General features: G+C 69.1%; 100 protein-coding genes, 1 tRNA gene and 7 pseudogenes (1 of these 108 running past the window's edge). 60 read left to right on the plus strand and 48 right to left on the minus strand.

Annotated elements, in window-relative coordinates:
• Positions 1-961 precede the first annotated feature (961 nt).
• Entirely contained in the window at positions 962-2,446 is a 1,485-nt protein-coding gene (locus OHA61_RS22235) for an IS4 family transposase (RefSeq protein ID WP_406301285.1), read from the plus strand.
• Positions 2,447-2,481: 35 nt separating this feature from the next.
• Here OHA61_RS22235 and OHA61_RS22240 read toward each other — a convergent pair whose 3' ends face one another.
• On the minus strand, positions 2,482-3,183 hold the full coding sequence (locus OHA61_RS22240; protein ID WP_406304502.1) for a TetR/AcrR family transcriptional regulator: 702 nt from the start codon (positions 3,181-3,183) through the stop codon (positions 2,482-2,484).
• Positions 3,184-3,365: 182 nt separating this feature from the next.
• On the opposite strand from OHA61_RS22240, the gene OHA61_RS22245 reads away from it, so the two are divergent.
• Together OHA61_RS22245 and OHA61_RS22250 are read left to right on the plus strand one after the other, a co-directional pair.
• Positions 3,366-4,208, plus strand: coding sequence for an alpha/beta fold hydrolase (locus tag OHA61_RS22245; protein WP_406304503.1), 843 nt, complete (start codon positions 3,366-3,368; stop codon positions 4,206-4,208).
• A gap of 57 nt (positions 4,209-4,265) precedes the next feature.
• The gene (locus OHA61_RS22250; RefSeq protein WP_406304504.1) at positions 4,266-5,180 is read left to right on the plus strand and encodes an MBL fold metallo-hydrolase; all 915 of its coding nucleotides are present in this window, start codon (positions 4,266-4,268) and stop codon (positions 5,178-5,180) included.
• A gap of 386 nt (positions 5,181-5,566) precedes the next feature.
• On the opposite strand, the gene OHA61_RS22255 is transcribed toward OHA61_RS22250, so the two are convergent.
• Together OHA61_RS22255 and OHA61_RS22260 are read right to left on the minus strand one after the other, a co-directional pair.
• Positions 5,567-5,971: a hypothetical protein gene (locus OHA61_RS22255; RefSeq protein WP_406304505.1), complete on the minus strand. Its 405-nt coding sequence runs from the start codon at positions 5,969-5,971 to the stop codon at positions 5,567-5,569.
• A gap of 68 nt (positions 5,972-6,039) precedes the next feature.
• Complete coding sequence (locus OHA61_RS22260) at positions 6,040-7,521, minus strand: DUF6745 domain-containing protein (RefSeq protein ID WP_406304506.1); 1,482 nt, start codon at positions 7,519-7,521, stop codon at positions 6,040-6,042.
• Positions 7,522-8,224: 703 nt separating this feature from the next.
• On the opposite strand from OHA61_RS22260, the gene OHA61_RS22265 reads away from it, so the two are divergent.
• Positions 8,225-9,922 (plus strand): sensor histidine kinase, encoded by a 1,698-nt coding sequence (locus tag OHA61_RS22265; protein WP_406307421.1) that lies wholly within the window; start codon positions 8,225-8,227, stop codon positions 9,920-9,922.
• 129 nt (positions 9,923-10,051) lie between these two features.
• Here the strand turns inward: OHA61_RS22265 and OHA61_RS22270 are convergent.
• Positions 10,052-10,524: pseudogene (locus tag OHA61_RS22270) on the minus strand (sugar phosphate isomerase/epimerase family protein); the annotation flags it as partial.
• Positions 10,525-10,631: 107 nt separating this feature from the next.
• Between OHA61_RS22270 and OHA61_RS22275 the strand changes: the two are divergent.
• Positions 10,632-11,384 (plus strand): enoyl-CoA hydratase/isomerase family protein, encoded by a 753-nt coding sequence (locus tag OHA61_RS22275; protein WP_406304507.1) that lies wholly within the window; start codon positions 10,632-10,634, stop codon positions 11,382-11,384.
• 353 nt (positions 11,385-11,737) lie between these two features.
• Here the strand turns inward: OHA61_RS22275 and OHA61_RS22280 are convergent.
• Positions 11,738-12,355, minus strand: a pseudogene (locus OHA61_RS22280) (MBL fold metallo-hydrolase); the annotation flags it as partial.
• Positions 12,356-12,430: 75 nt separating this feature from the next.
• Between OHA61_RS22280 and OHA61_RS22285 the strand changes: the two are divergent.
• On the plus strand, positions 12,431-12,682 hold the full coding sequence (locus tag OHA61_RS22285) for a hypothetical protein (protein ID WP_406304508.1): 252 nt from the start codon (positions 12,431-12,433) through the stop codon (positions 12,680-12,682).
• A gap of 107 nt (positions 12,683-12,789) precedes the next feature.
• On the opposite strand, the gene OHA61_RS22290 is transcribed toward OHA61_RS22285, so the two are convergent.
• Positions 12,790-13,182 (minus strand): hypothetical protein, encoded by a 393-nt coding sequence (locus OHA61_RS22290; RefSeq protein ID WP_406304509.1) that lies wholly within the window; start codon positions 13,180-13,182, stop codon positions 12,790-12,792.
• Between OHA61_RS22290 and OHA61_RS22295 the strand changes: the two are divergent.
• Positions 13,148-13,693 (plus strand): annotated as a pseudogene (locus tag OHA61_RS22295) (transposase); the annotation flags it as partial. The gene OHA61_RS22290 and the pseudogene OHA61_RS22295 sit on opposite strands and share 35 nt — an antisense overlap.
• A 396-nt stretch (positions 13,694-14,089) precedes the next feature.
• The gene (locus OHA61_RS22300; protein ID WP_406304511.1) at positions 14,090-14,548 is read left to right on the plus strand and encodes an ATP-binding protein; all 459 of its coding nucleotides are present in this window, start codon (positions 14,090-14,092) and stop codon (positions 14,546-14,548) included.
• A 301-nt stretch (positions 14,549-14,849) separates the two neighbouring features.
• Here the strand turns inward: OHA61_RS22300 and OHA61_RS22305 are convergent, their stop codons facing one another.
• Positions 14,850-15,299: a hypothetical protein gene (locus tag OHA61_RS22305; RefSeq protein WP_406304512.1), complete on the minus strand. Its 450-nt coding sequence runs from the start codon at positions 15,297-15,299 to the stop codon at positions 14,850-14,852.
• A 564-nt stretch (positions 15,300-15,863) separates the two neighbouring features.
• Complete coding sequence (locus OHA61_RS22310) at positions 15,864-17,183, minus strand: ROK family protein (protein ID WP_406304513.1); 1,320 nt, start codon at positions 17,181-17,183, stop codon at positions 15,864-15,866.
• Positions 17,184-17,345: 162 nt separating this feature from the next.
• On the opposite strand from OHA61_RS22310, the gene OHA61_RS22315 reads away from it, so the two are divergent.
• From OHA61_RS22315 to OHA61_RS22345, 7 genes are all read left to right on the plus strand, one after another.
• Positions 17,346-18,311 (plus strand): SMP-30/gluconolactonase/LRE family protein, encoded by a 966-nt coding sequence (locus OHA61_RS22315; protein WP_406304514.1) that lies wholly within the window; start codon positions 17,346-17,348, stop codon positions 18,309-18,311.
• A 10-nt stretch (positions 18,312-18,321) separates the two neighbouring features.
• Complete coding sequence (locus tag OHA61_RS22320; protein WP_406304515.1) at positions 18,322-18,972, plus strand: bifunctional 4-hydroxy-2-oxoglutarate aldolase/2-dehydro-3-deoxy-phosphogluconate aldolase; 651 nt, start codon at positions 18,322-18,324, stop codon at positions 18,970-18,972.
• Positions 18,969-19,985 (plus strand): sugar kinase, encoded by a 1,017-nt coding sequence (locus OHA61_RS22325; RefSeq protein WP_406304516.1) that lies wholly within the window; start codon positions 18,969-18,971, stop codon positions 19,983-19,985. The genes OHA61_RS22320 and OHA61_RS22325 overlap by 4 nt, the downstream gene beginning before the upstream one ends.
• Positions 19,986-20,068: 83 nt before the next feature.
• Positions 20,069-20,821: an SDR family NAD(P)-dependent oxidoreductase gene (locus tag OHA61_RS22330; protein WP_406304518.1), complete on the plus strand. Its 753-nt coding sequence runs from the start codon at positions 20,069-20,071 to the stop codon at positions 20,819-20,821.
• Positions 20,818-21,963: a galactonate dehydratase gene (dgoD, locus tag OHA61_RS22335; protein ID WP_406304519.1), complete on the plus strand. Its 1,146-nt coding sequence runs from the start codon at positions 20,818-20,820 to the stop codon at positions 21,961-21,963. The genes OHA61_RS22330 and dgoD overlap by 4 nt, the downstream gene beginning before the upstream one ends.
• Before the next feature lie 44 nt (positions 21,964-22,007).
• The gene (locus OHA61_RS22340) at positions 22,008-22,409 is read left to right on the plus strand and encodes an ATP-binding protein (protein ID WP_406304520.1); all 402 of its coding nucleotides are present in this window, start codon (positions 22,008-22,010) and stop codon (positions 22,407-22,409) included.
• Between the two features lie 198 nt (positions 22,410-22,607).
• The gene (locus OHA61_RS22345; RefSeq protein ID WP_406304521.1) at positions 22,608-22,748 is read left to right on the plus strand and encodes a hypothetical protein; all 141 of its coding nucleotides are present in this window, start codon (positions 22,608-22,610) and stop codon (positions 22,746-22,748) included.
• A 303-nt stretch (positions 22,749-23,051) separates the two neighbouring features.
• On the opposite strand, the gene OHA61_RS22350 is transcribed toward OHA61_RS22345, so the two are convergent.
• On the minus strand, positions 23,052-24,797 hold the full coding sequence (locus tag OHA61_RS22350; protein WP_406304522.1) for a beta-galactosidase: 1,746 nt from the start codon (positions 24,795-24,797) through the stop codon (positions 23,052-23,054).
• A gap of 293 nt (positions 24,798-25,090) precedes the next feature.
• A complete protein-coding gene (locus OHA61_RS22355) occupies positions 25,091-26,086 on the minus strand; it encodes a LacI family DNA-binding transcriptional regulator (RefSeq protein ID WP_406304523.1) in 996 nt (331 codons plus the stop codon).
• A 349-nt stretch (positions 26,087-26,435) separates the two neighbouring features.
• Here OHA61_RS22355 and OHA61_RS22360 point away from each other — a divergent pair, with 349 nt between their 5' ends.
• From OHA61_RS22360 to OHA61_RS22380, 5 genes are all read left to right on the plus strand, one after another.
• Positions 26,436-27,350, plus strand: a complete 915-nt coding sequence (locus tag OHA61_RS22360) for a carbohydrate ABC transporter permease (RefSeq protein ID WP_406304524.1) — start codon at positions 26,436-26,438, stop codon at positions 27,348-27,350.
• 11 nt (positions 27,351-27,361) lie between these two features.
• Positions 27,362-28,300 (plus strand): carbohydrate ABC transporter permease, encoded by a 939-nt coding sequence (locus tag OHA61_RS22365; protein WP_406307422.1) that lies wholly within the window; start codon positions 27,362-27,364, stop codon positions 28,298-28,300.
• Between the two features lie 55 nt (positions 28,301-28,355).
• A complete protein-coding gene (locus tag OHA61_RS22370; RefSeq protein WP_406304525.1) occupies positions 28,356-29,699 on the plus strand; it encodes an ABC transporter substrate-binding protein in 1,344 nt (447 codons plus the stop codon).
• Between the two features lie 686 nt (positions 29,700-30,385).
• Positions 30,386-31,888 carry a ricin-type beta-trefoil lectin domain protein gene (locus tag OHA61_RS22375; protein ID WP_406304526.1) on the plus strand — a complete coding sequence of 501 codons (1,503 nt, stop codon included), beginning with the start codon at positions 30,386-30,388 and terminating at the stop codon, positions 31,886-31,888.
• Positions 31,889-33,284: 1,396 nt separating this feature from the next.
• Complete coding sequence (locus OHA61_RS22380) at positions 33,285-33,692, plus strand: ATP-binding protein (RefSeq protein ID WP_406304527.1); 408 nt, start codon at positions 33,285-33,287, stop codon at positions 33,690-33,692.
• A gap of 1,011 nt (positions 33,693-34,703) precedes the next feature.
• On the opposite strand, the gene OHA61_RS22385 is transcribed toward OHA61_RS22380, so the two are convergent.
• From OHA61_RS22385 to OHA61_RS22395, 3 genes are all read right to left on the minus strand, one after another.
• A complete protein-coding gene (locus OHA61_RS22385) occupies positions 34,704-35,021 on the minus strand; it encodes a transposase (protein WP_406304528.1) in 318 nt (105 codons plus the stop codon).
• 65 nt (positions 35,022-35,086) lie between these two features.
• Positions 35,087-35,212 (minus strand): hypothetical protein, encoded by a 126-nt coding sequence (locus OHA61_RS22390; protein ID WP_406304529.1) that lies wholly within the window; start codon positions 35,210-35,212, stop codon positions 35,087-35,089.
• 215 nt (positions 35,213-35,427) lie between these two features.
• Positions 35,428-38,346 (minus strand): ATP-binding protein, encoded by a 2,919-nt coding sequence (locus tag OHA61_RS22395; protein ID WP_406304530.1) that lies wholly within the window; start codon positions 38,344-38,346, stop codon positions 35,428-35,430.
• A gap of 1,260 nt (positions 38,347-39,606) precedes the next feature.
• On the opposite strand from OHA61_RS22395, the gene OHA61_RS22400 reads away from it, so the two are divergent.
• A complete protein-coding gene (locus OHA61_RS22400) occupies positions 39,607-41,052 on the plus strand; it encodes an RICIN domain-containing protein (protein WP_406304531.1) in 1,446 nt (481 codons plus the stop codon).
• Positions 41,053-41,150: 98 nt separating this feature from the next.
• Here OHA61_RS22400 and OHA61_RS22405 read toward each other — a convergent pair whose 3' ends face one another.
• On the minus strand, positions 41,151-41,513 hold the full coding sequence (locus OHA61_RS22405) for an aldehyde dehydrogenase family protein (RefSeq protein ID WP_406304532.1): 363 nt from the start codon (positions 41,511-41,513) through the stop codon (positions 41,151-41,153).
• Between OHA61_RS22405 and OHA61_RS22410 the strand changes: the two genes are divergently transcribed.
• On the plus strand, positions 41,512-43,983 hold the full coding sequence (locus OHA61_RS22410) for a discoidin domain-containing protein (RefSeq protein WP_406304533.1): 2,472 nt from the start codon (positions 41,512-41,514) through the stop codon (positions 43,981-43,983). The two genes, OHA61_RS22405 and OHA61_RS22410, sit on opposite strands and share 2 nt — an antisense overlap.
• Positions 43,984-44,159: 176 nt before the next feature.
• Here OHA61_RS22410 and OHA61_RS22415 read toward each other — a convergent pair.
• Positions 44,160-44,975 (minus strand): annotated as a pseudogene (locus OHA61_RS22415) (alkaline phosphatase family protein); the annotation flags it as partial.
• 719 nt (positions 44,976-45,694) lie between these two features.
• A complete protein-coding gene (locus tag OHA61_RS22420) occupies positions 45,695-46,006 on the minus strand; it encodes a hypothetical protein (RefSeq protein WP_406304534.1) in 312 nt (103 codons plus the stop codon).
• Between the two features lie 40 nt (positions 46,007-46,046).
• Between OHA61_RS22420 and OHA61_RS22425 the strand changes: the two genes are divergently transcribed.
• Positions 46,047-46,703 (plus strand): response regulator transcription factor, encoded by a 657-nt coding sequence (locus OHA61_RS22425; RefSeq protein WP_406304535.1) that lies wholly within the window; start codon positions 46,047-46,049, stop codon positions 46,701-46,703.
• 171 nt (positions 46,704-46,874) lie between these two features.
• Here OHA61_RS22425 and OHA61_RS22430 read toward each other — a convergent pair.
• Positions 46,875-47,711, minus strand: a pseudogene (locus OHA61_RS22430) (carbohydrate-binding protein); the annotation flags it as partial.
• On the opposite strand from OHA61_RS22430, the gene OHA61_RS22435 reads away from it, so the two are divergent.
• The gene (locus OHA61_RS22435) at positions 47,655-47,951 is read left to right on the plus strand and encodes a hypothetical protein (protein ID WP_406304536.1); all 297 of its coding nucleotides are present in this window, start codon (positions 47,655-47,657) and stop codon (positions 47,949-47,951) included. The pseudogene OHA61_RS22430 and the gene OHA61_RS22435 sit on opposite strands and share 57 nt — an antisense overlap.
• A gap of 847 nt (positions 47,952-48,798) precedes the next feature.
• Here the strand turns inward: OHA61_RS22435 and OHA61_RS22440 are convergent.
• Positions 48,799-50,469, minus strand: coding sequence for a sigma-70 family RNA polymerase sigma factor (locus OHA61_RS22440; protein WP_406304537.1), 1,671 nt, complete (start codon positions 50,467-50,469; stop codon positions 48,799-48,801).
• A gap of 915 nt (positions 50,470-51,384) precedes the next feature.
• Complete coding sequence (locus OHA61_RS22445) at positions 51,385-51,867, minus strand: ATP-binding protein (protein ID WP_406307423.1); 483 nt, start codon at positions 51,865-51,867, stop codon at positions 51,385-51,387.
• A gap of 179 nt (positions 51,868-52,046) precedes the next feature.
• On the opposite strand from OHA61_RS22445, the gene OHA61_RS22450 reads away from it, so the two are divergent.
• Both OHA61_RS22450 and OHA61_RS22455 read left to right on the plus strand, forming a co-directional pair.
• Complete coding sequence (locus OHA61_RS22450) at positions 52,047-52,184, plus strand: hypothetical protein (protein ID WP_406304538.1); 138 nt, start codon at positions 52,047-52,049, stop codon at positions 52,182-52,184.
• Entirely contained in the window at positions 52,181-52,381 is a 201-nt protein-coding gene (locus OHA61_RS22455; RefSeq protein ID WP_406304539.1) for a helix-turn-helix domain-containing protein, read from the plus strand. The genes OHA61_RS22450 and OHA61_RS22455 overlap by 4 nt, the downstream gene beginning before the upstream one ends.
• A gap of 30 nt (positions 52,382-52,411) precedes the next feature.
• Here the strand turns inward: OHA61_RS22455 and OHA61_RS22460 are convergent, their stop codons facing one another.
• A complete protein-coding gene (locus OHA61_RS22460) occupies positions 52,412-52,873 on the minus strand; it encodes a hypothetical protein (RefSeq protein WP_406304540.1) in 462 nt (153 codons plus the stop codon).
• A 765-nt stretch (positions 52,874-53,638) separates the two neighbouring features.
• On the opposite strand from OHA61_RS22460, the gene OHA61_RS22465 reads away from it, so the two are divergent.
• From OHA61_RS22465 to OHA61_RS22495, 7 genes are all read left to right on the plus strand, one after another.
• Positions 53,639-55,006, plus strand: a complete 1,368-nt coding sequence (locus OHA61_RS22465; RefSeq protein ID WP_406304541.1) for a rhodanese-like domain-containing protein — start codon at positions 53,639-53,641, stop codon at positions 55,004-55,006.
• Positions 55,007-55,050: 44 nt separating this feature from the next.
• Positions 55,051-55,410: a rhodanese-like domain-containing protein gene (locus OHA61_RS22470; protein ID WP_406304542.1), complete on the plus strand. Its 360-nt coding sequence runs from the start codon at positions 55,051-55,053 to the stop codon at positions 55,408-55,410.
• Positions 55,407-56,153 carry a sulfite exporter TauE/SafE family protein gene (locus tag OHA61_RS22475; protein WP_406304543.1) on the plus strand — a complete coding sequence of 249 codons (747 nt, stop codon included), beginning with the start codon at positions 55,407-55,409 and terminating at the stop codon, positions 56,151-56,153. Before OHA61_RS22470 ends, OHA61_RS22475 begins: the two co-directional genes overlap by 4 nt.
• 115 nt (positions 56,154-56,268) lie before the next feature.
• The gene (locus OHA61_RS22480; protein WP_406304544.1) at positions 56,269-56,841 is read left to right on the plus strand and encodes a rhodanese-like domain-containing protein; all 573 of its coding nucleotides are present in this window, start codon (positions 56,269-56,271) and stop codon (positions 56,839-56,841) included.
• A gap of 63 nt (positions 56,842-56,904) precedes the next feature.
• Positions 56,905-57,171: a metal-sensitive transcriptional regulator gene (locus tag OHA61_RS22485; protein ID WP_406304545.1), complete on the plus strand. Its 267-nt coding sequence runs from the start codon at positions 56,905-56,907 to the stop codon at positions 57,169-57,171.
• A gap of 138 nt (positions 57,172-57,309) precedes the next feature.
• The gene (locus OHA61_RS22490; RefSeq protein ID WP_406304546.1) at positions 57,310-57,501 is read left to right on the plus strand and encodes a hypothetical protein; all 192 of its coding nucleotides are present in this window, start codon (positions 57,310-57,312) and stop codon (positions 57,499-57,501) included.
• Positions 57,502-57,663: 162 nt separating this feature from the next.
• On the plus strand, positions 57,664-58,008 hold the full coding sequence (locus tag OHA61_RS22495; RefSeq protein WP_406304547.1) for a hypothetical protein: 345 nt from the start codon (positions 57,664-57,666) through the stop codon (positions 58,006-58,008).
• 416 nt (positions 58,009-58,424) lie between these two features.
• Here the strand turns inward: OHA61_RS22495 and OHA61_RS22500 are convergent, their stop codons facing one another.
• The 4 genes from OHA61_RS22500 to OHA61_RS22515 form a co-directional block, all read right to left on the minus strand.
• Entirely contained in the window at positions 58,425-58,934 is a 510-nt protein-coding gene (locus tag OHA61_RS22500; protein WP_406304548.1) for a hypothetical protein, read from the minus strand.
• 11 nt (positions 58,935-58,945) lie between these two features.
• Positions 58,946-59,344 carry a hypothetical protein gene (locus OHA61_RS22505; protein WP_406304549.1) on the minus strand — a complete coding sequence of 133 codons (399 nt, stop codon included), beginning with the start codon at positions 59,342-59,344 and terminating at the stop codon, positions 58,946-58,948.
• 81 nt (positions 59,345-59,425) lie between these two features.
• A complete protein-coding gene (locus tag OHA61_RS22510; protein WP_406304550.1) occupies positions 59,426-59,944 on the minus strand; it encodes a hypothetical protein in 519 nt (172 codons plus the stop codon).
• Positions 59,945-60,276: 332 nt separating this feature from the next.
• Positions 60,277-60,507 carry a hypothetical protein gene (locus OHA61_RS22515; RefSeq protein ID WP_406304551.1) on the minus strand — a complete coding sequence of 77 codons (231 nt, stop codon included), beginning with the start codon at positions 60,505-60,507 and terminating at the stop codon, positions 60,277-60,279.
• A 47-nt stretch (positions 60,508-60,554) separates the two neighbouring features.
• Here OHA61_RS22515 and OHA61_RS22520 point away from each other — a divergent pair.
• From OHA61_RS22520 to OHA61_RS22540, 5 genes and pseudogenes are all read left to right on the plus strand, one after another.
• Positions 60,555-60,692, plus strand: a pseudogene (locus OHA61_RS22520) (helix-turn-helix domain-containing protein); the annotation flags it as partial.
• Between the two features lie 197 nt (positions 60,693-60,889).
• Complete coding sequence (locus OHA61_RS22525; protein WP_406304552.1) at positions 60,890-61,456, plus strand: TetR/AcrR family transcriptional regulator; 567 nt, start codon at positions 60,890-60,892, stop codon at positions 61,454-61,456.
• An 81-nt stretch (positions 61,457-61,537) separates the two neighbouring features.
• Positions 61,538-62,860, plus strand: coding sequence for an MFS transporter (locus OHA61_RS22530; RefSeq protein WP_406304553.1), 1,323 nt, complete (start codon positions 61,538-61,540; stop codon positions 62,858-62,860).
• The gene (locus tag OHA61_RS22535; protein WP_406304554.1) at positions 62,857-64,251 is read left to right on the plus strand and encodes a carotenoid oxygenase family protein; all 1,395 of its coding nucleotides are present in this window, start codon (positions 62,857-62,859) and stop codon (positions 64,249-64,251) included. The genes OHA61_RS22530 and OHA61_RS22535 overlap by 4 nt, the downstream gene beginning before the upstream one ends.
• Positions 64,248-64,667: an SRPBCC family protein gene (locus OHA61_RS22540; protein ID WP_406304555.1), complete on the plus strand. Its 420-nt coding sequence runs from the start codon at positions 64,248-64,250 to the stop codon at positions 64,665-64,667. Before OHA61_RS22535 ends, OHA61_RS22540 begins: the two co-directional genes overlap by 4 nt.
• Before the next feature lie 64 nt (positions 64,668-64,731).
• On the opposite strand, the gene OHA61_RS22545 is transcribed toward OHA61_RS22540, so the two are convergent.
• Both OHA61_RS22545 and OHA61_RS22550 read right to left on the minus strand, forming a co-directional pair.
• Complete coding sequence (locus tag OHA61_RS22545; RefSeq protein WP_406304556.1) at positions 64,732-65,592, minus strand: alpha/beta fold hydrolase; 861 nt, start codon at positions 65,590-65,592, stop codon at positions 64,732-64,734.
• A gap of 41 nt (positions 65,593-65,633) precedes the next feature.
• A complete protein-coding gene (locus OHA61_RS22550) occupies positions 65,634-66,602 on the minus strand; it encodes an alpha/beta hydrolase (RefSeq protein WP_406304557.1) in 969 nt (322 codons plus the stop codon).
• A gap of 187 nt (positions 66,603-66,789) precedes the next feature.
• On the opposite strand from OHA61_RS22550, the gene OHA61_RS22555 reads away from it, so the two are divergent.
• On the plus strand, positions 66,790-67,284 hold the full coding sequence (locus OHA61_RS22555; RefSeq protein WP_406304558.1) for a MarR family winged helix-turn-helix transcriptional regulator: 495 nt from the start codon (positions 66,790-66,792) through the stop codon (positions 67,282-67,284).
• 73 nt (positions 67,285-67,357) lie between these two features.
• Complete coding sequence (locus OHA61_RS22560; RefSeq protein WP_406304559.1) at positions 67,358-69,040, plus strand: class I adenylate-forming enzyme family protein; 1,683 nt, start codon at positions 67,358-67,360, stop codon at positions 69,038-69,040.
• Here the strand turns inward: OHA61_RS22560 and OHA61_RS22565 are convergent.
• Positions 69,037-70,404: a M6 family metalloprotease domain-containing protein gene (locus OHA61_RS22565; protein ID WP_406304560.1), complete on the minus strand. Its 1,368-nt coding sequence runs from the start codon at positions 70,402-70,404 to the stop codon at positions 69,037-69,039. The two genes, OHA61_RS22560 and OHA61_RS22565, sit on opposite strands and share 4 nt — an antisense overlap.
• Before the next feature lie 259 nt (positions 70,405-70,663).
• Between OHA61_RS22565 and OHA61_RS22570 the strand changes: the two genes are divergently transcribed.
• Positions 70,664-71,311, plus strand: a complete 648-nt coding sequence (locus OHA61_RS22570) for a TetR/AcrR family transcriptional regulator (protein WP_406304561.1) — start codon at positions 70,664-70,666, stop codon at positions 71,309-71,311.
• A gap of 94 nt (positions 71,312-71,405) precedes the next feature.
• Positions 71,406-72,932 (plus strand): MFS transporter, encoded by a 1,527-nt coding sequence (locus OHA61_RS22575; protein WP_406304562.1) that lies wholly within the window; start codon positions 71,406-71,408, stop codon positions 72,930-72,932.
• A 142-nt stretch (positions 72,933-73,074) separates the two neighbouring features.
• Here the strand turns inward: OHA61_RS22575 and OHA61_RS22580 are convergent, their stop codons facing one another.
• Complete coding sequence (locus OHA61_RS22580) at positions 73,075-73,599, minus strand: MarR family winged helix-turn-helix transcriptional regulator (RefSeq protein ID WP_406304563.1); 525 nt, start codon at positions 73,597-73,599, stop codon at positions 73,075-73,077.
• Positions 73,600-73,705: 106 nt separating this feature from the next.
• Here OHA61_RS22580 and OHA61_RS22585 point away from each other — a divergent pair, with 106 nt between their 5' ends.
• Positions 73,706-74,488 (plus strand): dioxygenase, encoded by a 783-nt coding sequence (locus tag OHA61_RS22585; RefSeq protein WP_406304564.1) that lies wholly within the window; start codon positions 73,706-73,708, stop codon positions 74,486-74,488.
• Here the strand turns inward: OHA61_RS22585 and OHA61_RS22590 are convergent.
• Positions 74,483-74,742, minus strand: a pseudogene (locus tag OHA61_RS22590) (GNAT family N-acetyltransferase); the annotation flags it as partial. The gene OHA61_RS22585 and the pseudogene OHA61_RS22590 sit on opposite strands and share 6 nt — an antisense overlap.
• 147 nt (positions 74,743-74,889) lie before the next feature.
• On the opposite strand from OHA61_RS22590, the gene OHA61_RS22595 reads away from it, so the two are divergent.
• Positions 74,890-75,888 (plus strand): sigma-70 family RNA polymerase sigma factor, encoded by a 999-nt coding sequence (locus OHA61_RS22595; RefSeq protein ID WP_324989804.1) that lies wholly within the window; start codon positions 74,890-74,892, stop codon positions 75,886-75,888.
• An 82-nt stretch (positions 75,889-75,970) separates the two neighbouring features.
• Here the strand turns inward: OHA61_RS22595 and OHA61_RS22600 are convergent, their stop codons facing one another.
• Complete coding sequence (locus OHA61_RS22600) at positions 75,971-76,933, minus strand: helix-turn-helix transcriptional regulator (RefSeq protein ID WP_406304565.1); 963 nt, start codon at positions 76,931-76,933, stop codon at positions 75,971-75,973.
• A 121-nt stretch (positions 76,934-77,054) separates the two neighbouring features.
• On the opposite strand from OHA61_RS22600, the gene OHA61_RS22605 reads away from it, so the two are divergent.
• A complete protein-coding gene (locus OHA61_RS22605; RefSeq protein ID WP_406304566.1) occupies positions 77,055-78,563 on the plus strand; it encodes an MFS transporter in 1,509 nt (502 codons plus the stop codon).
• A gap of 166 nt (positions 78,564-78,729) precedes the next feature.
• Here OHA61_RS22605 and OHA61_RS22610 read toward each other — a convergent pair whose 3' ends face one another.
• The 3 genes from OHA61_RS22610 to OHA61_RS22620 form a co-directional block, all read right to left on the minus strand.
• Positions 78,730-79,491 (minus strand): DUF6227 family protein, encoded by a 762-nt coding sequence (locus OHA61_RS22610; protein WP_406304567.1) that lies wholly within the window; start codon positions 79,489-79,491, stop codon positions 78,730-78,732.
• A gap of 144 nt (positions 79,492-79,635) precedes the next feature.
• The gene (locus tag OHA61_RS22615) at positions 79,636-80,715 is read right to left on the minus strand and encodes a P1 family peptidase (RefSeq protein ID WP_406304568.1); all 1,080 of its coding nucleotides are present in this window, start codon (positions 80,713-80,715) and stop codon (positions 79,636-79,638) included.
• A 68-nt stretch (positions 80,716-80,783) separates the two neighbouring features.
• Positions 80,784-81,989 carry a low temperature requirement protein A gene (locus OHA61_RS22620; protein ID WP_406304569.1) on the minus strand — a complete coding sequence of 402 codons (1,206 nt, stop codon included), beginning with the start codon at positions 81,987-81,989 and terminating at the stop codon, positions 80,784-80,786.
• 180 nt (positions 81,990-82,169) lie between these two features.
• Here OHA61_RS22620 and OHA61_RS22625 point away from each other — a divergent pair, with 180 nt between their 5' ends.
• Positions 82,170-82,376, plus strand: a complete 207-nt coding sequence (locus OHA61_RS22625; RefSeq protein WP_361903074.1) for a hypothetical protein — start codon at positions 82,170-82,172, stop codon at positions 82,374-82,376.
• A gap of 7 nt (positions 82,377-82,383) precedes the next feature.
• On the opposite strand, the gene OHA61_RS22630 is transcribed toward OHA61_RS22625, so the two are convergent.
• The 6 genes from OHA61_RS22630 to OHA61_RS22655 all read right to left on the minus strand — a co-directional run bounded on the left by OHA61_RS22630 (position 82,384) and on the right by OHA61_RS22655 (position 88,126).
• Complete coding sequence (locus tag OHA61_RS22630) at positions 82,384-82,851, minus strand: MscL family protein (protein ID WP_389371786.1); 468 nt, start codon at positions 82,849-82,851, stop codon at positions 82,384-82,386.
• 84 nt (positions 82,852-82,935) lie between these two features.
• On the minus strand, positions 82,936-83,433 hold the full coding sequence (locus OHA61_RS22635) for an RcpC/CpaB family pilus assembly protein (RefSeq protein WP_406304570.1): 498 nt from the start codon (positions 83,431-83,433) through the stop codon (positions 82,936-82,938).
• Between the two features lie 267 nt (positions 83,434-83,700).
• Positions 83,701-84,564, minus strand: a complete 864-nt coding sequence (locus OHA61_RS22640) for an S-methyl-5'-thioadenosine phosphorylase (RefSeq protein ID WP_406304571.1) — start codon at positions 84,562-84,564, stop codon at positions 83,701-83,703.
• A gap of 111 nt (positions 84,565-84,675) precedes the next feature.
• The gene (locus OHA61_RS22645) at positions 84,676-85,017 is read right to left on the minus strand and encodes an FmdB family zinc ribbon protein (protein WP_406304572.1); all 342 of its coding nucleotides are present in this window, start codon (positions 85,015-85,017) and stop codon (positions 84,676-84,678) included.
• A 69-nt stretch (positions 85,018-85,086) separates the two neighbouring features.
• Entirely contained in the window at positions 85,087-86,352 is a 1,266-nt protein-coding gene (locus OHA61_RS22650; protein WP_406304573.1) for an MFS transporter, read from the minus strand.
• A gap of 262 nt (positions 86,353-86,614) precedes the next feature.
• Positions 86,615-88,126, minus strand: coding sequence for a potassium/proton antiporter (locus OHA61_RS22655; protein ID WP_406307424.1), 1,512 nt, complete (start codon positions 88,124-88,126; stop codon positions 86,615-86,617).
• A gap of 214 nt (positions 88,127-88,340) precedes the next feature.
• Here OHA61_RS22655 and OHA61_RS22660 point away from each other — a divergent pair, with 214 nt between their 5' ends.
• Positions 88,341-91,079 (plus strand): penicillin acylase family protein, encoded by a 2,739-nt coding sequence (locus OHA61_RS22660; RefSeq protein WP_406304574.1) that lies wholly within the window; start codon positions 88,341-88,343, stop codon positions 91,077-91,079.
• A gap of 3 nt (positions 91,080-91,082) precedes the next feature.
• Here the strand turns inward: OHA61_RS22660 and OHA61_RS22665 are convergent, their stop codons facing one another.
• Positions 91,083-91,700 carry a 5-formyltetrahydrofolate cyclo-ligase gene (locus tag OHA61_RS22665; RefSeq protein ID WP_406304575.1) on the minus strand — a complete coding sequence of 206 codons (618 nt, stop codon included), beginning with the start codon at positions 91,698-91,700 and terminating at the stop codon, positions 91,083-91,085.
• Positions 91,701-91,794: 94 nt separating this feature from the next.
• On the opposite strand from OHA61_RS22665, the gene galU reads away from it, so the two are divergent.
• The 8 genes from galU (at position 91,795) to OHA61_RS22705 (ending at position 99,545) form a co-directional block, all read left to right on the plus strand.
• Positions 91,795-92,697 (plus strand): UTP--glucose-1-phosphate uridylyltransferase GalU, encoded by a 903-nt coding sequence (gene galU / locus OHA61_RS22670; protein ID WP_324978379.1) that lies wholly within the window; start codon positions 91,795-91,797, stop codon positions 92,695-92,697.
• 4 nt (positions 92,698-92,701) lie between these two features.
• Complete coding sequence (glp, locus tag OHA61_RS22675; RefSeq protein WP_406304576.1) at positions 92,702-94,003, plus strand: gephyrin-like molybdotransferase Glp; 1,302 nt, start codon at positions 92,702-92,704, stop codon at positions 94,001-94,003.
• Positions 94,004-94,075: 72 nt separating this feature from the next.
• Positions 94,076-94,555, plus strand: coding sequence for a cyclic pyranopterin monophosphate synthase MoaC (gene moaC / locus OHA61_RS22680; RefSeq protein WP_361903048.1), 480 nt, complete (start codon positions 94,076-94,078; stop codon positions 94,553-94,555).
• Positions 94,552-95,109, plus strand: a complete 558-nt coding sequence (locus OHA61_RS22685) for a molybdenum cofactor biosynthesis protein B (protein ID WP_406304577.1) — start codon at positions 94,552-94,554, stop codon at positions 95,107-95,109. Before moaC ends, OHA61_RS22685 begins: the two co-directional genes overlap by 4 nt.
• Before the next feature lie 17 nt (positions 95,110-95,126).
• Complete coding sequence (locus OHA61_RS22690; RefSeq protein WP_406304578.1) at positions 95,127-95,738, plus strand: GNAT family N-acetyltransferase; 612 nt, start codon at positions 95,127-95,129, stop codon at positions 95,736-95,738.
• Positions 95,739-95,874: 136 nt separating this feature from the next.
• Complete coding sequence (glpR, locus tag OHA61_RS22695) at positions 95,875-96,969, plus strand: gephyrin-like molybdotransferase receptor GlpR (protein ID WP_406304579.1); 1,095 nt, start codon at positions 95,875-95,877, stop codon at positions 96,967-96,969.
• Positions 96,970-97,049: 80 nt separating this feature from the next.
• A tRNA-Ala gene (locus OHA61_RS22700) sits at positions 97,050-97,123 on the plus strand.
• A 127-nt stretch (positions 97,124-97,250) separates the two neighbouring features.
• Positions 97,251-99,545, plus strand: a complete 2,295-nt coding sequence (locus OHA61_RS22705) for an MMPL family transporter (RefSeq protein ID WP_406304580.1) — start codon at positions 97,251-97,253, stop codon at positions 99,543-99,545.
• 21 nt (positions 99,546-99,566) lie between these two features.
• Here OHA61_RS22705 and OHA61_RS22710 read toward each other — a convergent pair whose 3' ends face one another.
• Both OHA61_RS22710 and OHA61_RS22715 read right to left on the minus strand, forming a co-directional pair.
• On the minus strand, positions 99,567-100,535 hold the full coding sequence (locus tag OHA61_RS22710) for a trypsin-like serine peptidase (RefSeq protein WP_406304581.1): 969 nt from the start codon (positions 100,533-100,535) through the stop codon (positions 99,567-99,569).
• Between the two features lie 116 nt (positions 100,536-100,651).
• Positions 100,652-101,140 (minus strand): GNAT family N-acetyltransferase, encoded by a 489-nt coding sequence (locus tag OHA61_RS22715; protein ID WP_406304582.1) that lies wholly within the window; start codon positions 101,138-101,140, stop codon positions 100,652-100,654.
• Between the two features lie 63 nt (positions 101,141-101,203).
• On the opposite strand from OHA61_RS22715, the gene OHA61_RS22720 reads away from it, so the two are divergent.
• Entirely contained in the window at positions 101,204-101,995 is a 792-nt protein-coding gene (locus tag OHA61_RS22720; RefSeq protein WP_406304583.1) for an exodeoxyribonuclease III, read from the plus strand.
• A gap of 73 nt (positions 101,996-102,068) precedes the next feature.
• On the opposite strand, the gene OHA61_RS22725 is transcribed toward OHA61_RS22720, so the two are convergent.
• From OHA61_RS22725 to OHA61_RS22740, 4 genes are all read right to left on the minus strand, one after another.
• Positions 102,069-102,263 carry a hypothetical protein gene (locus tag OHA61_RS22725; RefSeq protein WP_406304584.1) on the minus strand — a complete coding sequence of 65 codons (195 nt, stop codon included), beginning with the start codon at positions 102,261-102,263 and terminating at the stop codon, positions 102,069-102,071.
• 76 nt (positions 102,264-102,339) lie between these two features.
• Positions 102,340-103,221, minus strand: coding sequence for an SDR family oxidoreductase (locus OHA61_RS22730; RefSeq protein WP_406304585.1), 882 nt, complete (start codon positions 103,219-103,221; stop codon positions 102,340-102,342).
• On the minus strand, positions 103,218-104,102 hold the full coding sequence (locus OHA61_RS22735; protein WP_406304586.1) for an alpha/beta fold hydrolase: 885 nt from the start codon (positions 104,100-104,102) through the stop codon (positions 103,218-103,220). Before OHA61_RS22735 ends, OHA61_RS22730 begins: the two co-directional genes overlap by 4 nt.
• Positions 104,099-105,613: a flavin-containing monooxygenase gene (locus OHA61_RS22740; protein ID WP_406304587.1), complete on the minus strand. Its 1,515-nt coding sequence runs from the start codon at positions 105,611-105,613 to the stop codon at positions 104,099-104,101. The genes OHA61_RS22735 and OHA61_RS22740 overlap by 4 nt, the downstream gene beginning before the upstream one ends.
• Before the next feature lie 156 nt (positions 105,614-105,769).
• On the opposite strand from OHA61_RS22740, the gene OHA61_RS22745 reads away from it, so the two are divergent.
• Positions 105,770-106,384: a MerR family transcriptional regulator gene (locus OHA61_RS22745; RefSeq protein ID WP_324982476.1), complete on the plus strand. Its 615-nt coding sequence runs from the start codon at positions 105,770-105,772 to the stop codon at positions 106,382-106,384.
• 60 nt (positions 106,385-106,444) lie between these two features.
• On the opposite strand, the gene OHA61_RS22750 is transcribed toward OHA61_RS22745, so the two are convergent.
• Positions 106,445-109,738, minus strand: a complete 3,294-nt coding sequence (locus OHA61_RS22750) for a S41 family peptidase (RefSeq protein WP_406304588.1) — start codon at positions 109,736-109,738, stop codon at positions 106,445-106,447.
• 190 nt (positions 109,739-109,928) lie between these two features.
• Between OHA61_RS22750 and OHA61_RS22755 the strand changes: the two genes are divergently transcribed.
• Both OHA61_RS22755 and OHA61_RS22760 read left to right on the plus strand, forming a co-directional pair.
• Positions 109,929-110,504, plus strand: coding sequence for a TetR/AcrR family transcriptional regulator (locus OHA61_RS22755; protein ID WP_324982437.1), 576 nt, complete (start codon positions 109,929-109,931; stop codon positions 110,502-110,504).
• Positions 110,505-110,609: 105 nt separating this feature from the next.
• Positions 110,610-112,775: an MMPL family transporter gene (locus OHA61_RS22760; RefSeq protein ID WP_406304589.1), complete on the plus strand. Its 2,166-nt coding sequence runs from the start codon at positions 110,610-110,612 to the stop codon at positions 112,773-112,775.
• A 103-nt stretch (positions 112,776-112,878) separates the two neighbouring features.
• Here OHA61_RS22760 and OHA61_RS22765 read toward each other — a convergent pair whose 3' ends face one another.
• Positions 112,879-113,226, minus strand: coding sequence for an SsgA family sporulation/cell division regulator (locus OHA61_RS22765; protein WP_266475655.1), 348 nt, complete (start codon positions 113,224-113,226; stop codon positions 112,879-112,881).
• A gap of 156 nt (positions 113,227-113,382) precedes the next feature.
• Here OHA61_RS22765 and OHA61_RS22770 point away from each other — a divergent pair, with 156 nt between their 5' ends.
• Positions 113,383-114,091, plus strand: the 5' portion of a protein-coding gene (locus tag OHA61_RS22770; protein WP_406304590.1) for an energy-coupling factor ABC transporter permease. The gene runs 344 nt beyond the window's last position; 709 of the gene's 1,053 nt are visible here — the first part of the coding sequence; the start codon lies at positions 113,383-113,385; its stop codon lies beyond the right edge, outside the window.

Below are 114,091 nucleotides of genomic sequence, written 5' to 3' on the forward strand. Positions count from 1 at the left end.
CGATCGCGTAGTAGTTGCCCGCACGGACGACCGGATCGGGGCAGCAGCTGAAAGATGTGGCGATCCAGATACGCAGGCAGGCGCTGCTGAAGACCGACGAGTCGTCGACGTTCAGGACGGGGCCGTCCCACGAGGTCTTGGCGTAGGAGTAGGCCTTCGGCGCCGGCGATGGAGTCGCCCACCCACAGCACCTTCGTACCGGTCCTGTTCACCTCGTTAGCCGTCTTGCTTTTTCCTCTGTCCGGGCCTGCGCATCCGGTCAGGGCGATACCGAGCACGGCGGCTGCTGCCACCGTGGTCAGGACTTGGCGGGAGGGACGACGGGACGTGACTCGATACGGGAAACGGGACCTGTGGCTGCTGTTCATGCACCCAGCAGAACAGCACGAACGCTGTCTTCCGCCCGCCATCATCGTTTGCTCATACAGCGGACAACAAACGCTCATGGAGGTGCCGGACCTGCGTATCCGCAGAGCCGCAGGACTTCACCACGCCGCCCAGGCCCCGACCCCCGGCCACACCGATGTCCGGAGCTCCACCTCTTCCTGGGCGGCTCCAACCTGGTGGTCTTCCGTAACTCGCAGCACAGTGCGGCGTGGAAGCTGGTGCAGTACCTGAGCGGGGTTGCCGTCGGCTGAGACAACGAGCCTGGGGCGTGACCCGGTAGTGCGCACGTAGAAGGTGCCTTCCTGCCGTGATGACAGAGACCTTGGACAAGCCTCATCTTCACAGCTCAGAACAATGCCGGTGAGTTAGCACGTAGGTGCAGGTCAGGTGTTCATCGGCGAGGGGTTCAGGTAGAAATATCCCCTCGTGACGTTGCGTAGTTCGTTACTTCTAGTGATGTGTCGGCGGAGGCCGGGACGCGGCAACGGAGCTCCCGGTAGGACAGAAGATCGACCAAGATCCGATTGTCCGCGAGGGAACTCCGTTGGTTGCTCAGTGTGCCACCGCCGGTCCGTTGTCTGCCATCGCCGAGGGTGGCCAAGTCCCGTTAAGCGGGCTGGTGGCGCCGCCGGAGGGGCGCTTTGGCGAGCATGTGCGTCTCGGCGTGTTGACCGAGGAGATCAGTCCTGGGCTGGTGGACGAGGTTGTGGCGCTGACAGGCTGCGGCGAGCGTCGCCGTCGGCTGTTGCCGGCCCGGGCGGTGATCTACTTCGTCCTGGGTTTATGCCTGTTCAGCAGCTCCGACAGTGCCGGTCCGCCGGGATACCGGTCGGTTCTGCGCACGCTGACCGAGAAGCTGCGGCACCTGCCGGGCATGTGCGTGCAGCGCCTGCCCACCAGCTCTGCCCTGACCCGGGCCCGGCAGCGACTGGGCGACAAGCCGCTGCAGGCACTGTTCGAGCGACGATGCGGCCCGCTGGCCACGCCGACAACCTCGGGCGCGTTCGCGTTCGGGCTGCGGCTGGTCGCCTGGGACGGCACCGCGCTGGACGTCCCCGACACCCCCGCCAACGCACGGGAGTTCGGGTTCACCGGCAAAGGCAGTGTCAACCAGAGCGGACACCCGCAGGTCCGCCTGATGGCGCTGACCGAGTGCGGCACCCACGCCCTGATCGACGCGGCCTTCGACGCCGTGGCCAAGTTCAGCGAGCACAAGCTCGCCCGCCAACTGCTGGCCTGCCTGCGGCCGGACATGCTGCTGCTGGCCGACCGCAACTTCTCCGGCTACGAGTTGTGGGGCCTGGCCCGGGCCACGGGCGCCCATCTGGCCTGGCGGATCAAGAAGAACCTGGTCTTTGTCCCGCTGCGGGTACTGCCCGACGGGTCGTATCTGTCGGTCATGCCGACCCCGAAGGAGACCGTCCGGCACGGACAGGCCAGGGCGGCCGGCCGCACCCTGGCCGAGCCGCCGAAGGGCCACACCGTCCGCATCATCCAGTACACCGTGACCGTCCGGCCCCGGGTCGGGCTGCCCCGCACCGAGACATTCCGGCTGGTCACCAGCCTGCTGGACCCCCAACTGGCCCCGGCCCGCCAGCTGGCGCTGACCTACCACGAGCGGTGGGAGATCGAAAACGGGTTCGCGGAGCTGAAGAACCGCCTGCGCGGTGCCGGGTTCATCCTGCGCTCCAAGGCCCCCGAGCTGGTCTGCCAGGAGATCTATGCCCTCCTCACCGTCTACCAGGCGTTGTGCGCACTGGAGATGCGCGCGGCAGAGCAGGCCAGGATCGATCCCGACCGGATCTCCTTCACCGTCACGATGCAGCTCGTCCGGCTGACTGTCGCCGCTCAGGTCGCGGCGGACGCGACCGCGCTGGGCACCGCCCGCCGCGAGGTCGTGGCCGAGCTGCTGAACGCCCTCCTCCCGACCCGGCGCAACCGGCAGTGCCAGCGCATCAAGAAGCCGTCCAAGAACACCTTCGAGGTCAGGAAGCGGGACCAGCCCCGCACTCCCAGTAACGTCCACTACACACTCAGAGTCACCAAGCACCCGAGCTGACCTGCACCGACGTGCTAACTCACCGGCATTGGAGCTCAGAAGGTACTTTCACTTTTCCGATCAAGATCCGCACACTGTTCTGCATTCTGGCAGTGCCCGGGAAGGTCGTGGCCGTCGACGGTGGCGCGGACCCCGGGCGCGGTCCTCAACGCCGCGTCCAGCAGTGTCTCGGCCGCACGCCGAGCGTCTGTGAAGGCTTCCGCGTCGTTGCAGGAGGCCGCGAGCGCGTTGGCACCCTCGAACAGCACGGCCAGTTGCCGACCCAGGGCCTCCGGGTCGGCTGCTCCGGCCTCCGCGGCGGTGGCCACGAGGCGGTCGCGGAAGACCTGCTTGTGCCGCTGCGCGAGGTGGGCGATCTCGGGCAGTCCCCCGGCGCCCTCGACGACGGCGTTGTGGAACGGACAGCCACGGATGACCGCCGCCGGGCCCCCGTCGATCGGGGCGAAGACAGCCAGCAGTCGCTGAACCGGCGTCAGATCGGTGCGCTCCAGCTCCGTTTCGGCGAGGAGCGGAGTCTCCCCTTCGAACCGGCGCAGATACTCCTCCACCAGCGCGTTCTTGGTCGGGAAATGCACGTAGAAGGTCCGCGGCGATACGTGCGCGGCCTCGATGAGCGCTGCCACGCCGGTGGCGTGGATACCGCGTGCATAGAAGAGCTCCCCCGCCGCCCGCAGGATGCGCTCCCGCGCGCCGCGTCCGCCGCGACCGGTCCCCGTGGTCGTTGTCTCAGTCTCCATTCCCGCAAGTATAGCGACCGCTTTACATCTGTCGAGGAGGGGAGTAGCGTCAGCGTCATCGAAGTAAAGCGATCGCTATACATCGATCGCCGAACAGCGATGGCGCTCAGCGGACCAGCGGCTTCTCTGCGCCCGAGCATCCATCCCGGCCCTTGTGGAGCCGGCCCTGAACGGAGAGTCCGATGACTCAGCTCTACGCAGAGGCACCCGCCAAGACGGTGTCCGCCGGCAACGGCATCGAGTACGCGTACCGCGAGCTCGGCGAGGGCGGGGTGCCGCTGGTTCTGCTCATGCATTTCCGGGGCAACCTCGACAACTGGGATCCCGCACTGGTCGACGCCCTGGCCGAGGGCCGGCGCGTCATCGCCTTCGACAACACCGGCGTCGGCGGATCCAGCGGCACCACGCCCAGCACGGTCGCGCAGATGGCACTGGACGCCATCGCCTTCATCGACGCGCTGGACCTGGCGCAGGCCGACATCCTCGGCTTCTCCCTGGGCTCCTTCGTGGCCCAGGAGATCGCGCTGATCCGGCCCGCGCTGGTACGTCGCCTCGTGCTCGCCTCGGCAGCGCCCCAGGGCGCGCCCGGCATGCACGGGTGGGCGAAGTGGGTCATCGACGCGGTGGGCGAACCGGAGGTCGTCCCGTCACACGTGCTCGACGTCTTCTACACCCGCTCCGCCGAGAGCCGGTCCGCCGGCGAGAAGGCCATGCAACGCATGTTCACCCGGGTCGAGTTCGACGCGCCCACCACGTGGCAGACGCGCCAGGCGCAGTACGACGCGGTCACCGCCTGGGGCATCCCCGACGTCGCGCTCCTGGAGCGGGTGACCGCGATCCAGGCACCGGTGTTCGTAGCAGGCGGCGACAGCGACCCGATGATCCTCCCCCGTTACTCCCACTTGCTCGCCGGGCTCATCCCCGACGCGGAGATCAAGATCTACCCGGACGCGGCACACGGCTTCCTCTTCCAGCACCACGAGGAGTTCGCAGGTGACGTCAAGGAGTTCCTCGACCGCGTGTGAACAGCCCGACGACGACACCAACCACCAGACCACATGCAGTGATTGGCAGGAGACACCATGTCCACCCACAGCAACCTCAGCACCAACTCCGGCTTCGGTTATGACGTGTTCGTCGCGGACCCGCTGCCCATGGCCGGGCCCGGACCGCTCCCGAACGGAGAACCCCGCAACTTCCAGCCCATCGCGGTCACCCTGATCCACGGCACGCAGGACGCCGTACTCGTCGACCCGCCGCTCACCCTCGACCAGGCGCAAGCGGTCGGAGACTGGGTCGAGGCGAGCGGGAAGCGGCTGACGCACATCGTCGTCACCCATGGGCACGGTGACCACTGGTTCACCGCCGGGGTGCTGGCCGAGCGCTTCGGGGCCCAAGTGGTCGCCACCGCAGGCGCCATCGCGCAGATGCACAACAACGTGTACGCCCGGGAGGTCCTCTGGGACGTTCTGTGGCCGGGCCAGATCCCCCCGTCCCCCGTCACGGCCGTCGCGGCACCCGGCAACCGCCTCACCCTCGAAGGTCACGACGTCAGCCTCGTGGAGGTGGGGCACGCGGACAGCGACGACAGCGCTGTGGTGCATGTGCCGGACCTGGACCTCGTGGTGGCCGGCGACGCCATCTACAACGGCGTCCACGTCTACCTCGCCGAGTCCGCCGACGGCGACTTCGGCCCCTGGCGCAAGGCCATCGACACCGTAGCCGCGCTGGCACCGCGCCATATCGTGGCGAGCCACCAGAACAAGAACCTCGACGACGACGCCGCGCGCCTCTTCGCCGAGACCCGCCGGTACCTCGACGACGCCGAGGCCGCGCTGGCCGCGCACGACACCGCGGACGCGTTCTTCCGGGCGATGCTCGACCGCTACCCGGACCATCTCGGCCCGACCGTTCTCTGGGTCAGCTCCCGCGCCCTCTACCTCTCGCGCGAAGGCGGCGACCCCGTGCAGAACCTCCTAGCAGCCTGGCAGCAGTAAATCGGTCGGCCTGTCGGCAGCGAGCCGACAGGCCGAGCCCCACCGAGCTTGCTCAGGCGATCATGCGCTGGGAGAAGGTTCCGGCCATCCCGTGTTCTTTACGGACAACACGGCCGCGTTCGTCCACGGCGCCGGGTGCGACGCGCAGAGGACAACCGCCTTCGCCGCGCGCACCCGGGAGGGGACCGATGCGGAACAGCCGCCCTTCCCCCGGTGGTTCGGCACGAGCCCATGGCGACAGCGATGTTGACGGCATTCTGGTGCAACCGCTGGATGCCGCTGTGACAGTCGACGTATTCACCGCTGGCGCCCTTGCGCAGGCCGCTGTGAGCGAAGGCGCCGTCGGTTCGCTGATACCGTGCGGCAACTGGGTCACGTCGACTCAATCAGTCCTGCACTATGCGCGCGACGTCAGCCATTTCACGCTGCCGACCCACCCGGTATGTCCCCGGAACAATCGCCAGGCCGCCGTGCTCCGGATGCAGCAGTATCGCAGTTGAACCCTCCGGGACGGTGAGGATGCCCAGCGTCAGGCTGGTGTTGGATGGTGCGGCCTCGTCCCACATGATCGGACCGTCGCCGTGCAGGGAGTGCGTGTTGCCACCGTTCTCGCCTTGCACGACTGCGACTCCGGCTTCCGAAACGATGGTGGTGGCGCCCGCCATGGTGACGCGGAGGATGGATACATCGCCCTGGCAGGCGGCGCGGGTGACGATGGGGAGTGTGGCGTCGTGGTCAAGGTGGTCGAGGATCTCGACGTCGAAGCGGGCGATGGCGTCTCGCAGGATCATGTTGGTGTTCGCTTTCTCGTGTCGAGTGGTGGCAACTGCCTGGTGGAGTCGCGAGTTGACGCTCGGCGCTACCGTCGGACCTCCAGGTCACGGTACGCAGCCACGGGCCAGCCGAACGTCCAGGCGGCCGCGTGGATCGGGTCGTCGATGCCGGCGGGCACGGTCAGGCCGAACTTGCGGCGCGTCCCATCGCGTTCGACGCTGCCATTGGTGCACAGCAGTACCCGCACCGGTTCGTCGTAGAGGGCTTCAGGGGCGTCGTACAGGGCGAGGGTGTGTCCCGGGTTGCCGGGGTCGGGGACGGATTCGCCGATCTGGGTGAGGCCGGCTTCTGCGATGAGCTGGTCCCAGCCGAGGCGTTCGATGGCGCAGCGGCGGATTTCGGCGTTGGGTTCGGTGAGGATCCGCTGGGTGTTCCAGCCGGATTCGATCAGGTCGGCGGGAACGCGGGTTCCGTGCCAGGCGTGGATGGAGAAGCCGTCGGGGTAGGTGAGTGCGGGTCCGGTTTCGTGGTGGAGGCGGCCGTCGCGGTCGCGGTGGAGGATGTTGGGGCGTTCGGTGAGGACGGCGGTGTGCGGCATGGCCCACCACCAGCCTGCGTTGCGGGCCACGTCCATAAGGCCGGTGACGGGTTCGATTCCGGTTGCGCCAATGCTTGCGAAGGCGTCGTGGTAGGCGAACGTGGCGGCGTCATGCTGTCCGGTGATTGCCCTGTCGACCTGGGGCCGGACGCTGGTGACCAGGGGCCAGAAGTAGGACCAGACGTCCTCCTCGACGTGGGACCTGATCTGGTCCTCGACCTGCAATCTGACGTGGGAGCCGACGTGGAACTTGACCTGTTCCACGACCTGGGGCCAGACGTGGGACCGGACATGGTCCTCGACCTTGGCCTCGACCTGGTCCCGGATCCGGGCCCAGGCGTGGTCCAGGACCTGTTTCTCGATTTGGGAACTGGCCTGGTCCAGTACTTGTTTCTCGGCCTCATACCAGTCCGAGGACCGGCTGACCTGGAACCTGACCCGGGACCTGACGTGGGCCTTGAGCTGCTCCTCGACCTGGGCCTCGACCTGGTCGCGGATCTGGTCCCGGACCAGATCGAGGCGAGCCCAGGCCAGCGCCCGGGCATGCGCCCATACTTGCGCCCAGTCCTGGTCCTGCGCCTTGAGCTGCTCCTCGACCTGGACCTCGATCTGGGCCAGCATCCACGATCCGATGCACCCGGCCAGCGGGCTGTCGAGCCACACGAAGATCTTTGGGGGCTCCAGCCCGGCCGTCTCGTACGCCAGCCGCACGGCGGCTTCGGCGGCTGGACGGTCGGCCGGCCGGGTGGACAGGCCGTGTTGGATCCAATCGTCGCGGATAGCCGGGAGGATGGATTCTTGTCCGGGGGTGAGTTCGGTGATGCGGGGTACGTGAGCTGGGCGGTCGAGGTGGTCCCCGAAGCGCCTGCTGATTCTCATGCGGGCGAAGCCGGTGATGACCACGATGACGGACAGCAGTCCACCGCCCAACGCCACCCACGCAGCGAGGTGATTCAGCGGCTCCGGCATCTCAGCCCTCCCCGGCCGTGCGAGCGGGGCGGCCACTTGCGGGCCGGGGCCGGGTGAAGCGGCCGCGCGGCTGGACGCGGCCTGGCCCGCTGAGGCGCCAGCCCGCGCTGCGCGGTGCCGACGTCATCGTGGCCGCCGCAGACGGGGCAGGGCTGGTCGCAACCGGTTGGACCGGGTCGTCGCTGGGAGCCCAGAGACCGAGGGCTCCCATGGCGGGCAGGGGCGGTGAGCGCCTCCCAGCGCCGGCGGTCCGGGATCCCGACCCGCGGCAGCAGTCACCGTCGGCCTCGTGGCAGCGCGCTCAAGACTCACGGTGCTCTCCATGGTGTTCGTGTCGTCCGCACCGACAATGCCCGTCGGCCTATGCGCCGCACAGTCACCGTTGGTCGTTCCCGGCAAAGACGAATGGCCCTGACACTCAGAAGGCGTCGACCAACAGCTCCGCCGAAGCGAGGGCGCCCACCGTGGTGGACGCCCCCCGTCGATCTTCCGTTTCCGCTGATCCGTCACCCTGGGCCACTCGCCCCTCCCGGGCTCCGAACCGGTCTCGAGCATGCGGAGCGATGGTGCGACGCGGTGCGACTTTCGTCGCACGCGGGTGCGACGAACGGATGCTGTGTACGCGGGGGGTGGCACCTACCGTTGCCCTGTGGAAGTGACGACGAGGGCCCGCGCCGTGTTCAAACGCCTGGTCGTGCCGGGCATGTGGTCTCGGCGGCGGATCGTCGGCGAGGTGGTCCTGGCGCTCGTGATGGCCCTGCTGGCGGCGGCTGCTGTGAGTCTGTCGGACGGCGGCGCGGAGCGGATGACCGCCGTGGCGGTGGCCGGTGCCGCCCCCGTGTTGTCGCTGCTGCGGCGGGTGTTCCCTGCGAGCGTGCTGGTTCTCGCCGGTGCTGTCGCCGCTCTGTTCGGCCAATTCTTGATCCTGCTGACGGTGGCGGGCTGGTCGGCGGGCGCGAGGATCGAGTCGCGGCGGCGGGCGCTGTTGGCGTTCACGGCCTCGTGCGTCCTCTATGCGGGGCTGTCCGTGAAGCAGGAGATGCCCGGGTGGCCGGCGCTGACGGCGCTGCTGTTCGCCACGTTCTCGTTCCTGGCGACGGTGGTTGTGCCCGGCCTTGCCAGTCGCTACCGCGCCCAGCGCCGCACGCTCCTGTACGCGCTGCACGAGCACAACGCGCAGCTGCTGCGCGAGCGGGAGATGATCGCGTCCCACGCGCGCATGCGCGAGCGCCAGCGGATAGCCCAGGACATGCACGACAGCCTCGGCCACCAACTGGCGCTGATCGCCGTGCACACGGGCGCGCTGGAAGTGGACCGGGAGCTGACGGACGGGCAGCGGGAGGCGGTCGGGGTGCTGCGCGAGGCGTCCGTGGCCGCGATGCACGAGCTGCGCGAGGCCGTCGGTATCCTGCGCGACGGTACGCAGGCGCAGGAGCGCCAGAGCGACGCGGAGCCCGCGTCCCGCGGTGTGGCGGGGATCGACGCTCTGGTGGAGGCGTCCCGGGGCGCGGGGACCGACGTGGAGCTGCGGCGCTCGGGCGATGTGCGGCCGCTTGCCCCCGCTGCGGACCACGCGGCGTACAGGATCGCCCAGGAGGCGTTGACCAACGCACTGAAGCACGCGCCGGGCGCCTCGATCACCATGGAGCTGCGGTATGAGCCGGACTCGCTGGTGGTCGAAGTGGCCAATGGTCCGGTGCCGGTGATGCCCGGTGGCGGGCGGCGGCCCGTGGTGAGCGGCGGGCAGGGGCTGACCGGGCTGGGTGAACGGGCCCGGCTGGTCGGTGGCATGGTGCACGCCGGGCCGGCCGGCGGCGGTTTCCGGGTCGCCGGTGTACTGCCGTACGGGCCTCAGGGGCTGGACCCGGCGGACAGCGGCGGGACGGGGCGGCCGGGCCCGGGGCGGACCGTGGAGACCTTCGTCGATGCGGGGAACTACTTTCGGGAGCAGAGCGGAGGGGCACTGCCCGGCGACGGTGGAGCGGTCATCGACTGGTCCGGTCCGCCGCAGAGGCAGAGGGAGTTCGACAACGCTATGGGAAGCAAGACGAAGGGCATTGCGATCGGGTGCGGCCTCGCAGTGTTGATACTCGGGGCACTGGTTGCCGTGGGGTTCTACATGCTGATGGGCGAGGCCGACGAAGCCATGATCGAACCGTCGGTCTACAACTCGGTGAAGGTCGGCGACACCGAGACGGCCGTGCGGGACAAACTGCCGGAAGGCAAGTCGTTCCTGACCGAGGGCCTGGACGACAAGGGGCCCGCAAAGCCGAAGGACGCCACGTGCCTCACCCTGATGTCGACAGAGACGGCGGACGATCTGGACAAGGAACCCGTCTTCCGCTTCTGCTTCAAGGACGGAAAGCTGATCGAGAAGCAGTCGTACTTGGTCAAGAGCTAGTCGGGCACCTTGAGCATCGGTAAGTATTCGACCGCCGCGCCTAACCTCGCCGTTTCGGTTGGGGTGATGTTTGAAGACACGACCGGCACCCGGGAGCCCGCCCTGCGACGGCATCGGCCGGCGCGTACGTCAGTGAGGTCCTCCGAAGGCCGCGTCGAATGAGGCGGACGGCGGCTGAAGTCGTACTCCTTCAGCCGGGCGAGCGCCTCAGGGGCACCGTGCAGGCGGTCCATACCGGCGTCCTCCCACTCGACGGAGACGGGGCCCTCGTAGCCGATGAAACGGAGCATGCGGAAGATGTCCTCCCAGCGCACGTCACCGTGACCCACCGAGACGAAGTCCCAGCCACGCCGGGGGTCGCCCCAGGGCAGGTGGGAGCCGAGGCGTCCGCTGCGGCCGTCGATTGGGCGGTGGTCGACGGCGCGCAGCGCACGGTCGGGGGTCCAGTAGTCGTAGGCGATCTCGCTGGGGTGCACCTCGTGGGCGAAGCGGACGCCTTCGGCGTCGAAGACATCGAGGATGGGATTCCAGCGGTCGGCGAAGTCCTGATAGCCGCGCTCGATCGTGAGCTCGGTCGCGGGCGGGAACATCGCGACGAGGTGTAGTCACTCCTCCATACAGACGGTTGAGCTGGTTGAGTAGACATGCCTCAAGATACTTCATGATGTCAAATATTGATCTCATGTATCTTTCAGGTAGGGTACGAGGCATGAGCCACTGGTCCGTAGAACACCACGGCGGGGTCGCCAAGTTGACCTTCACCCGCCCGCCCCGCAACTTCATCGACTTCGCCTCCATGGCCGACCTCGGTGACCTCCTCGAGCAACTCGCCCAGCAGACCGACCAGGTCAAGGTCGTCATGCTGACCGGCGGCATTGACGACTACTTCGTAGGCGGCGGCGACATCGCCGACCTCCAACGCGCAGGCCGAGGCGAAGCACCCGGCGGCATCCCCTCCTGGCTGCGCCTGACCCGCCTGCTGCGTGACATGCCGCAGCCGACCGTCGCCGCCATCGACGGGCGGGCGCACGGCGGGGGCAACGAACTCGCACTGGCCTGTCAGCTGCGGATCGGATCCGAGAGGGCGCGCCTCGGCCTGCCCGAGGTCACGCTCGGCATCATCCCGGGCGGTGGCGGCTCACAGCGGCTGCCACGCCTGATCGGCCCGGGTGCCGGAGCCGAAGCCATCCTGCGCGGCAGGACCTTCACCGCCGATGAAGCACTTCGCCTCGGCTGGCTCAATGCCGTCATGCCCGTCGACGGGTTCGTCGACGCCGCCGTCGCGTGGTGCCAGGAGATGGCCAACCTGTCGTCGACCGCGCTGTTCGCCGCCAAACGGGTCTTCGTCCGAGGACTCGAACTCCCGCTGGAACAAGGACTCGAGTACGAGATCGAAGAGTTCCTCGACATCGTGGGAACCAGCCCCGAGTTCGACCAGTTCATCCGCCAACTCGAGCAATAGAGCAGCCGTCGACAAAGAGCGCCGGGCGCCGCCCGTCCGGTGCTGCCGGCAGTTGCGGTGGCACTCGGGAGCACACCAGGGCCCATCAATCCCCGTCGCGGCCGCCTTTGAGCCATCCGTCGGTGGTGCGAGGCCCTTGGCGCCGAGCAGGATGCGTGGGACCGGTTCGTTGCCCGGCCACATGCTCCGCGCCGATCGCCTGGCTGCGCCTCGGCGATCCGCTGGACGCGGCTACCACGGGAGCAGCGCGGCCGAAATCACCGGGCAGCCGACGAACATACCGGTGTACGGCCGCCGTGCTCTCTGTTCCCCGTGCGTGGGGCGAGGCCCGGGCGGGGAGTGGGTGGGGAGCGTCACGCGTAACAGGCCACCGGTACGCCCCCGTTCATCGCCGTCATGTCACCGAACACAACGACCGGGTCGAGCGGCGACCCTGCCGGCTCACCCGCCAGCTCCGCGTACGCACGGTGCAGATTCGCCACCAGCCGCTCGCTCTCCGGCAGCTCCGCGAACTCCCCTAGGCCTGCCCCCTTCTCCGCCGCCTCCAGCGGCGTGAGCCCCCGCGCACGCCCCGCCTTGGCGAGCTCGGCCTCGTATCGCAGGTAGCGCTCGGCCGCGTCGTACGCCGAAGGGTCGGTGACCTGGCCATGGCCCGGCACGACGGTCCCGGCATCGAGCGACCGCAGCAGATCGAGCGACCGCAGCAGATCGAGCGCCCGCAGCGACCCGCTGAGCGAACCCATGGCGATGAACGGCGTACCGCCCTGGAAGATCAGATCGCCGGTGAAGACGATCCCGTGCTCGGGCAGGTGAACGATCGTGTCGCCGACGGTGTGCGCCACCCCCGGATGGATCAGCCGTACTTCCGTCCCGCCCGCCCACAGCGTCAGCCGCTCGCTGTACGTCACATCGGGCGCGGTGATCGTGATGTCACCGAACTCCGTCTCCGGCCAGATCTGATGGAGCTGGTGTATTCCGCTGCTACCCGTACGACAAGGGGCAGATGAGCTGTCATCGGCTTGGCCTGTTCAACATATGCCCGAGAGTTGGGCCTGTCCGCGCCGACAGTGTTTCTGGACAACGGACGTCGCTTCACTGGGCCGCTGCCTGAGCTGGAGCGCCTTCTCGATGAAGTCGACGGTGGAGCCTACGACGTGGTGCTCGTGCCCGGGCTGTTCGTGTTCTCGCTCGACGACAGCGAAGCCCGCCTGGTGTCCCTGCAGATCCGAGACGCCGGTTGCCAGGTTATGGAACTGCCGTCCCCACGCACTGCAGTTGCACTACTGGCCGAGGCTTGAGCTCGGGGCACTTCTTACTGGAGGTCACCCGACGGTCTTCCGCGGCTGCCGCGCGCGGCTGACAGGTCCGAAGATGTCGCGATCGTTGAGGGGTCCTTCAAGCGCGCTCAGGCTGTGACGTCTGCGCTGCCGCTGTGGAGCACGGCGTTCACTGCCAGTTCACTGACGACGAGTGAAAGCGTGTCGCTCGATTTCTCACGGATGGCCCGCCGCTGCGCTGCACAGCGCGCGAAGTGCCGTAACTCCGGCACGGCGGCGGTCACGGCGTACAGCTGAACGCGCTGCGGGACGGCCCCCTGGACAAACACGGGACGGGCTCGCGCATCCTCGATGTGAAGGCCCACATCAACGAGAGCGAACTCGACCGGCTGGACACCTTCGCCAGCGACAAACAACGACCCGAGGGCGGCACCGAGCGCGGCCTCGACCTCGCCGAGATCACCCGCAGGAAGGCCGCGAAGCCCCCCGTCCGCCTGCGTGATCGACGCGCAGAGCGTCAAGACTTCGACCAGTGTCCCCGCGAGGAGTCAGGGCATCGACGCGGGCAAGAAGATCGTCGGCCGCAAGTGCAGCATCATCACCGACACCCTCGGCCTGCTGCTGGCAGTCCTGGTTACCGCAGCCGGCGTCCAGGACTCCACGGCCGGCCGCACCCTCCTGGAACAGGCTGCCGCCGACCACCCCGGCCTGCGCAAGGTCTGGGTCGACGGTGGCTACCGCAAGCGCTTCGTCGAGCACGCCGCGACCCTCGGCATCGACCTCGAAATCGTCCAACGCACCCCTGGGAGCAGGGGATTCACCCCGATCCCGAAACAGTGGGCGGTGGAGCGGACCTACGGCTGGCTGATGCTCCACCGCCGCCTGGCCCGCGACTACGAAACCCATCCACACCGTTCCGAAGCCATGATCCACCTTGCGATGACCGACCTGATGGCTCACCGTCTCACCGGAGAGAACACCATCTCCTGGCGAGACCAGACATCAGCACATCAAAGCGGCACCCAGGGATGAAACAGCAGGATGAAACGACCTCTCAGACGCGATGTCCTCCGCATCCGCCTCACTAGCGGCGTAGAGGCGGGCCAGCCGTTGCGCCGAATCCACGTGACGCTTGCGCGCATGCCGCCCCGACGGTGGCAACGGCGCACATACTCAACCGGCATCCACACATCCGGCCACGCCCTGTGCGACATGCCCTTGAACGCCGACCAAGCCCCCCTTGACAGGGCTCAGAGGGCAATGCATGGTGGTGGCTACGTAAACATGTTTACGTAACCAATGTTTATCAGGGTCCGCCCACGCTGGCTGATCACCCGCTGCACCGCAGATCAATGCGGCAGAGCGCATACAGCATCCGACCCGCTTCAGTCGGCTTGCCGAGTCTCATCTCCACATGGGGCGATGATTATGGACTTCCTCGACTCCGCACTTATGGATTCTTATGGGCTTGCCTGCACAGCCGAGATGCCTGAAAGGTGGCCGACATCGTCGGCGGGTCTCTGTCTTCCAGCGCGGGCGGCCATGGCCCGCCACGTACGCCGATTTGCCGCTCCCTGGTTTGCGAGGTGGGACCTCACTTCCGATGAGCAAGACAGTGCCCTCATCGTGGTTGCAGAGCTGACCGCCAACGCAGTGCTGCACGGCCGAGGCGACATGAGCATCTTCCTGGTCCGGAACCACGACGGTTTGATCATTCAAGTGACCGACCATCATGCGCATGCTGACGCGCCCCACAGCGAACCCGCCCCGTGCCCGGACGAGCACGGTCGAGGCTTGATCATGGTGCAATCCCTCGCCGACGATCTTCAGATCAACGTCACTGCCGATGGCTGGTGCGTGCGTGCACGCATGAACTTCGATCACTAATCCCGGCTGCGGCGGGCTGGAGGAGACCCGGCGCCGGTCAAGCAGCCATTGAGTATGTCTATTCGGTGGCCGGCACAAGCCTCTCTGCATGGTATTGATCAGCTCTTTCGGGCCGCGGTCGTCGCGGCTGTCATCAGCTACGGCGGGTGAAGGTGGCAGCCGGGCAAGGCGGGGCACTGTGTCAGCCCGCCGCGCACCCTGCGGTCAGCCCGTCCACTCGTCGCGGACGACGGAGCGAGCCCCCGGGCCGCCTTGGCGGCTCGTGGACGTAGTCGTTAGGGCTACTGCCCCCTGCACACCCCTACCACTGAGCTTCGCGTGCTCGGGCGCGAATCTGGCCAGGTCGCCTCGCCCGGTTGTCGTCCACTTCGGGCACACCTATCTCGGCCCGGGCATCCTCGAGCACCTCGATCAGCAGCTGGGGTCCATCACCACCGGCTACGCCATCGCCCCCGGCCGCCCCGTCGTCCTGGATGGTGGTGCGGTGTTCTCGCCGCGCGCGCCCGACTCGCCAACGTGCACGCCGTGCCGGCGGCGCGGGCAGTGCGCCGGAACGGCAGGGTGCCACCGCGCCGACCGGGTGGCCGAGTGCGAGCAGGACCCGCGGCAGCACGTCCGGGAGGCCACTGCCATCGTCGCGTGCCACGAGGGTTCCCCGGTGGATCAGGCCCGCAGTGATGTCGACCCACAGCAGCTCTTCGCTGTGGGGGTCCCAGACCGGCCGTGCGAAGCAACCTCGCACCCGAGCCATGAGATGGCGCACGGTGAATCGGCCCCGGAGTGGGCGGGGTGGATCTGCCAGATGCCGGTGAGCTGGTCGAGTCGACGGGGGTGGCGCGCATGGCGATCTCCATCGGTGCGGGGGGCAGAGCGGGTCGCAGCGACAGACCGGCAGCGCCACAGGGCGGGGTCAGCACGGCACGATCTGGCGTCGGCAGCAAGGTCCGCTCCTGGGAACCAACAAGCGGCGACCCGTTTCCCTTCGGCAGCCCAGGCCTACGGCCTAACCTGCCCTGTCTGCGCGACACCCGACGGCCTCGTCGGCGCATCAGCCATGGACTAGCTCATCCAGTCACTCATCAGCGCCTCACAAGATCGCCGCAACAGACTCCGTGTTGCGACGATCCCTGGAATCCGCCGGACGGGCGGGGGCGTAAACCATGGCAGGCGGGAGCCTGTTGCCGAACGGGCGGAGCTGGTCCCTGCGGTGTGGGGCCCGACCGGAGGTTCCGTCGCAGACGTTCTTCCATGCTGAGGCGACGCACCCCTCCGCATCGGGCCGGCTGAGGGGTGCGCCGCGTGGTGCGGGCCGCGCTCAGCCGGGGGCACGGCCGGTCTCGGGGGTGCGGGAGGGCCGGGCATTTCGCCTGTTCGCCGTCATCGGCCCGAAGGTCTCACGGTCGTTGAGGAAGCCCTCGAGGCCGAAGGTAGCTGCGCCGAGGCTGACCGGATTGACGGTGATCGTGCTCAGGCTCAGCCTCACTGCGCGCAGCGTCTGGGGCAGGGTATGGCGCTCGATGACGTCACGAGTCTGCTTCAGCAGTGGCTCTCCCAGCGCGTCGACGGTCGAGCCGCCGAGTACGAGAACCTCGGGGTTGAAGAGATTGACCAGATTGGCCACGGCCACACCCAAGTGGCCGGCGGTAGCGGCGATCACCTCGGTGGCGAAGGGATCGCCTTCGGCCGCGGCCCGGCCCAGATTGCGTACGACCGTCTCTTCGTCGGGAGCCTCCAGCAAGCGACTGCCGGGGGTGGCTCGTTCGCGCGCGGTTTGCGCGATGCCCGCCGTGCTGATGTACGCCTCGACGCAGCCTCGGTTCCCACAGCGGCATTCCCGGCCGTCAGGGATCAGGCAGGTGTGGCCCCACTCGCCGGCGCTGTTGGTGGTGCCCCGGTAGAGCGCACCACCCACGGCCATGCCGACGCCGACGCCTGCGCGGAGGGTGACCACTACCAGATCTTCGACCTCCCGCCCCGCGCCGAACCACATCTCGCCGACCGTACTCGCCTTGAGGGGGTTGTCGAGATAGAGGGGCATGTCGAGCCGTTCGGCCAGCAGGGCGCGCAGCGGCACGTCCCGCCAGGCCCAGTACGGCGAGTACACGGACACGCCGCCCTCACGTTCGACGAGGCCGGGCACGCTGACACCGGTCCCGAGCACCTGCTGCGGCGCTGTGTCCGCCGCGGCTAGCAGCTCCTCAGCACCCGCGACGATGCCGTCGACGACATCGGAGGGCCGGATGTCGGCCGGCGGTGCCTCGCTTCGCGGGCCATCGGCCGCTCGCTCATCCCGTGTCGGCAGTGGCACGTCCACGCTCTGCAGGGTCCTCAGCGCCAGGTCGAAGAGGTCGAGGCGGATGGACGTCTCGGCGACGTCGATGCCGATCAGCGCCCCACGCTCCGCGTTGACGGCGAGTCTGGCCCGGGGGCGGCCTCCTCCGGACTCCTCGTGACCGGCCTCCACAAGGACCTCGGCCTCCAGCAGCTCCGCGACGAGATTGGCGACGGTCGCGAAGGAGAGTCCGGTTGCTTCCGCGATGTCCTGGCGCGTCACGGCGGCCTGCGCGGCGTATACGCAGCGCAGCGCGTCGAACCGGTTGCGTCGGCGGATGTCCCGCGCGGTGCGTTTGACCATCGGTCAGTCCTCTCGCTGCAGCCCGGTTCCAGGCTGGATCGGGGCCGGGTGCGGCCATCTTATTCAGGCCCCTGGAGAAAGCTATTTACATGGGTTAGAAGAAGTCCTAGAGTTCTGCCCGTCGGGATGGACACAGGAGTGATACATGCAAGCGAGCGACACATGCGATTGACCGCCGTCCCGTGCGCACCAGTACCGGGCCGACTCTCCGAGGGACCCGTCTGGGACCCCCACAGCGAAGAGCTGCTGTGGGTCGACATCACTGCGGGCCTGATCCACCGGGGAACCCTCGTGGCACGCGACGATGGCAGTGGCCTCCCGGACGTGCTGCCGCGGGTCCTGCTCGCACTCGGCCACCCGGTCGGCGCGGTGGCATCGTGCCGCTCAGGCACACTGCTCGCAGCAGCGGGTACGGCATTCCTGCAGGTCGTTGACACAGGGGCACCTGGCGAGTTCGCCAGGCCCGCCCTGCCGGACGACGGGGTGCGCCGCCGTATGAACGATGCGAAGTGCGACCCCCGTGGGCGGCTGCTGGCCGGCACCATGGCCGTCGACGCGACTCCGGGTGCCGGCTCGCTCTACCGCCTGGATCCGGACGGGCGGGTAAGCACCCTGCTCGATTCGGTCACCATCTCCAACGGACTGGGTTGGAGCCCGGACGGGTGTCTTCTCTACTACGCGGACAGCCGGACGCGTCGCGTCGACGTCTTCGACTACGACCTCGACAGTGGCACGATCGCGAACCGTCGCCCCTTCGTCACGTTCGACGAAGGCGAGCCGGACGGTCTGGCTGTAGACACTGCGGGCCGGGTGTGGGTGGCGGTGTGGGGCGCCGGACAGGTGCGCGCGTTCGAGGCTGACGGATCACCGCACGCCGTCGTGGAGGTCGCCGCCTCGCACGTCTCCAGCTGCGCCTTCGCCGGTCCCGATCTGGACGTGCTGATCATTACCACTGCGCGCGAGGGTCTGACGTCGGAGCAGCTGCGGGCCGAGCCGGACGCCGGGCGTCTCTTTGCCTGCCGCCCGGGCGCCACCGGCCTGTCCGTCGGACAGTTCGCGGACATACCCCTCACCAGCAGCCCAGACGGCTCCCCGTCCTCTCCTTTCGCCGCCCTGCCCGACCAATAGGACCCCTGCCATGACAGAGCTGCCCCAAGCCCTCGCCGATGCACCCGTGATCGCGATTCTGCGGTCCGGCTCCGCCGGACGTTTCGCTGCCGTAGCCGACACCCTCCACCGATCTGGTGTCAGGGCCGTGGAATTCACCCTCACCACTCCCGGCGTACTGACCGCGCTGCGCGAGTACGCCGGAACGAAGCCCGCAGGTCTCGCGCTGGGTGCGGGTACCGTCACCACCCCCGCCGACGCGCAGCGCGCGGTGGAGGCCGGCGCCACCTACCTCATCACCCCGGCTGTCTGCCTTGACGTCCTCGCCGAGGCGCAGCGACTCGGCGTCCCGGTGCTTCCCGGCGCACTCACTCCGAGCGAGATCCTCACGGCTTGGCGGGCTGGGGCCACCATGGTCAAGCTCTTTCCCGCGTCAGCCGGAGGACCCTCATACCTGGCGGCCGTGCGCGCGCCGCTGCCCCATGTCCCACTGGTCCCGACCGGCGGCATCGCCCTCGACGAGGCCCCCGCCTATCTGGCGGCCGGCGCCGCCGCACTGGGGATGGGCAGCCCCCTGGTAGGGGACGCCTGTGAGGGCGGCGACCTGGACGCCCTGCACGAGCGGGTCACCAACCTGCTGGAAGGAATCCGCGCGCCTCGGACGAACGGCGGCGGCTCATGACCCTCGCACGACGAGACCCCCTGAACGTCACCGGACGGGTATCCATACCCGCCGCCGGCCCCGATCCGCGCTCTCCCGCGCTCGTCACCCTCGGCGAGGCCATGGCAGTGGTGGCGGCGACCGAAGCCGGCCCGCTCGCCTCCGGCATCCCGATGCGGCTCGCCTTCGCCGGCGCGGAGGCCACCGTCGCCATCGGAGTCCGCCGCCTCGGACACAGCTCCTCCTGGACGGGACGCGTGGGGGCCGACGCGCCTGGCACGATGATCCTCGCCGGCCTGCGTGCCGAGGGTGTCGACGTCTCGCGCGCCCGCGTGGACGAGACCGCCCACACCGGCCTCATGCTGCGGGAACGCCGCACCACCGACCACACCCGCGTGACCTACTACCGCGCGGGACTCGCAGGATCACGGCTCGCACCCCAGGACGTCGACGAAGCCCTCGTCGCAGCGGCACGGGTGCTGCACATCACCGGTATCACGCCCGCCCTCGGCGCTTCCGCACGGGCTGCGGTTCACCACGCCGTGGAGATCGCGCGAGCCGCGGGCGTCACCGTGTCCCTGGACTTCAACCACCGGGCGCTGCTCTGGTCGCGGGAGGAGGCCGCCGCCGAACTCGCCGACCTTCTTACCCGGGCCGACATCGTCTTCGCCGGCCCGGAGGAGGCGGCGCTCGTCGTGGCGGACGGGGAACCGGCCGACATGGCACGGGCTCTCCTGGATGGCGGCCCCCGCGAGGCAGTGCTGAAGCTCGGCTCTCGCGGCGCCCTCGCCGCCGTCGCCGACGACGTTTTCGTACAGAACATCGTTCCGCTCACGTGCGTGGGACCCATCGGGGCCGGTGACGCCTTCGTCGCCGGCTATCTCACCGGCTTCCTCGACGGCGCCCCGGTCCGGGACAGGCTGCGACTCGGTGCGACCTGCGGGGCGTTCGCCGTCTCCGTGCACGGCGACTGGGAGGGCCTGCCCCGCCGCGACGAGCTCGCTCTCGCAGAGGGCGACGACGTGAGCCGCTGACAGCATCACCCGTTCCTTCCACCGGGCGGAACCCCTTCGCAACTGGTCGACACCCTTACCTCAAGCAGTCCAAGGATCCCGTCATGAACCGTTTCTCGGAAAGAACCGCCGTCGTCACCGGCGCCTCCTCGGGCATCGGCGCCGCGAGCGCGATACGCCTGGCCGCCGAAGGGGCGGCCGTCGTCCTGGCCGACATCGCGGACGAGGCCGGCGAGGCCGTCGCAGAGAAGATACGAGCTGACGGCGGTAGGGCCGCCTACGTCCACTGCGACGTCTCGGCCGAGCACGAGTGGACCGCGCTCCGCGACCGTGCCCACGCCCTGTTCGGCTTCGTGTCCGTCGTCCACAGCAACGCGTTCACGCACGTCGACGCAGCCGCCCACGAGTTGCCCGCGGCGGGTTGGGATCGCGAGATCGCCGTCAACCTCTCCGCTTCCCACCTCGCGGTACGGACCTTCCTCGACGACTTGCGGACCACGCGCGGCGCCTTCGTCGCCACATCGAGCGTGCACGCGCTGTTGGGACTGCCCGGCTACCCCGCCTACGCCGCCGCCAAGGGCGGCCTGTGCGCGCTCGTGCGGCAGCTCGCCGTCGAGTACGGCCCGGAAGTGCGCTTCAACACCGTGCTGCCCGGCCCGATCCTCACCGACATCTGGGACGACGTGGACGAGGACGGACGGGAACTGTCGGCACGCGCCACTGCCCTCGGCAGGCTCGGCCGTCCCGAGGAGGTGGCAGCGGCAGTCGCCTTCCTGGCCTCGGACGAGGCCGCATACATCACCGGAACGAGCCTGACCGTGGACGGCGGCTGGACCGTGAAGAAGGAGTCCAAGTGAAGATCACATCCCTGCGCACCTACCTTGTCGCCCCGCGGTGGTGCTTCCTGCGCGTCGAGACCGACGAGGGGGTCACGGGCTGGGGCGAGCCGGTCGTCGAGGGCCGCGCCCACACCGTCGCCGCCGCTGTCGAAGAGCTGTCCGACTATCTCGTCGGGCAGGACCCGATGCGCATCGAGGACCACTGGCAGGTCCTCACCAAGGGCGGCTTCTACCGTGGCGGCCCGGTCCTCTCCAGCGCGGTCGCCGGCATCGACCAAGCGCTGTGGGACATCAAGGGCAAGGCGCTCGACGTGCCTGTCTGGCAGTTGCTCGGCGGCCATGTCCGAGACCGCGCGCGTGTTTACAGCTGGATCGGCGGCGACCGCCCGACCGATGTCGCCGAGGCGGCGGCGGCGCGCAAGGCCGACGGGTTCACGGCGATCAAGATGAACGCCTCCGCGCAGCTGCGCCCCATCGATACCCCCGCCGCCGCGCACGACATCGTCGACCGCGTGGCGAGCGTGCGGGAGGTGGTCGGAGACGGCTTCGACATCGCCGTGGACTTCCACGGCCGGCTCACCCTCCCGATGGCGCGCCGGGTGCTCCCGCTGCTGGAGCCGTATCTGCCGCTGTTCGTCGAGGAACCGGTCGTTCCCGAGCTGAGTGAGCACATCGGCGACGTCGTACGCTCCACCAGCATCCCGATCGCCACCGGTGAACGGCTCTACTCCCGCTGGGACTTCAAGAAGGTCCTCCAGCAGGGGATTGCCGTCGCCCAGCCCGATCTGTCGCACGCCGGCGGCATCTCCGAGGTGCGGCGGATCGCCGCGATGGCCGAGGCGTACGACGTGTCGCTCGCCCCCCACTGTCCGCTGGGCCCCATCGCGCTCGCCGCCTGCCTCCAGGTTGGCTTCGCCACCCCGAACCTGCTGATACAGGAACAAAGCCTGGGGATCCACTACAACGCCGGATCCGACCTCCTCGACTACCTCGCGGACCGGTCGGTCTTCCGGTACGAGAACGGGCACGTGGCCCTGCTCACCGCCCCCGGCCTCGGCATCGACATCGACGAGAAGGCCGTCGAGCGCGCCGCCGAGGTTGGCCACCGCTGGCGCAACCCGGTCTGGCGCCGGGACGACGGCTCGTTCGCGGAGTGGTGAGTCGGCCGACGCTCAGCCGCGAGCGGTGCAACCTTGCGCCCCAGGTGCTGTCCAACGCGAGGTTTGATTGCGTTCCCGCTTCCGTGTCGGCAGCGCGCAGCTTCACGCGCGACGTTTTGGTGAAGCTCCCCATCGAAGAGTCAGAGACGGCCGTGCTGCTGGTCAGCGAACTGGTGACCAATGCGGTCCGCTACGGCCTCGGTCCCATCCTGCTCACGCTTACGGTGCATGGCAATTCGCTCCGATGCGAAGTCACCGACGCGAATCCCGCTGCGCCATGCCTCAAAGAGGCGGCCGCTGATGACGAATCGGGGCGGGGGATGCACATGCTTCATGAGCTGTCCCACCGTTGTGGCATCCGCCCGGCTCGCCATGGAAAGACGGTGTGGTTCGAACTCGAGGAGGCTCCCCCGGCTCGGGAATCCGACATCGACCTCATTCGCTGAGCCACGGCGTAGCCTTGCTGCCCCTGAACTCCGCGCGCCACAGACACGACCCGACGGCCGATTCAGATCTCGCCGTTCACACCTTGGTCGTCCGGCCGGGTTGACCTCCCCTCGACAACACCTGGATGCTCCGGGCCGGCGCCCGGGTGCGAACGTGCCCCAAAACCGGACCGAGGACGACTGTCCGTCGCAGCCCTGATGGCCGCGGTCCTGCTCACTGTTCCCACCACGACGGCGACCGCGGCCCCAACCGCGGTCTACCAGTTCAACATCACCATGCAGGAGCAGCAGAAGGACACCTGGTGCCGGGCGCCATCGGCGAACACAATCGCCGACTGATTCGGCAATGGCTAAAGCCAGAACCAGTTCCGCAACGCAGCCTTCAACCGCACCCAGGGCTTTGACCGCCCGAACTGGCAGGCCACTCTCGGCAATGTGCCAGAACGCCCTCGAGTGGATAGGCATGACCCCGGGGTTGCACGTCAACTGCTCGCCGAGCTATCGCTCCGCAGAGCCCTCGCGGCCTGCTGATCGCAGGCGTGACGAGAGTCCGGTTCATTGGGGCGCCGGGTGCCGCCCTGCGCGGGACCGGGCGGGACACGTCCGGCGCCCGGCCGATGAGGGACGTCAGTTCCCGCCCCTCTATTCCTCGGTGGGACCGAGGTCCGGCGTCTCCCGCAGGTCGACGGTGCGGGCCCGGTGGGCGGTGTGCAGTTCGAGCACGACGATTTCGTTGGAGCCCGTGTGCAGGACCGGCGCGGGGACGTACAGCGACTGCTGGGGGCCGCGGGACCAGTAGCGGCCGAGGTGGAAGCCGTTGACCCAGGCGTTGCCCTTCGTCCAGCCGCCGAGGTGGAGGAAGGTGTCGGCTGTCACAGTGATCTCGAAGGTGCCGCGATGGAAGGCGGGCCCCGTCGTCGTGGTGGCGGCGAACGGGAGCGCCGCAAGAGATGTCAGCGGCAGGGGCCGGCTGGTCCACCCGGTGAGTACCGTGCCGTCCAGGAGGACCGCTCCGGGCAGGCCCTTGCGGTCGTGGATGCCTGGTCCGTAGTTGACGCGTCCCTGGTTTTCCACGAGCAGGCTGAGGACGCTGCCCGCGCGGGGCACGGTGAACGCGATGGCCCGCTCGTGGTTCTCCCGCTCCAGAACCCCGACGGGCTGGCCGTCGAGGAAGACCTGGGCGCGGTCGCGGACCTGCTCCAGTTCCAGAAGGACGGGGCCGGCGGTCGGCAGGGCGGTCTCGTACAGGACGAAGCCGAAGTCCTGCTTGAGCTCTTCCATCGTCAGCGGCTGCTCGGATGCGACGGCGACACCCAGTGCGGGAGCGCACGCGAGCAGGGAGGCGCTCTCGGTCAACGGGACAGAGGGCAGCCCCAGCTTCGGAGCCCAGCCGGGGACGGGCTCGGCGGGTACCGGCGCATACTTCGCTATGACCTCGCGGAAGGCGGTGAACTTCTCGGTGGGGTCGCCGGCTTCGTTGAGGGGCGCGTCGTAGTCGTATGAGGTGACCGTGGGCCGGTAGGTGTGCTTGTCGTTGGCGCCGTTGGTGAAGCCGAAGTTCGTGCCGCCGTGGAACATGTAGAAGTTGACCGAGCCCCCGCTCGCCAGCAGTTCGTCCAGTTCTTGGGCGGCCTGGGCCGGGTCGCGGACCACGTGGTGGGCGCCCCAGCGGTCGAACCAGCCGATCCAGAACTCCGTGCACAGCAGCGGGCCGTCCGGCTGGTGTGCACGCAAGGCGGCGAGGTTCTGCACGGAGCGGCTGCCGAAGTTGGCCGTCGCGAGGACCCCCGGCAGGGCGCCGCGCTCCAGGTCGGCGGGCTGGTCGCAGGTGAACAGGGGGACGTCGACGCCGCACCGGCGGAGCGTGGCGGCAAGGTGCTCCAGGTAGGCGGTGTCATCGCCATAGGCCCCGTACTCGTTCTCGACCTGCACGGCCAGGACCGGGCCGCCGCGTGTGGCGAGGTAGGGCTTGAGCGGGGCGAGCAGCTGGGCGAAGTAGTCGTCGACCGCGGAGAGATAACGGGGGTCCCGACTGCGCAACCGGATGTCCGGCTCGGCCAGAAGCCAGGAGGGCAGGCCGCCGCCCTCCCACTCGGCGCAGATGTACGGTCCGGGGCGGAGCAGCACGTGGAGCCCCTCGGCCGAGGCAAGGTCGAGGAAGGCGGGCAGGTCGAGTTCGCCGTCCATCCGCAACCGGCCGGGGCGCGGCTGGTGGAGGTTCCAGGGGACGTACGTCTCGATGGTGTTGAGTCCCATGAGGCGGGCCTTGTGCAGGCGATCGGCCCACTGCGCAGGGTGAACGCGGAAGTAGTGCAGCCCTCCGGACAGGAGCCGGAAGGGTTCGCCGTCGAGCCGGAACCCGATGTCGTCGATCTCAAGAAGGGGCATGTGCTGCTGCTCCTGTGCTGAAGGGACATGCGGCGGGTCGCGCGGGGGCTGAGCGCGCCCCGGCCCGCAATGATGTTTGCGTAAACATATCGGCCGTGGCAAGTCTTTGCCCGCTTCGGATCGTGAGGCGCGAGGCAGTCGTCACCGGGCGTCGAAGAGCCGGGGGGTCAGATGGGCGCGAAGCGGCCGCCATCGCGGGGGCAGCTTCCGGGTTGCCCGCTGCCCGGGCCCCGCCACCGAGGAGCGGTCGACACCCGGATTCCCCGGGAACGCGGCCGATCAGCGGATCGCCCTCACCGTTTGAGGGGCGGGGGTGCGGTGCTGCTCCTGACCACCAGGTGCGTGGAGACGATGTCCGTGCCGGATCTTGGGATGTCGCGTTCGTGGATCTGGCGCAAGACCTCCTGGACGGTTCTGCGTCCCACCTCGGCGAAGTCCTGGTGCACCGTGGTCAGGGGCGGCAGGTAGCAGGCGGCGTCGGGGGTGTCGTCGAAGCCGACCACGCTGATCTCGCCGGGAACCGCCCTGCCTCGTTCTTGGAAGGCGCGCAGGAGTCCGAGTGCCATCTGGTCGTTGGCGGCGAATACCGCGGTGCAGTCCGGCTCCTCTGCGAGGGTGAGGCCGGCCGTGTAGCCCGATTCGGCGGACCAGTCGCCGTGCAGGGGTGGCGGTACCGGCCGGCCGGCTTCCTCGAGCACGGTCCGCCATGCGTGAGTCCGGCGCTGGCTTGCGTACGACGACTGGGGGCCGGTCACGTGCCAGACGGTCTCATGTCCGAGTTCGAGCAGGTGGTTGACGGCATGTCGGGTGCCGCCGGCCTGGTCGGTGTCGACCACGCGGTAACGGTCGCCGGCGTCGGAGTCCACGACGACCGCGTGCACACCGGGCGGCAGTGCCACGGTACCGGCGTCGAGCAGGTGGACCTCGATGAAGACGATGACGGCGTCGACGGCCAGTTCGCCCATTCTTGTGAAGGCACCCAGCACATTGTCCTGGGTCGGGATGTCGACGGGGATCAGCGTGATCGCGTACCCGTCGGCCGCGGCCTGGGTCGCGATCGCTTGCACGGTGTTGCTGTTGCCGGTGGTGGACAGGCTGTGCAAGATCACGCCGATGGTGTTGAACTGCCCGTACCGCAGGGCACGCGCGGCACTGTTGGGCCGGTATCCCAGTTCGCGCATCGCCTCGAGCACCTGCTCCCGGGTCGAAGCGATCACACCGGGGTGGCCGTTGGAAACCCTCGACACCGTCTGGGACGAAACGCCCGCGAGCTTGGCGACGTCGGCCATCGACACGCGCTGCTTGCGGCGCCCGCCCGGTATTCCCGAACCGCCCCGCTGGGCGCCACCTCCAGGAACAGGATCCTGCTGTCCCCGCTCACTCAGGTCCATCGCCCGTCGACTCCCGTCTTTCCGCTCATCGCCGTCGACAGACGGCCCATGCGAAACTTAACGTCCGCGAAACCTTGACCGATCGCTGTGACGGCTGCCACGCTACCGCACAAGTTTACGTAAACATCCTATCACCGGGCCAGATCGCGCCGCTGGGCCCGAAAGGGCGGCCGGTGCGCCCCAGTGAGGCTCAATGTTTACGTAACCACAAAGTTTCGGGTCAGTTTTGAGTAGCGAGGAGCGAACCGTGGTCGCAGTACCACAGACAGGTCTAGGTGGCGGGAGGCCGTCGGTCTCGAGTCGGCGGTCATCGGCCGGCTGGCGGTTCGTCGGGCCGTTCATGGCGGTGTTCGCGCTGGTCTTCCTCGCGCCGATCGGTTACTCGATCTACTTGAGCCTGTTCCGCACCCAGCTGATCGGCGGTACGACCTTCGTCGGCGCCGACAACTACACCAAAGCATTCGGCGACGCGCAGTTCTGGTCGGCCTTCGGCCGGGTGGCGGTCTTCCTGGCCGTGCAGGTCCCGATCATGTTGTTCCTCGCCCTCCTGCTGGCCCTGGCGATCGACAGCGGCCGACTGTACGGGGCGAGCTTCTTCCGGATCTCGGTGTTCCTGCCCTACGCGGTGCCGGCCGTCGTCGCGACGCTGATGTGGGGCTTCATGTACGGAACGCGTTTCGGCCTGGTCGGCAACCTCAACGAGGCGTTCGGGATCTCGCTTCCCAACCCGCTGTCGCCCGACCTGATCCTGGCGTCGATCGGCAACATCGTGACCTGGCAGTTCGTGGGCTACAACATGCTGATCCTCTACTCGGCGCTGAAGGTGGTCAATCCGACGCTGTATGAGGCCGCGGAGATCGACGGTGCGGGACAGCTGCAGATCATCCGGGCGATCAAGCTCCCGGCGCTGCGCGGGGCGCTGATCATCGCGACGATCTTCTCGATCATCGGCAGTTTCCAGCTGTTCAACGAACCGAGCATCCTCAAGAGCCTGGCGCCGAATGCGATCACGTCCTCCTTCACGCCGAACCTCTACGCCTACTCGCTGTCCTTCGCAGGGCAGCAGTTCAACTACGCGGCGACGATCGCCATCGTCATGGGCCTGATGACGATGATCATCGCCTACGTCGTCCAACTGCGCGGCATGCGGAAGGAATTCTGATCATGGCCACCATGACTCGCGAAGTCGGTCACGAGCCCCGTCGGGCGCGGCACTCGGGTGCCGCTTCCGTCCCGCGTGTGGTCCGTCGCGCCCGGCGTGCGTCCCGCAGGAACAGGCGGAGCGCCACGCTGACCGCCCTGACGGCGATCATGCTGATGTACACACTCCTTCCGCTGGCCTGGCTGGCGATCAACGCCACCAAGACGCAGGAAGGGCTTTTCCGCTCCTTTGGCCTGTGGTTCGACGGAGACTTCGCCCTGTTCGGCAATATCGCCGACACCTTCAGCTACAACGACGGGATCTTCACCCGCTGGCTCATCAACACGCTGCTCTATGTGGTGGTGGGCGCGGGCGGTGCCACCCTGCTCGCGACGCTGGCTGGGTATGGGCTGGCCAAGTTCGACTTCCCCGGAAAGAAGGCCGTGTTCGCGACCGTCATCGGAGCGGTCGCGGTGCCGGGCACGGCACTGGCGGTCCCCACCTTCCTGATGTTCTCCGAGATGGGGCTGACCAACACCCCGTGGGCGATCATCATCCCGTCCCTGGTCTCACCGTTCGGTCTGTACCTCATGTGGACCTTCGCCACGGACGCCGTCCCGAAGGAGATCCTCGAGTCGGCGCGGGTCGACGGGGCTGGCGAGTTCCGCACGTTCTTCCAAATCAGCATGCCGATGCTGGCGCCGGGCATGGTCACGGTTCTTCTCTTCAACGTGGTCGCGACCTGGAACAACTACTTCCTGCCGCTGATCATGCTGAAGGACCCCGACTGGTACCCGCTGACCCTCGGCCTGAACAGCTGGAACGCGCAGGCTGCCACCGTCGGCGGCGACGCGGTCTTCAACCTCGTGATCACCGGATCACTGCTCACCATCGTCCCCTTGATCGCGGCGTTCCTGCTGCTCCAGCGGTACTGGCAGTCGGGCCTTGCCGCCGGAAGCGTCAAGGAGTGACCTACGCCCGGCCCGATTTCTCATCAATCGCAACACCCCTATGAAAGGCCACCTCATGACGATAATCCGTCGTCACGCCATCCTGCTGGGCGCCGCCGCCCTCTCCGTGACGCTCACCGCCACCGCCTGTAGCTCCTCCGACAAGCAGGACTCGGGCGCCGCCAAGCCCGCGTCCGACGCCGACGTCCAGGCGGCCCTGGACGCCGGCGGCGAGATCACGGTCTGGGCCTGGGAACCGACTCTTAAGAAGGTCGTCAGCGATTTCGAGGCCAAGTACCCCAAGGTCAAGGTCAAGCTGGTCAACGCCGGCACCGGCAATGAGCAGTACACCGCCCTGCAGAATGCGGTCAAGGCCGGGTCGGGCATCCCCGACATCGCCCATGTCGAGTACTACGCGCTGCCGCAGTTCGCCCTCGCGAAGTCCCTCACGGACCTGAGCGCCCTTGGTGCGGACAAGCTCAACAGCACCTTCACTCCCGGCCCGTGGAACGCTGTCCACGCCGGCGGCAGCGGCGTCTACGGCCTGCCGATGGACTCCGGCCCGATGGCCTTGTTCTACAACAAGGAGGTCTTCGACAAGCACAAGATCAAGGCGCCGGCCACCTGGGAGGAGTACATCGCCGCGGCCAAGAAGCTGCACGCCGCGGACCCCAAGGCGTACCTCACCAACGACACCGGCGACGCCGGCTTCACCACCAGCATGATCTGGCAGGCCGGCGGAAAGCCGTACACCGTGAACGGCACCGAGGTCGGTGTGAACTTCGACGACGCCGGGACCAAGCAGTTCACCACCGCCTGGCAGAAGCTCATCAGCGACAAGCTGCTCGCACCGGTCAACTCCTGGAGCGACGCCTGGTACAAGGGCCTCGGCGACGGCACCATCGCCTCCCTCGTCACCGGCGCCTGGATGCCCGCCTCCCTGGAATCCGGCGTCAAGGCAGGCGCCGGCAAGTGGCGCGTCGCGCCCATGCCGCAGTGGAAGAGCGGGCAGGAGGCCAGCGCCGAGAACGGCGGCAGCTCGCTGGCCATCACGCAGGCCAGCACCAACAAGAAGCTCGCCTACGCCTTCCTCAAGTACGCCACCGTCGACGAGGGCGCACAGTCCCGCGTCGACGCCGGCGCGTTCCCCGCCACCACCAAGCAGCTGAACTCCCCAGACTTCCAGAACAAGAAGGCCCCCTACTTCGGCGGGCAGCAGATCAACCAGGTGCTCGCCAAGTCGGCCGGCAACGTCCTCATCGGATGGTCCTACCTGCCCTTCCAGGTCTACGCCAACAGCATCTTCAACGACACCGTCGGCAAGGCCTACGTCAGCGGCACCACGCTCCAGGACGGCCTGAAGTCCTGGCAGGACGCCTCCACCAAGTACGGCCAGGAACAAGGCTTCACCGTCAAGTAAACGCGCCCCACAGCCCGCGCCCCACAGCCCGCGTCCTGCCGCCGGTGGCACTGCGGGACCGTGCAAAGACTTCCTCGCACCTCAACCCTGAGACACGGAGTGTCAAGACCGGCCGCTACCGGTCTCCGCCGACGACGACCTCAGGGACCCGCCCGCCGTCCATCGCCCCGCCGGCCACCTGACAGACAGGCCGGCGGGGTCCCACCCCGGGGCCCCACCGAGCCACACGCGGCCTCCCCCCAGGCTCGGAGCCACCAACACCGGAAGGAGCCATCGGATGCACAGAATCTCGCCCAGCACCCTGCCCAGGCCACCGCCCCCACGGGTTCTGGCACCGGTGGCCGCGTTCACCGCGGCCGGCCGCGCAGCGTCATCAGCACCCCGCGCCGCCGCCCTGAGCAAGGGACACTCACGGGCGGTGACAACGCCGTAGCGGGCCCGGCCCGCAGCGGCTCCTTCCCCACAACAAAGACCGTGCCCGCCGGCGCACCCAGCGAGCACGTCAACTCAGCCGACCCCACGTGCCCCGGCCGCCCGGCGCTCATCACCACCTCGCGCCGTGCCTGCCCGGAACACACCCAGGCGCCACCACAGCATCACAACCGCCCACCGCGGCAGATCGCTTCGTGGCGCCCAAGGCGGCAACGACCGCCTGCACAGAGCCGCACGCACAAAAGGAACACGGCATGCCCAACTCCCAGCGTACCCAACCCAGTCCCCACTCCACCGCACTCCCCCCCGCCCGTACCCCCTCGCACCGCCGAGCGCTGGCCTGCCTCGCGGCCGCGCTGATCGCTGTGCCGATCACCGTGCTGTCCACGACATCGCCGGCGGCTGCGGAAACCAACCCAACGGACGCCGGCACGTTCCAAGGCGTGAACTGGGCCAGGCCGGGAGACAACTACGTCGCGGGCGCCGTCGTCCCCGAGGGGTTGGACAGCTCCGACAGCTACGACACCGTCAAGGCCAAGGCCAACGCCATCCTCGGCGGGTTCCAGAGCACGCTTGGCGCCAACACCGTCCGGCTGCCGATCAACACCCACTCCGTCCCCGGCACCACGTGGGGCGACAAGTACACCGGCGCCATCGACGCCGCGACCGCCAAGGGCTTCAAGGTCATCCTCTCCTACTGGGAGGACGACGCGTCCGAGAACGGCAGAATCATCGACACGGGCGCCTTCAACTCGATGTGGAACTCGGTCGTCGATGAGTACGGCTCCAACAGCCTGGTCTACTTCGAGCCGATGAACGAGCCTTACGGCTACAGCGCCACAGCGTGGGCCGACGTCGCCGCCGAGTGGATCACCGACCGCCCGTCGGTCCCCAAGGGCAGGATCATCGTGAGCGGCAAGGGCTGGAACGACGACGTCACGTCCGTGTGCGCCGACTCCCGCCTCGACGGGACCTATCTTTCGCTCCACCACTACGCCTTCGGCAAGCCGGCGAAGACCTACGACGGGTGGGCCGACGAGTTCGACAGCGTGGTCGGCGACTGCGGCGCGCGCACCATCCTGGACGAGTTCGGCGCACCGATGGAGGGCGAAGGGGTGGACGTCGGCAAGGACTACAACGACGCCGCCAGCACCGACAACTTCGTCCGGTACTTGCGCGCCGACACCGACAGAGTCCGCTCCCTCGGCATGGGCGCGGTCTACTGGCCGGCCCTCGGCGGCCCGCACAACGAATACCCCGACTTCGATTACTACGGCCTCTTCGACCTCAAGGGCAGCGGTTCCAACCTGGCGCTGGGCATCCGCAACATCAGCGGTATGGACCGTGTCAAGTACGCCTGGGGCACCGATGTCGGCTCGCACACGAGCGCCCTGCGCAACGTCGGCGGCAACGGCTGCCTCGACGTCCCCAATCTCAGCCACGACAACGTCCCGGTCCAGGTCTACGACCCGTGCTCGGGCGGCGACAACCAGAAGTGGACCAGGACGCCCTCCGGGCAGATCACCGTCTACGGCGGCACGAAGTGCCTGGACGCCTACGGAGAAGGCACGATCAACGGCACCGTGGTCGGCACCTACGACTGCAACGGCCAGGACAACCAGAAGTGGTTGTTTTACTCCGACGGCACGATCCGCGGAAAGCAGTCCGGTCTGTGCCTGGACAAGGACCTGGCCACCAACAAGGTCTGGCTCTGGTCCTGCTGGGGCGGCGACAACCAGAAGTGGGAGACCAACTGAGCGGTAATCCCCGCCTGACACGCACAGTGGCCGGTCGCGGACGCTACGAGCCGCGACCGGCCTGACCGCGGGCGCCCGCCAAACCCGCCCTGATCAATCCGCGGTCCATGCGCGATGTCCCGACCCTCCCGACCATGGTGTGAGGACAGCTGTGCCCGCAGACTGGCCGTCACGTGCACGAAGGCGGGAGCGCACCGGCCTGCCCGGCGGGTGTTCACCTCCCACCAGGGCGCGATCCCGACGTCGTAGCCGACCACGAACCAGCCTGGCTCCTGCCCGGCCCGCTGCATCGGCCAGGCCCACACGCTCAGCTCCAGCTGACGCCCGCTGCGGTGCCGGGCTGTCACAACGTCCGACCAACCCTCCTGCGACCGCAGACAGTCCCCAAGAACCGCCGGGTCCGTCAAAAGCGCCGGGACTGCCTGGTCCAGCACCTATGCCGCCGAGTACCCAAGCAGCTGGGCTGCTGTCTGCGTCCAGCCCAACACCGTGCTGTGTTCGTCCGCGACAGCGGCAGCGGCGTGCGCCAGATCCGGAGGAACCAAGGGCGGCTCCGTGGGATCGGCGGGCACATGGTCTTGGGGCGTTCCAGGATGCATCGGATCGTCCTCCCAGCGAGTACCAGCATCTCATCGAACATGCGGCGGTGGGGGCTGTAGACGAACCCGCGGCTTGCCGCGACCGTGTCTACACCCCGGTTCCGGCCGTTCCCCATCTTGTTCTGGGGCGGCCTGGCACCGTCTGTCACTGCTGTACGCCACAGGCGGCCGGGCTGGGTGATTCTGGTGGCGTTGATGCGAGAGCCCGCTGCACGAATGGATGCCCCTACTGCCTGGTTGCTGCCCGATACCTATGGTTTCTTCCGCTTTATGGGGGCGCTTACGCGTTGATCCACAGGGGTTGGCAGCGTTTCCTGGAAGAGACGACAAGGCCCAAGCAGCAGGAGGAATTGTGGAACGCGAGTCGGAGACTCGCGCTCGAACTCCGAGACGCACTCGCCGGTGAATTCCGGATTATCGATCTGCCGGTGAAAAACCCGTTGGGTTCAGGCCTGAGATGGTCGCAGGTCCGATGTTTTGAGCTAAAGGCCTCCTCCAATCTCGAGGATGCAAGCGCCGCGCCACCTATCCGCGGAACCCGGGATTCTATGAGGAAAAATGGCAACCTCGCCCAGTTCCGTGTCATCGGGGCAGCCTCATTTTAGATCGGTGCATGCGCGATTGGAGAGATTCTCGTGAATGCAACAAAGACGATTGTGACTAGCCCTCTTCTGCTCGTCCGATTCGTTTGTGGGCCACGCCGCCGTCCTAAGGCCTACCGAGGGGTCCACTCGCTCCTGCCAGGCCGCATGGCGTACTTTCTGGTCCACCTCACGCATGTACTTCCGAGGCCGCACATGCGTGAGAGCAGTTCGCGAAGATTTGATCGCCGACCGGCTTCCGTTGCAGCGGCGCGAAGGTTCACGCGCGACGCCCTGGTGAAACTCCACATCGAAGAGTCGGAAACCACCGTCCTGCTGGTCAGTGAACTGGTTACCAATGCGGTCCGCTACGGCCTCGGTTCGATCCTGGTCACGCTTGCACTGCATGGCGAGTTGCTCCGATGCGAAGTCTCCGACGCGAATTCTGTTGCGCCGTGCCTCAAAGAGGCGGCCGTTGACGACGAATCGGGGCGAGGAATGCACATGGTTTATACGCTCTCCCACCGTTGTGGCGTCCGCCCGGCTCTCCGTGGGAAGACGGTGTGGTTCGAACTCGAGGCCGCTCACATGGTTGGAGAGTCCGACACCAACTTCAATCGCTGAGCTGAGACGCAGCCTTGTAGGTTCCCCGAACTCCGCGCCGTCGCGCCTCGGTATCCGGTCTGCCGGTCTCGTCCAACTGTCGGCAGGTCTCCCTTGAGTTCCAGGGGGACCCGGGACAGTAGCGGGTGGGCGTGGCGGGTTTGGCGTTGCTGCCAGAGGCGCCGGCCAGGACGGCGCCGATGATGTTGACGAGTCTCACGTGTGAGTCGGAGACGACGTGCTGGCACGGGCCGCGCCTGGGTGTCAGCGCCGGATCGCGTCCGTGCGCGCGGCCGAGAACCATCACGCGTGGAGGCGAACCTCGCCGAGTGGCATCGATCGGGAGCAGTCCGGACCAGTGCCGGTCGTGGCCTTACGTCCACCTGCGTACTCCCGATGCATGACGTAGATACCCCAACGGCAAGATGTCCGGTACCTATGGTTTCTTCCACTCTGTGGGGGCGCTTTCGCGTTGATCCACAGGGGCTGGCGGCGTTCTCTGGAGCACCAGGCCCAGCGGTAGGAGACCCCATGGAAAGGAAACGGACATACGTGTGCGCTCTCCGAAGTACGCTCATCGGTGCATACCGGATTGCCAACTGCCAGCTGCTGACCACCCTGATCGGTGAGGAGATCACCCTCGTCCTGGATGCTGCCGAGCAGGTCGTCCCGCGCCGCCCAACTCGTCGTCGAACGCGCCTTATCGTGCCGAGCATGCCTTCAGCCGGGTCGAAACGTAGAACCGGCTGGTCGCCCGCACACTCGAGGACCGGGAGGGGAAGCTCACCGCCCAGGCCGGAGCCCAGGCCGGCTCGTCAGCGTCCGCGAGGCTCGCCCTCCACTGCCCGGCCGCACCGAAATCGAGGCCCTCGCCGCCGACCTGCCCCGTCTCTGGGACGGGCCCTGGCCGCAGTTCCGTGAATCCGCAGGTCGGCGAGGGGAGAACGCGGGATCGATGTGGAGGCGGTATCCACCAGCAGTCCGGGCCGGTGCCCCAGACTGCTGCAAGCGGGCAAGACGTGTGGACTGTTCCTACCAACGCACCCTGGACGCACGGCCGTTGGGATCGGTGCGGCTCCGGGGACGCCGGTACTTCTGCGACCGGGGGAGAGCCTCGGCGCCGTACACCTCTGCTAGATGGGCCGAGATGTCGCCGTGCATGGGCCCCTTCGCCGATCGCGACAACACCATCTCGTTTGACGCCGCGATCTGCGGCTCGAAGGTTCCGGTGGTGTCGCGGGACACCTTCACGTCGACCGGCCGGACGTCGGTCGGCACGGTCTTCGCACGTGTGCCGTTGCGGCTGTTGACGTCGTTCTCCAGCCGGATCGTGCTTCTCGTGGCCGACATGGTCGGCGATCTCGCCCTGCAGGGCGCTCGTTTGGTCAGCTGCTGCAACTGCCCGCCCTCCCCGGTCAGCTGCAGGCCTCGTTTCGGGCCCCGTCGACGAGCATCGCGATCAACTGCTCGTCGGTCGCCCGTATTCGACGGTGCCCCGACAGAAGGCTGTACGGACTCGGGCTCACCGGCGGTTTGGTCATCCGACCTCTCCTTGATCATCAGATCCGCCGTTGATCAGACACTCCGGACGCGAGCGCGAGGACTGCGACAACCCGAAGCCTCGTACGTCGGTTGGCCTGCGGGTGTTGTGAGGCCGCTCGTGTGCGGCTGACTGCGACCGCATGGGCGGGGCAGTGCTCGTCCCCGGTCCGCCGGGGAACGTGTAGTCGTTGAACGGCGTGTTGCTCCGGCTGTGTTACGGGTTGTGCGTGCTGAGGGCTTGGTGGACGTCGTTGCGGTTGGTGATGTGGAGTTTTTTCAGGACGTGGGCGACGTGGTGTTCGACGGTGCGGGGGGAGAGGAACAGAGCTTGGGCGATGTCCTTGTTGGTGGCGCCGGTGGCCAGGAGGTCGGCGACTTGTTGTTCACGGGGGGAGAGGTGTTCGCCGTAGCCGCGGCGTCCGGGGGATGCGAGGTGGGTTTGGCCGAGGCTGCGGAGGGTGTGCTGGCAGTGGGCTGCGTCGGCGGTGGCGCCGAGGCGGGTGTAAGTGTCGGTGAGGGTGGTGAGTTCTTCGGCGGCCATGCCGGGGTTGGTGGGGATGAGGGTGCGGGCGGCGTGTTCGGCGGCTTGGGCGGCCGGGTAGGGGCGGCCGATGGCCTGGAAGGCGGCTTGGGCGTGGTGGAAGTGTTCGCGGGCCTTGTCGGGGTTGGTCGCGTGGGTGAGGTGTCCGTGGCAGAGGTGCAGGTGGGCTTGGGCGGCGGGTGCGTCGCGTCCTTGGATGCCGTGCTGGAGTTCGGTGGTCAGGTGTGCGGCGGTGTCGGTGCGGCCGGTGGCCAGGGCCGCCTGCACCGCCACAGGGACCACGGCAGCTGCGGCCCGACCCCAGATGCCGCTTGCGCGGAGGAATTCGATGGCGGGGCCGGTCGCGTCCCAGGCTGCATGAGTATTGCCCTGGGCCAGTTCCACCCGGCCGATACCCGCCGCCGCTCTACACAGGGTCGGGTCGTGGGGCGTGATGTCCCGTACGGCGGCGTACTTGTCCATGGCTTGGTGCCACTGCCCGCGGGCCTCAGCCAGTCCGGCCAGCACCAGCTCTCCCTGACTGCTCTCCGGGTGGTTGGGGTATTGCGCAGCCAGGGCCGCGTCGGCGGCCTCCAGGTTTCCCCAGGTGCCGGCATTCCAGGCGAGTACTTGCCGTGCGACTGCGCACCAGCTGTCAAGCCACCGCAGGCCGGCGCGGTGGGCGATGTTCTGGGCTTCGTCTAGCAGGTGGCCCACCTGTTCATCGTGGCCGATGTCAAGCGCAGCGTCGGCGACGTTGTACAGCGCCCGGGCAGTCTGCCGGAGAACCCCGGAGTCTTCGTCGTCGTGCGGGAGGCGTTCGACCATCTCCCAGGCTCCGGCGTCCCCCAGCTGGGCCAGCAAGGTGATCTTGTCAGTCTGGACATATGCTCGGGCCTCGGCATCAGCTCCTTCATCGGCGGTGCGCTCGGCGCGGTGTATCCAGGCCATGACCTCGGAGGCGGGGTGTCCCAAGTAGCACATGCGCATGGCGATGGCGCTCATGGCGCGGCAGGCTGTTCCCGGTCGTTGGTCGCCCATTTCGTCCACGGCCTGCTCCAGCTCGCGCAGGGCGGCGGGTGGATCGTCGTTAAAGTTGGCGAGCATGATGCCCACGCTGAAGCGGATCTCGCCGCGGGTGGGGGCGGGGAGCTGGGGGTCGGCCAGGATGCGCCGCAGCAGGTCGTGCGACGCGGTCGGGTCAGCGCTGTAGATGGCGGTTCGGCTCAGCGCCAGGGCGGCGCGGGTGCGCAGGTCGCCGGGGAGGTGGGGTTCGGCGAGCAGGCTGTGGATGAGGTGGGCGGCGGTGCCCTGGTCGCCCATAGCGAGGGCCTGGTCGGCGGCGGCTTCCACCTGGGTCAGCCATGTCTGCCGTGCACCCGTGGCGCGGGTGTGGTGGGCGATCTGCACCAGCGGGGGATTGTCCAGATCCCGCAGGGCGGTGATGGCCCGCTGGTGGAGGCGGTGGCGGCGGGGGCCGGGAATGGCCTCGTAGATGGCCTGCTGGGCCAGCGCGTGCCGGAAGCCGTAGCGCGCAGGCGCGGTCTCGCGCAGCACCGCGGCTCGCAGCGCCTCCACCAGGGCCTCCACCCCCTCCTCCTCGCTGCTGATGCCGGCTACCCGGGCGATTAGGGCATCCTCGGCCGGGACGGCCAGGACCGCAGCGGCCTCGGTGACCGCCAGCGCCCGCACCGACAGGCCCCCAATCCGTTCCTTGATCGCTTCCCGCAGACCGCGCGGGACACCCGCCCGGCCCAGCTCGGTCACCGGATCCGGCACCTGCCCGCCAGCGCCCGGCTCGGACAGACCAGCGCCGGGCCATTGCCTGCTGAAGGTGATCAGGTCCTCCTCCACGACCAGCGGCAGGCCCGCGCTGCGTTCGAACAACGCGCGGCCCACCGCATGGGTGGCGCGCGGTCCCAGGACGGCGCCGGCCAGCAGTTGGATATCGGCCTCGGTCAGCGGAGCCAGGCGGATGTCCGCACCACCGGTCCCGGGCGGCCGACGGTAGGCGGCACCCAGCACGGGGCCGTCCGCCGGCAGATCCTCACGCCGGAACGTCAGCACGAGACCCACGCCCGGCGGTAGGTCACGCGCCAGAAGCAGCAGGAGGTCACGGGTGGCCTCGTCCACCCAGTGCAGGTCCTCGATGACCACGGTGAGCGGTCCACAAGCCTCCAGGACCGCCCGTACCGCGCGCATCAGGTGGTAACGCACTGCTGCGGGCGGCTGTTCGACGGCAGGAGGCGGCGGCAGGCGGTCGGCCAGTTCCGGAAGAAGCGGCGCCACAGCGCCGGCCTCCGGCGGCATCTTGACGGCGGGCGGCATCCAGGGAACTGTCTGGCGCAGGGCGTCGATGACCGGTCCGTAGGGGAACGGCTCACGCAACGGGTGACAGAACCCGGTCACCACCCGGCTGCGGCGACCCCTTGGCCCTGTGGTTACTTCGCGCACAAGGCGGGTCTTACCAACACCCGCCTCCCCCTCGACCACCACCACAGCAGGAGGATCTTCCAGGGCCCCGGACAGCAGCCGTCCCTCCCGCTCACGCCCCACGAAGGCAAAGCGCCCGCCGCCCGCGGCGGGAGCATCGGAGTCGACATCTGCTGCCATGACACCACCGAGCCGCCCGCAAACAGCCACAAGGAACCGAGTCGCGCCCCGTGACCTGTCACCGCACCCAGGCTAATCCAGCCCCACAGAAGAGGACAAACGAGGCGGACCACGCCGCCCCCACGCACCACCCCCGCGCCTCGCCGCGTAAATGGATCGCCTCACGGTGGGGCACCCGGTCCTGATGCGCGCCCGCGCTGAGCTGACCGGGTCTTCAGTGCTGTGCCGGGGTGTCCGGCAGGAGGGTGACGGTGACGATGGCGCCGCCCTCGGGCGGGTCGTGCCATCTCAGGCGGGCCTCGATCACTGCGGCCTGCCTGGTGGCGATGGTCAGGCCAAGGCGGAGACCCCATTACCGCCGGTACGGAACCGCTGGGGGCGTGGGCGAGCAGCGGGCGGGAAGCCGGGGCCGTGGTCGCGGACCCGCAGTTCGGCCCGGCGACCTCCACCACCACCGGCTCCGCGCCGTGCCGCAGAGCGTTGGTGACGAGGTTGGTCAGGATCCGATCGAGGCAGCGCGGGTCCGTCTCCCGCACGATGTCGTGGATGACCTCAACGGTCACTGCCGCCTGCGGCCGGTCGGCCCGCACGCCCGCGACCACGTGCCGGCGTGTGTGCAAACCAGGGTGCCCCCGGCGTGGACGGCATGACCGTTGACGCGGTGTAGGCCTCGGGGGTGGATGCATTCCTCCAGGACCTATCGCAGAAACTGCGGACGTATACGTATCGTCCGTCGGCGCTGCGGCGGGTCCAGATTCCCAAACCGGGGCGGCCGGGGGAGTTCCGGCAGCTGAAGGAAGGGATGGTGCCCGACATACCCCGCCGACGCCTGGGCCTAGACCCAGACGGTCGGTTTCCAGCCCGGCCCGGAACCCCGGCGTACCCGCCGCGAACACTTGGGTACGCGGGCACGGCCTGGAAGGCGCGAGTTGCGGACACATCAAGGAAACAATTCTTGCCGGGACTGTTGACGTAAACATTGCACCGCCTTTACGGTCCCCCAACAGAGCCGCTCACAATCCGCCAATTCCGAACGCCGCTCGCGCGATACGCCGCTCTCCCTGCTTCGGCCCACGCGTGTCGGCGGATGACGCACAAACGGTCACAGAGCAGCCGGTCAGCTCCGCCGCACCGGACTAGCCCAGCAGTCAGTGAACGCCCTGCGCGATCCGGCTGCCTGCACCAGAACTCCTCACAGCAGGATCCCCGATGCCTCGACTCAGACGGCCTGCACAAAAACTCATCCCAACAGGATCCCCGATGCCTCGACGTGCCCTCACATTGCTTCTGGCCGCCCTGGTGGGCGCATTCGTGCTGCTGGTCGCCGGACTCCCCGCCCAGGCAGCCCCGGTCACCGTGACCAACGGAACGCAGTTCACGGACACCACCGGTGCCGTGGTCCACGCACACGGCGGCGGGGTGATCAAGGTCGGCTCCTACTACTACTGGTTCGGTGAGAACCGCGACGCCAACAACAACTTCAAGGCCGTCTCCGCCTACCGCTCGACAGATCTCAAGACCTGGGACTTCAGGCGCGATGTGCTGACCAAGGACTCCCACCCCGATCTGAACATCGCCAACATCGAGCGGCCCAAGGTCATCTACAACAGCACCACCAACAAGTTCGTCATGTGGATGCACAAGGAGCAAGGCAACGAGGACTACACCGAGGCCCGCTCCGCCGTCGCCGTCTCCGACACCGTCGATGGTGACTACGCCTGGCAGGGCAGCTTCCGGCCGACGAGCGGCACCACGTCCCGCGACCAGACGCTGTTCAAGGACGACGACGGCACCGCGTACCAGGTCACGGCCACCGAGGAAAATGTCGACCTGCGCATCTACAAGCTCAACGCCACCTACACCGGCTACGACAGCGAGGTCGCCAACCCCTGGCCGGGACAGAGCCGGGAGGCACCGGCGCTATTCAAGCGGGATGGCGTCTACTACATGCTGACCTCGGGCACCAACTACTGGCATTTCACCCAGCAGAAGTACGCCACCGCCAGCAGCATCGCCGGCCCCTGGACGCCCATGAAGGATGTCGGCAACCACAACGGCCACGAATCCCAGACCACCTTCGTCCTTCCGGTGCAGGGCTCCACGGGCACCTCGTACCTCTTCATGGGCGACCGCTGGGCCGGCGACTGGAACCGTCCGGTCAACGAGTCGCAATACGTCTGGCTGCCGTTGACCTTCCCGACCAGCACCACCATGAACCTGCCGTGGTACCCACAGATCTCCATCGATACAGAGGCCGGAACCGTCACCGGCGTGGGCGGCGGCCCGTACTACAACCTCGTAGCCCGGCACAGTGGCAAATGCGTCGACGTCTCCGACAACTCCTCCGCCGACGACGGGTGGGTCGCGCAGTACGGCTGCATCACCAATGCCCTCAACCAGCAGTGGCGGACGGAGGACGCGGGCGGCGGCTACTTCCGTGTCCTTGCCCAGCACAGCGGCAAGTGCCTGGATGTCGCAGACGAATCGCAGAGTGACGGCGCCTTCGTGAACCAGTACAGCTGCAGTTCCCGCGCCAACCAGCAGTGGAAGTTCGAGGACCAGGGCAACGGCTACTACCGTCTCGTCGCCCGGCACAGCGGCAAGTGTCTGGACGTCAGGTACGGATCCGCCGATAACGGTGCCCGCCTCATTCAGTACACCTGCGGCACCGGCGCCAATCAGCAGTTCGAGCGGCGCACAGCTTGACCGGCGAATGGCCCACCACTCCACCCGTCACCCCCCGGGTGCCTCGCGTTGCCCCCGCGCGAGGCACCCGGGGGGTGACCTCAGGGCAGCCACCCTGGCTACAGCATCACGTGCTTGACCTGCGTGTAGTCCAACAAGCCCGCCATGGACAGATCGCTGCCGTAGCCCGAATGCCTGACACCTCCGTGCGGCATCTCGGACACGGTGGTGCCGTGCGTGTTGACCCAGACGATGCCCGCACGGGCCGACTTGGCAAAACATGCGCAAAGCGGCGGGACGGTCGGGCCCGGACAGAGTCCCCTCTGGTGACCGGCCGACGGCCTTCCGCGCTCGTGACGACGCGCATGGGGCCCTGTCTTGCTTGCTCTTGGGGGAGATGTCATGGTGCGTGCGTCACGGTTGTTCCGGCTGTCCCGGTTGAGAAGCAGAGGTCTCATTCTCCTGGCCCTGACGGCAGTCATGACAGCGCTGCTGCCGCTGATCACTACTACCGCCGACGGTGCGACCCCCGCCGCGCGCCCGCACCCGCCCGCCACGGGGCAGGCGGCGCCGTATTCTGCGCCGCACCACGGGGCGGCCCCTGCGGCGGCGATGGAGCCTGCCGCTCCCGTACTGTCGCGTGCGGGCTGGACGGCCACGGCCAGTGATGAGGAGACCGCGGCCGAGGACGGCCGTGCCCAACTGGTCCTGGACGGGAGTGCCGACACTTTCTGGCACAGCAAGTGGTCGGGCACCTCTGTGCCGTTGCCGCACAGCATCACCATCGACATGCACCGCACAGCGGTCGTCTCGGGCCTCGTCTACCTGCCACGCCCCAGCAACAGTGCCAACGGCCGGATCGGCGAATTCGCCATTCACCTCAGCGCCGACGGCACCAGTTGGGGGGCGGCCGTGGCGAGCGGGACCCTGGCCGACGACGCGACCACCAAAACCCTGAGCTTCGCCGCCAGGGGCGCCCGCTTCGTCCGGCTGACCGCCACCACCGAGGCCGGCGGGCGCGGTCCGTGGTCCTCGGCCGGGGAGATCAACCTGCTCGGCGACCCCGGTTCGCCCGCTTCCGTCGTCGACCTGTCGCGTGCGGGCTGGACGGCCACCGCAAGTGACGAGGAGACCGCGGCCGAGGACAATCGTGCCCAACTGGTCCTGGACGGGAGTGCCGACACTTTCTGGCACAGCAAGTGGTCAGGTACCCCTGTGCCGTTGCCGCACAGCATCACCATCGACATGCACCGCACAGCGGATGTCTCGGGCCTCGCCTACCAGCCGCGCCCCAGCAACAGTGCCAACGGCCGGATCGGTGCCTACTCGGTCACGACCAGTACCGACGGCACAACCTTCGGCGCTCCCGTGGCCACCGGCACCTGGAAGGACGACGACTCCGTGAAGGGCGCCACGTTCACCCGTCCCGTCAGCGCCCGCTTCGTCCGCCTCACCGCCACCACCGAGGCAGGTGGGCGCGGTCCGTGGTCCTCGGCCGCCGAACTGCGCCTGAGTGGCCCGGCCGACCCTGCGGTCCACGGCGCGTGGGGACGGCTGACCGGCTTCCCCCTGGTGCCGGTGGCCACCGCCGTTCTGCCCAACAACAAGCTGCTGGCCTGGTCCGCCTACGCCATCGACCGCTTCGGCGGCAGCAACGGCTACACCCAGACCGCGATCATGGACCTGGCCACCGGCAGGATCACCCAGCGCCGCGTCGACAACACGGGCCACGACATGTTCTGTCCCGGCATCGCACTCCTCGCCGACGGCCGGGTACTGGTCACCGGAGGCAGCAACGCCGCGCGTGCCAGCATCTACAATCCCGCCACCGACGAGTGGATTTCGACAGCCGACATGAACATCGCACGCGGCTACCAGGCCATGACACTGCTTTCGAACGGTGACGCGTTCGTCCTCGGCGGCTCCTGGAGCGGCGGCACCGGCGGCAAGGACGGCGAGGTCTGGTCGGCCGCCACCGGGACCTGGCGCAGGCTGTCCGGCGTGCCGGCCACCGGCACGATGACCGCGGACCCGCAAGGCCCCTACCGGGCCGACAACCACCAATGGCTGCACGCAACCTCCAACGGACGGGTCCTGCACGTCGGTCCCAGCAAGCAGCTCAACTGGATATCCACCGCCGGAGACGGCAGCATCACCCCGGCAGGCACGCGCGCGGACAGCGCCGACGCGATGAACGGCAACGCCGTCGCCTACGACATCGGCAAACTGCTCACGCTGGGCGGCGCCACCGCCTACGAGAACGCACCAGCCACCAAGCGCGCATACACCGTCGACCTGAACGGCGGCGCACAACCCGTCAGCGCCCGCACCGGCGACATGGCCCACGCACGGGCCTTCAGCAACAGCGTCGTCTTGCCGGACGGAAAGGTCGCGGTCTTCGGTGGACAGTCCACCCCCGTGCCGTTCAGCGACGCCGGTTCCGTCATGACCCCCGAGATCTGGGATCCCGCGACCGGCACCTTTGCTCCGATGGCCTCGATGGCAGTACCGCGCAACTACCACAGCGTCGCCAACCTCCTCCCCGACGGGCGCATCTTCACCGGCGGCGGCGGTCTGTGCGGCGACTGCGCAACGAACCACCCCGACGGAGCGATCTTCACCCCGCCCTACCTCCTCAACCCCGACGGCACCGAAAGGACCCGGCCCCGGCTCACCGGCAACACTCCCGCCAAGGTGGCTCACGGGGCGAACCTGCCGGTGACCACCGACACGGCAATCGCTTCGTTCGCTCTGGTACGAAGCGGAGCGGCAACCCACTCGACCGACAACGACCAACGACGAATCCCTCTGACCTACCGAACGACAGGCACCAACAGCTACGCACTCGACATCCCCTCCGACCCCGGCATCGCACTGCCCGGCACCTACATGCTCTTCGCGCTCGACACACGAGGCGTCCCCAGCAGAGCCGCGCTCCTCACCATCGACTGACGCGTGACCGCATTCGCACTCTGATCAACCCGGCGGCCGAGCATTCGGCTTTTTCTCGCGCTGGACCAAGGCCGGGGTGCTCAAGACGATCCTCGACCAGCTCCGCCGCCGTCTCCGGCTGCGCAGCCACCGCTGCCCTTGGCCGGTCCGGGCCGACCGACATCGCAGGTCGGCTCTCAGCTGAGACCTGCCAGACTGAGCAGCAGACTCTTCACCTCTGTGGCCCGGACCGGACCCGAGACGGCTTGCGGCTCGGAGCAGAGGAGGAGCGGGCCGTCCTCAGGCCGGGCAGGCAGCCGGCCGTGGGTGCCGCGCACGGGCGAGGGGTCCAGCGGTACGACGGCCATGCGGTAGCGCATGCCGAGTTTCTTGCGGGCCAGTGCGGTGGCCGCCTTGACTTTGACATAGGGGTCGAGGGGGTCCATGAACAGCTCGACCGGGTCGTAGCCGGGTTTGCGGTGGATCTCGACGAGGCGCGCGAAGTCGGAGGCGCGGTCGTCGTCGAGCCAGTAGTAGTACGTGAACCAGGCGTCCGGCTCGGCGATCGCGACGAGTTCGCCGGAGCGCGGGTGGTCCAGGCCGTGGGCCTTCTTGCCGTCGTCGTCGAGGAGTTCGTCGATGCCGTCGAGGCCCGCGAGCTCGGCGCCGGTGGCGTCGAGGTCCTCCGGGCGGCGGACGTAGATGTGGGCGATCTGGTGGTCGGCGACCGCGAAGGCACGCGAGGCCATCGCGTCCAGGTACTCCATGCCGTCCTGGATGTGCACCTCCAGCAGCCCGGCCCGGCGCAGCGCCCGGTTGATGTCGACCGTGCGGGTGGCGCGGGTGATGCCGTACTCCGACAGCGCCACCACCGTACGGCCCTCCGCGCGCGCCTCCTCCAGGAGCGGGGCCAGTGCGGCGTCGAGGTCGGCGGCCGCGCGGTGGGAGCGTGGGTCGTCGGGGCCGTAGCGCTGGAGGTCGTAGTCCAGGTGGGGCAGGTAGCAGAGCGTCATGGCTGCAGAGTGTGGAGAACGCCGCGCGGGAAGCTGCCGAGGCCGGAAACCACCAGTTGGCCATCGCGTTGCTCGAGGACACGCTGGCGAACCCCGGTGTCCGGCAGTCGCACCGAGCTCGGCTGGCTCCGATGCTCGCCCGTAGTGCGTCCAGCGGGTTGCGTTCCGACCAGACGGTGGAGGTGCTGCGGCGGCTGGTCGACGATCCCGAGCTGCCCGCCGCTGTACGTGGCGAGATCCGGCTCGACCTCGGGATGATCATGCTCATGGTCAGGCAGAGCGCCGACGGGCGTGCCGAACTCCGCATAGCCGCTGAGGAGTTGCGCAGCCGCCCGGTGCTGGCGGCCCGGGCGATGTCATCCCTTGGGGTCCCCTACTGGCCCGGCGGATCACTGGCAGAGAATCTCGCCTGGCTGGCGCGGGCCGAGGCGGCAGTGGCCGGGAGCGGGGACCGGGTTGCCCAGGCGGGAATCGCGGTGACCCGGATGTCCGTGGTGGTCTGCGTGGGTGATCCGGACGGGTGGCGGCGTCTGGAGCAACTTCCCCGGGAAGGTGAGGATCTCCGGATTCTCGACGTCTCGGCGAGTGGCCTGGCCAACGCCGCGAATTCGGCGGTCTGGCTGGGCGAGTACGCGCGAGCCCGCGAGCTGCAGGCCGAGGCCATGAGACTGGCCGCCCGGAGCGGTGCGTCGTGGGCAGAGCAGTTCACACGGGGTACCTCACTGATCCTGGACGTGATGACCGGCCGCTGGGCGGGACTGGCGTCGCGGGCCCGCGCTCTGGTGGCGGAAATGGCCGAGATGCCGGCCGTCGCGGGCGACACACGGCTGGCGCTGGGTCTGCTCGCCCTGGCAACGGGCGAGTGGGGCCAGGCAGACACCTGGCTCTCCGGCCCCGGCCTGGTCGGAGAGGACAGCGCCGTACCGCTGGCCGCGGCGGCCGCGGGAGGCCGCATCAGGTTCGCTCTCGCTCGCCAGGACCTTGCGCGCCGCCCGGGAGGCGGCCGAGGCCTGGGCCAGGCTGAGGGCCAAGGCCGTATGGGTATGGGCGGCCGAGCTGGGTCCATGGGCCGTGGAGGCAACCGCCCGGGCCGGGGAACTGGACACGGCCCGGGAGATGGTGGACGAGTTCGCGGCGGGAATGGAGGGCAGACAGGCACCCGCCGGCAGGGCTGCACTGGGGTGGAGCAGGGCGCTGCTGGCCGAAGCGGACGGCGCGTTCCCGGAGGCAGTCGAGTACTTCCGGCGTGCCCGTACCTGCTACCAGGCGCTCCCTCGGCCCTACGAGGCCGCTCTGGCCGCGGAGGCCGCCGGGCGGTGCGCGCAGGCGGGCAGCCCGGCGACCACTGCGGGGATCTCGGAACTGACGGCTTCGGCAGAGGAGTTGGAAGCCCTCGGCGCGACATGGGATGCGGCTCGGGTGCGGGCGGAACTGCGAGCCCATCCCGGTGCCGAGCGGCGCCCGCCGGGCCGTCCCCGATACGGTGAGCGGCTGTCGCCGCGCGAGCAGGAGGTGGCAGAGCTCGCCGGTGCCGGCCTGAGCAACCGCGAGATCGCGGCCACCCTGCACCTGTCCCCGCGGACTGTGGAGCACCATGTCGCCCGCGCCCTCAAGAAGCTGGGTGTCTATCGGCACGATCTGGCGCTGACAGATCGCAACGGCAAGCGGGTCTCGATGTCGCCTGTCAGCCGCGCCACCAGATCGCCGATCCCACGCTTTCCGAAATAGCCCGGAGGAAGCTTCTGCAGGTGCTGAAAACTGGCGAGGGCCCCTTCGAGCTCGTCGAGTGTCCTCTGGACGGTGAAGGGGGAGCAGCGCCTCAGACATCGACGGTGCGGCACCGAACGCGAAGAGTTCGATGCACCGATCGGTGGTCGTCGGGCAGTGCGCGGTGACGTAGAGGCGGTGCACGCCGACGACGGGGGTGATGGGCACCGAGATGTCGTTCACGGAACCGTCGGCACTTGGAGTGATCTGTGCCAGCGGTGGCCGGGCAGGGGAATCGAGCCTGAGCTGTATCCGGGCACCGCCGCCCGACGGCCCCGCGAGCCTCGCTGCGGCGAGGGTGTCTCGGACGGTGGAGAAATCGACCCGGTCGTAATGCAGGACAGAAGAGCTTCCGAGGGCACGGGCACCGGGGTCGGAGCTGGCGCTTGTCCCCTGCTGCGTTGTGTACCCATTGGCCTGGACGGGGAATCGGGCCGAGAGCGCAGGAGGAGGTGTTGCTTGCTGTGACGGCGGGTCGTTCGGGGCAGGTGAAGGTCCGGGGGCAGGCGGCGGTTGTCTGTGCGCTCCGAGCTGTGGGTCACAAGCGGTCAGCAGCAGCACGCCCGCGCCAACGCCGACCAGGAAGCCCGCCACCGCGAAAGCGGCCCGGGAGCGGCGAGGAAACGGCGGGGACGCTGCCCTGCTTCTTCCCCTGCTCCCCCTGCTCCTCCGGGTGGCCGCCGTGGCCCGGCGTACACGCGAGGGCTGGGCGGGGGCATCGGCCCGGCCTCGCTCCAGCAGCCTTGCCAGGAACGGCGGATCGCCCAGTGGTATGGGGATGGCGGCCTTCGCACGCAGGTATCGCTGTCCCGTCCACCATCCCAACAGCCGTACCGGCAGTTGTGCTTCGAGCTGCGCGTCGAGGCGGGACAGGTCTTTGTAGAGCGCCGCACAGGCCGGACAGGCGCGGAGATGGCCCCATCCTTCAGCCGGGTCCGCCTCAGGCCGCCGGGTCAGCCGCTCGATCACATCCCTGCAGTCCGCACGCTCCAGCCGCTCGAGGTACAGGTCCGCACGGGCCTGGCGCAGCGCGGTCATGGCCTGGTCGCACGCAGCGGGAACCGCATGGTGATCCAGGCCCGTGATGCGTGCCGTGAACGCGGGATCGTCCCGTTCCACCACCGAGTGCCACAGCAGGCACTGGGTGGTGGCCGGGAGGCGCTCGTACGCGAGAGCCAGCTGGCCGTCTTCGCCCCAGGGCCACCGTGATCCTGCCGCGACCCAGGTCTGGAAGTCCGGCGCCAGTGTGTCGCGCTCCCGGTGCCAGCGATGGATCGCGGCGGTGCGGACCTTTCCCAGTAACTGGGGACGCAGGCACCCCGGATGACGACGCTCGATGAGCGATTCGCCGGACACCATCTGTTGGAGCAGGTGCGCAAAGACATCTGATGTCACCTCCTGCGCATGCAGCGGACCTCGCACGCATTGGGAGGCGTATGCCTGCACCGCGGCGTAGTGGCGGCGGTAGAGATGCCGGCAGAATTCGATCCGGCCTTTGCGCAACGCAATCATCACAGCAGCGTCGGAGAGAGGCTGCTGTGACGGTCGCGAGCCCAAGAGCAATTGCATTGAGGAGCCTTCCACTCAAGTCCGGTGGTGCCATCGGTGAACTCCGACACGGCGCCACCCTCCCTGCCGGCAGAGTCGCCGTGCCTCAGCCGGCAGGAAATTGTGGTGACACTCGCATTGGTTGAATTCGGTAGCGCGGACGCGGGGATCCGGCTGCGGCACCGGCCGTGATGTACGCCGTGCGGCCGCCGACGGCGGACCTCATGACCGCATGAGCCCCACGTGCTGAACCCGCTTCGGGAACCGGCATTGCGGTGACCGACGCGGCGCCGGTCTGGTCACAACGGGCTGTGGTCTCCGCGCCCACCGAACGCAGGGCGCATCGCGCTTCGGGCCACCGAGTCCCCCTCGTTATGCGTGTTTGGCTGGTCACAAGAAAGGAGGGTGTTCGACTGCGTCCATCCCGCTGCTTTGCCGAGGCTTTGCCTAGTGGGGTCCATGTGCCGTTGCGCGACAGGCTCGTACGGGGTCCAGCCGACCGGCCCTGTCACCTGCCCTCGGCGAAATAGCGGAGCCGTGGGGCGCCGTAGTAGTTTTTGATGAGCACGACGGGGGCGTTCGTCTCGGGCGGCGGGTCGCCGGCTTCCGGCCAGTGCAGCATGCCGAGTTGCATCTGGTTCCACGGCTTGCCGTCCGTTTGTTCGGCGCGCACCAGGTAGCTGCCGTCTTTCTCGCCCCACCACGGGTCGAAGCGGAACAGTTGTCCTTCGCCCTCGGTGCGGCAGGGGCACATTCCGACGTCGATGGCGTCGGTGGTTCCGGAGTGGTAGGTCGCTGCTCCGTAGTCGATGCACTCGCCGGTGGCGGCGTTGCGCAGGCGGCTGTAGTCCTTGCTGTTTTTGGACGACACGGTCTGCCAGACCTGGTCCTTGCTGCCGTCGCAGGTGTTCTGGACGATTGTTGTGCCGGCGGGCTCGACGCATTGCGTGGTGATTCCCCGGTTGCGGAGGGTGCCCGACCATGTGACGGTCCCGAGGCCGGCCCCGGTGGGAGACGGCTTGGCCGGCTTCCCCGATGCCGTATCCGATGCGTGGACGACCGGCTCGGCCTGGTCGGAGAGGGTCTGCTGGGAGGGGGTGGACGTGACCGTGACGGGCGGCGGATGCTCGATCTCCGTCACGGCCGGCGCCGCCTGCGAGGGCGAGGACTCGGTGCCATCGTCACCGAACGGCATGGGCAGGACGAGGAGGGCGACCGCGAGGGCGGTGACGACGCCACCGGCGAACGCGCCCGAGCGCAGTGGGGAGCCTTTGGCCGGCGGCCACCACCCCATACCACCGTTCGGGGAGAGGCCGCCGCCCAGTGTGCCGGGTGCCAAGGCCGCACCAGCGGCACTCGCGCCGGCTTCGGCCATCCGGGCCGCCACATACGCCGAACTGCCCCACAACAGCACGCCGGTCGGCAGCGCCGAGCCCAGCCGCTCGTTGAGGTCGGTGAGTTCCATCAGCGCGTGACGGCAGTGCTGGCACTGCGCGAGGTGCCGGTCGAGGTCCTTGTTCGGGCGACGGCCGCAGCGGCGCACCGCTGCTGCGAGCAGGGAGGTGTAGCGGCGGCACTCCTCGCTCACCAAGGCGCTTTCGACATGCGCGGCCAGGTAGGCCTCGCGCAGCCCTTCCCGGGCCCGGGACGCCAGCGAGCCGATACCGCTTGCGCCCATGCCGAGCAGGGTGCCGACTGTGGAGGCGGGTTCCTCCTCGACGGCGGTGTGCCACAGGACGGCCTGCCAGCGCCCGGGCAGCGAGCGAAACGCGCGGACGACGAGGCTGTTGTCCTCCAGGCACAGTATCCGCTCCTCGCTGCTTACCGCCTCGGGACTGTCGGGCAGGTTGCCGAGCCACTGCTCGAAGTCGGCCGACAGCTCGGTGCGCCGTGCCGTGCCCGCCCATTCCGCGGCGACGCGGCGGACAACGGTGAGCAGATACGGGCGCCAGGCGGCCTCCGGACCGCCCCCGGACCGCACCGCTTGCAGCGTGCGGGCGAAGGCTTCCGAGACCAGGTCCTCGGCCGTGTGCGGATCACGGCAACACATACGCGCATAGGACAGAACCGCCGAACGGTGCCGCCGGTACAGCTCCTCCACCGGAGCTTCGGATACTAACTCTCTGATTGCTGCCGTGAGTTCGGCGTCGGACAGGGAGTCAACACTATCAACGGACATGCGTAGGCAAGGCCTTTCGATGAGTCGGAAACGACGCTAATTAGCTTCGGCGGGTAGCGGCGGCGGCAAAGACGTGCTGCAGCGGTCGGTAGCCGAGGACTAATTGCATAGGAGTTCTTCACTCATCTCCGGTGGCAGGTGACAGCCGTGGGAGGCAATGGAATTCGCTCAGCTGGTAATCAGTGCGTCACTCCGACGTGTTGACGGAGGTGCACTTGGGCGCGCCCGATGCGAGTGCCCGGCCGTCGACGAGACAGCAGAGCTGTACGGCGCCGTAGCAGTGATGCCGCTGTGATGGTCGATGCACTCACCGCCGGCGCCGTTGTAGCGGTGCGTCGGACGACGGTGAGCAGATACGGGCGCCGGGCGACCGTGGGACCGCAGCCGGATCGGGCGTCTCGCACCGCGCGGGCGAATGCCTCCGAGGTTGGATCCTCGGTGCTCCGTGGATCACGGCGGCAGGTGTACGCGTACGAGAGGACCGGCTCACGACGCCTCCGGTACAACTCCTCCACTGCGGCGTCGGATCCAGGGTTCCTCAGTGCGGCGGCGACGAGTTCGACGTCAGTGGGCGGTTCGTCCTGGTGGTCGACCATGGAGCAGCTAAGCCTTCCGCATTCCATGAAAACAGGAGTCGGTGACGGGGCGACGTACGAACGGGTACGGAAGCCGCACGGGGTGTGGTGCACGGGGGGCCTGAGACACGCTGGTGCGTGATGCGTCCACCGGGCCGAGCAGGCCGGAGGTGTATGCGTATACGGTTTTGCCGTCCGCATCTGGGGCGAAGCGGATCGTCCGGCGACAGGGAAGCGGCGCCGCGAGCGGGACCTGAACCTCGGCGATCGGCGGTCCGGGGGCCCGTGCGCTCTCATCTCACCGCGGACGGTCAGGGATCGGCTATAGGTGGATGCCGGATCACCCATACCCAAGAAATTGCCCGAAGCGTGCCGAACCGCTGTGCTCGCGGACCTCAACACGGCTCGCGTCCGGCTCAATGACGGGGATACCGGCCGTCACTCGGGTGCCGGCCGCGGTGGCGAGGACGGTGCACCAGTTGGTGTATGCCCGGACCAGTTCGAGTCCTCGCCCGAAGGAGGCGCGGTCCTCCAGCGTGGGGGCCCCGGCGTCACGCTCCAGCCACCGTCCTCTGTCGGTGACTTCGACGGTCAGGGCGACACCGTCCAAGGTGATCAGTAGCGCGACGTCCGGGCTGCCACTGTGGAGCACGACATTCGTGACCAGCTCGCTGACGACCAGCGCCAGCATGTCGTACGGGTCCTTCCCAATCGCCCACCGCCGGGCTGTATGGACCGCGAAGCGGCGTAAGTCCGGCACGGTGGCGCGCGTTGCCCGGGTGATGCAGAACGCCCGACATCGTGCCCGCCCAGGCGGCTTCACAAGGATCGGTCGAGGGCGGATGGTGACCGCTCGGCGAGTGTGGTCAGTGCTCAAATCGGACTCCGTGGAAGTGCCCGCTGAAACAGGGCATCGAGGATCGGATCGCTCCAACCGTGACTGCGGCCGACCCGGCAGGACAAGCAGGAGTGCCGAATTACGGATACGCAAGGTTCCGGGCGTTGACTGCGCTGCAGGTTGTGGCCGCGGCGCTCGACGAGGCCGCGAGTGACGGCGAGTTGAAGCTTCAGACCTGGTTCCTCTTCTCCTGCCGGGTGCAGGCCGAGAGTGCGGTGCGGATCCACAGCGAGCTTTTGTGACCCCGCCCCGCATCACGCTGGCCCGAAAACGCCGGGGCCTGACGCTCGCGGAGCTATCTGAGCTCGCGGGGGTCTCGCTCCAGAGCCTGTCCAACTACGAGACCGGTCGTACGGCACCCCGCCGTACCACTGTGGGGGCTGCCCTGCTGAGTGCGATCGGCACGCTGAGCGCGCTGAGCGATCCGACAGGACGCTAACAACCCTGCGTCGATCCCTGCGGCTGAGCCTCATAGCAGCTCGATAGGGCCGTCCGGCAGCCAACCTTCAACGTAGCCGGCGGTTAGCAGAACGACTCCCTCAGGGAAGACGTCCCGGCGTCGCCGACGGAGCTGAGTCACCGTCCATAGGGCATGGCTACTGGTCATGCTCTGTGCGGCTGCCGACTGCTCATCGCTGATGCGCACGATGAATGCACGGGAGGCGGTTGGCCGGTCGTACTCCCAAGATTCCTCCCGCCGTGACTGGTGAAGTCCGTAGAGGGCGGAGAACTGCGGACTCCGCAGACCGAATCGCTGTTGCAGGAAGCGTGCGGCCTGCCCGATGTAGTCGGCCCCCGCATCCAGTCGTACCTGAGGCACTGTCAACCCCCGGCAGCACGCCTCACACAGGAGCAGCCGCTGCTGCTCATCAAGGAGTAGCAAGAACGCCCGCCGGTCGAACCGGGGCCGGGGTACGTAGACGTCGTGCATGACCCCACCGTCTGGCATTGCTATTTAAATAGCAAGTCGACTGGCGGGTGAGTACAGGGGGCTGAGCTGACAGGGTGAAGCGCGCCCCTTGGGGCTCGTCATTCAGAGGCGTGGAGCGCTGGCCAGTGCGTGCGTCCGAGCTGGTCGCGTTTTGAAATCCAGGGGAGGCCGTTTTCACTCCCGGAGAGCCGAATCTCCGACCTGGGCGTCGAGGGTTTTCGACAGATCCCACGGAGGCGGGGGCTTGATGGAAACCGTGGAGGAAACCCCAGTGGGGTTCGCCATCCCGGCAAGTCAAACGCCCTGGTCAGCTCGCGTCCCTGCGCGGTGGGTGGGATGTCCGAGTGGACATTTTCTCCCGCACGTGCCGAGTAGCCGACCGACCGCGGACAGCCTAGCGGATCGTGCTCCGCGGATGCGCCCCCATAAGCCACAGCGGTGCCATGGAGGTTGCAGTAGGCCGCTGACCTGCGACGGGGCTGTTAGGGCGTGCGGCGGGCCGGTCCCACTGGCCGATTGCTCGGCCCCCTCGGGTGTCCGTTCTGTCCCAGCGGTTCGGCGTGCGGGCGCCAGCGCCCCCGCAATGGATCGGCGACGACGGTGTGCTCGCCGTCGGAGCGGACCACGACGTTGCAGGGGGCGGGCGGCGGGTAGCCGCCCTGTGTGAGCGGGTTCTCTTCGCCGTCAAAAATACCCCCGGGGGTACCCGTGATAGGCTCGAAAATATACCCCCGGGGGTAAATGTCAGCCGAAGGGAGCAACCGCGTGTTCTTCATCGACACCATCGAGACCGAGGGCCTCGGAAACCGCAGCTACCTGGCGGGCGGCGCGCACACTGCGGTGGTGGTGGACCCGCCCCGCGACGTCGAACGGGTTCTGGAGGCGGCCGCCGCGCGGGGGGTGCGGATATCTCACGTGGTGGAGACCCATATCCACAACGACTACGTCACTGGCGGCCTGGAGCTGGCCCGCATTACCGGCGCCGCCTACCTCGTGCCCGCCGCCGCCCGGGTCGGCTTCGCCCGCACACCGGTCGCCGACGGTGACACGGTGAGCGTGGACGGGGGGATCACCCTGCGGGCGATGGCCACGCCCGGACACACCCCGCACCACACCTCCTACGTCCTGCAAGAGCAGGGGACGGTGGCCGCGGTGTTCACCGGCGGGTCGCTGCTGATCGGCTCGGTCGGCCGCCCCGACCTGGTCGAGCCGCGGCTGACCGACCAGCTGGCCCGCGCCCAGCATGCCTCCGCCCGCCGGCTCGCCGCCGAGCTCCCCGACGAGACGACGGTGCTGCCCACCCACGGGTTCGGGAGTTTCTGCTCCTCCTCCCAGTCCGAGGGCGACGCCACCACCATCGGCAAGGAGAAGGTCGGCAACGACGCCCTGGTCAAGGACGTCGACACCTTCGTCGCCGCCCTGCTGGACGGCCTGGAAGACGTGCCCGCCTACTACGCCCACATGGGCCCGGCCAACGCCGAAGGCCCCGCGCCCGTGGACCTGACCGCACCCCCGCTGACCGACGCCGCCGACATCGCCGAACGCCTGGCCGCCGGGGAGTGGGTGGTGGACCTGCGCAACCGGATCGCGTTCGCCGAAGGCCACGTCGCGGGATCTTTCAACTTCGAGGCGGAGGGGAAGATCGCCACCTACCTCGCCTGGATGATCCCCTGGGGCAAGCCCGTCACCCTCCTCGCCCAGTCACCCGCCCAGCTCGCCGCCGCCCAGCGCGAACTGGTCCGCGTCGGCATCGACCGGCCGGCCGCGGCCGCCACCGGCACCGTCCGCGACTGGATACCCGACGGCCACACCCCGCGCTCCTTCCCCCGCGCCACCTTCGCCGACCTCGCCGCCCAGGACCCCAGCCCTGACGTGGTCCTCGACGTGCGCCGGGACTCCGAACGCGCCACGGGCTGGATCGAAGGCTCCGTACACATCCCGATCCACCATCTCCCCCGCCGCCTGGCCGACGTACCGGCCGGGACGGTGTGGGTGCACTGCGCGGGCGGGATGCGCGCGGGTATCGCCGCTTCCCTGCTGGACGCCGCAGGCCGCGACGTCGTCGCAGTCGACGATTCCTTCGACGCGGCGGCCGACGCCGGCCTGCCCCTCACGCCTGGCACCAGCAGCTGAACCGCTGCCTGCCCCCTGCCACCAGAGAATTGGAAGGAAGACGGATGTTCCTCTTCCGTCGCGGCACCGCCCGCGTCACCCCCGACCAGGCCCGCCGGAGCACAACCGACGGCGACGCCGTCCTCCTCGACGTGCGCGAGCAGGTCGAGTGGAACGCCGGCCATGCCCCCGGCGCCGTCCACGCTCCGCTCTCCAGGCTGGTCACCGGCGCCGCCCTGCCGTCTGTGGCCGACGGCCGGCCGCTGGTGGTGATCTGCCGTTCCGGGCACCGCTCCCAGCAGGCCGCCAAACTCCTGGCCGGGCGCGGGGCCGAGGCCGTCGACGTCAAGGGCGGTATGACCGCCTGGGCGGCGGCCGGACTGTCGGTCGTCGATGAACGCGGAAGCAGCGGCCGGATAGCGTGAGTGTCCTCCTCCTCGCCCTCATCGCCGGGGCCGTCATCGGCCTGGCCCTCGGGGCGCTCGGCGGCGGCGGCAGCGTCCTGGCCGTTCCCGCCCTGATCTACCTCCTCGGCTTCACCCCGGCCGCCGCCACCACCGCCTCGCTGATCATCGTCACCGCCACCTCTGCGACCGCCCTCTACGCCCACGCCACCTCCGGCAACGTCCGCTGGAAGACCGGCGCGCTGTTCGCGGCCGCCGGGATGGTGCCCGCGATCACCGCGGCCACCCTCGCCGCCCGCCTGCCCGAGGCGGTGCTGACCGCCGCGTTCGCCGCGATCGCGGCCCTCGCCGCCCTCAGGATGCTCAAGTCGCCCCATCCCGAGCAGCAGCCCAGGCCCGTCAGACCGGCGCGGGCTGCCGGTGCGGGCGCGGGACTCGGCGCGGTCACCGGCTTCCTCGGCGTCGGCGGCGGCTTCCTAGCCGTCCCCGCCCTCGTAGGCGTCCTCGGACTGCGTATGCGCGCCGCGGTCGGCACCAGCCTCCTGGTTATCACCGTCAACTCCCTCGCCGCGCTCGCCGCCCGCGCCGGCACCAGCACGCCCCTGGACTGGGCGGTCATCGCCCCCTTCGCCGGCGCCGCGATCCTCGGAGCCTGGGACGGTAAACGCCTCGCCTCCAAAGTCTCCGGCCCCGCCCTCCAGCGGATCTTCGCGATCGTGCTCCTGGCCGTCGCCGCCCTCATGCTCACCGACGCCCTCCACTGACCTTCCCGCCCGTGACCCGCAACGGCGCTCCGCCGCCACCCTCCCGCCAATACCCCCCGGGGTAACTTGGTGTCCATAACCGGGCACGCCGACAACAAGGACGGAACACCCCCTCATGACCACCCCCCGCGCCCTCGACACCGACCAGGCCCGCACCCGCCTGCACGAACTGATCGTCCTGGACGTCCGCACCCCCGGCGAGTACGCCACCGGCCACCTCCCCGGCGCCCTCAACATCCCCCTCGACCACCTCGACCGGGCCCTCCCCGACATCCGCCACGCAGCCCAGCGCGGCGACATCCTCGTCGTCTGCGCCTCCGGCGCCCGCTCCGAGAACGCCTGCAAAACCCTTGCCGACAACGGCATCACCACCGCCACCCTCACCGGCGGCACCGGAGCCTGGGCAGCGGACGGCAATGCCCTCCACCACCCCGACGGCGCCCGGCGGACCGCGTGGAGCATGGAACGCCAGGTCCGCCTCACCGCCGGCGCCGTCGTCCTGGCCGGCCTCGCCCTCGGCCGCCTGCGCCCCGCCTTCCGCCTCGCCTCAGCGGGCACCGCCGGCGGCCTGGTCTTCTCCGCCCTCACCAACACCTGCGGTATGGCCGCCCTCCTCGCCAAACTTCCCCACAACCGCCCCCACCAGGGCGACCTCGCCGCCACCCTCGCCGCCCTCCGCAACCACTGACCCCACCCGCCGGGATACCCCCTGGGGTACCATGGGGTGAGAACACAAGGCCAGGAGGCACCGGTGAAATTCGACGACGACTCAGTCAACGCAGTCCTCAACCGCCTGCGCCGCGCCCAAGGCCAACTCGCCGGCGTCATCGCCATGATCGAAGCCGGCCGCGACTGCAAAGATGTCGTCACCCAGCTCGCCGCCGTATCCAAAGCCCTGGACCGCGCCGGCTTCAAAATCGTCGCCAGCGGCATGCGCCAGTGCATGACCAATGCCGACGAGAACCAGGCCCCCATGACCGAGGAAGAACTCGAAAAACTCTTCCTCGCCCTCGCCTGACGCACCACCCCGAACGACCCGGCCGCCACCGCGAGCCGGGCCGTCCGCGTACCTGCACTGGCTATGGCACTGCGGCGCATCCCCCGTGAGCCCTCCCCGATGCGAGACCTACCAGCCAGACTCGATACCGTGCGCACGGTGACCAGGAAAACGAAGACGCACGCAGAAGACAGTGATGACCGTGGATTGTCGGCGTGGGCGTTCACCGCACTCATGCTGGGCGCCTTCGCCGTCGTAGCGGCGTGCGCACTGCTGGGTGGCTGGGCCGGGCTGACCGGCATCGTGGTCACGGCGGTCGTCCTCATCGGCTTCGCCGCCACCCGCATGTAGAGCGCACAAGCGCCAACTGGAACCGAGGTTCCGGCAAGTCGCCGCTCGCAAAAGTCCTCTCGGAACCGACATGTTGCGCGACGGGGTTCTGTGAGACTCCAGCCATGGATTTGACGCCCGATCAGGTTGCACTGGCGGAAGAACGCCACAACTGCCCGGACTGTGACGCGGCAGCGCCTGCCGCACCTGGGCGGGAAGACCGCCGCGAAGTACCAAGGGCTCCTCACCGACTGGCAGTACCGGTCGGCGTGCACCGAGCTGAGCAAGCGCGGCTACCGGAAGGACGAGCCGCACGGCATGAAGAAGCGCGAGATCTCGCAGGTGCTGACCAAGGTCTTCCAGGGGCTCAGGGCCAACGGTGTGCGGCCCGCCGCCGTGGCCGGCGAACTCGGCCTGACCATTGACGAGATGAACACGATGCTCTTCGGCCTGACCATCACCATGGTCGAGGGCGGCGGCGAGCAGACCGAGCGCGAACCACGGCGCGCGCTGTCCTTGGTGAACTGACAGCCGCAGCAATCCGGTTGAAGCTGCGGGCAGTTCGGCTCGAGGGATGCCGAGTCGGCGGTAAGCAGCCCCGACAACGTCGGGACGTTTCATCGCAGGTTCGACGATCTGTTCAACCTCGTGGCCGGTCCCGCCTCCTGTTGGTGGCGTGGGCACCGTCGCCCCGGTCACCACCTCCAAGCCGGGCACCGACGGACTGCCCAACGTCGGCGTCCGCTTTGGAGGCCGGGCACGCAAGGCAATTCCCCTGACAAGTAGGACTGTTGACACAGAAGGAGCCCCGAAGGCCGCGAGGCCTTCGGGGCTCCTGCGTTCCCACCCACGCGAATCATGGTGACGGTGACGAAGCCGCCAATTCAGTACACCAACAGGGTTCGATGCTCGACTGCCTCGCCAAGGGAACCAACTGCGCCCGGTCAGGGGCGGACTACCGTCAGGCCGACCGTATCCGCGGCCCAGCCGGCCGCCACCGCGCAGAGCACCGGAAGCACCAGCAAGGCCACACCCATCGCCGAGGGAAACCTCCCTCGCTCGTGCACCACTTCACGCGGCGCGAACGCCTTGCCCGTCGCGGCCTTCGTGTGCTTCGTCGACACCGGAGTGGCGACGCTCAGAGCCACCAAGGCCACCTCACGCCAGCGCAGCCGTTCGTCCCCGTGCACCGGGAGGGTCCACGACGACACCCAGCCCCGGAACGGCAGCAGCGCCAGGGTGAGACCGCACAGGAAGCCGGCACACGCTGCGAGCGTGCCGGGCCAGGGCTCTTGCGCCACGTACCGAATGAGAAGCGCCACCACGACGATGGCCGGAACCGGGATCAGCAGCGGTATCGGCCACTCACGTCGGTCCGGAAGCCAGCGCAACAGCAGGCAGGAGAGCACGATCTCGGGGATCAGGACAGCAACGACCCACAAAGTCAGGGGCATGGGACGCTCCGTCAGATGTCGAGGAGGGTGCCGAGCGCGGCGGCCGTCGTGAGGGTGACGACGAACCAGGTGCCCAGGAAAACGGTGACGTGCTTGGGCGTCGCGCGCTCCATCGTTCCGCCGGCGTGGACCAGGGCCACCTGGCGTCGGATGTACTTGGTGAAGACGGCCATGGTCATCAGAATGCCCAGCATCACGATGGTGTAGAGCTGCAGCGCCATCTGCACACCCTCGCCCCGCATCGCGGTGTCCCCGATCATCGAAAGGCCGCCGGCCAGGCTGGGGACTGTGGCGAGGAACACCTTCCACTTCCTCGGCGTAACCCAGGACTGCATGACCGCGCCGAACACGATGGCCACCGCGGCAGCCGCGATCCACCAACCAGTGGTGGAGGACCAGAAACTGAACACGGAAGACCCCCTAGGTGCTGCGGAACCGCGTGGATGGGGCAAGCCTGCGACTCGCCCCGTCCACGCGTCTGTGCGGGCTGCTTACCAGGTGAAGATGCCGATCACGGTAGTCGTGACGTCGTAGCCGATGTCCACGATCTTCTCACCGATGACCCTCTCGTCAATACCTGCTCTGCGGAGCATGCTCCTCGTCAGCTTCGACTTGCCGATGAAGCTTCCGCCGAGCACGAAGAGGCCGAGAGCGGAATGGAACTCCTTGCTGTCCCAGCCGTATCCCCAGCACGCCAGGCCGGCACTCACGCCTTGCAGACCCCAGGAGGTGAGTCCCGCCCCCACAGCTATCGGACCCGCGACCGGCGCGGCCGGCGTCAGCGCCACGAGGCCGGCGACCACCGCGAGACCGCCGGCACCGGTGCTCCAGTGGCCGACCGCCGACGACCAGTCCTTGGGGTCAGTGATGTCCTCGGGCCAGCTGCCGAACCACTTGGTGTCACCGGTCTTGTCGTCGTTCCCCGCGTTGTCGGCGGGGTTCGTCCCCGCCTGCGCCTGCTGCGCGGCCAGCTCGGCCGCCTTGCGTGCCGCCTCCCTGGCTTCCTCCACACGCTTCCTGACAGCGATCGCGCGCCTCGCTGGCCGCGTTGCGGGCCTCCGCAGCAGCCTGGGAGGCACGCGCCGCGTCCTCCCGCGCCTTGGCGGCGACCTTTGCGGCGTGCGCGATGGCGGCACGCATGGCCGCCACGTGCGTGAGGTGGTCGTGGTCGAGCTGGGCGACGTAGTGCTTGTCCTGGGAAACTCGTCACTCGTGTCCTTGCGACGGCGTGTGCCGCTGCTTTCGGAGCCGTCCTGTGGTCGACTTCCGCCTCCGGTGGGGGCGGCGACGACGTGGCGCCGGTTGCCGAGGGTGCGCCGGGCTACGCGGTGGAGGACTTCAGCTACCCGAACGCCGACAAGATCCTGGCGGAGCAGAACATCGTGCTGACGCGCGGTGACGGCCGCATCGTGCTGGCCGACTGCGCGAGCGAGGCCGGGCTGCTCGAGGTGTGGGCCCGTGAGAAGGCCAAGATCTGCTTCAAGGTCACCGGCAGCTCCGGGTTCCTGACGATGGAGATCCCGGCCGTGTACGGCGTGAAGGGGAGCGCCGAGGAGACCGCCGAGGTCGACATGACCGGATGCGCGGACCTGGTCGCCGGGCGCGCAGGAGGCTGTGCGGTTGCTTGCGGTGTCCACGCTGGTGGAGGGCCGGGACCGTGTAGAGGTCGCCGCCCTGTTCAAGGTATCGGCCAGGGCCGTGGACAACTGGTGGGCGAAGTGGCAGGCCGGTGGGCGGGACGCGCTGCTGTCCCGGCCGGCAACGATGTGGGGCTGGCGCTGTCGGCGGTGGAAGAACCTGCGCGCCTTCGCCCTGGCCCGGATCGCCGGCCAGGTCTCCTCGTGCCAGAGGCGGACCGCTTCCGGATCCTCGACCGGCCGACGGGGACGGGCCCTGTCGGAGTGTGGGGTCTCTGGGGGTTGACGCGAGGGAAGTGTGAGTGGTCTATTACTCACATGGGTTCGACAAGGACGCGACAGCTCTCCACCGCCGACGCCCGGCGTGCGGAGGTTCTGGCCACCGCTGCCAGGGTCTTCGCGGCGCGGGGCTACTACGGCACCTCCACCACCGAGGTGGCCAAGGGTGCCGGGATCTCGCAGTCGTACCTCTACCGGCTCTTCCCCGACAAGGAGGCGCTGTTCGTCGCCGTCGTCGAGGACTGCGGGCGGCTGATCCGGGAGCGGCTCGCCGGGGCGGTCGTCGAGGTGGGGAGTGCCGAGCCGGCGGATGTGCTGGATGCGATGGGGGATGCGTACGCGCATCTCATCGCTGACCGGGACGACCTGCTCAGGGTGTTGATGCATGCGAACTGCGCGGCGAGCGAGCCCGCGATCAAGACGGCCGTGCAGGGGATGTACGCACGGCTCGTCGAGTACGTGCGGTCGGCTTCCGGTGCGCCCGACGAGTTGATTCAGGGGTTCTTCGCCACCGGCTTCCTGTGCAATGTCGTCGTGTCCATCGGTGCGACGGATGTCGATGCGCCCTGGACCAGGACCCTGCTCGCGGGTGTCCGCCACTACTGAGCAGGACACGGCCGCACGCTCCGCGGCCTTTTCTTTCAGTCAATGAGTGAGTGATCAACCACTCTTTCTTACGGAGGGGACATGGCAACCGTGACGGAAGCGCCACCGGACATACGGCAGGGGCCCGCCCTCGCCGCTCTCGCGACCGCGCAGTTCCTCGTCGTGCTCAGCACCTCGATCGTGAATGTCGCGCTCCCCGCCCTCGCGGACGGGCTGTCCATGTCACCCGCCGCCCTGTCCTGGGTCGTCAATGCCTATGTCCTCGCCTTCGGCGCACTCCTCCTGCTCGGCGGACGGCTCGCCGATCTGCTCGGCCGGCGCCGGGTGTTCACCCTGGGCATGGCCGTCTTCGCGCTCGCCTCGCTCGCCGCCGGTCTCGCCCCGTCCGCCCCGGTGCTCATCGCGGCCCGCGCCGTCCAGGGCGCGGGCGCAGCGCTCCTCGCGCCCGCCGCGCTCGCGCTTGTGCTGGGCGTCTTCCCGCCCGGACCCGGCCGGGGCAGGGCGCTCGGGGTGTGGGGTGCGGTCTCCGGGGCGGGCGGGGCGGCCGGGGTGCTGCTCAGCGGGGTGCTGACCGAGCTGTACGGCTGGCCCGCGGTGTTTCTCGTCTCTGTGCCCGTCGCCGCCGTTTCCCTCGCCGCGACGCTCGTCCTCGTCCCCGCCGACCGGCCCGCGGGCGGCGAGGTCGACATCCTGGGCGCCCTCACGTCGACCGCCGGGCTGACCGCGCTCGTCTACGCACTCACCGCCAAGAACCCTCTCGCGGGAGCCGCGGGACTGGTCCTTCTCGCCGTCTTCGCCGTACGGCAGAAGCGAGCCAGGACGCCCCTCGTACCGCCGCGGCTGCTGCGTACGGGCAAGGTCACCGTCGCCAATGCGGCCATGACGCTGCTCGGTGCGGTCTGGGTCGGGCTGTTCTACTTCCTGCCGCTCTACCAGCAACAGGTTCTCGGATACGGGCCGTTGGAGGCGGGGCTCACCCAACTCCCGCTGGCGCTGAGCGTCGTCGCCGGGTCCGTGCTCGCCGCCCGGCTGCCCGCCCGCGCCGGGACGCCGGCGGCCCTCGCGGTCCTCACCCTCGGACTCCTGTGGCTGTCCCGCGCGCCCGACGACGCAGGGTTCGCCGTCCATCTGCTCGGCCCCTCGCTCCTCATCGGCTCGGGACTCGGAGCCGCGTTCGTACGGCTCACCGCCCTGTCCACCGAAGGCGTGCCGCCCGCCGACTCCGGTCTGGCCGGGGGCCTGATCAACACCACGCGCCAGCTCGGCGGAGCACTCGGCCTCGCCCTGATGACGGCCATCGCCCCTACAGCGGCCGGCCACAGCGCCGCATTCGTCACCGCGGCGGTCCTCGCCGCGCTCACCACCTGCACCACCTTCACCATCACCAGGAGGAAGCAGTCATGACCACCAAGCCGTACGTCTCCGGGCACTACACGCCCGTCGTCGACGAGATCACCGCGCACGAGCTGACCGTCCACGGGACCATCCCGCCCGAGCTGAGTGGCCGCTACTTCCGCAACGGCCACAACCCCAAGCCCGGCCACACGCCCACCCACTGGTTCAAGGGCAGCGGCATGATCCACGGGCTGCGGCTGCGCGGCGGCCGCGCCGAGTGGTACCGCAACCGCTGGGTCCACACCCCCGCGCTCGACGGTGTCCCCTATATGGGCGCCGACGGGATACCCAATCTCAAGGCCAGCGACGCCGCCACGCATGTCATCGAGCACGCGGGCCGGATCCTGGCGCTCCAGGAGGTGAACCTGCCCTACGAGATGACGCCCGACCTGGACACCGTCGGCGCGTACGACTTCGGCGGCCGGCTGAAGACCGCCATGACCGCTCACCCCAAGACCGACCCGGTCACCGGTGAACTGCACTTCTTCGGCTACGGGCCCTTCCCGCCGTATCTGACGTACTACGTCGCCGACGCCAAGGGCGACATCGTGCGCTCGGAGGTCGTCGACGGCGCGGGCCCCTCGCTGATGCACGACTTCGGCATCACGGCCCGGCATGTGATCTGGCTCGACCTGCCCATCGTCTTCAACCCGGCCGAGCAGTCGGGGATCCCGTACCGCTGGAGCGACACCTACACCCCGCGCATCGGCGTCATGCCGCGCACAGGGCCTGCCAAGGTGCAGTGGTTCGAGGTCGAGCCCGGTGCGCTGCTGCATGTGGCGAACGCGTACGAGGACGAGCGCGGCCGGATCGTGCTGAGCGGGCCGCGCTACGACCGCGGCTCCTGGGAGCAGACCTGGAAGTGGTGGATCGGCGCGCCCGGTTACGCGCCCCAGCCGATGGTCGGCGCCACCGGCCACCGCTGGATCCTCGACCCGGCGACCGGCACCGCGAGCGAGGAGGCGGTGGACGACCTGGTGACCGAATTCCCCACCATCAACGAGGACTTGACCGGTCTGCCGAACCGCTTCAGCTACTCCGTCGCCTTCCCCGGGCCGGACCTGAGCGAGTACGCCATCGCCAAGCACGACCACACCACCGGCGCACGGGAGCTGGTGCCCATGGGCCGCGGCCGGATGCCCGGCGAGGCCGTGTTCGTACCGGCCGAAGGCGGCACCCGCGAGGACGACGGCTATCTGCTCACCGTCGTCAGCGATCTGGACCAGGACGCCTCGCAGCTGCTGATCCTCGACGCTTCCGCGCCCACCGGGCAGCCCGTCGCTACGGTCGAACTGCCGCGCCGCGTGCCCTCCGGGATCCACGGCTCCTGGATCGCCGACGCCGACATCTACGCCGACATCGAGATCGACAACAACAACACCGAGGATGGTGCAGCATGATCACGACACGTCACGAGATCACTGTCGCGGCCCCCGTCGAGACCGTCTGGCAGCTGCACACCGACGTCGCCGCCTGGCCGACCTGGAACTCCGGTATCGACCTGGCCGCGCTCGAGGGTGAGCTGAAGGTGGGCGCGAGCTTCCGCTGGCTCACCCACGGCCTGGACATCACCTCGACGGTCACGGACATGGAACCGGGCCGGTCCATCACCTGGGGCGGACCCGCCGCGGGCATCGACGGAGTACACAGCTGGACGTTCGAGCCGTACGGCGACTCATCGACGCGGGTCGTCACCGAGGAGTCCTGGGCTGGGGCGCCGATCGACGCGGACCCGGCCGGGATGCTGGCGGCCCTCGAGCAGTCCCTGGTCGCCTGGCTGGACGAGCTCAAACGAACGGCGGAGCAGGGACGGTAGACACACGAGTCGGCCGGCACCGGGGGACCGGTGCCGGCCGATGGTCGTACGGGTGTCGTACGGGTCAGTGCGAAGTGGCCTTCGCCGCCCTGGTGATGAGGTCGCTGACCGTCTGAGGCCGGGAGACGGTCACGGCGTGCGAGGCCCTCGTCTCGACGGTCCTGGCGTGGGCCCGCTCAGCCATGAAGCGGAGAGCGGCCGCGGGGATGTTCTTGTCCTCGGTGGTGACGAGGGCGTACGAGGGAATGGCCTTCCAGGCCGGGCCGGTTGCCTTCTCCTCGAGCGCGGAGACGGCGACCGGCCGTTGTGTCACGGCCATGAGCTCGGCGGTCTGCGCCGGGACGTCCGCGGCGAACTGCGCACGGAACTTGTCCTGCTTGATGGTGAGTTCGGTGCCCGTCCCTCCGCCGGGCAGCGGGTACTGGGACGGGCTGGTGGTGGGCGGCAGGGTCGAGCCGGGGAACTTGTTCGTCAGTTCCAGGGCGCTCTCCCCCTTCTCGGGTATGAAGGCGGCCACGTAGACCAGCGCCTTGATGTTCGCGTTCCCCTCCGCGGCCTCGCTGATCACGCTGCCGCCGTAGGAGTGTCCGGCCAGGACGACCGGGCCGTTGACGGTCTTGAGCACGCCGGCCAGGTAGTCGGCGTCGCTTCCCAGGCCGCGCAGCGGGTTCGCCGGGGCGATGACCGGATAGCCCTCCCGCTTGAGTCGCTTGATCACACCGTTCCAGCTCGACGCGTCCGCGAACGCGCCGTGCACGAGCACCACGGTCGGCTTCGGCTCGGAGCCGTGGTGGTGGTGCCGGTGGGACGGAGCTGCCGAGACGGATCCGGCTGCCTGGGTGGCCAGCACGGTGACGCCGGCGAGGAGTGCGGCGCCGGCGGAGAGCAGACCGCGACGGGACCGGGCCGAGGAAAGACGGGACATGGCGGTGGTTCCTCCTGTGGATGCGGTAGTCGTCGTGGCTGTCAGTGGGAGGTGTGCAGCATGGTGTGCAGGGTGGAGACGGCCTGGGCGATGGCGGCCTCGGCGGCATGCGTCTCGCGCAGCGCGTTGAGCATGACGAAGTCGTGGATGATGCCCTGGTAGCGGGTGGCCACCACGGGGACACCGGCGGTGCGCAGACTGTTCGCGTACGCCTCGCCCTCGTCGCGCAGGACATCGGCCTCGGCGGTGATGACCAGGGCCGGGGGCAGATCACGGAGTTGCTCCGTGGTGGCGCGCAACGGTGAGGCGGTGATCTCGGCGCGCTGGGCGGGGTCGGTCGTGTACTGGTCCCAGAACCACTGCATGGCGTCGCGCCGCAGGAAGTAGCCCTCGGCGAACTGGCGGTAGGAGCCCGTGTCGAAGGCGGCGTCGGTGACTGGGTAGAAGAGCACCTGCTGAACCAGCGGGACGTCGCCCCGTTCCTTGGCCATCAGGGTCAGCGCGGCGGCCATGTTGCCGCCCACCGAGTCGCCGGCCACGGCGATCCGCCCGGCGTCCAGGCCCTTCGCCGCCCCCTCGGTCACGACCCAGCGGGCCACGGCGTAGTTCTGCTCGATCGCGACGGGGTAGCGGGCTTCGGGGGAGAGGTCGTACTCCGGGAAGACCACGGCCGCGCGGGCGCCTACGGCGAGTTCGCGTATGAGCCGGTCATGGGTGTGGGCGTTGCCGAAGACCCAGCCGGCGCCGTGGATGTAGAGGATCACCGGCAGGGTGCCCGTGGCATCCACGGGCCGGACGATGCGGGCGCGGACCGTGCCGGTGGGCCCGCCCTGGACGGTCACCCACTCCTCGTCCACGTCCGGCTTTGCGATCTCGGCCGACTGCACCTCGTCCACCGCCTTGCGCCCCTCGCCGGGGGCGAGTTCGAAGAGGAACGGCGGGTTGGCGGTGGCTCCGGCGAACGCGGCGGCGGCCGGTTCGAGGACGGGACGGACGGTGTTCGCGCTCATGTCGCACTCCTCGTGGTGGTGTGTGACCAGAAAGCTAGCGCACGATTTCATTGTGCACAAGCTAAACGTCCACGAGTAACTTTGGTGATAGGGGAAGGTAGGCTGGGGCGTTGCACGTCAGGAAGAAGCAGTACGAAGCAGCAGGAAACAGCAAGAAGCCAGGAAGAGAAGGAAGCAGGAGGCCCGGATGAGCGCCGCCCGGTCGGCCCAGGCCGCCCCGTCCGCCGAGCTCGGGGGCGATGCCTCCCTGCTCCTGGACGACCAGCTGTGTTTCGCCCTGTACGCGGCTTCGCGCGCGGTCACCGGCCGGTACCGCCCGCTGCTGGAGGTGCTCGGGCTGACCTATCCCCAGTACTTGGTGATGCTCGTGCTGTGGGAACACGGCTCGGAGACGGACGGAGTGCCCGTCAAGGAGCTGGGAGCCTCCCTTCACCTGGACTACGGGACTCTGACGCCGCTCCTCAAGCGCCTGGAGGCGAACGGACTGCTCAAGCGCGAGCGTCGCGCCGACGACGAGCGGGTGGTCGTGGTCAGCCCGACCGGTGAAGGGCTGGCGCTGCGCGAGCGGGCCAGGACGGTTCCCGCCGCCATCGGTGACGCGATGGGGCTGGCGCCCGACGAGATGCAGGAAGCGATGCGTCTGCTGCGCCGTCTGACGGTCAATGTGACCGGCACCGGCTGACCGGGCCAGGGCGCGCTCGTTGGCCAATACACCGACCTTGACGCCGCCCGCACTGCGTCATAGCGTCTCGCCCGTGCCGCACTCCGATTCCCCCGCCATTCCCGAAGCGATACTCACCGCCCCCGGCGCGCCCTTCGCCGTCGTACGGGGTGAGGACGGCGGGCTGCTCTACGCCGACGGGCCGCGGACCCTGCGGGAGTTCGTCGAGGTCACCTGGGCGTACGGCGACCGGCCCTTTCTCGTGGCGGAGAGCCGGAGTCTGACCTACGGGGAGTTCTTCGCCGAGGCATGCGCGCTCGCCCGGCGGCTCGTCGACGTGTACGGGCTGCGTCCCGGCGACCGGGCCGTCGTCGCCATGCGCAATCACCCCGAGTGGCAAGTCGCCTTCTGGGCCGCCCAGTTGGCGGGGATCGTTGCCGTGCCGCTCAATGCCTGGTGGACCGAGGACGAGTTCATGTACGCGCTCGACGACTGCTCGCCCACGGTGCTCCTCGTGGACGGTGAGCGGCTGCCGCGCGTGCGGGCCTGGGCCCTGCGGCACCAGGTGCCCGGGGTCGTCTTCCACGGTGCGGCGGAGGAAGGCTTCGAGGCGTACGCGCCGGTGGACGACCCCGCTCTCGCGCCACCCGAGGTCGAAGTGCGTGCCGAGGACGACGCCACGATCATCTATACGTCCGGGACGACGGGCCGGCCCAAAGGCGCCGTCGCCACCCAGCTCGCACAGGCCGGGGCCGCGCTCAATCCGCGGTACTACGCCGCCGCCGCGTCCCTCGCACGCGGGGTGATGCCCGGGCAGGGACCCGCGCCGGTGACGCTGATGACGTTCCCTTTCTTCCATGTGGCCGCGTTCACCACGCTGTATTCGACGATGGCGGTCGGCGGGAGTCTCGTACTGATGAGGAAGTGGGACGCCGAGCAGGCCCTCGCGCTCATCGAGCGGCATCGCGTCACGCACTACTCCGGCGTGCCGACCACCGCGCTTCAACTGCTGGACGCGGCCGAGCGGACCGGTTCGCGGCTGGAGACGCTCACGCATCTCAACACCGGCGGTGCCGCGGCCCCGCCCGGTCTTGTGGCCCGGATGACGGCCCGCTACGGGCAGCGGATCGAGCCGCGCAACGGCTACGGACTCACCGAGACCAGCGGCGGCGTACTCGCCAACTTCGGTGCCGGATACCGCGAGCACCCGGGCAGCGTGGGGCGGCCGACCCCCGCCACCGAGGTGTGCGTCGCCGGACCGGGCGGGCAGCCGCTGCCCGAGGGCGAGGTCGGTGAACTGTGGCTGCGCGGGCAGGCGTTGGTGCGCGGGTACTGGAACGACCCGGTCGCGACCGCCGCCGCCTTCAAGGACGGCTGGTTCAGGACCGGTGATCTGGCGACCGTGCGCGAGGGGCGGGTCAGCATCGTCGACCGGCTCAAGGACATGGTGATCCGGGGCGGCGAGAACGTGTACTGCGTCGAGGTCGAGGCGGTCCTGCACGACCACCCGGAGGTCGCCGACGCGGCCGTGCTCGGCGTTCCGCACCCCGAGCTCGGCGAGGAGGTCGCGGCCGTCGTTCAGCTGCGCCCCGGGGCCGCGGTCACCGTGGACGGGCTGCGCGCGCATGTCGGCCGCACGCTCGCCGCCTTCAAGGTGCCGGCGCATGTCTTCGTACGGGACGAGCCGATGCCCCGGAATCCGACCGGGAAGATCCTCAAGCGGGAGCTGCGCGGCCTCTTGGGCGAGCAGCGGGTCCCGGTCGCGGACATTCCCTAGGAACGGGTGACGCGCACCCGGTAGGTGCCGTCCTTCTCCCCGAGCACGGCGATGCGGATGCCGTGCTTCCGGTCGGCGAAGGTCTGGCCCGGCCGGTACGGCGCGTCCGACAGTTCCGCGTGCACATTGGGGCGGCGCGTGCAGCCGCCGCTGTTCTGTTTGCTGTCCGCGACCGTCACCGGTCCCTGCCCGGTGTCTATGTCGGACTTCACGCTGTAGATCAGTACGCCCGGCTCGCACACGGCCTCGTCGTTGCCCGCCCGGGTGCGCACCTCCACCGCGTACCCCGAGTCCTCGCTCAGTGGGACGATCGCCATCTTCGAGCCGCCCGAGGTGGCCAGCGGTGTCAGCTCGTACTCCGTCGTGCCGGGCGCGGACGCGCAGCCGATCTGGCCGGCGTCCAGCCAGCCCAGCTTCCACTTGTGCCAGCCGAGCAGGTCGTTGTTCGCCCCCCAGTCCTCGGACATGATGTCCCAGTGGCCGACGGCGCCCCCGCCGTCGGCGGTGTAGAGGTCGGGCAGTCCGAAGACATGGCCGTTCTCATGGGGCAGGACGCGATAGCCCGTCTCGGCGTACGAGCCGGAGCCGTCGTCCTGGCGGCTGTAGACGAAGGACGTGTTGGCCAGCGGCACGCCGTCCGCCATGGGTGCCTCTTCGTTGCCGGAGAAGGTCACGGACAGCACCGTGTCCAGCGCCGAGGGCCCGGCATTCGGCGTGACCAGTATGTTGACCAGGTCGTACGCGCTGAAGTCCACCACCGGGTCGGCCGCGGCCGCGATGTCCTGCACCAGCTGGCGGTAGCCCGGTTCATAGGGGGAGCCGCGCTGTATCCCGTACGCGGCGAACGGTATCGGCATCCGCAGCCAGTCGGTGATCGGGGCGTGCGGACGGTAGGTGAGGCGACCGTACGAACTGGTGCGGAACCAGTCCGTGGTCTGCGGGAAGAACTCCGCGAGCCGGTCCAGCGCGCGCCCGGGACCCTGCGCGTCCGGGAAGTCGATCATCAGGTTGAGGGCGTTGACCTCGCCTGTCGAGCGGGAGTAGCCGGGCGGGGTCGGCATGCCCTCCGACATCTGGACGCCCAGCGTGGAGCCGATCCGGCACGGCCCGAGCACCGACTCGTCTGCGGTGGCCACCGGGCCCGCGGAGGCGCGGGTGGGGGCCGGGAGTGTGGCGCTCGCCGTGGTGAGGGCTGCGAGCGCGAGGGAGGCGAGGGCGCCTAGGGTGCCGACCCGGCGGGATCTGCCGCGTCCGCCCCTACCGTCTGTTCCGCGTCCGTCCCGACCCTCTGTGCCGCGTGTCCTGCGCGTACTGCTTCTGCCGGTTCTGCTGATTCTGCGTATCCGGTGGCGCGTCGGCTTCATGCAAACGCCCTTCGGCTCCGCGGCAGCAGGCCGGACCCTGGCTGCGCTTGTGCGATCAGCCTGTGACGGGCCGTGGCGGGACGCGCGCGGGGCTGGTCCGATCGTGGGTATTTCCCGCGAGAGGTGTGTGACGCAGGTCACATCGAATGCAGGAAATAACCGGGGATGGTTTCCCCGTTTGACCTCGTGTCCCCGCGAAACGGGGAAACGATCCCCGCTTACGTAGAGATATGAAGCAGTCACGAAAGGGAGTGGAGCCGTGAGCCCCGCCGCCGACACCGAAGCGCGCCGCGTCACCCGGCCGCGGGCCGACGCCCTGCGGAACCGGGAGCGGATCGTGACGGCGGCGCGCGAGACCTTCGTGGAGTTCGGACCGGACGTCCCGCTCGACGAGATCGCCCGCCGCGCCGGCGTCGGCAACGCCACGCTGTACCGCCACTTCCCGGACCGGGACGCCCTCATCCATGAGGTTGTCCTTTTTGTCCTCACCCGTACGAAGCAGCAGGCGCTCGACGCCGCCGCCGAGGAGGCGGACGCGTTCGAGGCGCTGCGGCGCTTCACCCACGCGGCCGCCGACGAACGGATCGGGGCGCTGTGCCCGCTGCTGTCGGGCGCCTTCGACAAGTCCCATCCCGATCTGACCCGTGAGAGCGCGCGCCTCGAAGAGGTCGTCGGGAGCCTCTTCGACCGCGCCCAGGAGCAGGGCCGACTCCGCGCCGATGTCGCCGTCGGAGATCTGCTCGTGGCTCTCTCCCAGCTCACCCGGCCGCTGCCGGGCACCCCGTGCCTGAACATCGACCGGTTCGCCCATCGCCATCTGGCGCTGTTCCTCGACGGACTCGAAGCGCCGGCGCGCTCCGAACTGCCGGGCACGGCAGCGACCTTGGAGGACCTGCGCGCCGATTGACTCCGTTGGCTTCGCAGGTCTCCCTACACCTCTTGATCACGTCTCTCTGACCACGTCCGTTTTGACCTCTCCGCACCCTTAGGTGACTACAGCCATGTCAAAAACAGCCGGTATCCCCGATATATCGCTTCCGGACCCCAGCCGCTGGAAAGCCCTGGTGTTCATCGCCCTGGCCCAGCTGATGGTGGTGCTGGACGCGACGATCGTGAACATCGCACTCCCCCACGCCCAGTTGGACCTCGGAATCTCGGACGGCAACAAGCAGTGGGTCATCACGGCCTATGCCCTGGCCTTCGGCGGTCTGCTGCTCTTCGGCGGGCGCATCGCCGACCTCTGGGGCCGTAAGCGGACCTTCGTGGTCGGGCTGCTCGGCTTCGCGGCGGCATCCGCGCTCGGTGGCGCGGCCACCGGCGAGGCGATGATGTTCGGCTCCCGTGCACTGCAGGGTGCCTTCGGCGCGCTGCTCGCCCCGGCCGCGCTCTCCTTGCTCGCGGTGATGTTCACCGACGCCAAGGAGCGCGCCAAGGCCTTCGGTATCTACGGTGCGATCGCCGGTGGCGGCGGCGCCGTCGGCCTGATCCTCGGTGGTGTGCTGACCGAGTACCTCAACTGGCGCTGGACGTTCTTCGTCAACATCCCGTTCGCGGTCATCGCCGCTGCGGGCGCGTACTTCGTCATCCGTGAGCCGGCAGGCACCCGCAACCGCTCCACCCTCGACATCCCCGGTGTCGTCCTGTCCACCCTGGGCCTGGTCACCCTCGTCTACGGCTTCACGCGCGCCGAGTCCGCCGGCTGGTCCGACGGCCTGACCGTGAGCATGTTCGTCGCATCCGCCGTGCTGCTCGCCGGGTTCGTCTTCACCGAGTCCAAGGTCAAGGCGCCGCTGCTGCCGCTGCGCGTCATCACCGAGCGCAACCGCGGCGGTGTCTATCTCTCGCTGGGCCTCGCGATCATCGCGATGTTCGGGCTCTTCCTCTTCCTCACCTTCTACCTGCAGATCGTGAAGGACTACTCGCCGGTCATGACCGGCTTCGCCTTCCTCCCGATGATCGCGGGCATGATCACCGGCTCGACGCAGATCGGTGCCCGGCTGATGACCCGGGTGGCGCCGCGGCTGCTGATGGGCCCGGGCTTCCTGGTCGCTGGTGCCGGCATGCTGATGCTCACGCAGCTGGAGGTCGGCTCCTCGTACGCCGGTCTGATCCTGCCGGCGCAGCTGCTGCTGGGTCTGGGCATGGGTACGGCCTTCATGCCGGCCATGTCTCTGGCCACGCACGGGGTGCGTCCGGAGGACGCCGGTGTCGCCTCCGCGATGGTGAATACCTCGCAGCAGGTCGGCGGCGCGATCGGTACGGCGCTGCTGAACACGATCGCGGCCTCGGCCACGACCGCGTACGTCGCCTCTCACGCGGCGGGTGCCACCAACCAGCAGCTGCTGCAGGCGCAGGCCATGGTCCACGGCTACTCGAACGCCATCTGGTGGGCGGTCGGCATCCTCGCGGCCGCAGCCACGATCGCCTTCACGCTGATCAACACCGGGCGCCCGGGGGCCGGTTCGGTCACCGCGGCCTCGGGTGACGGTGTCGAGGACGAGATCAAGGTTCCCGTCGTCGCGCACTGAGGCGTGCGACGAGGTCATTGAGCGGACAGGGCCCCGCCCGGGGTGAACCCGGGCGGGGCCCTTCGCGTGCCGCACGGATGCCGGTGGACGTGCGGGTGCGGGCGTTGCGCGGGGTGCGGGGTGCGGGCTGAGGGCTCGCGGGTCAGCGCAGCCAGGGCAGGTCGGCGCCCGAGTCCTGCGGTTGGAGCCCTTCGGCCAGGATCCGCATGATCGCGCCCAGCTGCTCCACCTGCTCGGGCGTGAGCCGGTCGAACATGGCCTGGCGTACGGCCTCGACATGTCCTGGCGCGGTCTTCTGAAGGATCTTGAAGCCCTCGTCCGTCAGGACCGCGTTCTGCCCGCGCTTGTCGGAGGGGCAGTCCTCGCGACGGACCCAGCCGTTCCTCTCCAGGCGCGCGATCGCGTGCGAGAGCCGGGAGCGGGTGATCTTGGCATCGATGGCCAGTTCCGTCATTCGCATGCGGCGGTGCGGGGCCTGGGAGAGCTGGACGAGCAGGCCGTAGTAGATGTGCGGCATGCCGGCGTCGCGCTGCAGCTGGCGGTCGAGATGGTCTTCGAAGAGGGTGGTGGCATGCAGATAGGCGCGCCAGACGCGCTGTTCGTCCTCGGTGAGCCAACGCGGTTCGAGGGCGCCCCCGCCCGTGGATGCCGTATTCATACATCCCACTCTACGACCACATTCTTGAAAGTTTAACTAACTGGAGTTACGCTGGGGACAGCTTGAAAGTTCAAGCAGGCCGTACGAGGCCGGAAGCAATCCGGGAGCCGCTGTCATGAGTTCCACCCCTGTCGCGGAGCGCATGCCCGCCCTCTATCTCTCCCACGGCGCCCCGCCGCTCGCCGACGACGCTCTGTGGCCCGGCCAGCTCGCCTCCTGGTCCGCGTCCTTGCCGCGGCCCAGGGCGATCCTGATGGTCTCCGCACACTGGGAGGAAGCTCCGCTCGCGCTCGGCGCGGTCGAGACCGCCCCGCTGGTGTACGACTTCTGGGGCTTCCCCGAGCACTACTACCGGGTGCGCTATGCCGCGCCCGGCGCGCCCGAACTCGCCGACTCGGTACGGAAGTTGCTGCGTGGCGCTGGTGCGCCGGTACAGGACATCCCGGACCGCGGGCTCGATCACGGCGCGTACGTCCCGCTGGTGGAGATGTTCCCGGACGCCGACATTCCCGTACTGCAGATCTCCATGCCCACGCTCGATCCGCAGAAGCTGATGGAGATCGGCCGCAGGCTCGCGCCGCTGCGGGACGAGGGCGTACTGATCATCGGCAGTGGATTCTTCACCCACAATCTGGCGGCCCTGCGCCAGGGCGGAATTCCCGGCTGGTCGGTGGAGTTCGACGACTGGGGGCAGCGGGCGCTCGCGGCGGCGGACGTGGATGCGCTGCTGGACTTCGAGAACAAGTCACCGGCCGGGCGGCTGGCTCACCCGCGGACTGAGCATTTCGCGCCGCTGTTCGTCGCCCTCGGGGCGTCCGAGGGTGAGCTCAAAAGCGGGCGGAGCGTGATCGACGGCTTCTGGATGGGCCTGGCGAAGCGGTCGGTCCAGTTCGGCTGAGGCTGGTCGGTACCCGCTGCTTGTCGCGTATCCAGTAAGTAGGGCAGAACGGACATCCCGAGCAACCAAAAGTCGGTGGGGGCCGTCTTCAGGGTGGGAGTGCAGCCATGGGCGGCGCGCTGATCGGTCGTGAAGGCGGACGTGTCGAATGTGACGGGCGTCTCACGCACCTAGTGGTTGTGGAGTTCTGTGAGGGCTTCGGGATCCGCCTCCGTGCCCGCCCTGACCTGCACCTCTGAGTGATCCTGCGGCACGCTTCCTCCCTCGTGGCGCGACAGGGTACTGCAAGATCACGAAAATCGATCCACGGCGTGGGAATTCTGTCCCGATTCCAGTCGTTGTTTCCATCGGATGCAGGGCACCCGGAAGGGTGTCGCGACCTACGTAGTAAGGGAGCTCGCATGGCAACCCGTGCCGTTGCCCGCCGTCAGTCCGACTCCAGTGGGACCGGCAGGGCAAGCAGCGTTCGCGCCGTGGGCGGGGAGATCGCCGACCGCGACCTGGTTGGCATGTACCTCGATGAGATCGCGCGTACGCCGCTGCTCGATGCCGCCAAGGAAGTCGAGCTGTCCCAGACCATCGAGGCGGGTGTCTACGCCCGGCAGATCCTCGACGAAGAGGTGGACAGCGATGCGGGCGGCGCCACGCGCGAAGAGCTCGAGGCGCTGGTCGCCGAGGGCGAGCGCGCCAAGGACGTCTTCATCCGTTCCAACCTCCGGCTCGTGGTGGCCGTGGCGCGGCGCTATCCGCGCAGCGGGCTGCCCCTCCTCGACCTGATCCAGGAGGGCAATGCGGGCCTGGTGCGCGCGGTCGAGAAGTTCGACTACGCCAAGGGCTTCAAGTTCTCCACGTACGCCACGTGGTGGATCCGCCAGGCGATCACCCGCTCCATAGCCGACCAGTCCCGGACCATCCGGCTCCCTGTCCACCTGGTGGAGGAGCTCGGACGGATCCGACGTGTCCAGCGCGAGTTCAACAGGGAAAAGGGCCGCGAGCCGGAGCCGGCCGAGGTCGCCCAGGAGCTCGGCTCGACGCCCGAGCGCGTCATCGACGTGCTCGACTGGGCGCGCGACCCCGTCAGCCTGAACATGTCGGTGGACGACGCGGGCGAGACGCAGTTCGGTGATCTGCTCGAGGACACGTCGGCCATCTCGCCGGAGCAGTCGGTGCTGTCGCTGCTGCGCAGCGAGGGGCTGGAGGACCTGATCGGCAAGCTCGATCACCGTACGGCCTCGATCATCCGCATGCGGTACGGCATCGAGGACGGCCGGGAGCGCACGCTGACCGAGGTCGGCAAGCAGCACGGCCTGACGCGCGAGCGGATCCGGCAGATCGAGAAGCACGCGCTCCTGGAGCTGAAGCGGATGGCGCGGGACACGGGCTTCGACGCGGCGGCGTAAGCGCCCCGCGAACGGCCCCCTGAAGCGGACCCCAGTACCCTCCCCCCCGGTGCTGGGGTCCTTCCCTGTCCGGACCCGACGGTCAGCGCGCCGTCGTGGCGCGGGTCAGGCGCGCGCCCAGGTCCGTCATGTGCTCCGCCAGGCTCCTCGGTCCGTGGACCGTGAACTCGCAGTCCACCAGCGCCAGTCGGAGCGCCAGCCACTCCAGCGAGTCCGCCGCCCTCGTGCGCAGGCGGCAGGTTGCTTCGCCCGTCGCCACCGGTACGCCCAGGGTGTCCGGCAGGCGCGCGGCGACGAACGACGCCGGAGCCTCGAAGCTCACGTCGATGTCGAGCTCCGGCTGCCGGGACATGGTGTGCCCCAGCAGTTCCGCGGCGCTGCCCGTTGGCAGCTCCCGCGGAACGAAGCGCGCCCCCGTGGCGAAGGGCTCCGAGATCCGGTCGACGCGGAACGTACGCCAGTCCTCGCGCCCGATGTCGTACGCGACGAGATACCACCGGCGGCCCGTCGAGACCAGGCGATACGGCTCGGCCTGCCGTCTGCTCTGAGTCCCGTCGCCCGCGCGGTAGCCGAAGCGCAGGCGTTCACGCCCCGTCGCCGCGCCCGCGATGACCGTCAGCGTGTGCGGGTCGATCGTCGCGCCGTCGCCGCGGGTCAGCGGAATCGTCGCAGCCTGGAGGGTGGTGACCCGGTGCCGCAGCCGGGACGGCAGCACCTGTTCCAGTTTGGCGAGGGCCCGTACGGAAGCCTCCTCGATGCCCTCGATGGCATGGCCCGCGCCCGCGCGCAGGCCGACCGCGATCGCGACGGCCTCCTCGTCGTCGAGGAGCAGCGGAGGCATCGCGGCGCCTGCGACCAGGCGGTAGCCGCCGATCGCCCCCTTGGTCGCCTCGACCGGATAGCCGAGGTCGCGCAGCCGGTCGATGTCGCGCCGGATGGTGCGCGGGCTCACTTCGAGGCGCTCGGCCAGCTCGCTGCCCGGCCACTCGCGCGGAGTCTGGAGGAGGGAGAGCAGATTGAGGAGTCGTGCCGGAGTGTCCGTCATGTTTTCCAGGATGCCCGTCATCTAGGACATGCTCTGACCTATATCTACTCTACTTTCTTCCTATGAGTTCACAGCCCGCCGTACCGGATACGGCTTCAGACCGTCGTCGCTGGATCGCTCTATGAGTTCACAGCCCGCCGTACCGGATACGGCTTCAGACCGTCGTCGCTGGATCGCTCTCGCCATCGTCATGACCGCGGCCTTCATGGATCTGGTCGACGTCACCATCGTCAATATCGCGATCCCGAGCATGGAGCGGGACCTGGGCGCGTCGTTCGGCGCGATCCAGTGGATCACCGCCGGATACGCGCTCGCCTTCGCCGCCGGTCTGATCACGGGCGGACGACTCGGAGACATCTACGGCCGCAAGAGGCTCTTCCTGATCGGCATCACCGGCTTCACGCTCGCCTCCGCGCTCTGCGGCTTCGCGGCGGACGAGAACATGCTGGTCGCCTCCCGTCTGCTCCAGGGCGCGACGGCCGCGATGATGGTGCCTCAGGTGCTGGCGATCATCCATGTCACCTTCCCGGCGCACGAACGCGGCAAGGTCTTCGGGATGTTCGGCGCGGTCATCGGACTCGGCGCGGTGTCCGGGCCGCTGCTCGGCGCGCTGCTGACCCAGTGGAACCTCTTCGGCCTCGAATGGCGGCCGATCTTCCTGATCAACCTGCCTGTCGGTATCGCGGGCGTCATCCTGGGCCGCAAGTACATCATCGAGTCCCGCGCACCGAAGGCCCTCCGGCTCGACCTGGTCGGCGTCGCGCTGGCCACAACCGGACTGCTGATGCTGATCTATCCGCTGACGCGCGGCCGTGAGCTGGGCTGGCCGCTGTGGGGTCATCTGTGCATGGCCGGCAGCCTGCTCGTCTTCGCCGTCTTCGTGGCGTACGAGAAGAGGAAGACCCGCAAGGACGGTTCGCCGCTGGTCGAGCTGTCGCTGTTCAAGGTGAAGAGCTTTGCCGCGGGCATCGCCGTGCAGCTCACGTTCGGCATCGCCTGCGGGATCTTCTTCCTGGTCTGGACGCTGTACATGCAGATAGGTCTCGGCTGGTCGCCGCTGCGGGCCGGGCTGACCGGGGTGCCGTTCTCCATCGCCGTGTCCACGGCGGCGGGGCTGTCCGTCCAGAAGCTGGTGCCGCGCTTCGGCCGCAAGGTCCTCCAGGCGGGCGCGCTGACGATGGCCACGGGTCTGGTCCTCTACATCTGGGAGGCCGGGCGGTACGGCACGGCGATCCACTCCTGGCAGATGGTGCTGCCCCTGGCGGTCATGGGCGCCGGGATGGGGCTGATCGTGGCGCCCCTGACGGACGCGGTCCTCTCGGACGTACCGCGCGAGCACTCGGGCTCGGCGTCCGGGCTGATCAACACGACGATGCAGATGGGCAATGCGCTCGGGCTCGGTCTGGTGTCGGTCGTCTTCTTCGGGTCGATCGACGACCGGATGGCGCCGAGTGCGGTGGGGAAGGCGTTCGGGGACGCGTTCCAGAACTCTCTCTGGTGGGTCGTGGCGGTGCTGGCCGTGATCTTCGTGGTGATGTTCGCGCTGCCGGCGCGGCCGAAGCAGCATGTGGAGGGAGCCGAGTCGGAGCTTCCGGACGAGCGGGAGGCGGAGCCCGCGCTCGCTCACTGAGGCGGTCGAGCGGCTCGGGTACTCGGAATACTCGGATTACGGGCCCGGCCCGGGACGCGTGGATGCGTCCCGGGCCGGGCCTCGCTGGTGTTCCGCGCCGTATCTGTAGAGGCCCGCGGGGACGGACGTCGTACGGGGCTGAACCCGGCGCCGGACCGCGGCGCGGTCAGCGCACTCGCGCGCGCAGCTCCATCGCGTCGCGCGCGGTGCGCTCCGTGTCGTAGACCTCGCACATGTGGCGGCCGTCCGGCGTCGCCGTGTGCTCCACCTCCCACAGGCTCGTTTCGGTGCCGTCGAGGAGCAGGAACGCGTGCTCGTAGAGCGTGAAGCCCGCGTCCTTGCCCGCCACCTGGCACTGGCGGCCGAAGACCTGCGTGATGTGGTGGGCGAACGCGGCCCGCAGCAGGCTCGCGGTCTCCTCGCCCGGCCGGTCGGCGTTCTCCGCGCGGCGCAGCACGCGGCGCGCGTGGTCCGCGGAGTCCTCCGGGACGTACATCCTCGGGAGCGGGGTCGCGGGCGGCGTCATCAGGCTGGACAGGAGCTCCCAGTCCGCGTCCAGATCCACGCCGAGCCCCGCGTCCTCGCCGCACCCATGCCCGGCGAAACCCGGGAAACCGGCGGGCAGGCGCGAGGCGGCGAGACGGGCCTCCGACTCCTCGGTGTACAGCTCATGCTGCTCGGAGCCGTCGCGTCCGGTGTTGTGCACCAGCTCCCACAGGACGAGGGAATGGCCGTCTCTGAGGAGATAGGCGTGCCGGTATGTCGCGCGGTGCAGCGCGGCGCTGTGGTGCGAGGAGTGCAGCGAACTGGCATGGGCCAGCGCCGAATCGAGCCGTTCGACCGTCGAGTCGGGCAGGTCGAACGAGTTGAGCGCCCGCCCCAGGAGTCGCTCGAGGTGCGTCTCGGTAGTCTCGTACGGATCGTTCAAGATGGGTCTCCAGGCCGTCGCCGCAAGTCACTTGGTGGTTGCTAAACGTAGCCCCTGGGTCTGACAACGCGTCCGGGGTTCAGGAAAACGAAGGGGAACTGGCCGAAGTTCCCGCGCTTGTGGGCAACTGGGTTGTCCCGTACGTCAGTCGATGTCGTACAGGTCCCGGTACGAAGGGAAGACCCCGCCCGGACCCTCGACACCCCGTGCCGAGAGGATCGCCCGGACAATCGCCCGGGTCACCACGTCCGCGCCCGCCGCCAGGACCTCGTTGAGGGCGAGCGGACTGGCCTCGTCGAGCGCCACGGCGCCGGTCGCGAGGGCGAAGACCGTGTCCCCGTCGTTGAGGAGATGGACCGGGCGGACGGCGCGCGCGATGCCGTCGTGCGCCGTGCCCGCGAGCTTCTGCGCCTGCGCGCGGGTGAGAACGGCGTCGGTGGCGACCACGGCGAGGGTGGTGTTGAGCGGGGGAGGGGCGTTCTTCTCGCGTGCCTCGGTGAGGCGGAGCTGGGCCGCCGCATGCACATCGGGGGAGGGATAAGCGACGCGGCCCGCGAAGTACGACCCGTACAGCGCACCCGTCAGCGGATCCACCGCCGAGCCGGCGGCGTTGGCCACGACCAGTGCGGCAATGGTGATCCCGGAGTCCAGCACCGCGCTCGCCGTGCCGACCCCGCCCTTGAACTGCCCGACCACGGCACCCATGCCCGCGCCGACGCCACCCTCCTCGACCGGCGCGCCCTCGTCCATGCGGGCTGCAGCCTCGACAGCGGCCCGTCCCGTCGTGGCGTCCGGTCTGGCCCGCCAGTCGCCGCCCCGGCCCAGGTCGAACACGCAGGCCGCCGGGACGACCGGCACCACCTGCGAGGGGTCGGGGCCGACGCGGACGCCGCGGCCCTGCTCCTCCAGCCACGCCATCACACCGGCAGCGGATTCGAGGCCGTACGCGCTGCCGCCGGTCAGGACGACCGCTTCGACGCGCTGGACGAGATTGCGCGGGTCTAGGGCGTCGGTCTCGCGGGTGCCGGGGCCGCCGCCCCGTACATCCACGGCCGCGATCGCCCCGCCCGCGGGGGCGAGGACGACGGTGGTGCCGCTGAGCGCGCGCTCGCCGGGCACGTGCGCGTGGCCGACGCGGAGCCCGGCCACGTCCGTCAGCCCACCCGCCGGGCCGTTCGCCGGCCCGTCCGCCGGGCCGTCTGTCGGTGTGTCATGTGCTGCCATGAGGACCATGCGTACCACGGGACTTGGCGCAGCGCCCGGGGGCGGGACGGTCCCGCGCGTGGCGTCCCTCACGCCGCGGCCGCCGTCCGGGCGGTGAGCGTGACGCCGACCGCGACCGCTGCCGCTGCGACCAAACCGGCGGCCAGGACCGCCCAGTCGCCCGCGAACGTACAGGCCAGGATCGCCGCAGCGGTGACGGGAAGGATCAGCTGCTGGGCGGCGCCCTCCTTGAAGTAACGCGCGTGCAGAGCCCACACCAGCAGCATGAACACGGCGGACGGGACGGTGACGGCAGCCGACGCGGCGGTGATCGAGATGTGCGCCGTGCCCACGGCCTGCTCGACCGACACCTCGATGCCCGCGCCGATCGCCGCGGCCGACGCGAAGATCCCGTAGTGGCCGTAACCCCACAGGAATCCCTCCTTGCTGGAAGTGAGACGGTCATGGGCCGGAACGACGAAGTAGATCCACCAGGCGGCGAAGACGATGAGGAGTCCGCCCCCGGCGATCGGCAGCAGATCGCCCAGCGCCTCGTTCTCGTCGACGCCGGACTTCACCGCGACGGTGGCCGCGGCGATCGTCTCGCCGAGCACGATGATAGTGAACAGGCCGTAGCGCTCGGCGATGTGGTGCGGGTGCCAGTTGGTGTGGAAGTCCTGCTCCGCGTACGCAGGCACGCACATCTCGGCGATCGCCATCACCAGGAAGATCCAGCCCCGGGCCGACTCGGGCGCGAACAGCAGGGCGCTCCAGCCGATCTGGCAGAGGATCACGCCGCCCGCATACCGCAGGGCCATGGTCCGCTCGGCGCCTGAAGCGGACCGCGCGGCCCTCAGCCACTGCGAGGTCAGCGCGATGCGCATCACGATGTAGCCCAGCCAGACGACCAGGAAGTCATGGTCCTCGAACGCGCGCGAGACTCCGGCGGCGAGGATCAGGACTCCGGCGATCTGGACGAGGGTGACCACGCGGTAGAGGACGTCGTCGTTGTCGTACGCCGACGAGAACCAGGTGAAGTTCATCCACGCCCACCAGACGGCGAAGAACACCATCGCGTAGTTGAGAACGCCGTCCCCCACGTGGTCCTCGGCGAGGGCATGCACCAGCTGCACACCGGCCTGGGCGATCGCGACGACGAAACAGAGGTCGAAGAACAACTCGAGAGGCGTGGCGGCCCGGTGCTCCTCGTCACGCCGCCGGGCGACGAGCGGCCGCAGGGGCCTCGAGGGATTCGACGACGTCGGTGGCCGGTCGGCGCCGGGCGTGTGAGTCATGCGCCAAGCACAGCAGAGGGTGAGCGAGGGACCCCGGAGACGCGCGAAGAGCCGGGACGGGCCGGGCGGGACCGCCGGGAGGCTTCGCCCACTCTCGGGCGGGACCGGCGGGACGCCCGGGCGGGGCCGGATCGCCTCGCCGGCGCTGACGGGCCCCGCCCGCCGCCGTACCCTGGACGTATGAGCACCGCCCCCGCCCCCGGACCGCGTGATGCGGAGCAGCCGCGGCAGCAGTCCCCACGACCGCAACTGATCTTCGACGATCCGCTGGACCAGCAATCCTCGGACGATACGGACCGGGGGTGGGGCGAGCGGCCTCTCGCGGGCGGTGACAGTGCGGCCGATCTGGCGCGCTTCCTCGACGAGAAGCCGCCCCACCACATCTGAGCTCTCGCTACCGCTGGTCGTGCCCTGAACCCCGCTGGGCCACCACGGCGTCCCGGATCTCCTTCAGGACCTCGAGCTCGGTCAGCTCGACCACTTCCTTCGCGCCTTCCTTGGCCGCGTCCCGGGCCGCCCGCCTGGCCAGGTACTTCGACATGGGCAGCACCATCAGGAAGTAGACGACGGCTGCTGTGATCACGAAGGTCAGCGTGGCGCTGAGCACCGAGCCCCACAGGATCTTGATGCCGTCCACCTCGCCGTTCACCACCTTGCAGGTGCCCTTCAGGCAGGAGCTGTAGGCATCCAGTTCCCGCGTGCCGAACGCACCGACCACCGGGTTGATCACGCCCTTCACCACGGAGTTCACGATCTGGGTGAACGCCGCGCCGATGACGACGGCGACGGCCAGGTCGATCACATTGCCGCGCATCAGGAAGGCTTTGAAGCCCTCCAGGACGCTGACCTTCTTCTCGCTCACCGCTGAGCCTCTCTTCGCACGTGCAGGTCATGGAACCAAACGTTCCGCAACTTACGGCACCACGTGCCTGCGCTGTCCAACAGCTCAGCACACCGTCACCGCCAGCCTCGATGTCGTGCTCGCGCCCGCAAGCGCAGCCGCGGTGGCGCGCGGAACGGTCAGTACCACCAGCGCGCCGCCGTCCCCGACAGCCTCCGAGGTGCGGGGAACTTCGGTCACCCGGGCCCCCGATGCCACCACGCGCGCCTCAGATGCTTCACCCGCAGGGGAGTTGGCGGCGGCGATCACATCGACCCTGTCTCCCGGGCGCAGCAGCCGCACGGTCGCGGCATCGGCGATACGCACCGGAGCCGACACCATCTCGGCGGCGGGCCGTGGTTCGCGATGGGCGGCCGCCGGCGCACCGGCCCCCGGACTGTCCGGCTTGTCCGGCCCCGGAGCGTCCGCACCACGCGCGCCCGAAGCGGCGAGTGCCGCTGCAGTCATGGCCAGCCCGGCCGCCAGCGCACGCCGTCGCCGCCGCATCGCCCGCCGCAGCCTGTGGGCCCCACCGCGCACCCGCAGCGGCGCGAAGGGCGGCACACCGACAGGCTCCGGAGCCGGGGAAGTCGGGAGACCCGAAGACGGGGAGCGACCCGAAGACGAGGGACGGGACGACGGGGAAAGGGGCGACGAGGGAAGGGACGACGGAGGAACAGACGCGGGAGGAAGGAACGACATGACACACACCGCCTGCAGTGAGAAGGGAGTTGGACCGATCGCTCCTCACGATCCACCGTCCGCCCGAATCCCGCAGACGCCTGTGGACAACCCCGGCGCTGTGGACAACTCCCTCACCCGCGCGTGGGTCTACGGCAGTTGTATCCCCGGATCGAGGCCGTCCAGCGCCCGCATGCACAGACAGTTCCGCTCCCCGTCCACCGGCAGCCCCGCCACCGCGTCGAACAGCACCGTCCGCAGCCGCTCCACATTGGCGGCGAAGACCTTCAGCACCTCCCCGTGGGAGACGCCCTCGCCCGACTCGGCCCCCGCGTCCAGGTCCGTCACCAGGGTCATCGACGTGTAGCAGAGCGCCAGTTCACGGGCGAGCACTGCCTCCGGGTGCCCGGTCATGCCGACCACCGACCAGCCCATCGACCGGTACCACAGTGATTCGGCCCGGGTGGAGAAGCGCGGCCCCTCGACCACCACCAGCGCCCCGCCGTCCACCGGCTCCCAGTCCTGCCCGCGCGCCGCGGCCAGCGCGGCCTTGCGCCCCTCGGGACAGTACGGGTCGGCCGTCGACACATGCACCACATTGGGCATGGACCCGTCCGGCAGCGGATAGCCGTCGTAGAAGGTCTGCACGCGCGCCTGCGTACGGTCCACGAACTGGTCCGGTACGAGCAGCGTCCCCGGCCCGTACTCCGGCCGCAGCCCGCCGACCGCGCACGGCCCGAGCACCTGTCGTACGCCGACCGAGCGCAGCGCCCACAGGTTGGCGCGGTAGTTGATGCGGTTCGGCGGCAGATGGTGGCCGCGTCCGTGCCGGGGCAGGAAGACGACCTTCCGCCCCGCGATCTCGCTGAAGAACAAGGAGTCGCTCGGGCTGCCGTACGGAGTGTCCACCTGGACCTCCGTCACGTCCTCCAGGAAGGAGTAGAACCCCGAGCCGCCAATGACACCGATCTCAGCGGAAGGGGTGCCGGAGAGTTCGCTCGCGTTGGTCGCCATGGCCGCCACATTATCCGTACGCGAAAACGCGGGGGGAGGCTGCCCGTGGAAGCGGCCGCACACGCCGAGGACCCCGCCGTACACAACGGCAGGGTCCTGGGAAAGCGGGCGTCAGGCGGCGGAGCTGCCGCTGGTGCTCGACGAGGAGGATGCGGAGCCCGAGGACGAGCCGGAGCCGTTCGCCGACGTGGAAGCCGCCGACTTCGAGTCGGACGACTTCGCACCCGAGGAAGGCGTCGACGCGCCCGACGACGCGGGCGAGCTGCTCGACGACGAGCCGCGGCTGTCGTTGCGGTAGAAGCCGGATCCCTTGAAGACAATGCCGACTGCCGAGAACACCTTCTTCAGGCGTCCCTCGCAGTTGGGGCATACGGTCAGGGCATCATCGGTGAACTTCTGCACCGCCTCGAGGCCCTCGCCGCATTCGGTGCACTGGTACTGGTAGGTCGGCACTGTGTCTTCCTCCTGGCACTCTCACTCAATGAGTGCTAACGACGGTCCATAGTGACGTATTCCGCTGGATCAGTCCACCGTCACCGGCACTCGGTGACCCATCCCACGCGCGGCGATCCGCCCGGGGGCCCTCGGCGAGAGCCGCGAGCGAAGGGCCAGGAGGGTGATCAGAGCCAGTGCGGTGCCCACCAGCGGGACCACGAACGCGGCGCTCGCACCGTGCTCGTCGGCCAGCCGTCCGGTCACCGTCACGGCCGCCGCCTGACCGAGCGCGACGGCGCCCGTCAGCCAGGTGAAGGCCTCGGTACGGGCCGATGCGGGCACCAGCGACTCGACCAGGGTGTAGCCGCCGATCAGGGCCGGAGCGATGCAGAGGCCGACCAGCAGCCCGAGCCCGGCCAGCAGTGCCACGGAGTGCACGGCCCACAGCGCGGATGCGGCCAGCGTCAGCCCGGCGTAACCGAGCACCATCCGGCGCCGCGGCCCGCTCTTCCAGGCGATCGCGCCGCAGGCGATGCCCGCGAGCATGTTGCCGGCCGCGAAGATCCCGTAGAGCAGACCGTTGGCCCCGGGGTTGCCGATCTCCTCGGAGAAGGCGGTCAGCGCGACCTGCATTCCGCCGAAGACGGAGCCGATGCCGAGGAAGGCCACGGCCAGGACGCGTACGCCGGGGATGGACAGGGCGGACGCATGCTCCACGCGCGCGTGCCCCGCGGCACGGCTCGGCTGGGGCTGCGTACGGCTCTGGGCCGCGAAGAACAGACCGCCGGCGAGCGTCAGCACCGCCTCCGCGATCAGTCCGCCGGCCGGGTGAACACCCGTGCTGAGCGCGGTCGCCAGCACCGGTCCGACGACGAAGGTGAACTCGTCCGTCACGGACTCGAAGGCGGCCGCGGTCGTCATCAGCGGCGAGCCCTCCAGCTTGGCGGCCCAGCGGGCCCGCACCATCGGGCCGATCTGGGGGACGGAGGCACCCGTCGGAACAGCTGCCGCGAACAGGGCCCACAGGGGAGCGCCCGACAGCGCGAGCGCGATGAGCGCGGAGACGGACGCGGTGTGCAGCAGGACGCCGGGCACCAGGACCGCCCGCTGCCCGAAGCGGTCCGCGAGCTTGCCGCTCTGCGGTGCGAACAGTGCCATGGAGACGCCGGTGACGGCGGCCACCACGCCGGCGCTGGCGTACGAGCCGGTGGTGTGCTGCACCAGCAGGACGATGCCGATGGTCAGCATCGCGAAGGGCTGGCGTGCCAGAAAGCCGGGGAGCAGGAATGTCCAGGCGCCGGGGGTGCGCAGAAGCTGCCCGTATCCAGGACGGTTCTTGACCGTGGATGCCACGGTCCGTGCCTTTCTGCCGCCTGGTAGCGCTCCTGAAGTACGCGTCGTACTTGTGGTACGAGACGCACCCGAGCCGCCGAGAGCTGTCCTCTTGCGCTGAACTGCGGTAGATACCGGGGCCGCTGAGAGGGCTCCGCGGCCGCCATACGGTCGCGCCAGCTCTGCGTCAGGCAGAGTTGGTCGATCAGTGTGCCTTCATCGTACAGGGGATCTCGGGATCGTCCCTGGGAAATGGCTCACATTCTCGAAGGTCCGCCTGTGATTAACCGGGTCTTCCCTCGGTGTTTCCACCCGTCCCCAGCCAGTCGGCCAGCTTTCCGCCCTGTCCGACCGCCCGCAGCCGCCGCTCGGCCGCGTCCCGTACCGGATCGGTCGCCACCACCAGCAGCTCGTCGCCCCGCCGCAGCACGGTGGACGGCAGCGGTACGAAGCTCTTCCCGTCACGTACGACCAGGGTGACCGCCGCCCCGGCGGGCAGCCGCAGCTCCGCGACCTCCACGCCGTGCATGCGCGACTCCTCCGGGATCGCCACCGACAGCAGATGCCCGCGCAGCCGCTCCAGGGGCGCGGACTCGATGCCCAGGTCGGAGGCGTCGTCGGAGCGGCCGAGGCCCAGCGCCTGCGCCAGCCACGGCAGGGTCGGTCCCTGGACCAGGGTGTACACGACGACCAGGACGAAGACGATGTTGAAGATCCGGTCGCTGCCCTCGATGCCGGCCACCGTCGGGATGGTCGCGAGAATAATCGGCACGGCTCCGCGCAGCCCCGCCCAGGACATCAGCACCTGCTCGCGCCATGGAATACGGAAGGGCAGCAGGCTGACGAAGACCTCCAGCGGCCGCGCGACCATGGTCAGCACGAGGCCCACGACCACCGCGGTCCAGAAGTCCTCGGTCAGCTCGTGCGGGGTCACCAGCAGTCCGAGCAGGACGAACATGCCGATCTGGGCGATCCAGCCCAGGCCCTCGGCGAAGCCGCGGTTCGCGGGCGCGTGCGGCAGCCGGGAGTTCCCGAGCACCACGGCGGCGAGATAGACGGCGAGGAAGCCACTGCCGTGCGCCATGGCGCCGGCGGCGTACGCCACCACCGCGATCGCCATCACGGCGATCGGGTAGAGACCCGATGCGGGCAGCGCCACATGCCGCAGCCCGAAGGCGCCCAGCCAGCCCACCGCGAGTCCGATGCCCGCGCCGATCGCCAGCTCCAGCGCGATCTTGCCGACCAGGACGTACCAGTCGTCGATCGGTCCGGCCGTGGAGAAGGCCACCACCAGGATCACCACAGGGGCGTCGTTGAAGCCCGACTCGGCCTCCAGCACACCGGTCACCCGGGACGGCAGCGGCACCCTGCGCAGTACGGAGAAGACCGCCGCGGCATCCGTCGATGACACGACCGCACCGATGATCAGCGCCTGCCGCCACTCGAGCCCGACCAGATAGTGCGCTCCCGCGGCAGTGACGCCCACGCTCACCGCGACGCCGACGGTCGACAGCACGACCGCCGCGGGCAACGCGGGTTTGATCTCCTTCCACTTGGTGCCCAGGCCACCCTCGGCCAGGATCACCACAAGCGCGGCATAGCCGATCACCTGCGTCAGTCGGGCGTCGTCGAACTTGACGTCGAAGATGCCGTCCTGCCCGATGGCGATCCCGATCCCGAGATACAGGAGCAGGCTGGGGAGCCCGCTGCGGGAGGAGATGCGGACCGCCGCCACGGCGATGAGCAGGACCAGCGAGCAGATGAGCAGGAGTTCGTTGAGCTGGTGGACAGTCAGTGGCCGATCCTTCCCCTCGCGCGTACATGCCGGATCGTTCCACCGGCCGGCGACACTTCGTTACCTTACCTAATCTTTAACGTTTCCTTTACTCGGGAGATCGTTTGTTCGGGAGCCGGGTGCTGCCTTTCGGATACCGCGTCCGGGCCCGTCGGACGCTGCGCCTATGGTTGCTCCAGCACTCCAGGACCAGCCTGCGCCTCGAAGGACAGCGATGCCCGCCAACACAACCGCCTCTTCCCCCAAGAAGAAGAAGGGGCGACGCGCCCGCCTGCTCGTGATCGTCCTGGTGCTGGCGCTTGTCGCGGGTGTCGGATACGGCACGTGGTGGAGCATCAGTACGGTGCGCGCCTCGTTCCCGCAGACCACCGGAACCATCAAACTCGAAGGCCTCAAGGGCCAGGTCGAGGTCAAGCGCGACGGCTACGGAATCCCGCAGATCTATGCGGACAGCGACGAAGACCTGTTCCGCGCCCAGGGGTTCGTCCAGGCGCAGGACCGCTTCTGGGAGATGGACGTACGCCGTCATATGACGGCCGGCCGGCTCTCCGAGATGTTCGGTTCCGGTCAGGTCGAGACCGATTCCTTTCTGCGTACGCTCGGCTGGCGCCGGGTGGCGCAGCAGGAGTACGACACCAAGCTCTCGCCGGCCACCAAGAAGTACCTCCAGGCGTACGCGGACGGCGTCAACGCCTATCTCAAGGGTCGCGAGGGCAGGGACCTTTCCGTCGAGTACGCCGCGCTCGAGTTCGAGAACGACTACAAGCCCGAGAAGTGGACGCCCGTCGACTCGGTGGCCTGGCTCAAGGCGATGGCCTGGGACCTGCGCGGCAACATGCAGGAGGAGATCGACCGCTCGCTGCTGACCAGCAGGCTGAGCCAGAAGCAGATCAAGGATCTGTATCCGGCCTATCCGTACGACAGGAACAAGCCGATCGTCGACAGGGGCGGGGTCAATCCCGCCACCGGCAAGTTCGACCCGAATGCCAAGCAGTCGGACATTTCCGGCAACGGCGGCAGCAACCGTGGCGGCAACAGTGCGCAGGGCGCCGCGCAGGGCCTCAACTCCCAGCTGGCCGCACTCTCCGAGACCCTGGACACGATCCCCGCCCTGCTGGGTCCCAGCGGCAACGGCATCGGCTCCAACTCCTGGGTCGTCTCCGGCCGGTACACGACGACCAACAAGCCGATGCTGGCCAACGACCCGCACCTCGCGCCGCAGCTGCCCTCCCTCTGGTACCAGATGGGCCTGCACTGCCGAAGCGTCTCGGCCTCCTGCCAGTACGACGTCGCCGGCTACACCTTCTCCGGCATGCCGGGCGTGATCATCGGTCACAACCAGGACATCGCCTGGGGCTTCACCAATCTCGGCGCGGACGTCACCGACCTGTACCTGGAGAAGCTCACCGGCGACAGCTACCAGGTGGGCACCGAGAAGAGGCGGCTGACCACCCGCGAGGAGGTCATCAAGGTCGCGGGCGGCTCCGACAGGAAGATCACGGTCCGCTCCACCGAGCACGGCCCGCTGGTCTCCGACCGCAGCGACGAGCTGGAGAAGGTCGGCCAGAAGGCCCCCGTCTCCACTGCCCCGGACCGCGGTGCCGGCTACGGGGTGGCGCTGCAGTGGACCGCCCTGCAGGCCGGCAGGTCCATGGACGCCGTCTTCGCGCTCGACCGCGCCAAGGACTTCGCCACCTTCCGCGCGGCGGCCAAGAACTTCGAGGTCCCCTCGCAGAACCTGGTCTACGCCGACGCCAAGGGCAATATCGGCTACCAGGCGCCCGGCACGATCCCGATCCGCGCGGAGGGTGACGGCACGACGCCCGCCCCGGGCTGGAACCCCAAGTACAAGTGGAAGGGCTACATCCCCTTCGACGAGCTGCCGTATGAACTGAACCCCAAGCGTGGCTACATCGTCACGGCCAACCAGGCTGTGACCGACGCCAAGAAGTATCCGTATCTGATCACCAAGGACTACGGCTACGGCACCCGCAGCCGGCGGATCAACGACCTCATCGAGTTGAAGATCCAGGGCGGCGGGAAGATCTCGACCGAAGACATGCGCACCATGCAGATGGACAACAGCAGCGAGATCGCCAAGCTGCTGACCCCGTATCTGCTGAAGATCGACATCTCGGACCCGTACGTCCGTGAGGCGCAGAAGCTGCTGGAGGGCTGGCGTTACACCCAGGAGCCGGACTCCGGTGCCGCCGCGTACTTCAACGTGGTCTGGCGCAATGTCCTCAAGCTCGCCTTCGGCAACAAGCTGCCCAAGGAGCTGCGGGTCGAGGACGAGTGCCTCAATGTCCGCCCCGCCGACAGCACGGCCCCGGACGACGAGCTCACCAAGCGGGTGCGCGAGTGCGGCCAGCGCGACACCGATTCGGCGCAGCCGGACGGCGGCGACCGCTGGTTCGAGGTCGTACGCAGGATCCTCAAGGACGAGAAGAACGAGTGGTGGCACTCCCCGGCCAGCCGTACGGACGCCGCCACCGTCACCCGTGACCAGCTGCTGGCCCGGGCCATGGAGGACGCCCGCTGGGAGCTGACGGCCAAGCTCGGCAAGGACGCCACCAGCTGGAGCTGGGGCAGGCTGCACCAGCTGACGCTGAAGAACCAGACGCTCGGCACCGAGGGTCCCGGCTTCCTGCAGTTCGTGCTCAACCGCGGCCCGTGGAACCTGGGCGGCGGCGAGGCGGCGGTCAACGCCACCGGCTGGAACGCGGCGGGCGACTACAGCGTGATCTGGGCGCCCTCGATGCGGATGGTCGTCAACGTCGGCGACTGGGACAAGTCCCGCTGGATCAATCTGACCGGCGCGTCAGGGCACGCGTACAGCGCGCACTACACCGACCAGACCGACAAGTGGGCCGACGGCGAGCTCCTCGACTGGGCCTACGGCGAGCAGGCGGTCCAGGCCAGGACCGTCGACACCCTCAAGCTCACTCCCTGACGCTCACCGGCCGGGGCGCTTGACGTCCCGGTCCTTGAAGCGGACGACGGCCTCGGGTGTGACCACCGCGTGCACGGGGTGGTCGTGCGGCTCCTCCGGGACCCGTGCGACCACCTCGTTCGCGTACAGCAAAACCACCAGCGCTGGGTCGGCGCCGGCCGCCGAGAGACGGGCGAGGACCCGGTCGTACGAGCCGCCGCCGCGGCCGAGCCGCATACCGCGTGCGTCCACCGCGAGCCCGGGAAGGAGCACGGCGTTCGCGTCGAGCACGGCGTCCACGCCGAGCCGCTCCCCGTCCGGCTCCAGCAGTCCGCGCCCCGCGCGCACCAGGTGGTCCGCGCCCTCGTACACTCCCCAGTCCAGATCGTTGTCCGCCCTGAGGACCGGGAGCAGGACGCGTACGCCCCGCGCGCGCAGCGCGTCGAGCAGCGTGCGTGTGCCGGGCTCACGCCCGACGGAGACATATGCGGCGACGGTGTGTGCTTCGGTCAATTCCGGGAGATCCAGGGCCAGTCGCGCGAGAACCGCGGCGGCCCGCTCGACGTCCTCACTGGACAGAAGGCCCCGGGTGTCCAGGAGTTCACGCCGTACCGCACTCTTTCCGGACATGTCACCGCTCATCGGTACTTCACAAACCTCTCGTATACGCCTTTATGAGAAGGAAGTTAACCGGAGGCTCATCTTCAGCCCATAGTCACCGGATAGGGTGATCCTCATGACTCAGTCGCACCCCAGGATCAGCAAGGCTGTCATCCCAGCCGCAGGCCTCGGCACCCGGTTCCTGCCTGCCACGAAAGCCACTCCCAAAGAGATGCTGCCTGTCGTCGACAAGCCCGCGATCCAGTACGTCGTCGAGGAGGCGGTCTCGGCCGGCCTCTCCGACGTGCTCATGATCACGGGCCGCAACAAGCGCCCGCTCGAGGACCACTTCGACCGTAATTACGAGCTGGAGGAGGCGCTCAAGAGCAAGGGCGACGCCGGCCGGCTCGCCAAGGTCCAGGAGTCGAGCGACCTCGCCACCATGCACTATGTCCGCCAGGGCGATCCGCGCGGCCTCGGCCACGCCGTCCTGTGCGCCGAACCGCACGTCGGCGACCAGCCCTTCGCGGTCCTCCTCGGCGACGACCTGATCGACCCGCGCGATCCGCTGCTCGCCCGCATGGTCGAGATCCAGGAGCGTGAGGGCGGCAGCGTCATCGCGCTGATGGAGGTCGACCCCGCGATGATCCACATGTACGGCTGCGCGGCCGTCGAGCCCACCGCCGAGGGTGATGTCGTCAAGGTCACCGAGCTGGTCGAGAAGCCCGCCACGTCCGAGGCGCCGAGCAATCTCGCCATCATCGGCCGCTATGTCCTCGACCCCGCCGTCTTCGGCATACTCCGGGAGACCGAGCCGGGCCGCGGCAACGAGATCCAGCTCACCGACGCCCTGGAGAAGCTCGTCGAGGACGAGAAAGTCGGCGGCCCGGTGCACGGCGTGATCTTCAAGGGCCGCCGCTACGACACCGGCGATCGCGGCGACTATCTGCGGGCGATTGTCCGACTCGCGTGCGAACGTGAAGACCTGGGCCCGGAGTTCCGGACCTGGCTTCGCAGTTATGTGACCGAGGAGATGTAGCACCGTGAGCAGCACGATCTGGTCGGTGGACGACCACCTGGAGGACATCCTCGGCGCGATCCGGCCGCTCGACCCGATCGAGCTGCAGCTGCCGGACGCCCAGGGCTGTGTCCTGGTGGAGGACGTCACCGTGCCCGTCGCGCTGCCGCCCTTCGACAACAGCTCCATGGACGGCTACGCGGTCCGCACCGCCGATGTCGCGGGCGCGAGCGAGGAGTTCCCCGCGGTCCTCACGGTGATCGGCGATGTGGCGGCCGGCGGCGGCCCGCTGCCCACCGTCGGGCCCGGCGAGGCCGCCCGGATCATGACCGGCGCCCCGCTGCCGCCCGGCGCCGAGACGGTCGTCCCGGTCGAGTGGACCGACGGCGGTTCGGGCGGGGGAGCGGCCACCGCGATGCGCCCGGCGGGCGAGGCCCCCGAGGGCGGGAGCGGTGAGGTGCGCGTTCACCGTCCGGCCGAGGCCGGTGCCCATGTCCGCTCGCGCGGCAGCGACGTCCAGGCGGGTGATCTTGCCCTGGAGGCGGGCACCGTTCTGGGGCCGCCGCAGATCGGCCTGCTCGCCGCTATCGGCCGCGGCACCGTGCGCGTACGGCCCCGCCCGCGCGTGGTCGTGCTCTCCACCGGCAGCGAACTGGTCCAGCCGGGTGAGAAGTTGGGCGAGGGCCAGATCTACGACTCGAACAGCTTCGCCCTGTGCGCCGCCGCTCGCGACGCGGGCGCCCTCTCCTACCGGGTCGGCGCGGTCACCGACGACGCGGAGACGCTGCGCGCCACCATCGAGGACCAGCTCATCCGCGCCGATCTGCTGGTCACCACGGGCGGCGTGAGCGTCGGTGCGTACGACGTGGTGAAGGAAGCACTCTCCTCTGTGGGCGACGAGGACGTGCCGGGCAGCGGCGTCGACTTCCGCAAGCTCGCCATGCAGCCCGGCAAGCCGCAGGGCTTCGGTTCGATCGGTCCCGAGCACACCCCGCTGCTTGCGCTGCCGGGCAATCCCGTCTCCTCGTATGTCTCCTTCGAGCTGTTCGTACGGCCCGCGATCCGGGCGCTGATGGGTCTGAAAGACGTGCAGCGCCCGAAGGTGCGTGCCGTACTGAAGGCCGACAAGGCGCTCACCTCGCCCGACCGCAAGCGGCAGTTCCTGCGGGGCAGGTACGACGCCGAGTCGGGCACGGTCTCGCCGGTCGGCGGTTCCGGCTCCCATCTGATCGCGGCCCTCGCCCATGCCGACTGCCTGATCGTCGTTCCGGAAGCGGACACTTCGGTGGAGCCCGGCGCGGATGTGGAAGTGGTCCTCATCGGCTGACCTGCTTACGGTGGCGGTACCGTGTCTGCCCACACAGGCCCCGCAGGGCCCTGACCGGGAGCGCCGCAGCAGATGAGTACGCAAGGCAGGCTGACGCACATCGACGAGGCGGGGGCGGCCCGTATGGTCGACGTCTCCGGAAAGGACGTCACCGCGCGCACCGCCCGCGCCAGTGGCCGGGTTCTGGTCTCACCGCAGGTGGTGGAGCTGCTGCGGGGTGAGGGCGTCCCCAAGGGAGATGCCCTGGCCACGGCCCGTATCGCGGGCATCATGGGCGCCAAGCGCACCCCCGATCTGATCCCGCTCTGCCATCCACTGGCCGTCTCCGGCGTCAAGCTGGATCTGTCCGTCGCCGACGACGCGGTGGAGATCACCGCCACGGTGAAGACGACCGACCGTACGGGTGTCGAGATGGAGGCGCTGACGGCGGTCTCGGTCGCCGCGCTGACCGTCGTCGACATGGTCAAGGCCGTCGACAAGGGCGCGGTGATCACCGATGTCCGGGTCGAGGAGAAGACGGGCGGCAAGTCCGGCGACTGGAGCCGGCCATGAGCCCGCGCGCCGGAGAGGTCTACAGCCACAGCCACGGCCCGGAAGCGGGGGCGGGGGCGGTCCGGCGGGCCCTGGTCGTCACCGCATCCAACCGCGCCGCGGCCGGAGTGTACGAGGACAAGGGCGGCCCGGTCCTCGCCGAGGGGCTGACGAACCTGGGCTTCACGGTCGACGGCCCCCGGGTCGTCCCCGACGGTGACCCGGTCGAGCAGGCCCTGCGGGAGGGGGTGGCCGCCGCGTACGACGTCATCCTCACCACCGGCGGCACCGGAATCTCGCCGACCGACCAGACCCCTGAGGTCACCCGCCGCGTCATCGACCACGAGATCCCCGGTATCCCCGAGGCGATCCGCGCGTACGGACGCGAGAAGGTGCCCACCGCGGCGCTGTCCCGCGGGCTCGCCGGGGTCGCCAGCCACACCCTGATCGTCAACCTGCCGGGGTCCACCGGCGGGGTGCGTGACGGTATGGCCGTACTGGAGCCGCTGCTGATCCACGCCGTCGACCAGATCCGCGGCGGGGACCACCCCAGACCTGCCGGGAGCTCAAGCTGAACGCTCTCTCCTGGCCGGTGATCCTGGCGGACGGCGATGTGGTCCTCCGTCCCATAAAGCTGCGTGACCAGCGGAGCTGGCGCGAGGTCAACCGGCGCAATCGCGACTGGCTCAGGCCCTGGGAAGCGACGATTCCGCCGCCCGCCCCCGGCGCCCCGCACGCCCAGCGCCCCACCTACCGGCAGATGGTCCGTCATCTGCGCACCGAGGCCAACGCGGGGCGGATGCTGCCCTTCGTCATCGAGTACCAGGGCCAACTGGTGGGCCAGTTGACGGTCGCCGGGATGACCTGGGGCTCCATGTGCTCGGGCCATGTCGGCTACTGGGTGGACCGGGACGTGGCCGGCCGCGGGGTGATGCCGACCGCTGTGGCGCTCGCCGTCGACCACTGTTTCCGTTCGGTGGGACTGCACCGCATCGAAGTCTGCATTCGCCCCGAGAACGGCCCCAGCCGGCGGGTGGTGGAGAAACTCGGATTCCGCGAAGAGGGGCTGCGCCCGCGCTATCTCCACATCGACGGTGCGTGGCGGGACCATCTGGTGTTCGCGCTGACGGCCGACGAGGTTCCCGAAGGACTGCTCCGCCGCTGGCACCAGGCACGGCCCGGAAGGCCACGGGAAATAAAATAAACGTTCGAAATTGATCGCTGCCGACCATGATGTGATCTGAACAATCGCAAAAAAAGTCCGTGATATCAGCCAGATCGTGCGACACACCGGGCCAATTGGCGGATGCCCTTGCGTAAACCCCTCTACGGTGTGATGCGTGAGCAGCAGCGGCCTCATCTACGCAGTCATCGTCGGGGCCTGGGCCGCCTACTTGGTGCCGATGTGGCTCCGCAGGCAGGACGAGCTCAATGAAGCCCGTCCGACGGAACGCTTCTCCACCGCCATCCGGCTGCTGTCCGGACGCGGTGCGATGGAGCGCCGATACGCCAAGGAGCTGCGGGAGCGCGACGCGGAGCAGGCCGTTCCCGACGTGGACCCGGATGCCCCCACGGACCGTTTGAGTTCCGTGGACGTCCGGGCCTTCGCCGCGCCCCCGGCCCGTACCGAAGCCCGGATGGACGTCCCGGCGTCCCGCCAGGCGCCCGAGCAGGCGGCCAAGGTCCCGGCCCCCGCCCCGCGGCGTCCGCGCCCGAACGGTTCCGCGGCCGAGCGCGCCCGCCGCACCAGGGTTCTGGCGCGCCGCAGACGGACGACCGTCGTCCTCTTCCTCGCTTTCACGCTCGGCGCGATCGTCGCGGCGATCGGCGGGCTCGGCTTCCTGTGGGCCCCGGCAGCCCCGGCCGTCCTCCTGAGCGCATACATCGTGCATCTGCGCAACCAGGAGCGGCGCCGCTTCGTGTTCACCATGGACCGGCGCCGGGCCGAGGCCGCGGCGCAGCGGCTGCGCGAGAACCGTCCGCGCCGGCACCAGGCCGCGGCTGTGTCCGCCGCCGAGCCGGACGAGGAGCCCGACGCCGGCCCCGAGCCCGAGTCCGCCGCCGCGCTCTCCCCGCAGGAGGCGGGCCGGCGTGCGCTCGTCGAGCAGACGGACCACGCGGAGTGGGTCGACCAGCAGCGCGAGCGCGGTCCGGCCCGCGGCGACAGCTGGGAGCCGGTCCCGGTCCCCCTGCCGACGTATGTCACCGCACCGGTGGCCCCGCGGGCCACGAGCGGCGTCGATGTCAGCGACCCGGAGACCTGGAGCGCGGCCCGCTCCTCGACGGCCGAGCCGACGTCGGCGGCGCCGGCGGAGGCGGCCGAGCCGTCGCCCGGTCGGCGTGCACCGCAGCCCCGGCGTTCGCGGGAGCGCGGCCGCACCCCCCTGTTCGACCAGTACGCGGACGAGGACCGGCCCCGCGCCGCCAACGAGTGAGCCTGTGACCGGCGCGTTTCCAGCGCGGGAACGGATTTCCAAGCACCCCGAGGGGGATGCTAGAGTTTCACTCGTTGCAAGGGCCTGTGGCGCAGTCTGGTAGCGCACCTCGTTCGCATCGAGGGGGTCTGGGGTTCAAATCCCCACAGGTCCACAACAACTGACGAAGTCCCGTCCGGTCATCACGACCGGGCGGGACTTCGTCGTTTTGCACATGCCGTTCCGACCGCCCGGGCTTTTAATGCTGAATGTCCGATTCCAGTTGCTGTCGGGAGAGACGCATGTCGATGGTCGAGCCACCCCCGCAGGCCTCCCGTGCGTCCGAACCAATGCCCCGCAAAGGGCTGCTGCGCAGGCTCGGTGAATGGTGTGCCCACCACTGCGTGATCGTCATTGTCATCTGGCTGGTCGCCCTCGCCGGTCTTCAGGTGCTGCATCGCACATATGGCGGCGAGTACTCCGACAACTTCTCGCTGTCCGACGTGCAGTCGACCGAGGGGCTTGACGTACTGAAGGAGCACGAGCCGTCCGCGGGCGGCTACAGCAGCCAGATCGTGCTGAACGACACCGCCAAGCCGCTCACCGACCTCAGCTCGCAGGTGTCCACGGTGGTCGCGAATCTGCAGAAGCTGCCGGACGTGATCTCGGTGCAGAATCCGCTGCCTCCCCCGGGAACGACTCCACCGGCGCAGCCGTCCGGACAGGACGTCGGTCCGCTCTCCTCGGACGGCAAGACCGCGTACATCACCATCACCTTCGACAAGCAGCCCTCCCTCCTCGAGGACTCGTATCTCGACGGGGTGGACACGGCCGTCCAGCCGCTGCGGTCCGCCGGAGTGGATGTGGAGTACGGCGGTGCACTGGGTGAGCTTGCCCGTCCCGAGGCCGACGACCGGGTCAGTGAGCTGATCGGTTTCGCGGTGGCGATCGTGGTGCTGCTGATCGGCTTCGGCAGTGTGATCGCGGCCGGACTGCCGCTGGTGACCGCGCTGATCAGCGTGATCTGCGGGCTCGCCGTCCTCGGGCTGATCGCCGCCGCCTGGACCTTCGCCACGGTCTCGCCGACGCTGGCCACCATGATCGGCCTCGGCGTGGGCATCGACTACGCGCTGTTCCTGATCACGCGGCACCGGCAGAACCTCATCGACCGCGCCGACCCGGTGAGCGGGGCCGGCCGGGCGGTGGCCACCAGCGGCCGGGCGGTGCTCGTCTCCGGCTGCACGGTCATCATCGCCCTGTGCGGCCTCTGGGTCTCCGGGATCAGTTTCATCGGCAAACTCGGAGTGGCCGCCGCCGTCACCGTGGTCACGGCGGTCATTGGCGCGCTCACGCTGGTGCCCGCGATGCTGGGGCTGGTCGGCAGGCACATCGACAAGTACCACGTGCGAAAGCCGATCGCGGAGACGGACGCGGCGCCCGGCGCCGAGGCGCACGGAACCTGGCACCGGTACGCGATGCGCGTCGAGCGCCGCCCGTGGTGGTTCCTGACCGGCGGGGTGGTGGTCCTGGCCGTGCTCGCCATTCCACTCTTCTCCATTCAGCTCGGCCATATCGGGGACGGCGCGGACCCGAAGTCCTTCACGGACCGGCGTGCCTTCGATCTGATGTCCAGCGCGTTCGGGCCCGGATCCAATGGCCCGTTGACCGTCGTCATCGACCAGACCTCGGTGCCGTCGGCCGACCGGGCGGCGCTCTCCTCGCAGGCCCAGAAGGCGCTCACCAATGTGCCCGGGGCCGCCGTGATCACTCCCCTGAAGCCGACCCAGGACGGCGATGTCCTGGTCGCGACCGCGTACTCGAAGCAGGCGCCGCAGGACGAGGACACCACGCAGCTGGTGAACCGGCTGGTGGACACCACCCTGCCGGACGCCGTATCGGGCACCGCCGCGAAGGGCTATGTCACGGGCACGACGGCCGCGCAGGTCGACTTCCTCGACATCGTCTCCGAGCGGCTGCCCCTGATCATCCTGGTCGTGGTCGGCCTCGCCTTCATCATCATCCTGATCGTCTTCCGCGGAGTGCTGGTCGCGGTCAAGGCGGCCGTGCTCAACGTCCTTTCCATTGCAGCCTCGTACGGAGTCGTGGTCGCCGTCTTCCAGTGGGGCTGGGGAGGCCCGTCGCTGGGAGTGTCGGGGGACGTGCCGATCGAGAGCTATGTGCCGATGATGATGTTCGCGATCGTCTTCGGTCTGAGCATGGACTACGAGATCTTCCTGCTCTCCCGCGTCCGTGAGGCGTGGCTGCGCACGGGCGACTCGAAGGCCAGCGTCGCGCACGCGCTGGAGATCACCGCGCGGGTCATCACCTGCGCCGCGCTGATCATGGTCAGCGTCTTCGCCGCCTTCCTCATCAGCGACAACATCGTGGTGAAGATGCTGGGTCTGGGCCTCGCGGTGAGTGTGCTGATCGACGCGACGGTGGTGCGGCTGCTCCTGGTCCCGGCGGTGATGACACTTCTCGGGCCTGCGGCGTGGTGGATGCCGCGGTGGCTGGACCGGATCCTGCCGCACATCGACGCGGAGGGCGAACACGAGGAGGAGGCGGTCCCGGCGGGCAGCAGGACCGGCGGGAGCTAGCGCCCCCGCCGGCCGCCCGACCTAGGACACCTGCGCCTTGTCGTACACCGACTTGGCGTCATTGCCGAAGTAGGGGCCGAACATCCGGTTCGGCAGGAAGATGTAGCCGAAGCTGTTCACCGAAGCCTGCAGGCCCGTGCCGGTGGTCTCACTGAACGAGGTGAACCAGGGGCCGCCGCTGGAGCCGCCCGTCATGTTGCAGCCCAGGCTGTGGTCCTGCGAGAAGAGGAAGTCCTTGGAGGAGTTCCCGCTGCAGTAGATGAGCTTGGTGCCGTCGTACGGAGAGGCCGCGGGGAAGCCGAAGGCGTACATCGGCTTGTTGTAGCCGCCGTTGAAGCTCAGGCCCTGCCCGCCGACCGTCGCGGCGAGGGTCTTGCCGCCCAGCGGGGCGACGACCGCGGCGCCGACGTCGTAGTTGATGTCCTCACTCGCCACCCACTGGGTGGTCGAGAAGGTCTTGGTGGCGGACCACTGGCCGTACGGGGCCTGGCCGTTGTTGTAACCGGGCACGAAGACCCAGTTGGTGTGCCAGCTGCCCTGGTACTTCACGCAGTGGCCCGCGGTGATCACGGTGCTGCCGTTCTGGCTGGTGACCGAGTCGCCGGAGCAGGAGGCCGTACGTCCCTGGAAGGTGAAGAACACCCGGCCGGAGGTCTTGACCACCGCGCCGCCGCCCGTCCAGGGGCCGCCTGCTTGCGGAAAGGCCATCGGCCCTACGGCAGTTGAGGATGCCACGGTCGGGGCGACGATCGTCTCCTTGCCGCCCGGCTTCGGTGCCTTGACGGAGCCCGGGGCGACCCGGAGCACATCGAGCGGGGTGGCGCTGCGCATCCGTTCAGCGGTCCAGAAGCCCTTTGTCTGCTGCTGCTTGAAGACCGTCGGGGTGGGGGAGGGAGCAGGGGCGGCGTTTGCGGCGGTGGCCGAGAGTGCGCCGGCCAGCAGTGTGCCGACGGCCAACAGGATTCCTGCGGCGGTGCGATGGCGTCTCACGCATGTCTCCTTCTGCCGTGCCCGCGCGTGGTGTCGCGCGGGCAGGGTGGGGGATGAGGCGGTGCGGATCGGCTTGCACGTGCGTGAGGCAGAGTGCCACGGGAATCTTGTTTATGTCAGGGGCGCGACAAGAGCTTGGCGAAGCAGCGGCTGTCGTCGAATTCGCGGTAGTGGCCGAATTTCCGCGCACAGAGCTCATAGCCGCTGGACAGGTAGAGGGTGATCGCCTCGGGCTGCTTCGTGCCGGTCTCCAGAACCATCCGGGTCCGGCCGGCCGCGCGGGCGTCGTCCTCCAGGGCCGCGAGGATGCGCCGGGCGAGACCCTGGCCGCGCGCCTCGCGGATCACGTACATGCGCTTGAGCTCGGCGTCTCCGTCGCTGTAGCCCTCGTCGTTCTCCTCGTGCGAACGCCAGCCGCCGGAGGCGACGGGGTGCCCGTCGTGGTCGTACACGAGGAGGTAGAGACCGTTCGGCGGCTCGAACATCGACGCGTCGAGCGGTGTGACATCGCCGTCGTCGCTGTAGCGCTCGGCGTATTCGAGCTGCACCTGGTCATTGAGCTTGACGGCATCGGGGTGGTCGAAAGGCATGGGTCTCACATCCATGCCCACGAGCGTACGTGTAGGCCACACCGGGATGCCGTGGTGGCCCCTGGATAGGGTGCCGGGATGCTCACCGTGACTAGCGTGAATGTGAACGGGCTGCGCGCCGCCGCCAAGAAGGGCTTTGTTCCGTGGCTGGCCGGCACCGCCGCCGACGTCATCTGCCTCCAGGAGGTACGGGCCGAGGCGCACCAGCTCCCGGACGAGGTCCGCGAGCCCGAGGGCTGGCACACGGTGCACGCCCCTGCCCTGGCGAAGGGCCGCGCGGGCGTCTCCCTCTACACGCGGCGCGAACCCGACCGGGTGCGGATCGGCTTCGGGTCGAGCGAGTTCGACGCGAGCGGGCGGTACGCCGAGGCGGACCTGCCCGGTGTCACGGTCGCGAGCCTGTATCTGCCGTCGGGCGACGTGGGCACGGACAAGCAGGACGAGAAGATGCGGTTCATGGGCGAGTTCCTGCCCTATCTGCGCGAGCTCAAGGCGAAGTCCGCGGCGGACGGGCGCGAGGTGGTGGTGTGCGGCGACTGGAACATCGCTCACCGCGAGGCGGACCTCAAGAACTTCAAGGCCAACAGGAAGAACTCCGGCTTCCTGCCCGAGGAGCGGGAGTGGCTCGGCCAGGTCTTCGAGGAGTACGTGGATGTGGTGCGGGCGCTGCACCCGGAGGCGGAGGGGCCGTACTCGTGGTGGTCGTACCGCGGGCGGGCTTTCGACAACGACAGCGGATGGCGCATCGACTACCAGGTCGCGACGGCGGGTCTGGCGCGGCGCGCGGTGAAGGCGTGGGTGGAGCGGGCCGCGACGCACGGGGAGCGGTGGAGCGACCATGCGCCGGTGACGGCGGTCTACGACCTGTAACTGAGGGCGCCGCGCGGAAAGGCGCACCCGGCGTCCCGGGTGCGCCTCGTTCACGCCCTCGCACAGCGCAGCGTCAGGCGTCGTAGTCCAGGTTGAACCTGTCCTGCGCTTCGTGCATGGCTTCGTCGTCGGACTTGTTCTGCTCCCGGCGCGGCTGCCGCGCCTTCGAAGCCCGCTCCGGCGCCTCGTCCCGCGCGCCGCTCGCGGCCTGCTCCGCCCGCTCCTTGAGCTGCTGAGCCTTGACCTCGAACTGGTCCCTGATGCCCATGTGTTTCACTCCTCGCGGGGTGTGGGGATGTGGGCCTCGACCAGACTGGCATGCGCCGACATACCGCGCATTTTGATCAATTACGCTCCGTGCGCGCCGCCTCGTCCGCCGCGCCGCCCGCCCCCACGAGCCCCTTCGGGACCCCTTCAAGCCGCGGCGCGAAGCGCCGCATCTCCCGTTGTCCCACGGTCCCGATGAGCGACGGCAGATAGCCCCGCACCGACTGCATCCCGCGCAGCCACCACTGCCCGTACACATGCGAGGACCGCCGTTCGATCCCGGTCACGATGCGGTCCACCGCCGGGCCGAGGGGATACGTCTTGTTCGACGGCCACGGCAGCCGCTGCCGCAGCTCCCGCATCACGTCGTCCTGGTCCGCGCCCCGCACCAGATCCGTGTCCGTCCAGGACAGATAGCCGACGCCGACCCCCACGCCCCGGTATCCGACCTCCGCCCGCAGGCTGTGCGCGAAGGCCTCGACGCCCGACTTGGACGCGCAGTACGCCGTCATCATCGGCGCCGGGGTGATCGCGGCCAGCGACGCGATCTGCAGGAAGTACCCCCGGCTCTCCACCAGGACCGGCAGGAACGCCCGCCCGGTCACCGCGCTGCCGATCAGGTTGACCTCGATCACCCGGCGCCACGACACCGGATCCGAGTCCATGAAGGGACCGCCCGACGCCACGCCCGCGTTCGCCACGACGATGTCGACCTTGCCGAAGCGCTCCTTGACCTCCCGCGCGACCCGCGCCATCGCCTCGTGGTCGGTGACGTCCGCGTACCAGTGATCGCTCTCGGTGTGCAGCCGCTCCGAGACCTGCTTCAGCTCGTCCGGCTCCAGGCCCACGAGCGCCACCTTCGCGCCGCGCGCCGACAGTTTGCGGGCCAGCAGTTCGCCCACGCCCCGTGCCGCGCCGGTGACGACCGCGACCTGTCCCTCCAGGCTGGTCCTGCTCATGCGGCCTCCTCCTTCGCGTTCAGGTACGTGTCCGCCAGTTCGCGGATCTTCGCGGTGACGGCCTCGGGGGCCTCCACCGGTGTCATATGGCCCATCCCGGCGAGTTCCACGAGCTCCAGGCACCGGGGCAGGGCGTCGGCGAGTCGCCGGGCGTGCACCAGGGGGGTGAGCCGGTCGGCCGTGCCCGCCACCACGACCGCGGGCACCCTCAACTCCCGTACGCCCGCGTCGAGATCGAGTTCCGCGAGCACACGTGCCCAGGCCACCCGGGACGCCCTCGGGCAGGCGTGCACGATACGGGCGCACTCCGCGACCCGTTCCCGCGCCGAACCGGGGCCCATCGTCGCGTACTTGAGGATCCGTTTGGAGACAGGCGTCACCGGCCCCAGTGGCGCCCGTGACCCCAGCACCGCACGGGTGATCCGGCTCCGCAGCCGTCCGGCGCGCATCGGTAGCACCAGCGACTCGTCGATCAGCCGCGAACTGCCCGTGCTGCACATCAGTACCGCAGCCGCGTGCTCGGCGAAGGCAGCCCGCCCGGACGCGGCCATGAGTGTCATCCCGCCCATGGAGTGCCCGGCGAGCACGGCCTTCTCGCCCGGAGCCAGTACCGCGCCGAGCACGGCCTCCAGGTCGTCGGCGAGTACGCCGGTACCGGCGCCGGCTGCCGCGGTGCGCCCGTGACCGCGCTGGTCGTAGACGACGACGCGGTGATCGGTGGCCAACTCCCGTATCTGGGCGGCCCAGAACTCCGTCGAGCAGGTCCAGCCGTGCGCCAGCACGACGGCGGGCGCATCGTCGGGGCCGTGCACCTCGACATGGACCGGCGATCCGTCGGCGGAGACGGCGGTCAGTGTCCGGCTCATGACGTTCCGGCTCATGACGCGACGTCCACGGATTCGGCTGCCGCGGCGGACTCGGCGAGCGCCCGTACGACCTCGTACTCCGACAGATCCACCCGCCGCGTCTCCCGCCGGAACTCGCCCGTCGTCCCCGGCCACAGCGTGGTGTTACGCCCGTTCGCGTCCAGGTACCAGCTGTTGCAGCCGCCGGACTTCCACACCGTCCGCTCCATCCGCTCCTGCACCCGCCGGTTCCACGCGCCCACCGCGGACGGACGGGCCGCCAGCGCCGCACGCCCGCCGAGTACCGAGAGCTGGCGCAGGTAGTCGGCCATGTAGTTGAGCTGCGACTCGATCATCAGGATCATCGAGGAGTTCCCGAGGCCCGTGTTGGCGCCGATGATCGTCATCCAGTTGGGGAAACCGGCGGCGGTGGCGCCGCGCAGCGACTGCATCCCGTCCTTCCACGACTCGGCCAGCGTGATCCCGTCGGCGCCGACCACCCGCTCGGCGATCGGCAGGTCGGTCACATGGAATCCCGTACCGAAGATGATCGCGTCGACCTCTGTCTCGGAACCGTCGGCCGCGACGACGCTTGATCCGCGTACCTCGCTCAGCCCCGAGGCGACGATGTCCACATTGGGCTGCGCGAGCGCCGGGTAGTAGTCGCTCGACAGCAGGATCCGCTTGCAGCCGATGCGGTACGAGGGGGTCAACCGGGCCCGCAGCGCAGGGTCCTTGATGGACCCCGCGATATTGGCCTTGGCGAGCGACTCGATGAGCCCGAGCTCGTTCGGTCGCTTGGTGAAGGCGCTGACCTGCAGCTCCCTGATTCCCCACAGCAGCCCGCGGCGCGCGCTCCCGGTGAAGGGCAGCTGCCGGTGCAGCCAGCGCTCGACCCCGGTGATCTTCCGGTCCATCCGCGGCAGCACCCACGGCGGCGTCCGCTGGAACAGCGTCAGCTTCGCGGCCTGCGGCTGGATCGCGGGCACGATCTGGATCGCGGACGCCCCGGTCCCGATCATGGCGACGCGCTTGCCGCGCAGGTCGTAGTCGTGGTCCCAGCGGGAGGAGTGGAAGACCTTGCCGGGGAAGTCGGCCAGGCCCGGAATCTCGGGAGTCTTCGGATCGGAGAGCGGCCCGGTCGCCGAGACGACCACATCGGCGGTCATCGTCCCCTGGGAGGTCTCGATCTCCCAGCGCAGCTCGTCGCCGTCCCAGCGCATCATCAGCACCTCATGGTCGAGGCGGATGTGGGAGCGCAGCCGGAAGGTGTCGGCGACACGCTCCAGGTACGCGCGGATGTGCTCCTGCCCGGAGAAGGTGCGCGGCCAGTCGGGGTTGGGCGCGAAGGAGAAGGAGTAGAGGTGCGAGGGCACGTCGCAGGCGCACCCGGGATAGCTGTTGTCCCGCCAGGTCCCGCCGACCGAGCCTGCCCGTTCCAGGACGACGAAGTCGGTGATCCCTTCGCGGCGCAGCCGGACCGCGGCTCCCAGGCCACCGAATCCGGATCCGATCACCGCCACCCGTACGTGCTCGCGCTGGCCCATGCCGCCGCCTCCCGCTGAAGGTCAACACCCTGCCAGCAATCACTGGCACAGTTGGGAGGGTAAGGCAGCGGCATATCTCGCGGTAGGGGTGGGGCCCGACAAGTTACCGGCGGTACAACATAGGCTTCCCCTGTGGCTGACGTACGCGAGTACCGCATGGAGGAGCTGGCCAAGGAGGCCGGCATCACGGTGCGCACGTTGCGCTTCTACCGCGAACGCGGGCTGATACAGCCGCCCCGCCGCGAGGGCCGCATCGCCTGGTACGACGAGCACCACCTCGCCAGGCTCCGTACGATCGCGGCGCTGCTGGAGCGCGGCCACACGCTGAACGGCATCGCGGACCTGGCCACGGCGTTCGAGAGCGGCCGGGATGTCGGCGAAGTGCTCGGCCTGGGCGAGCCGACCGAGGAGACCCCGGTCCGGCTCAGCCCGGAGGAACTGGCCGACTACTTCGAGGGCGAGGTCACGCCCGAGAATCTGGCCGCCGCGCTGGACCTCGGCTATCTGGCGACCGACGGCGACGAGATCGTCCACATCAGCCGCCGTCTGCTGGATGTGTCGGCAGCGCTGGTACGCGAGGGAGTTCCGCTCGCGGCGGTTCTGGACGCGGCCCGCCGGGTCCGCTCCCACGCGGACGCGCTGGCGGACCTGTTCGTCGAGGTGCTGAGGGCCCACACGCCGGAGGGAGAGGTGGAGAGGCTGCGCCCGCTGGCGAAGAGCGTGGTCGAGGCGGAACTGTCGATGGCGCTGGACCGGCGACTGCGTCAGTGAGCCGGTGGCGCCTCTCGAGCCCGCGCCCGTCAAGCCCGCTCACTCCAGACCCGCGCCCCTTCAAGCCCCCCGTGGCGGCAGCTTCGGCCTGCGCAGGTCCGGGGCGTCGGAGTAGTCCGGGGGCATCGCCGCCGGGTGGGTCTTCAGCAGGTCCAGTGCCAGTTGGATCGCGTCGTCCAGCTGGACGTGGCGGCCCTCCGCCCAGTCCAGGGGCGTGCGCAGTGCGTCGAGGTCCGGGTCGACGCCGTGGTTCTCGATTCCCCAGCCGTACGCGTCGAACCAGGCCGCGTTCATCGGGACCGTGATCACCGTCCCGTCGCCGAGGCGGTGGCGGCCCGTCATGCCCACCACGCCGCCCCAGGTCCGGCTGCCCACCACCGGGCCCAGGCCCAGCAGTTTGAACGCCGCCGTGATCATGTCGCCGTCCGACGACGTCGCCTCGTCCGCCAGCGCGACCACCGGACCGCGTGGCGCGTTCGAGGCGTACGAGACGGGCTGGGCGTTCCGTGTCAGGTCCCAGCCGATGATCTTCCGGGTCAGGCTCTCCACCACCAGCTCGCTGATGTGGCCGCCGGCGTTGCCCCGTACGTCGACGATCAGCGCCGGGCGTGACATCTCCCGGCGAAGGTCGCGGTTGAACTGCGCCCAGCCCGAGCCGCCCATGTCCGGGATGTGGAGGTAGCCGCATTTTCCGCCGCTCAACTCCAGGACCACCTCGCGGCGTTTGGCCACCCAGTCCTGGTATCGCAGCGGCCGCTCGTCCACCAGCGGGACGATCGCCACCCGCCGCGCGGGACTTTCGCCCTCCGGGGGACGGAAGGTCAGTTCGACCGTGGTGCCGCCCGCCGCCGAGAGCATCGGGTAGGGGCCCGCCACCGGATCGACCGGGCGGCCGTCGACATGAGTGAGGACCGCGCCTTCGCGGATGCCCGTACCGGCCAGGGGCGAGCGGGCCTTGGAGTCCGAGGAGTCGCCGGGGAGGATCCGTTTGACCACCCAACTGCCGTCCCGGCAGACCAGGTTCGCGCCCAGTAGGCCCATAGCCCGCTGGTAGTGCGGCGGCCCTTCATTGCGCCGCGCGGCCGTCACGTACGCGTGCGAGGTGCCCAGCTCGCCCATCACCTCGCGCAGCAGGTCCGCGAACTCGTCGGGCGACGCGACCCGTTCGACCAGCGGGCGGTACTGGTCGAGGACCGCGTCCCAGTCGATGCCGCACATCCCCGGCTCCCAGAAGAACGCGCGGACGATTCGGCCCGCCTCCCCGTACGCCTGGCGCCACTGGGACGCCGGATCCACCTCGTGCATGATCCGGCGCAGGTCCAGATAGACCGTCGAGTCGCTGTCGCCGGACTCGGTCGCCGGGACCGCGCGCAGCTCCCCGTCGTCCATGACCACCAGTCGGCTGCCGTCGCCGCTCACCGCGAACCAGTCGAGATCGCCGACCAGTTCGGTCTTGCGGGCCTTGGTGATGTCGAAGTGCTCCAGCGTGGGGCGGTGCGAGGGGTCCGCCGGGTTGGCGAAGGTCTCGCCGAGCGCCCCGGAGATCGGCCAGCGCAGCCAGACGAGGCCGCCACCGCTGACGGGGTGCAGCGCCGAGTACTTGGAGGCCGCCACGGGGAACGGTGTCACCCGGCTCTCAAGACCCTCCACTTCGACCGTCACCGTCCCTTCCGCGACTCCTTCCCCCGGCTCGTCCAGCGGATCGAGCCCGCCCGCCGCGGGCCGCCCGTCGGGCAGCAGCGCGAACGGCGAGGGAGTCGCCGACGAGAGCGGTACGAGATAGGGGCGGCAGCCCAGCGGGAAGGACAGGTCGCCGGTGTGGACGTCGTACACCGGGTCGAAGCCCCGCCAGGAGAGGAAGGCGAGATAGCGGCCGTCCCGCGTGAAGACCGGATTCTCGTCCTCGAAGCGGCCGTTGGTGACGTCGACGATCGTGCGGTCCTTGATCCGGGCCATCTTGATCTGCCGCAGCGAGCGGCCGATGCCCGGCTGGGACCAGGTCAGCCAGTGCCCGTCGGGCGAGAAGGCGAGATCTCGGACCGGCCCGTTGAGTGAGCGGATCAGTTCGGTCACTTCCTCTTCCCCAGAGCCTTCGGCTCGGGAGGCGCCCCCGGCCTCCTCGGCAGCGTCGATCAGCAGCAGGCGCCCGTCGTGCGACGCGATCGCGAGCCGCTCTCCGCCAGGGTCCGACACCATCTCCTGGACGCGGCCCAGTTGCCCGGCGGCCAGCCGCCGGGGCTCCCGGTCGCCGCTCGCTCTCGGCAGGTACGCGATCTCGACGGCGTCCTCGCCCTCCGCGTCCGTGACATACGCGACCTGGCCGCCGGTGCCGAGCATCTCCGGCATCCGGACCCTTACGCCCGCGGTGTCCGTGATCGCGCGCGCCGGCCCGTCGCGGTGCGTGAGCCAGTACAGACTGCCGCGCACGGTGACCGCGCTCGCCCGTCCCGTCGTGTCGACCGAGATCGAGTCCACGTGGCTGGCGGCCGGGACCTGATAGGTCCGCCGTCCGGCGCGCGGTCCGCCGAGCCGTACCTCCAGCTTGCGCGGCCGGGCGTCCGGCGCGGTCAGATCGTCGACGATCCACAGGTCACCCGCGCACTGGTAGACCACCCTGCGACCGTCGCTCGAGGCGTGCCTGGCATAGAAGGCGTCATGGTCGCTGTGGCGCCGGAGATCGGTCCCGTCGGGCAGACAGGAGTAGAGATTGCCCACGCCCTCGTGGTCGGAGAGGAACGCGATACGTCCCGAGACGAACATCGGGCAGTCCAGATGCCCCGCCACATCGGCGAGCAGCCGCTCCCCGTGCAGCCAGAGCCGTCCCGTGGCCCCGCCCCGGTAGCGCTTCCACGCGGCCGGTTCGTGCGGCGGTTTGCCGGTGAGCAGCAGCGTGCGGTGTTCTCCGTCGATGTCGGCGACCTGGATGTCGGAGGCCGGGCCCCAGGGCAGGCGTTTGCCGGGGGAGCCGTCGGTGGCCACCTTGTAGCCCCAGGAGAAGTACGAGAAGGGCTGGCCGTGGGAGGAGACGGCGAGGATGTTGCCGTCCGGGTCCCAGCCGCAGACCCGGGTGTCGGTCGAGCCCCAGTAGCTCAGCCGCCGTGCGGGCCCGCCGGAGACCGGTGCCAGATGGATCTCCGGATCGAGGCTGCGCCAGGTCGTGTACGCGATCTGACTGCCGTCGGGGGAGAAGCGTGGATGGCCGACCCGCGTCCGGTCGACGGTGAGGCGCCAGCCGCGTCCGGGCCGGTGCCCGGCCGGTACCAGGGGGGCGATCCAAAGATCGTCCTCGGCGGCGAAGCACAGCAAGTCGTCGTGCAGGTGCGGGAAACGGAGATACGCGAGGTCGTCGCTCACCCCCCAATGCTTTCCGCGCCATGGGGGTGGGGCAACTTGTGGGGCGGGGGGAATTCGGGTGGTGACCCAGGACACAAGCGAAACGGTTTCGTTTCGCGGACGGTCTGGGCTACGGTCGTGGTGTACGAAACCGTTTCGTTCGGCTGTGGCAGTTCGGATGCGACGGTACGGATGGGAAAGGAGGTCGACCATGACAGCGCGCAGTCGGCTCACGCCCGAGCGCGAGGCAGAGCTGTACGAGGCCGTGCTCGACCTGCTGCGGGAGGTCGGCTACGACGCCCTGACGATGGACGCGGTCGCCGCCCGTACCCGGTCCAGCAAAGCCACGCTCTACCGCCAGTGGCGGAGCAAGCCGGAACTGGTCGTCAAGGCGCTGCGGAACAACAAGCCGGTGAGCGTCGCCGACATCGACACCGGCACTCTGCGCGGCGACTTCCACGCCATGGTGGAGCGCACCGACGACTGTCAGATGGAGAAGGACTCCGCGCTGATGCGGGGTCTGGCCCAGGCCATTCATGGCAATCCCGATCTCCACCGCGCCCTGCGTGAGCTGCTGATCGAGCCCGAGATCACCGGACTCGACACGCTGCTGCGGCGGGCCGTGGAAAGGGGCGAGGTCAGCGTGGACAACCCCGCGCTCGACTTTGTCCCGCACATGCTGGTCGGCGCCTTCGTCGCCCGGCAGCTCATCGAGGACCGGACTCCCGACCCGGCCTTCGTCAAGCAGTACATCGACGCCGTGGTCCTCCCCGCCCTCGGCGTCTGACGCACAGCCTCCCCGCACCACCCAGCAGCACCCTGACGCGCGCCGCTCTCGTCGTCGGGCCGGCTCCCCATGCCCTGTTCACCTCACACACGGGAGTACGCCCTCGTGGCCACGTTCCTCTACAAACTCGGGCGGTCCGCCTTCCGGCGCCGCCGCCTCGTCGCTCTGCTGTGGGTGGCGCTGCTGGTGCTCGCCGGGGTCGGCGCGGCCTCCGCGTCCACTGCCTCCTCGTCGTCCTTCTCGATGCCGGGAACGGAGGCGCAGAAGGCCTTCGACCTGCTGGAGGAGCGCTTCCCCGGGGCCAGCCCCGACGGCGCGACCGCGCGGGTCGTCTTCAAGGCGCCCGACGGCCGCAAGATGACCGAACCCGCCAACAAGGCCGTGGTGAACAAGGCGGTCTCCGAGCTGAAGGGCGGTTCCGGCCAGGTCGCCTCCGTCACCGACCCGTTCGCCGCGAAGGCCGTCTCCAAGGACGGCGGCACGGCGTACATATCGGTCACGTACAAGGTCAGCGGGATGGAGCTGACCGACAAGACGCGTGAGGCACTGAAGGAGACCGGCACCGAGGCGCGCGAGAGCGGGCTGACCGTGGAGATCGGCGGCGACGCGCTGCAGGCCGCCCCGGAGACCGGGTCCGGCGAGATCATCGGTGTCTCCATCGCCGCGGTCGTCCTCGTCATCACCTTCGGCTCGCTGGTCGCCGCCGGACTTCCGCTGCTCACCGCGATCATCGGCGTCGGCATCGGGATCTCCACGATCACCGCGCTGGCGAACGTCCTCGACCTGGGCTCCACCACCTCGACGCTTGCGACGATGATCGGCCTCGCGGTCGGCATCGACTATGCGCTGTTCATCGTCTCCCGCTACCGCGCGGAGCTCGCCGAGGGCCGCGAACGTGAGGACGCGGCAGGACGGGCCGTCGGCACGGCGGGTTCCGCGGTCGTCTTCGCGGGCCTGACCGTCGTCATCGCGCTGGTCGGCCTCGCCGTCGTCAACATCCCGATGCTCACCAAGATGGGCTTCGCGGCCGCCGGTACGGTCGTGATCGCGGTCCTGATCGCGCTCACCCTGATACCCGCGCTGCTTGGCTTCGCCGGCAAGCGGGTGCTCGGCCGCAAGGTCCGCAAGGGCAAGGAGACGAGCGACAAGCCGAACATGGGCACGCGCTGGTCCCGCTTCGTCCTGCGCCGCCCGGTCACCGTGCTGCTCGCCGGTGTGGTGGGCCTGGGCGCGATGGCCATACCGGCATCCTCGCTGGAGCTGGGCCTGCCCGACGACGGCTCGCAGCCGGTCAGCACCACCCAGCGCAAGGCGTACGACCTGGTGTCCGACGGCTTCGGCCCCGGCTTCAACGGGCCGCTGCTGGTCGTCGTCGACGGCGACAAGGCCGCGGCCGACCGGACGGTCAAGGACATCAAGGGTCTCGACGGCGTCGTGGCCGTCACCCCGCCGACCCTCAACAAGTCCGGCGACACCGCGATGATCACGGTCATTCCGAAGGACAGGCCGTCTTCGGCCGAGACCGAGGACCTCGTCCACTCGATCCGGGCCGAGAGTGGCGACGAGGTGCTGGTCACCGGCGCGACGGCGATGAACATCGACTTCTCGCAGAGGATGAACGACGCGCTGCTGCCCTATCTCGCGCTCGTCGTCGGACTCGCCTTCCTGCTGCTGATGGTGGTCTTCCGCTCGGTCCTGGTTCCGCTGAAGGCGGCCCTCGGCTTCCTGCTCTCGGTCGTCGCGGCACTCGGCGCGGTCGTCGCCGTCTTCCAGTGGGGCTGGCTCGGCTCGCTGTTCGGCGTGGAGCAGACCGGCCCGATCATGTCGATGATGCCGATCTTCATGGTGGGCGTCGTCTTCGGTCTTGCCATGGACTACGAGGTCTTCCTGGTCACGCGCATGCGCGAGGCGTACGTCCACGGCCAGCGGCCCGGCGAGGCGATCGTCACCGGCTTCAACCACGGGGCGCGTGTGGTCACGGCGGCGGCCGTCATCATGATCGCGGTCTTCTCCGGCTTCATCGGCTCCAGTGACCAGATGATCAAGATGATCGGCTTCGGCCTCGCGATCGCGGTCTTCTTCGACGCCTTCGTGGTCCGGATGGCGATCGTGCCCGCGGTGCTCGCGCTGCTCGGCCACAAGGCGTGGTGGCTGCCGCGCTGGCTCGACCGGGCGCTGCCGAATGTGGACGTCGAGGGCGAGAAGCTGCACAAGGAACTCGCCGCGAGTCCCGGGGACCCGGACGAGGAGCGCGAGCTGGTACGCGTCTAGTTGCAGGGCTCCGGGGGCAGCGCTTCGAGCGGCGCGTGCGGCCCCGGCGGCGCGACGGCACCGTGGGGACGGGGTCCGTCGCGGCACTCGGTGGCCGTACTCATCACCCTTGGGTGGCGGGTGCGGCCATCGCGTATGTGTGCCGCAGGAAGCGGATCAGCACCTTCGAATCGAACTGCACGACCGCTACGCCATCCGGGGTATGGAACTCCACCACCGTCTGGACACGGCCGCAGGGCCAGACTTCGATGTCGCCCTTGCGTGTGGGGGCGCGCAGCCCCGTCTCCAGCAACTCGCGCGGGAAGCTCCAGGCGCGGCCGCTGGGGAACGCGAAGCACACCGCCTGCGGGTCCTCGTCGGGGTCGTAGCCCAGCACGACGTCGACGGAGCGATTCTGCGGAGCGTCAGTGACGATCCGGGCCAATGCGTGATCTTCGACGACTGCGGACATCGGCCGGCTCCTCACGCTCGTCCTCTTTGTCATCTAATGTCCCATATTTCGGCCCTGAAACTCAGCCTCCATTTGTGACAGACTCGCTCTTGCAAGTCGTTTGCAACAAGGCTCTATCATTGAACAGTTATTCATCTGTCCGAAGCGGAGCCCGACATGCATGTTCCCGACGGATTCATCAACGCCCCGGTCTCGGTGGGGGCCGGAGTCGTTGCCGCCGGTGCGGTCGCCGTCAGCCTGCGCGGTGCCCGCCGTGAGCTGGACGAACGCACCGCGCCGCTGGCCGGTCTGGTCGCCGCGTTCATCTTTGCCGTACAGATGCTGAACTTCCCCGTCGCTGCCGGCACCAGCGGACATCTGCTGGGCGGAGCACTCGCCGCGATCCTCGTCGGTCCCTTCACCGGCGTGCTCTGCATATCCGTAGTGCTCCTGATGCAGGGCATCCTCTTCGCGGACGGCGGCCTCACCGCGCTCGGCGTGAACATCACGGTCATGGGTGTGGTCACCGTCGTCGTCGCGTACGCGCTCTTCCGCGGCCTGGTCAAGGTGCTGCCCCGCGGGCGCCGCGCGATCGCCGTCGCGTCCTTCGTCTCGGCACTGCTCTCCGTGCCGGTCGCCGCCGCTGTCTTCACCGCCATCTACGCGGTCGGGGGGACCACGGACGTCCCCGTCGGCAAGGTGCTGACCGCCATGGTCGGTGTGCACACCCTGATCGGTATCGGCGAGGCAGTGATCACCATGCTGACTGTCGGCGCGGTCGTCGCCGTCCGGCCCGACCTCGTCCACGGGGCCCGCGGCCTGACCGCCCCCCTCAAGCTGCGCGTCGGCGGCGAGTTGGTCGACGCCCCGGCCGTCGCCCGGCCCG

The organism is Streptomyces sp. NBC_00885 (assembly GCF_045207475.1).
Classification (GTDB): Bacteria; Actinomycetota; Actinomycetes; order Streptomycetales; family Streptomycetaceae; genus Streptomyces.

What these genes read in the sequence shown, in the direction of transcription:
- OHA61_RS22535 (WP_406304554.1), top strand. Translation starts at nt 62,857, where the DNA reads ATGACCACCAAGCCGTACGTCTCCGGGCACTACACGCCCGTCGTCGAC.
- OHA61_RS22410 (WP_406304533.1), top strand. Translation starts at nt 41,512, where the DNA reads ATGACAGCGCTGCTGCCGCTGATCACTACTACCGCCGACGGTGCGACC.
- OHA61_RS22350 (WP_406304522.1), bottom strand. Translation starts at nt 24,797, where the DNA reads ATGCCCCTTCTTGAGATCGACGACATCGGGTTCCGGCTCGACGGCGAA.
- OHA61_RS22730 (WP_406304585.1), bottom strand. Translation starts at nt 103,221, where the DNA reads ATGAGCAGGACCAGCCTGGAGGGACAGGTCGCGGTCGTCACCGGCGCG.
- OHA61_RS22480 (WP_406304544.1), top strand. Translation starts at nt 56,269, where the DNA reads ATGACCACCCCCCGCGCCCTCGACACCGACCAGGCCCGCACCCGCCTG.
- OHA61_RS22240 (WP_406304502.1), bottom strand. Translation starts at nt 3,183, where the DNA reads ATGGAGACTGAGACAACGACCACGGGGACCGGTCGCGGCGGACGCGGC.
- galU (WP_324978379.1), top strand. Translation starts at nt 91,795, where the DNA reads ATGACTCAGTCGCACCCCAGGATCAGCAAGGCTGTCATCCCAGCCGCA.
- OHA61_RS22595 (WP_324989804.1), top strand. Translation starts at nt 74,890, where the DNA reads ATGGCAACCCGTGCCGTTGCCCGCCGTCAGTCCGACTCCAGTGGGACC.
- OHA61_RS22460 (WP_406304540.1), bottom strand. Translation starts at nt 52,873, where the DNA reads ATGCACGACGTCTACGTACCCCGGCCCCGGTTCGACCGGCGGGCGTTC.
- OHA61_RS22625 (WP_361903074.1), top strand. Translation starts at nt 82,170, where the DNA reads ATGAGCACCGCCCCCGCCCCCGGACCGCGTGATGCGGAGCAGCCGCGG.
- OHA61_RS22355 (WP_406304523.1), bottom strand. Translation starts at nt 26,086, where the DNA reads ATGGCCGACGTCGCCAAGCTCGCGGGCGTTTCGTCCCAGACGGTGTCG.
- OHA61_RS22640 (WP_406304571.1), bottom strand. Translation starts at nt 84,564, where the DNA reads ATGGCGACCAACGCGAGCGAACTCTCCGGCACCCCTTCCGCTGAGATC.
- OHA61_RS22320 (WP_406304515.1), top strand. Translation starts at nt 18,322, where the DNA reads ATGACAGAGCTGCCCCAAGCCCTCGCCGATGCACCCGTGATCGCGATT.
- OHA61_RS22755 (WP_324982437.1), top strand. Translation starts at nt 109,929, where the DNA reads ATGACAGCGCGCAGTCGGCTCACGCCCGAGCGCGAGGCAGAGCTGTAC.
- OHA61_RS22540 (WP_406304555.1), top strand. Translation starts at nt 64,248, where the DNA reads ATGATCACGACACGTCACGAGATCACTGTCGCGGCCCCCGTCGAGACC.
- OHA61_RS22245 (WP_406304503.1), top strand. Translation starts at nt 3,366, where the DNA reads ATGACTCAGCTCTACGCAGAGGCACCCGCCAAGACGGTGTCCGCCGGC.
- OHA61_RS22305 (WP_406304512.1), bottom strand. Translation starts at nt 15,299, where the DNA reads ATGGCTCGGGTGCGAGGTTGCTTCGCACGGCCGGTCTGGGACCCCCAC.
- OHA61_RS22330 (WP_406304518.1), top strand. Translation starts at nt 20,069, where the DNA reads ATGAACCGTTTCTCGGAAAGAACCGCCGTCGTCACCGGCGCCTCCTCG.
- OHA61_RS22525 (WP_406304552.1), top strand. Translation starts at nt 60,890, where the DNA reads ATGGGTTCGACAAGGACGCGACAGCTCTCCACCGCCGACGCCCGGCGT.
- OHA61_RS22310 (WP_406304513.1), bottom strand. Translation starts at nt 17,183, where the DNA reads ATGGTCAAACGCACCGCGCGGGACATCCGCCGACGCAACCGGTTCGAC.
- OHA61_RS22325 (WP_406304516.1), top strand. Translation starts at nt 18,969, where the DNA reads ATGACCCTCGCACGACGAGACCCCCTGAACGTCACCGGACGGGTATCC.
- OHA61_RS22385 (WP_406304528.1), bottom strand. Translation starts at nt 35,021, where the DNA reads ATGTCGGCCACGAGAAGCACGATCCGGCTGGAGAACGACGTCAACAGC.
- OHA61_RS22440 (WP_406304537.1), bottom strand. Translation starts at nt 50,469, where the DNA reads ATGTCCGTTGATAGTGTTGACTCCCTGTCCGACGCCGAACTCACGGCA.
- OHA61_RS22250 (WP_406304504.1), top strand. Translation starts at nt 4,266, where the DNA reads ATGTCCACCCACAGCAACCTCAGCACCAACTCCGGCTTCGGTTATGAC.
- OHA61_RS22375 (WP_406304526.1), top strand. Translation starts at nt 30,386, where the DNA reads ATGCCCAACTCCCAGCGTACCCAACCCAGTCCCCACTCCACCGCACTC.
- OHA61_RS22470 (WP_406304542.1), top strand. Translation starts at nt 55,051, where the DNA reads ATGTTCCTCTTCCGTCGCGGCACCGCCCGCGTCACCCCCGACCAGGCC.
- OHA61_RS22550 (WP_406304557.1), bottom strand. Translation starts at nt 66,602, where the DNA reads ATGAGCGCGAACACCGTCCGTCCCGTCCTCGAACCGGCCGCCGCCGCG.
- OHA61_RS22315 (WP_406304514.1), top strand. Translation starts at nt 17,346, where the DNA reads ATGCGATTGACCGCCGTCCCGTGCGCACCAGTACCGGGCCGACTCTCC.
- OHA61_RS22390 (WP_406304529.1), bottom strand. Translation starts at nt 35,212, where the DNA reads ATGACCAAACCGCCGGTGAGCCCGAGTCCGTACAGCCTTCTGTCGGGG.
- OHA61_RS22365 (WP_406307422.1), top strand. Translation starts at nt 27,362, where the DNA reads ATGACTCGCGAAGTCGGTCACGAGCCCCGTCGGGCGCGGCACTCGGGT.
- OHA61_RS22740 (WP_406304587.1), bottom strand. Translation starts at nt 105,613, where the DNA reads ATGGGCCAGCGCGAGCACGTACGGGTGGCGGTGATCGGATCCGGATTC.
- OHA61_RS22405 (WP_406304532.1), bottom strand. Translation starts at nt 41,513, where the DNA reads ATGACTGCCGTCAGGGCCAGGAGAATGAGACCTCTGCTTCTCAACCGG.
- OHA61_RS22275 (WP_406304507.1), top strand. Translation starts at nt 10,632, where the DNA reads ATGAGCCACTGGTCCGTAGAACACCACGGCGGGGTCGCCAAGTTGACC.
- OHA61_RS22660 (WP_406304574.1), top strand. Translation starts at nt 88,341, where the DNA reads ATGCCCGCCAACACAACCGCCTCTTCCCCCAAGAAGAAGAAGGGGCGA.
- OHA61_RS22500 (WP_406304548.1), bottom strand. Translation starts at nt 58,934, where the DNA reads ATGCCCCTGACTTTGTGGGTCGTTGCTGTCCTGATCCCCGAGATCGTG.
- OHA61_RS22720 (WP_406304583.1), top strand. Translation starts at nt 101,204, where the DNA reads ATGCTCACCGTGACTAGCGTGAATGTGAACGGGCTGCGCGCCGCCGCC.
- OHA61_RS22265 (WP_406307421.1), top strand. Translation starts at nt 8,225, where the DNA reads ATGTGGTCTCGGCGGCGGATCGTCGGCGAGGTGGTCCTGGCGCTCGTG.
- OHA61_RS22735 (WP_406304586.1), bottom strand. Translation starts at nt 104,102, where the DNA reads ATGAGCCGGAACGTCATGAGCCGGACACTGACCGCCGTCTCCGCCGAC.
- OHA61_RS22620 (WP_406304569.1), bottom strand. Translation starts at nt 81,989, where the DNA reads ATGACTCACACGCCCGGCGCCGACCGGCCACCGACGTCGTCGAATCCC.
- OHA61_RS22300 (WP_406304511.1), top strand. Translation starts at nt 14,090, where the DNA reads ATGGACTTCCTCGACTCCGCACTTATGGATTCTTATGGGCTTGCCTGC.
- OHA61_RS22530 (WP_406304553.1), top strand. Translation starts at nt 61,538, where the DNA reads ATGGCAACCGTGACGGAAGCGCCACCGGACATACGGCAGGGGCCCGCC.
- OHA61_RS22585 (WP_406304564.1), top strand. Translation starts at nt 73,706, where the DNA reads ATGAGTTCCACCCCTGTCGCGGAGCGCATGCCCGCCCTCTATCTCTCC.
- OHA61_RS22615 (WP_406304568.1), bottom strand. Translation starts at nt 80,715, where the DNA reads ATGGCAGCACATGACACACCGACAGACGGCCCGGCGGACGGGCCGGCG.
- OHA61_RS22515 (WP_406304551.1), bottom strand. Translation starts at nt 60,507, where the DNA reads ATGTCGACCTCGGCGGTCTCCTCGGCGCTCCCCTTCACGCCGTACACG.
- OHA61_RS22345 (WP_406304521.1), top strand. Translation starts at nt 22,608, where the DNA reads ATGGCCGCGGTCCTGCTCACTGTTCCCACCACGACGGCGACCGCGGCC.
- OHA61_RS22435 (WP_406304536.1), top strand. Translation starts at nt 47,655, where the DNA reads ATGGCCCCATCCTTCAGCCGGGTCCGCCTCAGGCCGCCGGGTCAGCCG.
- OHA61_RS22605 (WP_406304566.1), top strand. Translation starts at nt 77,055, where the DNA reads ATGAGTTCACAGCCCGCCGTACCGGATACGGCTTCAGACCGTCGTCGC.
- OHA61_RS22380 (WP_406304527.1), top strand. Translation starts at nt 33,285, where the DNA reads ATGCGTGAGAGCAGTTCGCGAAGATTTGATCGCCGACCGGCTTCCGTT.
- OHA61_RS22565 (WP_406304560.1), bottom strand. Translation starts at nt 70,404, where the DNA reads ATGAAGCCGACGCGCCACCGGATACGCAGAATCAGCAGAACCGGCAGA.
- moaC (WP_361903048.1), top strand. Translation starts at nt 94,076, where the DNA reads ATGAGTACGCAAGGCAGGCTGACGCACATCGACGAGGCGGGGGCGGCC.
- OHA61_RS22575 (WP_406304562.1), top strand. Translation starts at nt 71,406, where the DNA reads ATGTCAAAAACAGCCGGTATCCCCGATATATCGCTTCCGGACCCCAGC.
- OHA61_RS22665 (WP_406304575.1), bottom strand. Translation starts at nt 91,700, where the DNA reads ATGAGCGGTGACATGTCCGGAAAGAGTGCGGTACGGCGTGAACTCCTG.
- OHA61_RS22370 (WP_406304525.1), top strand. Translation starts at nt 28,356, where the DNA reads ATGACGATAATCCGTCGTCACGCCATCCTGCTGGGCGCCGCCGCCCTC.
- OHA61_RS22725 (WP_406304584.1), bottom strand. Translation starts at nt 102,263, where the DNA reads ATGGGCATCAGGGACCAGTTCGAGGTCAAGGCTCAGCAGCTCAAGGAG.
- OHA61_RS22395 (WP_406304530.1), bottom strand. Translation starts at nt 38,346, where the DNA reads ATGGCAGCAGATGTCGACTCCGATGCTCCCGCCGCGGGCGGCGGGCGC.
- OHA61_RS22600 (WP_406304565.1), bottom strand. Translation starts at nt 76,933, where the DNA reads ATGACGGACACTCCGGCACGACTCCTCAATCTGCTCTCCCTCCTCCAG.
- OHA61_RS22685 (WP_406304577.1), top strand. Translation starts at nt 94,552, where the DNA reads ATGAGCCCGCGCGCCGGAGAGGTCTACAGCCACAGCCACGGCCCGGAA.
- OHA61_RS22400 (WP_406304531.1), top strand. Translation starts at nt 39,607, where the DNA reads ATGCCTCGACGTGCCCTCACATTGCTTCTGGCCGCCCTGGTGGGCGCA.
- OHA61_RS22765 (WP_266475655.1), bottom strand. Translation starts at nt 113,226, where the DNA reads ATGTCCGCAGTCGTCGAAGATCACGCATTGGCCCGGATCGTCACTGAC.
- OHA61_RS22745 (WP_324982476.1), top strand. Translation starts at nt 105,770, where the DNA reads ATGGAGGAGCTGGCCAAGGAGGCCGGCATCACGGTGCGCACGTTGCGC.
- OHA61_RS22545 (WP_406304556.1), bottom strand. Translation starts at nt 65,592, where the DNA reads ATGTCCCGTCTTTCCTCGGCCCGGTCCCGTCGCGGTCTGCTCTCCGCC.
- OHA61_RS22255 (WP_406304505.1), bottom strand. Translation starts at nt 5,971, where the DNA reads ATGATCCTGCGAGACGCCATCGCCCGCTTCGACGTCGAGATCCTCGAC.
- OHA61_RS22260 (WP_406304506.1), bottom strand. Translation starts at nt 7,521, where the DNA reads ATGCCGGAGCCGCTGAATCACCTCGCTGCGTGGGTGGCGTTGGGCGGT.
- OHA61_RS22715 (WP_406304582.1), bottom strand. Translation starts at nt 101,140, where the DNA reads ATGGATGTGAGACCCATGCCTTTCGACCACCCCGATGCCGTCAAGCTC.
- OHA61_RS22555 (WP_406304558.1), top strand. Translation starts at nt 66,790, where the DNA reads ATGAGCGCCGCCCGGTCGGCCCAGGCCGCCCCGTCCGCCGAGCTCGGG.
- OHA61_RS22705 (WP_406304580.1), top strand. Translation starts at nt 97,251, where the DNA reads ATGTCGATGGTCGAGCCACCCCCGCAGGCCTCCCGTGCGTCCGAACCA.